The sequence below is a fragment of the Enterobacter cloacae complex sp. ECL411 genome (assembly GCF_021869665.1).
Lineage (GTDB): Bacteria > Pseudomonadota > Gammaproteobacteria > Enterobacterales > Enterobacteriaceae > Enterobacter > Enterobacter intestinihominis.
This window is the reverse complement of the sequence record NZ_CP091487.1, coordinates 57,672-173,014: the sequence shown is the minus strand read 5'-3', so window position 1 is coordinate 173,014 and position 115,343 is coordinate 57,672. Positions and strand designations below refer to the sequence as shown.

Annotated in this window: 118 protein-coding genes and 3 pseudogenes (2 of these 121 cut by a window edge); 76 read left to right on the top strand and 45 right to left on the bottom strand. The window is 45.5% G+C overall.

Features of this window, described 5'->3' with window-relative positions; translation table 11 throughout:
• The 4 genes from L3069_RS23700 to L3069_RS23685 all read right to left on the bottom strand — a co-directional run.
• Positions 1-748, bottom strand: the 5' portion of a protein-coding gene (locus L3069_RS23700) for a hypothetical protein (protein ID WP_000970401.1). It extends 107 nt beyond the left edge of the window; 748 of the gene's 855 nt are visible here — the first part of the coding sequence; the start codon lies at positions 746-748; its stop codon lies off the left edge, out of view.
• A gap of 234 nt (positions 749-982) precedes the next feature.
• Positions 983-1,699, bottom strand: a complete 717-nt coding sequence (locus L3069_RS23695; protein WP_000838219.1) for a zinc finger-like domain-containing protein — start codon at positions 1,697-1,699, stop codon at positions 983-985.
• Entirely contained in the window at positions 1,696-1,896 is a 201-nt protein-coding gene (locus L3069_RS23690; RefSeq protein ID WP_000594930.1) for a hypothetical protein, read from the bottom strand. Before L3069_RS23690 ends, L3069_RS23695 begins: the two co-directional genes overlap by 4 nt.
• 19 nt (positions 1,897-1,915) lie before the next feature.
• Positions 1,916-2,968 (bottom strand): hypothetical protein, encoded by a 1,053-nt coding sequence (locus tag L3069_RS23685; RefSeq protein ID WP_236901918.1) that lies wholly within the window; start codon positions 2,966-2,968, stop codon positions 1,916-1,918.
• Positions 2,969-3,444: 476 nt separating this feature from the next.
• Here L3069_RS23685 and L3069_RS23680 point away from each other — a divergent pair, with 476 nt between their 5' ends.
• From L3069_RS23680 to L3069_RS23615, 14 genes are all read left to right on the top strand, one after another.
• Positions 3,445-4,320, top strand: a complete 876-nt coding sequence (locus tag L3069_RS23680; protein WP_000594611.1) for a RepB family plasmid replication initiator protein — start codon at positions 3,445-3,447, stop codon at positions 4,318-4,320.
• Between the two features lie 1,148 nt (positions 4,321-5,468).
• Entirely contained in the window at positions 5,469-5,822 is a 354-nt protein-coding gene (locus tag L3069_RS23675; RefSeq protein ID WP_000423602.1) for a hypothetical protein, read from the top strand.
• Positions 5,823-5,839: 17 nt separating this feature from the next.
• Entirely contained in the window at positions 5,840-6,190 is a 351-nt protein-coding gene (locus L3069_RS23670; protein WP_001447770.1) for a type IV conjugative transfer system protein TraL, read from the top strand.
• Between the two features lie 11 nt (positions 6,191-6,201).
• Positions 6,202-6,990, top strand: a complete 789-nt coding sequence (locus L3069_RS23665; protein ID WP_000783153.1) for a TraE/TraK family type IV conjugative transfer system protein — start codon at positions 6,202-6,204, stop codon at positions 6,988-6,990.
• Positions 6,990-8,261, top strand: a complete 1,272-nt coding sequence (locus L3069_RS23660; protein ID WP_000592092.1) for a type-F conjugative transfer system secretin TraK — start codon at positions 6,990-6,992, stop codon at positions 8,259-8,261. The genes L3069_RS23665 and L3069_RS23660 overlap by 1 nt, the downstream gene beginning before the upstream one ends.
• Before the next feature lies 1 nt (position 8,262).
• Complete coding sequence (gene htdO / locus L3069_RS23655) at positions 8,263-8,724, top strand: plasmid transfer protein HtdO (RefSeq protein ID WP_000521242.1); 462 nt, start codon at positions 8,263-8,265, stop codon at positions 8,722-8,724.
• Positions 8,714-10,069 carry an IncHI-type conjugal transfer protein TrhB gene (gene trhB, locus L3069_RS23650; RefSeq protein ID WP_000351841.1) on the top strand — a complete coding sequence of 452 codons (1,356 nt, stop codon included), beginning with the start codon at positions 8,714-8,716 and terminating at the stop codon, positions 10,067-10,069. The genes htdO and trhB overlap by 11 nt, the downstream gene beginning before the upstream one ends.
• 7 nt (positions 10,070-10,076) lie before the next feature.
• Positions 10,077-10,559 (top strand): hypothetical protein, encoded by a 483-nt coding sequence (locus tag L3069_RS23645; protein ID WP_000377632.1) that lies wholly within the window; start codon positions 10,077-10,079, stop codon positions 10,557-10,559.
• A 118-nt stretch (positions 10,560-10,677) separates the two neighbouring features.
• Positions 10,678-11,430, top strand: a complete 753-nt coding sequence (gene htdT, locus L3069_RS23640) for a protein-disulfide isomerase HtdT (RefSeq protein ID WP_182911723.1) — start codon at positions 10,678-10,680, stop codon at positions 11,428-11,430.
• Between the two features lie 9 nt (positions 11,431-11,439).
• Positions 11,440-12,390 carry an IncHI-type conjugal transfer lipoprotein TrhV gene (gene trhV / locus L3069_RS23635; RefSeq protein ID WP_001022588.1) on the top strand — a complete coding sequence of 317 codons (951 nt, stop codon included), beginning with the start codon at positions 11,440-11,442 and terminating at the stop codon, positions 12,388-12,390.
• Between the two features lie 8 nt (positions 12,391-12,398).
• The gene (locus tag L3069_RS23630; RefSeq protein WP_000387412.1) at positions 12,399-15,080 is read left to right on the top strand and encodes a TraC family protein; all 2,682 of its coding nucleotides are present in this window, start codon (positions 12,399-12,401) and stop codon (positions 15,078-15,080) included.
• A 2,548-nt stretch (positions 15,081-17,628) separates the two neighbouring features.
• Positions 17,629-17,790 carry a hypothetical protein gene (locus tag L3069_RS23625; protein WP_001371949.1) on the top strand — a complete coding sequence of 54 codons (162 nt, stop codon included), beginning with the start codon at positions 17,629-17,631 and terminating at the stop codon, positions 17,788-17,790.
• A gap of 1,128 nt (positions 17,791-18,918) precedes the next feature.
• Entirely contained in the window at positions 18,919-20,172 is a 1,254-nt protein-coding gene (locus tag L3069_RS23620; RefSeq protein ID WP_001050364.1) for a ParA family protein, read from the top strand.
• Positions 20,169-21,173, top strand: a complete 1,005-nt coding sequence (locus L3069_RS23615; RefSeq protein ID WP_001278838.1) for a ParB family protein — start codon at positions 20,169-20,171, stop codon at positions 21,171-21,173. The genes L3069_RS23620 and L3069_RS23615 overlap by 4 nt, the downstream gene beginning before the upstream one ends.
• 61 nt (positions 21,174-21,234) lie before the next feature.
• On the opposite strand, the gene L3069_RS23610 is transcribed toward L3069_RS23615, so the two are convergent.
• Genes L3069_RS23610 through L3069_RS23595 form a run of 4 tightly spaced genes read right to left on the bottom strand, consistent with a single transcriptional unit; the run spans position 21,235 to position 23,915 of the window.
• Positions 21,235-21,624: a hypothetical protein gene (locus L3069_RS23610; RefSeq protein WP_000815011.1), complete on the bottom strand. Its 390-nt coding sequence runs from the start codon at positions 21,622-21,624 to the stop codon at positions 21,235-21,237.
• The gene (locus tag L3069_RS23605; protein ID WP_000598517.1) at positions 21,621-22,142 is read right to left on the bottom strand and encodes a hypothetical protein; all 522 of its coding nucleotides are present in this window, start codon (positions 22,140-22,142) and stop codon (positions 21,621-21,623) included. The genes L3069_RS23610 and L3069_RS23605 overlap by 4 nt, the downstream gene beginning before the upstream one ends.
• Positions 22,135-22,971: a hypothetical protein gene (locus tag L3069_RS23600; RefSeq protein WP_000700976.1), complete on the bottom strand. Its 837-nt coding sequence runs from the start codon at positions 22,969-22,971 to the stop codon at positions 22,135-22,137. Before L3069_RS23600 ends, L3069_RS23605 begins: the two co-directional genes overlap by 8 nt.
• On the bottom strand, positions 22,968-23,915 hold the full coding sequence (locus L3069_RS23595; RefSeq protein ID WP_000718595.1) for a metallophosphoesterase: 948 nt from the start codon (positions 23,913-23,915) through the stop codon (positions 22,968-22,970). The genes L3069_RS23600 and L3069_RS23595 overlap by 4 nt, the downstream gene beginning before the upstream one ends.
• 363 nt (positions 23,916-24,278) lie before the next feature.
• On the opposite strand from L3069_RS23595, the gene parM reads away from it, so the two are divergent.
• Together parM and L3069_RS23585 are read left to right on the top strand one after the other, a co-directional pair.
• On the top strand, positions 24,279-25,316 hold the full coding sequence (gene parM / locus L3069_RS23590; protein ID WP_000818954.1) for a plasmid segregation protein ParM domain-containing protein: 1,038 nt from the start codon (positions 24,279-24,281) through the stop codon (positions 25,314-25,316).
• An 11-nt stretch (positions 25,317-25,327) separates the two neighbouring features.
• Positions 25,328-25,966 (top strand): hypothetical protein, encoded by a 639-nt coding sequence (locus L3069_RS23585; RefSeq protein WP_012695436.1) that lies wholly within the window; start codon positions 25,328-25,330, stop codon positions 25,964-25,966.
• 56 nt (positions 25,967-26,022) lie between these two features.
• On the opposite strand, the gene L3069_RS23580 is transcribed toward L3069_RS23585, so the two are convergent.
• Positions 26,023-26,991, bottom strand: a complete 969-nt coding sequence (locus L3069_RS23580) for an IS5-like element IS903B family transposase (protein ID WP_000654804.1) — start codon at positions 26,989-26,991, stop codon at positions 26,023-26,025.
• A 443-nt stretch (positions 26,992-27,434) separates the two neighbouring features.
• Between L3069_RS23580 and hdtA the strand changes: the two genes are divergently transcribed.
• The 8 genes from hdtA to trhN all read left to right on the top strand — a co-directional run bounded on the left by hdtA (position 27,435) and on the right by trhN (position 39,984).
• The gene (gene hdtA / locus L3069_RS23575; RefSeq protein WP_000952689.1) at positions 27,435-27,887 is read left to right on the top strand and encodes a H transfer determinant A; all 453 of its coding nucleotides are present in this window, start codon (positions 27,435-27,437) and stop codon (positions 27,885-27,887) included.
• Entirely contained in the window at positions 27,877-28,302 is a 426-nt protein-coding gene (locus tag L3069_RS23570; protein ID WP_000836981.1) for a hypothetical protein, read from the top strand. The genes hdtA and L3069_RS23570 overlap by 11 nt, the downstream gene beginning before the upstream one ends.
• Before the next feature lie 8 nt (positions 28,303-28,310).
• The gene (locus tag L3069_RS23565; RefSeq protein WP_000235773.1) at positions 28,311-28,865 is read left to right on the top strand and encodes a plasmid transfer protein; all 555 of its coding nucleotides are present in this window, start codon (positions 28,311-28,313) and stop codon (positions 28,863-28,865) included.
• A gap of 119 nt (positions 28,866-28,984) precedes the next feature.
• Entirely contained in the window at positions 28,985-33,289 is a 4,305-nt protein-coding gene (rsp, locus tag L3069_RS23560; RefSeq protein ID WP_001232109.1) for an IncHI-type conjugal transfer protein RSP, read from the top strand.
• A 277-nt stretch (positions 33,290-33,566) separates the two neighbouring features.
• Positions 33,567-34,079, top strand: coding sequence for an IncHI-type conjugal transfer protein TrhF (trhF, locus tag L3069_RS23555; protein ID WP_001286760.1), 513 nt, complete (start codon positions 33,567-33,569; stop codon positions 34,077-34,079).
• Positions 34,066-35,577 (top strand): TrbC family F-type conjugative pilus assembly protein, encoded by a 1,512-nt coding sequence (locus L3069_RS23550; RefSeq protein WP_001256132.1) that lies wholly within the window; start codon positions 34,066-34,068, stop codon positions 35,575-35,577. The genes trhF and L3069_RS23550 overlap by 14 nt, the downstream gene beginning before the upstream one ends.
• Positions 35,578-35,721: 144 nt before the next feature.
• The gene (trhU, locus tag L3069_RS23545; protein ID WP_181231580.1) at positions 35,722-36,777 is read left to right on the top strand and encodes an IncHI-type conjugal transfer protein TrhU; all 1,056 of its coding nucleotides are present in this window, start codon (positions 35,722-35,724) and stop codon (positions 36,775-36,777) included.
• Positions 36,778-36,795: 18 nt separating this feature from the next.
• Positions 36,796-39,984 (top strand): IncHI-type conjugal transfer protein TrhN, encoded by a 3,189-nt coding sequence (gene trhN / locus L3069_RS23540; RefSeq protein ID WP_000776701.1) that lies wholly within the window; start codon positions 36,796-36,798, stop codon positions 39,982-39,984.
• A gap of 28 nt (positions 39,985-40,012) precedes the next feature.
• On the opposite strand, the gene L3069_RS23535 is transcribed toward trhN, so the two are convergent.
• Positions 40,013-40,885: a hypothetical protein gene (locus L3069_RS23535; RefSeq protein ID WP_000771834.1), complete on the bottom strand. Its 873-nt coding sequence runs from the start codon at positions 40,883-40,885 to the stop codon at positions 40,013-40,015.
• A 179-nt stretch (positions 40,886-41,064) separates the two neighbouring features.
• On the opposite strand from L3069_RS23535, the gene trhI reads away from it, so the two are divergent.
• From trhI to L3069_RS23415, 24 genes are all read left to right on the top strand, one after another.
• The gene (gene trhI, locus L3069_RS23530; protein ID WP_000517885.1) at positions 41,065-42,849 is read left to right on the top strand and encodes an IncHI-type conjugal transfer helicase TrhI; all 1,785 of its coding nucleotides are present in this window, start codon (positions 41,065-41,067) and stop codon (positions 42,847-42,849) included.
• 394 nt (positions 42,850-43,243) lie between these two features.
• Positions 43,244-44,116, top strand: a complete 873-nt coding sequence (locus L3069_RS23525; RefSeq protein WP_000041927.1) for a hypothetical protein — start codon at positions 43,244-43,246, stop codon at positions 44,114-44,116.
• Positions 44,117-44,173: 57 nt separating this feature from the next.
• The gene (locus L3069_RS23520) at positions 44,174-44,551 is read left to right on the top strand and encodes a hypothetical protein (protein ID WP_000120822.1); all 378 of its coding nucleotides are present in this window, start codon (positions 44,174-44,176) and stop codon (positions 44,549-44,551) included.
• A gap of 60 nt (positions 44,552-44,611) precedes the next feature.
• On the top strand, positions 44,612-45,589 hold the full coding sequence (locus L3069_RS23515; protein WP_000810361.1) for a hypothetical protein: 978 nt from the start codon (positions 44,612-44,614) through the stop codon (positions 45,587-45,589).
• 57 nt (positions 45,590-45,646) lie between these two features.
• Complete coding sequence (locus L3069_RS23510; RefSeq protein WP_000063335.1) at positions 45,647-46,705, top strand: AAA family ATPase; 1,059 nt, start codon at positions 45,647-45,649, stop codon at positions 46,703-46,705.
• Between the two features lie 131 nt (positions 46,706-46,836).
• Positions 46,837-47,010, top strand: coding sequence for a hypothetical protein (locus L3069_RS23505; RefSeq protein ID WP_001176645.1), 174 nt, complete (start codon positions 46,837-46,839; stop codon positions 47,008-47,010).
• A gap of 63 nt (positions 47,011-47,073) precedes the next feature.
• The gene (locus L3069_RS23500; RefSeq protein ID WP_236901921.1) at positions 47,074-48,201 is read left to right on the top strand and encodes a DUF3150 domain-containing protein; all 1,128 of its coding nucleotides are present in this window, start codon (positions 47,074-47,076) and stop codon (positions 48,199-48,201) included.
• Positions 48,202-48,277: 76 nt separating this feature from the next.
• Entirely contained in the window at positions 48,278-50,284 is a 2,007-nt protein-coding gene (locus L3069_RS23495) for a VWA domain-containing protein (RefSeq protein WP_000762700.1), read from the top strand.
• Positions 50,285-50,356: 72 nt separating this feature from the next.
• On the top strand, positions 50,357-50,578 hold the full coding sequence (locus L3069_RS23490; protein ID WP_000192120.1) for a hypothetical protein: 222 nt from the start codon (positions 50,357-50,359) through the stop codon (positions 50,576-50,578).
• A gap of 113 nt (positions 50,579-50,691) precedes the next feature.
• Complete coding sequence (locus tag L3069_RS23485) at positions 50,692-51,924, top strand: toprim domain-containing protein (RefSeq protein WP_000220379.1); 1,233 nt, start codon at positions 50,692-50,694, stop codon at positions 51,922-51,924.
• 269 nt (positions 51,925-52,193) lie between these two features.
• A complete protein-coding gene (locus L3069_RS23480; protein WP_001011130.1) occupies positions 52,194-52,715 on the top strand; it encodes a hypothetical protein in 522 nt (173 codons plus the stop codon).
• Between the two features lie 78 nt (positions 52,716-52,793).
• On the top strand, positions 52,794-53,672 hold the full coding sequence (locus L3069_RS23475) for a hypothetical protein (protein ID WP_000762003.1): 879 nt from the start codon (positions 52,794-52,796) through the stop codon (positions 53,670-53,672).
• 69 nt (positions 53,673-53,741) lie between these two features.
• A complete protein-coding gene (locus tag L3069_RS23470; RefSeq protein ID WP_000691119.1) occupies positions 53,742-54,677 on the top strand; it encodes a hypothetical protein in 936 nt (311 codons plus the stop codon).
• Between the two features lie 68 nt (positions 54,678-54,745).
• Positions 54,746-55,666 carry a hypothetical protein gene (locus L3069_RS23465; RefSeq protein WP_000991697.1) on the top strand — a complete coding sequence of 307 codons (921 nt, stop codon included), beginning with the start codon at positions 54,746-54,748 and terminating at the stop codon, positions 55,664-55,666.
• 66 nt (positions 55,667-55,732) lie between these two features.
• Complete coding sequence (locus L3069_RS23460; protein WP_000472041.1) at positions 55,733-56,671, top strand: hypothetical protein; 939 nt, start codon at positions 55,733-55,735, stop codon at positions 56,669-56,671.
• A 171-nt stretch (positions 56,672-56,842) separates the two neighbouring features.
• Complete coding sequence (locus tag L3069_RS23455) at positions 56,843-57,799, top strand: hypothetical protein (RefSeq protein ID WP_000149830.1); 957 nt, start codon at positions 56,843-56,845, stop codon at positions 57,797-57,799.
• Positions 57,800-58,062: 263 nt separating this feature from the next.
• Entirely contained in the window at positions 58,063-58,338 is a 276-nt protein-coding gene (locus L3069_RS23450; RefSeq protein WP_001004200.1) for a hypothetical protein, read from the top strand.
• 44 nt (positions 58,339-58,382) lie between these two features.
• On the top strand, positions 58,383-58,973 hold the full coding sequence (locus L3069_RS23445; RefSeq protein WP_000578891.1) for a hypothetical protein: 591 nt from the start codon (positions 58,383-58,385) through the stop codon (positions 58,971-58,973).
• A gap of 7 nt (positions 58,974-58,980) precedes the next feature.
• Positions 58,981-59,238, top strand: coding sequence for a hypothetical protein (locus L3069_RS23440; RefSeq protein WP_001371933.1), 258 nt, complete (start codon positions 58,981-58,983; stop codon positions 59,236-59,238).
• Between the two features lie 73 nt (positions 59,239-59,311).
• A complete protein-coding gene (locus tag L3069_RS23435) occupies positions 59,312-59,848 on the top strand; it encodes a hypothetical protein (RefSeq protein ID WP_000107167.1) in 537 nt (178 codons plus the stop codon).
• A gap of 16 nt (positions 59,849-59,864) precedes the next feature.
• Positions 59,865-60,311 (top strand): hypothetical protein, encoded by a 447-nt coding sequence (locus L3069_RS23430; RefSeq protein WP_000549069.1) that lies wholly within the window; start codon positions 59,865-59,867, stop codon positions 60,309-60,311.
• Positions 60,312-60,401: 90 nt separating this feature from the next.
• Complete coding sequence (locus L3069_RS23425) at positions 60,402-61,364, top strand: DNA replication terminus site-binding protein (protein ID WP_000119428.1); 963 nt, start codon at positions 60,402-60,404, stop codon at positions 61,362-61,364.
• Between the two features lie 9 nt (positions 61,365-61,373).
• Complete coding sequence (locus tag L3069_RS23420; RefSeq protein ID WP_001198595.1) at positions 61,374-62,279, top strand: hypothetical protein; 906 nt, start codon at positions 61,374-61,376, stop codon at positions 62,277-62,279.
• A complete protein-coding gene (locus tag L3069_RS23415) occupies positions 62,215-62,559 on the top strand; it encodes a hypothetical protein (RefSeq protein WP_001805195.1) in 345 nt (114 codons plus the stop codon). Before L3069_RS23420 ends, L3069_RS23415 begins: the two co-directional genes overlap by 65 nt.
• 21 nt (positions 62,560-62,580) lie before the next feature.
• Here the strand turns inward: L3069_RS23415 and L3069_RS23410 are convergent, their stop codons facing one another.
• Positions 62,581-63,756: a tyrosine-type recombinase/integrase gene (locus L3069_RS23410; protein ID WP_000795949.1), complete on the bottom strand. Its 1,176-nt coding sequence runs from the start codon at positions 63,754-63,756 to the stop codon at positions 62,581-62,583.
• 169 nt (positions 63,757-63,925) lie between these two features.
• On the opposite strand from L3069_RS23410, the gene L3069_RS23405 reads away from it, so the two are divergent.
• Entirely contained in the window at positions 63,926-64,138 is a 213-nt protein-coding gene (locus L3069_RS23405; protein ID WP_001285422.1) for an Hha/YmoA family nucleoid-associated regulatory protein, read from the top strand.
• A 360-nt stretch (positions 64,139-64,498) separates the two neighbouring features.
• The gene (locus tag L3069_RS23400; protein ID WP_001232447.1) at positions 64,499-65,581 is read left to right on the top strand and encodes a hypothetical protein; all 1,083 of its coding nucleotides are present in this window, start codon (positions 64,499-64,501) and stop codon (positions 65,579-65,581) included.
• 165 nt (positions 65,582-65,746) lie between these two features.
• On the opposite strand, the gene L3069_RS23395 is transcribed toward L3069_RS23400, so the two are convergent.
• The 13 genes from L3069_RS23395 to L3069_RS23335 all read right to left on the bottom strand — a co-directional run bounded on the left by L3069_RS23395 (position 65,747) and on the right by L3069_RS23335 (position 79,156).
• Positions 65,747-67,246, bottom strand: coding sequence for a helix-hairpin-helix domain-containing protein (locus tag L3069_RS23395; RefSeq protein WP_001284318.1), 1,500 nt, complete (start codon positions 67,244-67,246; stop codon positions 65,747-65,749).
• Positions 67,247-67,271: 25 nt separating this feature from the next.
• Positions 67,272-68,909, bottom strand: a complete 1,638-nt coding sequence (locus tag L3069_RS23390; RefSeq protein ID WP_000081059.1) for a PP2C family serine/threonine-protein phosphatase — start codon at positions 68,907-68,909, stop codon at positions 67,272-67,274.
• Complete coding sequence (locus L3069_RS23385; RefSeq protein WP_045899550.1) at positions 68,909-69,949, bottom strand: TerY-C metal binding domain-containing protein; 1,041 nt, start codon at positions 69,947-69,949, stop codon at positions 68,909-68,911. Before L3069_RS23385 ends, L3069_RS23390 begins: the two co-directional genes overlap by 1 nt.
• An 85-nt stretch (positions 69,950-70,034) precedes the next feature.
• Entirely contained in the window at positions 70,035-70,673 is a 639-nt protein-coding gene (locus tag L3069_RS23380; protein WP_001253658.1) for a VWA domain-containing protein, read from the bottom strand.
• Entirely contained in the window at positions 70,673-71,314 is a 642-nt protein-coding gene (locus L3069_RS23375; RefSeq protein WP_000116681.1) for a TerD family protein, read from the bottom strand. Before L3069_RS23375 ends, L3069_RS23380 begins: the two co-directional genes overlap by 1 nt.
• 22 nt (positions 71,315-71,336) lie before the next feature.
• A complete protein-coding gene (locus tag L3069_RS23370; RefSeq protein ID WP_001388628.1) occupies positions 71,337-71,975 on the bottom strand; it encodes a VWA domain-containing protein in 639 nt (212 codons plus the stop codon).
• Between the two features lie 463 nt (positions 71,976-72,438).
• Positions 72,439-72,906 (bottom strand): tellurium resistance protein TerW, encoded by a 468-nt coding sequence (gene terW, locus L3069_RS23365; protein ID WP_001176767.1) that lies wholly within the window; start codon positions 72,904-72,906, stop codon positions 72,439-72,441.
• A gap of 17 nt (positions 72,907-72,923) precedes the next feature.
• Positions 72,924-74,132, bottom strand: a complete 1,209-nt coding sequence (locus L3069_RS23360) for a DUF4236 domain-containing protein (protein WP_000506888.1) — start codon at positions 74,130-74,132, stop codon at positions 72,924-72,926.
• A 10-nt stretch (positions 74,133-74,142) separates the two neighbouring features.
• Complete coding sequence (locus tag L3069_RS23355; RefSeq protein ID WP_040113322.1) at positions 74,143-75,099, bottom strand: HpcH/HpaI aldolase/citrate lyase family protein; 957 nt, start codon at positions 75,097-75,099, stop codon at positions 74,143-74,145.
• Positions 75,099-76,178, bottom strand: a complete 1,080-nt coding sequence (locus L3069_RS23350; protein WP_040113323.1) for a cysteine protease StiP family protein — start codon at positions 76,176-76,178, stop codon at positions 75,099-75,101. The genes L3069_RS23355 and L3069_RS23350 overlap by 1 nt, the downstream gene beginning before the upstream one ends.
• A 1-nt stretch (position 76,179) precedes the next feature.
• A complete protein-coding gene (locus L3069_RS23345; protein WP_001040062.1) occupies positions 76,180-76,953 on the bottom strand; it encodes a hypothetical protein in 774 nt (257 codons plus the stop codon).
• Positions 76,946-78,088: a phosphoribosyltransferase domain-containing protein gene (locus L3069_RS23340; RefSeq protein WP_001282603.1), complete on the bottom strand. Its 1,143-nt coding sequence runs from the start codon at positions 78,086-78,088 to the stop codon at positions 76,946-76,948. Before L3069_RS23340 ends, L3069_RS23345 begins: the two co-directional genes overlap by 8 nt.
• Before the next feature lie 9 nt (positions 78,089-78,097).
• The gene (locus L3069_RS23335) at positions 78,098-79,156 is read right to left on the bottom strand and encodes an ATP-grasp domain-containing protein (protein WP_040113324.1); all 1,059 of its coding nucleotides are present in this window, start codon (positions 79,154-79,156) and stop codon (positions 78,098-78,100) included.
• Positions 79,157-79,478: 322 nt separating this feature from the next.
• Here L3069_RS23335 and L3069_RS23330 point away from each other — a divergent pair, with 322 nt between their 5' ends.
• From L3069_RS23330 to L3069_RS23295, 8 genes are all read left to right on the top strand, one after another.
• The gene (locus L3069_RS23330) at positions 79,479-80,060 is read left to right on the top strand and encodes a TerD family protein (RefSeq protein WP_040113325.1); all 582 of its coding nucleotides are present in this window, start codon (positions 79,479-79,481) and stop codon (positions 80,058-80,060) included.
• Complete coding sequence (locus L3069_RS23325; protein ID WP_001054786.1) at positions 80,060-81,217, top strand: TerD family protein; 1,158 nt, start codon at positions 80,060-80,062, stop codon at positions 81,215-81,217. The genes L3069_RS23330 and L3069_RS23325 overlap by 1 nt, the downstream gene beginning before the upstream one ends.
• Positions 81,218-81,239: 22 nt before the next feature.
• Positions 81,240-81,695, top strand: a complete 456-nt coding sequence (locus tag L3069_RS23320) for a tellurite resistance TerB family protein (protein WP_000007448.1) — start codon at positions 81,240-81,242, stop codon at positions 81,693-81,695.
• A gap of 22 nt (positions 81,696-81,717) precedes the next feature.
• Positions 81,718-82,758: a tellurium resistance membrane protein TerC gene (terC, locus tag L3069_RS23315; protein WP_000255079.1), complete on the top strand. Its 1,041-nt coding sequence runs from the start codon at positions 81,718-81,720 to the stop codon at positions 82,756-82,758.
• A 48-nt stretch (positions 82,759-82,806) separates the two neighbouring features.
• Entirely contained in the window at positions 82,807-83,385 is a 579-nt protein-coding gene (gene terD, locus L3069_RS23310) for a tellurium resistance membrane protein TerD (protein ID WP_000116680.1), read from the top strand.
• 68 nt (positions 83,386-83,453) lie between these two features.
• Positions 83,454-84,029 carry a TerD family protein gene (locus L3069_RS23305; protein WP_020996162.1) on the top strand — a complete coding sequence of 192 codons (576 nt, stop codon included), beginning with the start codon at positions 83,454-83,456 and terminating at the stop codon, positions 84,027-84,029.
• 427 nt (positions 84,030-84,456) lie between these two features.
• Positions 84,457-85,698 carry a VWA domain-containing protein gene (locus L3069_RS23300; RefSeq protein ID WP_236901920.1) on the top strand — a complete coding sequence of 414 codons (1,242 nt, stop codon included), beginning with the start codon at positions 84,457-84,459 and terminating at the stop codon, positions 85,696-85,698.
• Between the two features lie 90 nt (positions 85,699-85,788).
• Positions 85,789-86,244: a hypothetical protein gene (locus L3069_RS23295; RefSeq protein WP_000374058.1), complete on the top strand. Its 456-nt coding sequence runs from the start codon at positions 85,789-85,791 to the stop codon at positions 86,242-86,244.
• A 240-nt stretch (positions 86,245-86,484) separates the two neighbouring features.
• Here the strand turns inward: L3069_RS23295 and L3069_RS23290 are convergent, their stop codons facing one another.
• Together L3069_RS23290 and L3069_RS23285 are read right to left on the bottom strand one after the other, a co-directional pair.
• Positions 86,485-86,676: a hypothetical protein gene (locus L3069_RS23290; protein WP_000398479.1), complete on the bottom strand. Its 192-nt coding sequence runs from the start codon at positions 86,674-86,676 to the stop codon at positions 86,485-86,487.
• Positions 86,677-86,767: 91 nt separating this feature from the next.
• Complete coding sequence (locus tag L3069_RS23285; RefSeq protein ID WP_001151572.1) at positions 86,768-87,109, bottom strand: hypothetical protein; 342 nt, start codon at positions 87,107-87,109, stop codon at positions 86,768-86,770.
• 625 nt (positions 87,110-87,734) lie between these two features.
• On the opposite strand from L3069_RS23285, the pseudogene L3069_RS23280 reads away from it, so the two are divergent.
• Positions 87,735-87,955 (top strand): annotated as a pseudogene (locus tag L3069_RS23280) (type I restriction-modification system subunit M N-terminal domain-containing protein); the annotation flags it as partial.
• 140 nt (positions 87,956-88,095) lie between these two features.
• Positions 88,096-88,350, top strand: coding sequence for a hypothetical protein (locus tag L3069_RS23275; protein ID WP_000880375.1), 255 nt, complete (start codon positions 88,096-88,098; stop codon positions 88,348-88,350).
• Positions 88,351-88,352: 2 nt separating this feature from the next.
• Here L3069_RS23275 and L3069_RS23270 read toward each other — a convergent pair whose 3' ends face one another.
• Together L3069_RS23270 and L3069_RS23265 are read right to left on the bottom strand one after the other, a co-directional pair.
• Positions 88,353-90,392 (bottom strand): ATP-dependent helicase, encoded by a 2,040-nt coding sequence (locus L3069_RS23270; protein ID WP_000166877.1) that lies wholly within the window; start codon positions 90,390-90,392, stop codon positions 88,353-88,355.
• The gene (locus L3069_RS23265) at positions 90,389-91,375 is read right to left on the bottom strand and encodes a hypothetical protein (RefSeq protein WP_000211823.1); all 987 of its coding nucleotides are present in this window, start codon (positions 91,373-91,375) and stop codon (positions 90,389-90,391) included. The genes L3069_RS23270 and L3069_RS23265 overlap by 4 nt, the downstream gene beginning before the upstream one ends.
• A gap of 920 nt (positions 91,376-92,295) precedes the next feature.
• Here L3069_RS23265 and L3069_RS23260 point away from each other — a divergent pair.
• The 9 genes from L3069_RS23260 to L3069_RS23220 all read left to right on the top strand — a co-directional run bounded on the left by L3069_RS23260 (position 92,296) and on the right by L3069_RS23220 (position 99,435).
• Positions 92,296-92,688 (top strand): hypothetical protein, encoded by a 393-nt coding sequence (locus tag L3069_RS23260; RefSeq protein WP_000341066.1) that lies wholly within the window; start codon positions 92,296-92,298, stop codon positions 92,686-92,688.
• A gap of 658 nt (positions 92,689-93,346) precedes the next feature.
• Positions 93,347-94,003: a trypsin-like serine protease gene (locus L3069_RS23255; protein WP_000462754.1), complete on the top strand. Its 657-nt coding sequence runs from the start codon at positions 93,347-93,349 to the stop codon at positions 94,001-94,003.
• A gap of 202 nt (positions 94,004-94,205) precedes the next feature.
• Positions 94,206-94,703, top strand: coding sequence for a membrane protein (locus tag L3069_RS23250; RefSeq protein ID WP_000340139.1), 498 nt, complete (start codon positions 94,206-94,208; stop codon positions 94,701-94,703).
• Between the two features lie 4 nt (positions 94,704-94,707).
• Positions 94,708-96,096, top strand: a complete 1,389-nt coding sequence (locus tag L3069_RS23245) for a hypothetical protein (protein WP_012695445.1) — start codon at positions 94,708-94,710, stop codon at positions 96,094-96,096.
• Between the two features lie 400 nt (positions 96,097-96,496).
• On the top strand, positions 96,497-96,790 hold the full coding sequence (locus L3069_RS23240; protein ID WP_012477377.1) for a helix-turn-helix transcriptional regulator: 294 nt from the start codon (positions 96,497-96,499) through the stop codon (positions 96,788-96,790).
• Between the two features lie 4 nt (positions 96,791-96,794).
• Complete coding sequence (locus tag L3069_RS23235; protein WP_000088044.1) at positions 96,795-98,120, top strand: type II toxin-antitoxin system HipA family toxin; 1,326 nt, start codon at positions 96,795-96,797, stop codon at positions 98,118-98,120.
• A gap of 60 nt (positions 98,121-98,180) precedes the next feature.
• Entirely contained in the window at positions 98,181-98,387 is a 207-nt protein-coding gene (locus tag L3069_RS23230; protein WP_000134171.1) for a hypothetical protein, read from the top strand.
• A gap of 100 nt (positions 98,388-98,487) precedes the next feature.
• A complete protein-coding gene (locus L3069_RS23225; RefSeq protein WP_000985909.1) occupies positions 98,488-98,898 on the top strand; it encodes a hypothetical protein in 411 nt (136 codons plus the stop codon).
• A 12-nt stretch (positions 98,899-98,910) separates the two neighbouring features.
• The gene (locus L3069_RS23220; RefSeq protein ID WP_001805097.1) at positions 98,911-99,435 is read left to right on the top strand and encodes a hypothetical protein; all 525 of its coding nucleotides are present in this window, start codon (positions 98,911-98,913) and stop codon (positions 99,433-99,435) included.
• Between the two features lie 181 nt (positions 99,436-99,616).
• On the opposite strand, the pseudogene L3069_RS23215 reads toward L3069_RS23220, so the two are convergent.
• From L3069_RS23215 to cadR, 4 genes and pseudogenes are all read right to left on the bottom strand, one after another.
• Positions 99,617-100,231: pseudogene (locus tag L3069_RS23215) on the bottom strand (IS110-like element IS4321 family transposase); the annotation flags it as partial.
• A gap of 55 nt (positions 100,232-100,286) precedes the next feature.
• Positions 100,287-101,255, bottom strand: a complete 969-nt coding sequence (locus L3069_RS23210) for an IS5 family transposase (protein ID WP_072202995.1) — start codon at positions 101,253-101,255, stop codon at positions 100,287-100,289.
• A gap of 32 nt (positions 101,256-101,287) precedes the next feature.
• A pseudogene (locus L3069_RS23205) lies at positions 101,288-101,686 on the bottom strand (IS110 family transposase); the annotation flags it as partial.
• 90 nt (positions 101,687-101,776) lie between these two features.
• Complete coding sequence (cadR, locus tag L3069_RS23200) at positions 101,777-102,211, bottom strand: Cd(II)/Pb(II)-responsive transcriptional regulator (protein WP_000405672.1); 435 nt, start codon at positions 102,209-102,211, stop codon at positions 101,777-101,779.
• 85 nt (positions 102,212-102,296) lie between these two features.
• Here cadR and L3069_RS23195 point away from each other — a divergent pair, with 85 nt between their 5' ends.
• Together L3069_RS23195 and lspA are read left to right on the top strand one after the other, a co-directional pair.
• The gene (locus tag L3069_RS23195) at positions 102,297-104,702 is read left to right on the top strand and encodes a heavy metal translocating P-type ATPase (RefSeq protein ID WP_001287661.1); all 2,406 of its coding nucleotides are present in this window, start codon (positions 102,297-102,299) and stop codon (positions 104,700-104,702) included.
• Positions 104,699-105,775, top strand: coding sequence for a signal peptidase II (lspA, locus tag L3069_RS23190; protein ID WP_000118563.1), 1,077 nt, complete (start codon positions 104,699-104,701; stop codon positions 105,773-105,775). The genes L3069_RS23195 and lspA overlap by 4 nt, the downstream gene beginning before the upstream one ends.
• Positions 105,776-105,783: 8 nt before the next feature.
• Here the strand turns inward: lspA and L3069_RS23185 are convergent, their stop codons facing one another.
• The 7 genes from L3069_RS23185 to merT all read right to left on the bottom strand — a co-directional run bounded on the left by L3069_RS23185 (position 105,784) and on the right by merT (position 109,511).
• Positions 105,784-105,996: a DUF3330 domain-containing protein gene (locus L3069_RS23185; protein ID WP_000993245.1), complete on the bottom strand. Its 213-nt coding sequence runs from the start codon at positions 105,994-105,996 to the stop codon at positions 105,784-105,786.
• Positions 105,997-106,061: 65 nt separating this feature from the next.
• Entirely contained in the window at positions 106,062-106,298 is a 237-nt protein-coding gene (gene merE / locus L3069_RS23180; protein ID WP_001087807.1) for a broad-spectrum mercury transporter MerE, read from the bottom strand.
• On the bottom strand, positions 106,295-106,660 hold the full coding sequence (gene merD, locus L3069_RS23175) for a mercury resistance co-regulator MerD (RefSeq protein ID WP_001277466.1): 366 nt from the start codon (positions 106,658-106,660) through the stop codon (positions 106,295-106,297). The genes merE and merD overlap by 4 nt, the downstream gene beginning before the upstream one ends.
• Positions 106,661-106,677: 17 nt before the next feature.
• Positions 106,678-108,363 (bottom strand): mercury(II) reductase, encoded by a 1,686-nt coding sequence (gene merA, locus L3069_RS23170; RefSeq protein ID WP_000209296.1) that lies wholly within the window; start codon positions 108,361-108,363, stop codon positions 106,678-106,680.
• Positions 108,364-108,401: 38 nt separating this feature from the next.
• On the bottom strand, positions 108,402-108,827 hold the full coding sequence (merC, locus tag L3069_RS23165) for an organomercurial transporter MerC (protein ID WP_000522996.1): 426 nt from the start codon (positions 108,825-108,827) through the stop codon (positions 108,402-108,404).
• A 27-nt stretch (positions 108,828-108,854) separates the two neighbouring features.
• Entirely contained in the window at positions 108,855-109,130 is a 276-nt protein-coding gene (gene merP, locus L3069_RS23160) for a mercury resistance system periplasmic binding protein MerP (RefSeq protein WP_000732275.1), read from the bottom strand.
• Between the two features lie 15 nt (positions 109,131-109,145).
• Positions 109,146-109,511, bottom strand: a complete 366-nt coding sequence (gene merT, locus L3069_RS23155) for a mercuric ion transporter MerT (RefSeq protein ID WP_001294656.1) — start codon at positions 109,509-109,511, stop codon at positions 109,146-109,148.
• Positions 109,512-109,582: 71 nt separating this feature from the next.
• Here merT and merR point away from each other — a divergent pair, with 71 nt between their 5' ends.
• Positions 109,583-110,038 (top strand): Hg(II)-responsive transcriptional regulator, encoded by a 456-nt coding sequence (gene merR, locus L3069_RS23150; RefSeq protein ID WP_001166628.1) that lies wholly within the window; start codon positions 109,583-109,585, stop codon positions 110,036-110,038.
• A gap of 32 nt (positions 110,039-110,070) precedes the next feature.
• Here merR and L3069_RS23145 read toward each other — a convergent pair whose 3' ends face one another.
• On the bottom strand, positions 110,071-110,229 hold the full coding sequence (locus tag L3069_RS23145) for a hypothetical protein (protein WP_223230173.1): 159 nt from the start codon (positions 110,227-110,229) through the stop codon (positions 110,071-110,073).
• Positions 110,230-110,262: 33 nt separating this feature from the next.
• Here L3069_RS23145 and L3069_RS23140 point away from each other — a divergent pair, with 33 nt between their 5' ends.
• From L3069_RS23140 to L3069_RS23125, 4 genes are all read left to right on the top strand, one after another.
• Positions 110,263-110,463, top strand: coding sequence for a hypothetical protein (locus L3069_RS23140; protein WP_065945227.1), 201 nt, complete (start codon positions 110,263-110,265; stop codon positions 110,461-110,463).
• Positions 110,464-110,715: 252 nt separating this feature from the next.
• Entirely contained in the window at positions 110,716-111,141 is a 426-nt protein-coding gene (locus L3069_RS23135; protein WP_000278471.1) for a hypothetical protein, read from the top strand.
• A 548-nt stretch (positions 111,142-111,689) separates the two neighbouring features.
• Positions 111,690-111,998 carry a hypothetical protein gene (locus L3069_RS23130; RefSeq protein WP_001224686.1) on the top strand — a complete coding sequence of 103 codons (309 nt, stop codon included), beginning with the start codon at positions 111,690-111,692 and terminating at the stop codon, positions 111,996-111,998.
• Between the two features lie 15 nt (positions 111,999-112,013).
• On the top strand, positions 112,014-112,871 hold the full coding sequence (locus L3069_RS23125) for an HNH endonuclease signature motif containing protein (protein ID WP_000784387.1): 858 nt from the start codon (positions 112,014-112,016) through the stop codon (positions 112,869-112,871).
• Between the two features lie 606 nt (positions 112,872-113,477).
• Here the strand turns inward: L3069_RS23125 and L3069_RS23120 are convergent.
• From L3069_RS23120 to L3069_RS23100, 5 genes are all read right to left on the bottom strand, one after another.
• Entirely contained in the window at positions 113,478-113,882 is a 405-nt protein-coding gene (locus L3069_RS23120; RefSeq protein ID WP_001287391.1) for an H-NS family nucleoid-associated regulatory protein, read from the bottom strand.
• Between the two features lie 177 nt (positions 113,883-114,059).
• Positions 114,060-114,353, bottom strand: coding sequence for a hypothetical protein (locus L3069_RS23115; RefSeq protein WP_001100635.1), 294 nt, complete (start codon positions 114,351-114,353; stop codon positions 114,060-114,062).
• Between the two features lie 25 nt (positions 114,354-114,378).
• Entirely contained in the window at positions 114,379-114,684 is a 306-nt protein-coding gene (locus L3069_RS23110; RefSeq protein ID WP_223152485.1) for a hypothetical protein, read from the bottom strand.
• Positions 114,656-115,111, bottom strand: a complete 456-nt coding sequence (locus tag L3069_RS23105; RefSeq protein WP_000916941.1) for a hypothetical protein — start codon at positions 115,109-115,111, stop codon at positions 114,656-114,658. Before L3069_RS23105 ends, L3069_RS23110 begins: the two co-directional genes overlap by 29 nt.
• Positions 115,112-115,170: 59 nt before the next feature.
• Positions 115,171-115,343, bottom strand: the 3' end of a protein-coding gene (locus L3069_RS23100; RefSeq protein WP_000490638.1) for a hypothetical protein. Its footprint extends 493 nt past the window's final position; only the last 173 of its 666 coding nucleotides appear in the window; its start codon lies beyond the right edge, outside the window; the stop codon is at positions 115,171-115,173.

Sequence of the window (115,343 nt, the reverse complement as noted above, 5' to 3'; positions counted from 1 at the left end):
CTTCGCAAATAAATGAAATGAGTCCTTGCTGAGAAAGCCCAGTAAGGACGCTCATAAGTCTTATATTTAGAGTTTTAAGCTGTAAGTCGTTATTAATGTCCTCCACTTTATGAGAGCTCTGGCCTGAACGTTTAAGATACTCGTAAACCATGAAATTCGAATTTCGTCGTTTTAACAATTTTTCGGTTATGCATTCCTGAATGAAACCGCCAAGAGCATCTAAAAGCGGACTGAGAACTACCGGGAAAGTTAATGTGTAACTTTGAGAAGTTTTAGACAAAGTAAATGAATTTAGAAAGCTAAAGTTAAGTCTCTTTTTTGAATATGGAGCGTAAGCGACAAGAGTAGTTGACATAACAGTAAGTAAAGCTTCAAGATGTTCCACTGTTATTAATGTGGTTTTATCTGTATTTCTTAGATTATGGAAATCAATAAACGCTACTCTTGAACGGCTAAGCCAATCTTGTACTTTAATGTCGATAGAAAATTGCGATATATGATTTGAACATTCATTTTGGTTGATAGGGCATGCAGACGAAAGATGGTTATGGATTATCATGCATAGCACAAAAAAAGGAAATCGGCAGGCTGTGGGGCATTGAAAACCGGTTAAAGAAAGCTTAGACGTTTCATATGCGCTTACCGGAAAAGTAACTTTTCTTAACGTTGGCTTTGACGATGTTCTTGCATTTTTACAAATGAAACCGAGACCCAGATCATTGTGCATTTTAAAGTCCATCTCCATCATCACCTTTTAGCCTTAACTGTATGGTATTGGTATACAAAAAATTAAAAATTATAATTAATAAGATTATCATTTTTTTACTATTGAAAAGGTTGTGATAGAGGGGAATTTAAATGTAAAAGATTTATACTCGCAGATCTTTATGAGGGATAAAACCCATTGCGTAAGCAACAATATTACGTGAGTGAGTCCTAACGACAGTTTAAGTCTTGGCTCTATATTTAAGCAGTAAAACATTTAACTGTCTTGGAGTTTACTTAACTTAAAAACTGTTATTGCAGCATAATTTTTCGAATCAAAATCATAGAATTTTCTGACTTTTCCAGTCAAATGATAACGTTCACCCAATAAAATGTGATCCTGTTTATCGGCCGTTAAAGCGATCCCGTCATTTCTAACTTTACCAGTAAATGTAAAAAAATAACTCCCTTTACTTTTTGCGTACGCGGCCCTGACTTCAGTAAATGTTAGTTCAATGCTTATGACCTGGCCGATATTGTAGCTATGTTTTAAAATTTCTTGTTCATTTTCCGGAGTTTCAGACAACATCACATCAAAGGTTGTAAAGAAACAATCCAGCTGGCGTTCTGTCAAAAAACGGTTATTGTCTAGTTGCGCCAATATACTATTAGAAAACTTAGTGTTAGCCTTTTTTGCTTTCTCAATAAGTACGTGGTTTCTGGATTTCCATGCTTCGAGTGTTGGGTTAACACGCAGTTCCGGAATGTTATCGAGAAAGGTAATTGGCTCTAGTACCACTAATTTTTCAATAATGGGTCCAACTGTTTGCACCCCATGACACTTTTCACATACATCAGCCCCTTTGTGGCCTGTGCCCGCACATTCGTTACATTCTCTTTCGATAGGTGCATAATAATTTCCATCTCCGTTAAGGGATACATTCACTGAGGCTGGTACCATATGACCATCAAGAGTAAAGAAAAGAGATTTCATTTTCGAAACACCTCCAAACGTGCCTCTACGATTGCTACAGCTTCTTTCACAGTTTTTTCATAGTGGTCATGCCCTTCAGGAAATTGGTCAAAACGTTTACCGTGTTCTAACTCTTCCATGTTGCGTTTAAGGACTTCATGAGTTAGAAGCAAATCATTATAATTATCGATAAGAGTCAGCTTTATAGGTTTAATCACTCAACTAATCCTCGGTTTTTTATTCCTTAAGGAGATCTCGAATTTCCAGAAGCTCTTCTAATTTTGGTTTAGAAAGAATGATTGCTGTATTTTCGTCGTTAAGTAAAGACAATAAAATATTTAGCTTTTCATCATTCAAGATTATTTGAACACCATCATCAGAAAATATTACATTTTTACTATCAACATTTTTGAACAAGTGTGCACTATCTCTACCAAATTTTAGTTCTGTTTGAGTATTCGTTATAGATTCCGTATGTGTACTTTCCACAAGCTCAAGAAATTCAGATTTTAGCCGTTCTGTTTTCTTATGCGAGAGGCGCTTAATACCCAAAGTCTTACGTGTGACTGCCGAATTTTTCTTTTCTGGTCCGCCTTTATTTAAGGTGTCTGGTCCTGCTCCAGCTGCATTGTGTTCAGGTATGCCTACAATTTTGCTCGTTGTAGTCTCAATATTCTTAACGCCAGGTAAGAAACCTTCTATATGTTTTAAAACCATTTTGTGATCGTTGGAATATTTTAACATTATTTCAATGGCGAGCGTTTTTTTGATTAGATTTAGGCTAATCAAACGTTGAAGCTCTAATGGCATATCAAGGATTTTTAGCATATTACGAATTGCGGTAGTTGATCGTTGATATCGCATTGCTAGTTCTTCAACCGAATACCCGAGACTAACAGCATGAGCTAATGCATGAGCTTGCCCAACCGGATTTAGCCCATTGCTTCTGTTACCATCGAGGTTCTCAAGGTATTCTTCAATTTCGTTTTTATAATCGATTAAGATAACAGATAATCTTGGAATATTAGCACCTTCAGAAATTGCTAATTTTAAGCCATGAAAACGAGTATGACCTTGACGAACTAAATATTTACCTTTTCTTTTTACGACCTTGATCATATCAACCTGCCTTCCTTCCTTAAAGGCTTGTTTGATTGACACAATCATCGATTTGACAGGTTCTTGTTCGTAACACAAATCTCCGATTACCGCCTCTCGGGGATTAAATCCCTTTTCAATTTCAACTAGATTAGTATCCACTTCAATGACTGTATGTTTGCTGTTGTTCATATCTTCCTCCTGTTTACTACATGATACATGAACCTCAAATTTGCCAAATAGGGCTGATACATCTAAAAGGTAAACTCAAAAAATTTGCTTAATAAAATTAAAATAAAAACTGTCTTGAATAAAACAATGATAGTAAACCCACTTTCATTTCCGTTTGCGATCTGTAGATATTGATAAAGGAGCGCTATTCCTTGTTTTATATGGACTTATCATTGTTTTCAACAGGTTAGATCAATTCTTTAGATCACTAAAGATCAATAGAGTTCAAGTAAAGATCACGGCATCTTTAACTCATTGATTATAGTAACTTTATGAAAGGATCCGGCATTCGGATGCATGCGAAAAGCATTTGAATGAATAAGGAAGGCATTTACTGGAATGCTTATGGCATTTAGGTAAATGCGTAAAAAGCATTTGCAAGAATATGTTATAAACAGTTTGCCAAATGAAAATCTTATCACCGACGAGTTAAGTTAATGATTAAAAACAACGAGTTAATCCATCCTTTTGACGTAACCAGTAATGAATCAGGTAAGACTTATCAACTGACGCCTAACTCGTCCAAGTCGGTTCAGCCCGTGGCCCTGCTGAGATTGAGTGTATTTACCCCTGTCGGCACAAAAGAAAACCGCGACCGAAACTTTGAAGTTGATGCCTCTGATGAGCTTTCGTGTATGGAAATTGCAAGATCGGAGGGTTATGACGACATCAAGATAACTGGTGTCAAACTATCTATGTCTACCGACTTTAAGTGCTGGCTCGGGATCATCATGGCTTTCAGTAAATATGGTTTTACTTCCGAGAAGATTAGCCTGACTTTTAACGAGTTTGCGAAGATGTGTGGTATCAGTTCAACAAACATCAACAAACGAACTCGTGCGCGCTTTAAAGAGTCATTAATGAACCTTGCATCGGTAGTGCTTGCCTTCTCAGACTCTCGTAGTGGTCGGTTCACAGTAACGCATCTGGTGCAGAAGGCTATGATTGATCCAAAAAGCGATACTGTTGAGCTGGTTGGGGATCCTTCTATGTGGGAACTGTATCGTTACGACCATAAGACATTGTTAAGCCTTCAGGTTCTATACATTTTGGCTAAAAAAGAAGCTGCGCAATCTCTCTATATTTATTTTGAAGCAATGCCAGCTGGTACGTTGTTCGTTAATATGAAACGGTTGAGGGAAAGGTTGCTTCTTACAACCCCTATTCGTACGCAAAACCAGATAATTCGTAAAGCAATGCGGGAACTTGAATCTATCGGATATCTCGATTATCAAGAAGTTAAGAAAGGTCGCGACATACAATTTCAGATCTTCAAAAGAAGCCCTAAGCTGGCCCTTGCCAAACAAGGTTGAAAGCTATCTGGTATGCACTGGTTATAACCTGCTGAAAAATAAGTTATTTATCAGTGCTATGCTTAGTGCTTCTTTTACTACTGGTCTTACATCTCGGCTTAATGTGCAAAAAAGTAACTTTTCAAACGAACTCCTGACTATTCATCTGTATGCCTTTCTGACTCAAGCGTACATGCTAGCCCATTCATTAAATGCCGTTGAGCAAGATGGTTTCGTGCGCACTCTATTCACGTGAATGCCTTTTGTGGATTACGCCTCTTACATTCATACAAATGCTTTTGATGTCGGTATCCCAAAAATTCATTCATTGAAATGCTTTTGTTTGCCACTGTATCCCGAGCATAGCTATGCAGTGGTATAAAAAGGCATTTTGGTGAATGGCATTAGGTCGAATGACACACAGTTCAGCTTTGTTAAGAGCGAGAATGGTCCAAGACATCTATGACATTGGGCATCAGAAGGACTATGTGCTTGATATGAGATCAAAAAAATATCAGAAGCATCACAACTCCAATGGCATTCAAAGAAATGCCTTTGTTTTGTTAGTACACCAAACAACCCAAAATTCATGCAGTTATATCAAAGACTCATTCGCAAAAGGACTCAGCCAGAAAGCATTTGCTTAAATAGCATTGGCCAAAAGCATTCGAATGAATGATGTTCGTATGGACAAGACAAAGTCCCACTCACGCCCAGAGGTGTAAAAGGCATTTAGATGAATGACGCACCGGCCCGAGGATTGTATGTAGTTTCTCCAACTGATAGTTGCCGAACCAGGGAGCACAGTGATATGCGGCCTTCTCAGAATCAAGAGATAGATAATAAGGGAACAAAAAAGATTAGATATGAAGCTTAGTTACCTGCCCGATATCTAGTTAGAGCTTTTCAAACCATCAAAAGTGACTTTTATGCTTGAGGAGTCTCATCAGCTTCAGGATTGAGCTTAACGTAATCTTACCCCCTCCCCTCTTTCAAACTTTTACTAAGCGTTCACTGGTACCTTTCAAAGATTATGCTTTAGGCCCTTTGCTTAAAAATTCACCAATCGCTAAACGTTAAAAAAAGGGGGTTTATGCGAACGGAAGGATCGGAATAAAAAAGTATTATTCATTCGCGTTTACGTGAACTCAAATCTACACGGAGTAATTATGGAACTTTCTTTAAATATTGGCCTTAGTGAAAAGAAATCTAACACGGCTGCACTTTTTAAAACAAAAAGCGCAAAAGTGATTTTGTTTGTTCTGCTGACCGTGCTTTTTTGCGGTCTGGCATATGCGGGTTCAGATGATGGGGCACTGGGAGATATTTGGTCATACATGAGTGAAAGTATGACTGGAGCTCCGGGCAAAATTCTGGCAGCCGCGATGTTGATCTCAAGCGTATATTTCTCTGTCCTTAAGCCTAACCCGGGCCTGGCACTGGTTTCATTATTCATGATGCTGGTAATGGCCAACGGCGAGAAAATTATCAGCACCTTTATGGATGCTGGCGTACCGCTGTAATTTATTGTTAATCATGCATGAGGGGGTTCATCCCCCTCTCTGGATTTTTAATGAGTAAGCAGAACGACGTTCCTCAGCATACCTATAGATTCCCTTTCAGGATCAACATGCCTCTACTGATTTTGTTTTGGGATGCCAAAAAATTAGGGCTTGCATTCATTCTGGTTGCATTTGGGAATATCTTCGAATGCTTCGGGTTTTCTGTTGTAGCAGCGGTTGTGTATTGGATTGCGTATAACAAAGCAGCTGAGTCAGGAATAAGAGGATTGCTAAAACACAAACTCTGGTGGCTCGGTTTTTTGCCAGGTAAAGCAGTTTTTAGTAGCCGTTATTTCAACGATCCATTTATCAGAGATTTGTATTCTTGATGGAGCTATGAATGAAAATGCTAAGTGGCATTAACATCCCTTTTTTCAAAAAATCTAAAAAGGATGAAAACGGTGATCTTGAACAGTCATACGTAAAGAAAGATGAAAGTGCTAAGGGACGTTTTTTGGACATTAAAAAACGATTTAGCCCACAAGCTGAAGCGTCAGGTGCTGGAATTACATACAGCGCCCTGATTAATCGTGATACAAAACTTATCCGCATTAATACTGTTTCAATAGCCGTCATTGGGTTATTGGTTGCAAAGATTCTTTTTTTCACTGACCCAGTGACGATTGTTACCCCTCCAAACATGAATGAAGAGATCACGGTTGTTGGTAACAAAGCATCGGAATCTTATAAAACACAATGGGCTCTCTTTTTTAGTACCCTTTTAGGGAATATTAATCCAACTAATATTTCCTTTGTGACGGCCTATGTCCTCGATGCCCTTTCACCTGAACTACAGGCTAAAACGAGTGAGTCTTTACAGGAGCAGATAAATATCATGCAGGCTCGTGGTGTTGAGCAGACCTTTAAGCCTAATGATATTTACTTTGATCCAAAAAATGACATGGTCTATGTCTGGGGTACCAAAACGACTCGACTTGTAAATGTTCCGGACAAAACTGAATCATCGAAATGGACTTATGAATGGGTTCTCGGGATGAAAAATGGTCGCCCAAGAATTGCATATGTAAATCAATATTCCGGAACACCGAATATTAAAAAAATTACGATAAACGGCAAAGAGCAACTGGCAACGCTGGATAATCCGCCACCGTCTACAGGTAACAAGTGATGATTAAAAAAAAGGGCTTAGGCTTCAACGCAATTACAGCATTGATCATGCTCACGACTTCGAACTGCGTAATCGCTGAAGAATACCAATTGCCAGCAACAATTAATAACCCGGTTGTAATGCCAGTTGGTGCTGACGGATTTCAGAATGGAGCTGCAAAAGCCATTATTCCGGGTCAAGCTGGTTCTGAACAGTCAGGTGCACAAACAAACCTTAGTGAAGCCGGTAATGCGCAGGGACAAAAACCTACAACTGATCTCCCTACCGTGCAACTTTCCCCAGCCAGCAATGCTTCGCCTGCGGTAAGCGCTATTACTGGAGCATTATCAAATAATCCTAGTCTCCCCGGATTTGACGCACAGACCCGATCTGGTGCAATTGATAGCTATGGGAGACCAACAGGTACCTCTTCCCAGCAGAATGCAACCAATGCGACCGCCACGTCAAAAGCCGATGAACTTTATGTCGAAGCTCGTAACCGATATAAAGAAGTTCAGCGTGTAAATGTGCCGCCTGGTGGGAATGTGGTACTGCCAGTTTCACGAGGACTTCAAAACAGAATATCGACCAGCTTCAAGAATGCTTCTGTCAGTACTTCTACCCCTGCTGAAGAGGCAAGCATATTTGTTAATGGTGGCGATGTCTTTATTTCAACTAATACCGATAAACCAATCGGGATTATGTTGTCTGAAGATCAGGTACCTGAATCGACCTATAACCTGACCCTGGTACCGCTTGATGTTCCCGGTGCGATGATTTCAGTTACTACATCTTTAAGCCCATCTATGCAAGCCAAACGTGAAACCTCATTGGATAAGCAAAACTATGAGGAAATGTTGGCCCGCTCCCAGTCAGAAGAACTGGCTCCAACGGATCCAAAACAAGACGATCATAAACAAAGAATCATTGATTTATTGACTCCTGTGGCTCTTGGTGAGGTCCCTTCAGGATTCAGTTTACAACAGGACCGACTTTCTCGTATTCCTGCGCCAGAGCAGTCACCATGTAACTTTAATATGTATGCAAAGCTCGGTCAGAGACTGGTTGGCTCACGTGAACTTATTGATGTAATTCTTGTGAAAAACGATAAACCATACGGTCAAATCGTTGCTGATCAGCAGTGTATGGCAGAAGGCGTTATTGCAAGTGCTTTATTTGATAAAGCATACCTGCAACCGGGAGAAGAAACAGAGCTTTACATAGTCCGGGATAAATTGTTCAAGGAACGCGAGGCCCGGGTTACAACCAGACCAAGTCTAATCAGAAAATAATATGGGAAAAGTTACTTTGCCTGCTCTGCTTGGGGCCACCGTGATTGGTTTTGTCGTATTTGCTTTAACCAGCTTTTACTACAGGTCAGAATATATACCAAAAAGGAGTGTATTAATCGTTCCGGACGCACCCATTAGTATCGAAGATGGCAGTAACGCTTTTCCCGTTCAGACAGTAATAATGAACGATCCAACTCTTATTGATAAATTTGTAGGAGAGGGCAATATTAATGAGGAGAATGCTTTTGACTATCACAAAAGTAACGTTTTGGAACCTAATTACAAACATGAAATATCTAGAACGAGCCAGATAGATAAAGCTGAAATGAATCATCCATCTGTTCGTGAAAACTGGGCCAGAGCAGGTGAACCCTATATCGTTCCTCAGATGTCTGACAGCGAACGAAATCTAAAAATTAAACGATTCCAGAAACCTACAAGTGGAGCTAATCATGGACATTAAAAAGGCCTGGGAAAATAAGACCGTCAGACTTTCTGTTATTGGCGCTCTGCTGGTAGTGATTGTTTATATTATTAGCCAGTCTATTTTTTCCACACCAGTTAAGAAAGAAAAGAAAACACAGAAAAAAGACATGCAGACCAATTTGTTGTTAGATGATTCGCAAATGAACAAATTGAGTAATGAAGAAAGCCAGAAAGTATATAAAGAAATGGTTAAGCAAAACCGACTTGACCAAAATGCGGCGAAAGAGGACCGCGAAAAAGCAGAAAAAGCCCAACAGGAAACTAAAGCCCAAGTTGCAAGTTTAACTTCTCAACTTCAGCAGCTGTCTCAGCAAATTAATGATATGCAGACAAATCGAAACGGCAATCGTAACTTGGATGCTGGTAGTTCGCGTAAAACGATTAATGAGCAGGCACCGGCAGCTCCTTATCAGCTTAATGCTAATGCGCCGATTAATGGCGTAAACCCTAATTACGCTTCTATCACACCTACGCGTAATAGCCCAATGAGAACAATCACACAAAGTTCCATTAAGACTAATGGTACCGATGGTGTCATTCAGGTTATGCCCGTGTCTGAAAACAGAATCAAGGAAGGCAGAGAGGTCATTGCAGGAGATAAAGCGCCAACTCGGACTGTACGAGGTGATGGTACTGCGCCAGTTGATAGCAAAGCGCGGCATGCTGCCCGAAAAGATGAAATGTTTCTTCCGGCAACATCTATTATCACTGGTGTTCTGATTACCGGGCTTGAAGCGCCTACAAGCCTTTCTTCCAAATCAGAACCAATGCCAGTAACGATGCGTATTAAAAAAGATGTCATCATGCCCAATAATTTCACCATGGATTTGCGTGACTGTAACCTTCTGGGTTCAGCTGTTGGTGATCTGGCGTCACAGCGTGCTTACATACGTGCCACTTCTATCTCTTGTGTTAATTCAAAAGGGAAAGCTTTTGACGTAAAACTGGAAGCATATGCTGTAAGTGAAAATGACGGAAAAAATGGGATCCGAGGCACGCTTATCAGCCGAAATGGTAACGCAATTGCAGGAGCTGCATTTGCCGGTGGACTTTCTTCACTTGCCGGTAGCTTAAGTCCCAGTAAGGTATCTTCACTTAACATCGACCCTAATTCACAGGCTCAGTATCAGTCCCCTAATTTTGGTGCACTTGGGGCATTAGCCGGGGCTGGTGCAGCTCAAGGTGGTCTTAATCGACTCGTCGATTACTACACCGCAATTGCAGAACAACAGTGGCCAATCGTAGAAATTAGCCCTGGCCGAGCTATTACATTTGTCGTTCAGACCGGAACTACAATTCCAACGAATCTGACCAGTCGCTGAGGTTTAAATGGATAGTTTAGAAAAAAAAGAATCGCCTGAATCAGCTGGACCTGAAATCACTAAAAAAATGGTGCGAGAAAGGACAACAAAAAAAATTACCTTCGAAATTGATATTGAAAAAATATTGAAGTATTTATTTTTCTTCGCCTTTGCCGTATTGGTCATTATTTATGGTTATAAAGGCTTTATGAATGTTTACGATTACTTCAATAAACAATCCCAGCCTTCGTACAAGATTGCAGTGCTTGACATGCCTGAATTACGTAAGGAATTTTTCAAGCATCACGGAGGCCGTACTGCTGACAATGATAGATCTCAATTCGAAGAATATTTCAGAACATTAATGAAGATCTACCGTGACCGTGGCTATTTAATTATTGATGCAACGCTTGCCGTTACTGTACCGGATAGTGTTGAAATCGTCACTTATATGGAACTTGAAGATAGCTCTGAAGCGGTACAATCAAGTTCTTATAATGCAAAGAAGTAGAGGGCACCCAATAGTGAAAAAGTTACTTTTCCCTTTAATGGCGGCTTTCGCCATTATGGCGAATACGGTCACTTATGCTTCAGAGCAGGTCCTAACTAATAGTGATGCTGCTGCGTTAATGGCAAAGGCAAAGGAAGGTGGCGTTTCACCCAGTCAGATCTCGGGTGTGTTATCAAAAATGAAAGGATATAAACCTAAGGATGCCATATACATTCCTTCTGGTGGGCTATACCTCTTTCAGGACGAACGTTCGCAGCTAATGGCAGTAACGACCGATGGCCGATACTCCCTTACTGGGGGAAGCCTTGTTGATGTAATTAAACGTAAACCTGTTCTGACTGTAGAAGAAATCAGGAATTCCTATTTTATTAGTCTTGATGAGGCCCCCTTCCCTCTGGAAACTGTAGCGTCCATTCCTCTGGGAAATTCAAAGCTTAAAAGACAAGCAGCCATTTTCATAACACTTGATTGTGACGGTTGCATGGAACTTGTTAAGAAATTCTATGCAGATCGGGACAAGTATCGGATAGATATTGTTTTAGTTCCCTCACCCGGTGAGCCAAAAGAAGAGCTTAGAAGGCTCTGGTGTAGTAAAGAAAAAGGAAAAATAAACAACCTCGATATTCTTCGTTGGCTAATGGGAAGCAAATCCGACATTGAAAAAAGATTGCTCTCTCAAAAAGAAGCAGAAGAATGTCCGGCGGAACCTTTGGTAGCGTCATTGATGCTCGCAGGAATTTATAAATTGCAGGGTGTACCTTCAGTTGTCAGACAGGATGGTTTGGCTGGTAATGGCATTCCAAAAGATTTCGACTACTGGTTGAACCAAAGCGTTGAACCTCTCTTAAAAAATCCATTTGAGACAAATTAAGGCTAGTTTATGAACATCAAAAGATTGGTACTCAGTGCTCTGGTTGTAGGTACATCCTCATATCTTACGGGGTGCTCCATCGGTAGTTCCGAATCCGAATGTCCAGGCATTGAAAAGGGCGTTATCTGTAAAGGTCCTCGCGAAGTTATGGAGTTAACTAATAATCGAGATGATCTGTCTGCACTGGCGGGGGAAGAGTCGGAATCGGGAAAGGAGAAATCGGCTGTCAATGACAGCCGTTATCCAACTGAAATTAGCCCTCCAGGGGAAGTCAAATATCCACAGTCTACTACCCTTAAAAATCAGCCTGTGGCTTATTCAAAAACCGAAATTAAGCCAGTTGGTCAGTTACCTGTCATGTACGATAAAACTTTAAAAATGGGTGCCCCTACTTCATCCATTGGACCACGGCCTATTTCTGGTGTACCGGTTAATTCAAACGTAAGGATGACTAGCAGTTATAGCACTGCCTCTTCAACTGGTAACCCTTTCGTTCATCCGGCTGCGGAAGTCGTTAAACAAACAAGCTATCCGGTTTCTGCTGGAAATGCCCCACGCTACGTTGCACCTAATTCTGATATCAGCCCTGGTAAGGATATGTACTCTCTTTACAATGGCCAGCCCGTTAACCCGACTCTCAACCCTGGGCAGATCCAGCAATACCGTTCGCAAGGTTATAAACAAGCTGTAGTGGCTCCTGAACCACTTGCTGTTCTGCAACAGGGGAAAGTAATGAGAATTACTTTTGCACCTTATACCGATGATAACGATGCGCTTAATCTTCCCGGCTACGTTTATGTCAACGTAAAACCGCAAACATGGATTGCTGGCAAGAATTCGACCTCAAACCCAGCTCGCATAGTTCCTTTAGAAGTACAGGATGCGGCCCGGGAAAATATGCAGCAGCAACAAAAAGCAACTAAAGCTGTCTCTTCGAACGGCATTGTTAGACAACTGTAAGGTCAAATATGGAAGCTATCAATAATTACAATAGCGGTTTAAATCGCCATCAATTAGGTGGGTTTATCCCTGTTTACGATCAATTAGCAGGGACTCACTATTTTTTGATTGATGGCAACAGATTAGGGTTTATGTTTATCTGTAATCCATCCCCTGGAGTTTTTGATAATCAGCAAGATGTTCTTGCTGAAATGTTCAAAATGGATTTCCCTACAGATACTGTCTGTCAAATATCTCTGACTGCATTGCCAGACCTGACTTTACAGCTTAGTGCTTGGTCAGCTGTGCGAGGTGGGCGTATGACTGGGAACGATAAGCTTAAAGCAGATCTGCTTAATGGTTATCAGTTGGACTACTACGACAGAAGTATGCATAAGCCTTTAAAACCTGATCATGATAACCTTATGTTGAGGGATTTTCAGGTATGGATCTCGCTATCGATTCCTTTACAGTCTGCCCTTCCTACCGAGCTGGAACATTCGCGTATCGATTCACTTTACTCTGAACTTGTAAGTAAGTTAATTACGATTGGATTGCATCCGTTTAAGGTCGATGCAGAAAACTGGCTCTATTGTATAGATAAGGTCGTAAACCCCGGAAAGAACTCCCGGTGGGCTGAAGGTTTCATAGACGTTAACACTATGAAAAGGCTTAATGAACAAGTTAACGTTCCCGGCCGTAAGTATACAGTCACAGAAAATCATTTCTCATCAGTCACACAAAGTGACGACGAATCTGAGCATCGTTACTTCAAACAACTTTCCGTTGTAAAGTTTCCTGAATACGTCAATTTCGGTTGTATGTATGAGTTAGTAGTTAACTGGATGCATGGACGTAAGACAATTTTCAGCCCATTTATGATCACTCAGACTGTTCAGTTTGCCGATCCGCTCAAGTTGTCAAAAGAAAACGTCCGCTACAAAGCAATCACTAATAAACAGGCAAGTATACCTTCAGTTGTCACATTCTGCCCTCGCCTGCGGGATATGGATAATGACTACATGGCCGTAACTCGCGAGCTTGAGGATGGCGCAAAGCTTTTAAGAGGGTATCTTACTTTCACTGTTATGGGTAGTAATGCCAATTCTGTGCAGACAGCAGCTAACGATCTCAAATCCTTTTACCTCGAAAGCCGGGTCAAAGTAGCAGATGATTCCTTTATCGTTTTCCCGTCATTTATGTCATGTCTGCCAATGTGCAATGACCCAAAGACAATTTTCGACCTTGACCGTTCCGAAGTAGTGAGCAACACCGGAGCGGCTCATATGACACCGATCTTTGGGCCCTGGAAAGGTAATACAGATAGACCAGTACTGAGTTTAGTTTCTCGTGAAGGTCAACTCATGGGACTTGATATTTTCAAGACTTCTGCAAGCTATAACATGGTTATTGGTGCAACGTCAGGTGCAGGGAAGTCATTCTGGACAGCATATCTAATCAATAACTATCTTGGAGCTGGACCGCGATCTAATAACCTCGTTCATTATCGCTCAACATTTAAGCATTTTTTAGAAAACGAATACCCAGATGATGATCCTGACGGTGCTCAAGTATTTGTTGTGGACGTGGGCCGTTCTTACCAGGGGATTGCGGAACAATATACAAACAGTCAATTTATTGATTTCGGTAAAACCCCTGACTTCACCCTAAATCCCTTTGCCTTCCTAACTGACATCACTGTTAACGACGATGTATTTAACGAAGCACCTGAATTTACCGGTGAATCAACTTCAAACGATGCAGAAAAAGACAAAGTTGCTCAGACCATAATGGTTTTGAATCAGCTAAAAATTATGGCTTCAGAGAAAGGCCTTATCGATGATTATCAACAATCAGTGATGCTTCAGCTTATTGCAGAAGAGTACCAAGAATCCAGAAAATCAGGTCGGACCGGTTCAATAACCGGCTTTGCTCTGCGTTGCAAGAAGCATGAAGACAAACGTATAAAGGATATTGGGGAGCAACTCGGAGCATGGTGCGAAGGTGGAATTTATGGGCACCGGTTTACCGATACGTTGCCTCCAATCAACTTCGACAGCAGATTTATTGTTTTGGAACTGGAGGAGCTAAAAGGCACCCCCCACCTTCAGACAGTTGTATTAATGTCTATCATTCAGGCTGCTCAGCATGCAATGTTCATCAAAAAAGATGGGCGTCGTCGCTTGTTCATCCTTGATGAAGCATGGGAGTACATTCGTCCTGATAATTCATCAGGTGCCGGAAATCAATCAAACCAATTCTTCTCTTCCTTCCTCGAAGCGGCATGGCGTAGGTTCAGGAAAACAAACTGCGCTGGCATCTGTATCACACAGTCGTTTGAAGATTATTTTACTTCTTCTGTTGGCCGGGCCCTGACTGCTAACTCGCCTTGGAAGATAATCATGAAACAAGAAAAAGAAAGCATTGAAGCAATGAAGGCTAATAAATATTTTTCTACTTCAGATGCAGAATATGAACGTATGAAAAATATTCGTACAGTCAAAAAGGTGTTTTCAGAGATGTTAGTCAGGTTCGAAAACTTCCAAGAGATCTGTCGGTTATACGTAGACCGGAAAATGGAGCTTTGTTTTACTACGGATAGTGCTGACAGGAGTAAATTATGGGAAATTCAAAGCCGCGAGAATTGTAGCTATGGCGAGGCAATAGAAATTCTCTATGCTCAAGAAGTAGCAGCGGGTTTGGCCGCGTAGAGTAAATATCTTCAAGCAAAAATAATTAAACCAGATGTCTCATAAGAATCTGGTTTTTTATTGTATGCCTTAAGTAAACAAATGAGGTTGTGACTTAATGAGTTCATCACTGTGCTGCAAATTTTGGTTTTATAATTAATGTGGTGTAAAAACAGTGACATAAATACAAATCGCAGTTAGGTTGTGTACGCATTAAGTAAACAAAATTTATAACTTCAATACTGACATTATAAGATGAAAATCACGTAAATTACATTTTTGTTTACCAAAGGTAATCAAAGTAGCGCGGCATTATTAGTGAAAACAGATCACTGGTGTCATTTTGCATACAAAACTTAATATCCTTTAATCATTCTTCTAAAAGTTTATTATTAACGGTTTGGTTTCTGAAAATTTATCCAATTTGCTCACCGAAGACTTTTAACTTATTTAACCCCCTTTATCGCCAAACTGTGATTTTCTAATGTTAGTCTACAGTTCTAGGGCCCTTGCTCCCATGATGCGAATCCTGCCACCTAATAAAGATTAACGCCTCATTCCTGTATGCCGGTCTTACGACGCCAGTGCACGGACTATTTTTGGTCATCACAAGGACAGGCGGGAGATTTAATCAGGGCGTGGTGTTGCTGAGCAGCAGCTGCGGCACTGTAAGCCGAAGGCGGAATTAACTCCTTTATCACCATCTGGGGACGTCATTATGGGTAGCCCTTTTAACTTACTCAGGACCATTAAGCTAAAATTCCGGATAGCGATTGACGTAAGATTTAGGCTAAGCAGGTAAAGTGATCCCCGCTCCCGGGGTGACAACTTTATACAAAAGGCCGAGCGGAAGATTGTCCTTAGGGAATATTTCTTTAACACAGCACGGGCACTTACTCACGCTGCCGGATTTAACCCCCTTAATCGCCAAACTGGGGTTCTGTCCTCATGCTGGCCTTCAGTTCTGGGCGGGGTTGCTATCACTTGCTCCCTAATGCGAGATGTACCTGCTGATACAGATTAACGTCATATTCCTGCGTGCCGGTCTGCCGACACCAGTGCACGGGCTTTTTTCGGTCATCACATTACCGGGCAGGAGATTTTATCAGGACGTGGTGTGACTGAGCAGCAGCTGGGGCACTGTCATCCGCTTGCAGATTTAACCCCCTTAATCGCCAAACTGGCGTTCAGTCCTGATAGTGTCCTTCCGTCCTGGGCAGGGTTGCTAACACTGGCTCCCTTAATACGAAATGCGCCTGCTGATAAAGATTAAAGTCACATCACTGCATACCGGTTTGCCGACTCCGGTGCATGGCCTTTTCCGATAATCACAAGGACGGACGGGTGATTATATCTGTGCATAGTATGTCTGAGCAGCATCAGAAGGCACTGTCAGCCACTGGCAGATTTAACCCCCTTAATCGCCAAACTGGCGTTCAGTCCTGATAGTGTCCTTCCGTCCTGGGCAGGGTTGCTAACACTTGCTCCCTTAATACGAAATGCGCCTGCTGATAAAGATTAAAGTCACATCACTGCATACCGGTCTGCCGACTCCGGTGCATGGCCTTTTCCGATAATCACAAGGACGGACGGGTGATTATATCTGTGCATAGTATGTCTGAGCAGCATCAGAAGGCACTGTCAGCCGCTGGCAGATTTAACCCCCTTAATCGCCAAACTGGGATCAGTCCTGATAGTGTCCTTCCGTCCTGGAGAGGGTTGCTAACACTTGTTCCCATGATACGAAATGCGCCAGCTGATACAGATTAACGTCTCATTGCCCATGCCGGTCTGCCGACACCGGTGCATGGCCTTTTCCGATATTCGCAAGCACAGATGCTTGATTTTTTCAGGGTGTAATATACCTGAGCAGCATCTGAAGGCACTTTCAGTCGCTGTCAGATTTAACACCCTTAATCGCCAATCTGGGATTTTATGATGTTAACCTCCAGTTCAAGACCCTTGCTCCCATGATGCGAACCTTGCCACCTGATAAAGATTTACGCCTCATTCCTGTATGCAGGTCTTACGACTCTAGTGCACGGACAATTTTCGGTCATAACAAGACCTGGCGGAAGATTTAATCAGGCGTGGTGTGACTGAGCAGAAGCTGGGGCAATGTCAGCCGCTGGCAGAAAAAACCCTTATTCGCCATCTCAAACCGTCATTATGGGTAGTCCTTTTAACTTTCTCAGGACCATTAAGCTTAAACTCCGTTTAGAGAATGACGTAAGATTTAGGCTAAGCAGGTTAAGTGATCCCTCTCCCGGGTTGAACACTATATTCATCGTACGAGCGGAAGATTGTCCTTCGGGAAATATTTCTTAAACACCGCTCGGGATCTTATTGCCACTGGCGGATTTAACCCCCTTAATCGCCATACTGGGGTTCTGTCCTGATGCTGGCCTTCAGTTCTGGGCTTGGGTTGCTATCGCTTGCTCCCATAATGCGAAATGTGCCTCCTGATACAGATTAACGTCATATTCCTGCGTGCCGGTCTGCCGACACCAGTGCACGGGCTTTTTTCGGTCATCACATTTCCGGGCAGGAGATTCTATCAGGGCGTGGTGTGACTGAGCAGCAACTGGGGCACTGTCAGCAGCTTGCAGATTTAACACCCTTAATCGCCAAACTGGGATTCTGTTCTGATGTTGACCTTCCGTTCTGGGCGGGCTTTGGTTTACTAACACTTACTTCCATAATACGAAATGTGCTTGATGATGCAGATTAAATTCACATTACTGCATACCGGTCTGCCGACACCGGTGCATGGGCGATTTCCGACGATCTCAAGAACATATGGGAGATTATATCAGGGAGAGTAGTATGCCTGAGCAGCATCTGAAGGCACTGTCAGCCGCTGTGAGATTTAACCCCCTTAATCGCCAAACTGGGGTTCTGTCCTCATGCTGGCCTTCAGTTCCGGGCTGGGTTGCTATCACTTGCTCACATAATGCGAAATGTACCTGCTGATACAGATTAACGTCATATTCCTATATGCCAGTCTGCCGACATCAGTGCTTGGGCTATTTTCGGTCAAAACAAGACCTGGCGAGAGATTTAATCAAGCGTGGTGTGACTGAGCAGCAGCTGGGGGCACTGTCATCCGCTTGCAAATTTAACCCCCTTAATCGCCAAACTTGGGTTCAGTCCTGATGTTGGCATTCCGTTCTGGGCGGCGTTGCTATCACTTGCTCCCATTATGCGAAAAGTGCCTGCTGATACAGATTAACGTCATATTCATGCATGCCGGTCTGCCGACACCAGTGCACGGGTTTTTTTCGGTCATTACAATACCGGGCAGGGGATTAAATCAGGGCGTGGTGTGACTGAGCAGCAGCTGGGACACTGTCAGCCGCTGGCAGATTTAACCCCCTTAATCTCCACACTGGGGTTGCCTCCTTAAGTTGGGTTTCATTTCGGGGTGAGGTTGCTAACTCTGCTCCCATAATTCGTAGTGTGCCTCCTCAAGAGATTAACACCTCATATCTTTAGACTGGACTGACGACAACGGTTCACAGTTAGGAAACGTATATCAGCACACCGGTGAGATAGATTTTAGGGTCTAAGCAAGAAATAGGGTAGGCGTGAAGATTCATTAATGGAGCTCTTAACTTCAAAGCGTAGAGAAGGAGACAAGAATCGTGGTTTAAACAGGTTGTGCATTAGGTATGGACTAGAGAGTCTGAGCTCACATCTGCAAGTTAAGCTCACAAAAAATCATAAAAAAGTAAACAAACATTAGCTTAAGATTGAAACTAAGGATAGAATTGTACGCATAACAAGGAAATGGACGCATTATACGTAAAGTTTACATATATGCGTAAAAGTCGGTTTTCAGTGCAAAAAGGTCATAACCATGAATTTACTTGAAAAGATCGCCCTCGTTGGTCAGCGCATGAAAAGCGAGCAGATTTCTCTAAAGGAATCTCTGATGGCTTCATCAAGAGTATCTGTTTCTGATGATAGTGTTGATGGTGTTGATAGACTGATCTATAACCACTGTTTGAATAAAAAAAATCTCTCTGATTTTTTTGGGAAGTCACGAGTAACGTTCAATAAAATACTTTCGGACTTAGAAGAAAAAGAACTTGTTGGTGCACCTATTTATCAAAACAAAAATCATCTTTACACCCGCTGGGATGTTCAAAAAATAATGGATGCCCTGGGTTATCCCAAGTACCGCGATCATTACTTTAGCAGAGCTATTGTTACTCAGAATCATAAAGGCGGTACAGGGAAAAGCACTACATCTGTAGCTTTAGCAGTAGCAGCTGCTTTAGATCTACAACTCAATGCACGTGTATTAATGATCGAATGGGACCCACAAGGTTCGATTGGAAGCAGCATGATTCAAAGTGTCTCAGAAGATGATGTCTTCCTTACAGCAATTGATGCAATCCTTGGAATTTATGAAGAAAATTCTGAGTATAAAAAATATTTAGATTCAGGATTCTCTGAAGAAGAAATCATCACTAATATGCCTTTTTCAACGCATCTGCCAAACTTGGACGTAATAACGGCTTTTCCGACAGATGCTCGTTTTAAAGATAAATACTGGCAATGTTCTAGAGAAGAACGTACGTCTTTGTTACTACGTTTCAAGGAAGTTATCTTACCGGTACTGAAGCAGAACTATGATTTGATTATTATAGACACTCCACCTGAAGATTCACCTTTGATCTGGGCTGCTGACGAAGCGGCCGATGGGATTCTTGTCGCAGTGTCACCACGTGAATATGATTACGCCTCTACTACAGACTTCATGCTTACAATAAGTGAAAGGTTTAAACAATCACCAAGTAAGGGCGACAATTTAAAATGGTTCAAAGTTCTTGCTGTCAATGTAGATGACAAAAGTCCATATGAAAGAATAGTTTTGGATAAATTAATCAGAACTGTTCAGGACCTTTTGATGTCCGCTAACATAAAAAATTCTGAAGCATTTAAGGCAGCTGCTTCCAAAGGGCGTACAGTGCTTGATATCAAAAAATCAGAGGAACTTTGTTCCGCAAAGCAGCTTGATGTCGCAGAAGAATCTGTATTACAGGTATATCAGCAATTTATAAATGAAATAAAAAGTTTTTCAGCTAAGCAAGGAGTTAACGCATGAGCGATGAGCAACATATCGGGAATGATAAATCTCGATATTTAAACGCACCAAAGCGGACAGAAGTCGGTCACCGTTCAGGTCTTGCGGGTTTGAAAACAGCACCTCGCATAAAAAAGTTATTCACTCTTCATAAGGGCCGGAGACTTGAAGCGGAACATGTGATTGTTCCAGCCCAGAGAGTGGAGAAGGAGACCTTAGTCCATCCAGCGAACCCACGAAATCAAGAAGCCCTTACAGATTATTCTGTTAGAGATATTCTTAAGCAGATTGAAGAAAGAGGGGTCGATACCGAAGGGATCGCTGTAAAAAGAGATGGGGTTTATTTATTAATAGAAGGAAGTCGCAGACGTTTCTGCTGTATAAAGGCAGAAAAGGATCTCCCCCTGTGGGTTCTTCCGGATGAACTAACCGAAGATGATATAAATTCAATTATATCCGCAGCACAAACATCTCGAAAATTTTCATATAGAGAAGTTGGGTTTCAATTTATCAAAAAAATGGAAGAAAAAGGATTTTCTACTAATGAAGAACTCGCAGCATATCTTGGGATTAGTCATGTATCGGTAGCCAAAAGAATCCAGGCGGCCCGTATTGACGAAACATTGATCTCTTTATTCCCGGATTATGAAGGAATCCCGAACTCCTATTATAGTCGCTTGTCTCGTTTACAGAAATATGTGCAAAAAAATCTATTTCCTTTAGATGAAGTAATAGATAATGTTAAAGAGGAAACAAAAGATTTAGACATTGGAGATCTCCAGGTTGCTCAAAAAGTTGTAATGGAAAAAATCACACAATCTGTGGAAAGTGTTTGTGAAAAAACTTATTCCACAAAATGGGAAACAAGTGATCTTATTACTTTTGATAACAAAGATAAGTATGCAAGAATCAGTAAAAACAATACTGGTAGAAAAATTCGCTTTGAATTCAATAGGATAAATGCGGGTTTTATTAAGGAACTAGAGGAGTTCATAAAAGAAAAATTAAAAGTATCAGAATAAATATTGAACTGCATCTTTATGATGCAGTTCATATGATTTATATTTTTAATTTCTTGTTATATTAATATGGGGTGTGCGCAGGTTCAGACATATAAGGTCTTAGTTCTATATGAACAGAAGCGCCATTCCCATCATTTACTACGTTTAAAGGTGCTTTTCCCGGCAATGACATAGTTGCAACGTCAGGTCCAGAAACAGCAAAATTATTTTCTGCTGAAGGCATTACTGTAAAAATCTTTATAGCAACATTTTCATGTCTAAATAATGAAATCCCAAAAGTAGAACCAGCTTCGGTATTGCTCACGTCCACAACCACAGGGGTTTTTCCTAGATATTCATTAGTTAGTATGTTTTTTACTAATGCCCCTTCCGGGACAGTATAGATACGGTATGGATATGCTAAAGCCGTGTGACAAAAACATATTAAAATAACAATTAATGTTTGTTTCATAGATTATCCTCATTCAAAAATAAAAGATATAACTCTTGAAAATCGTGGTTAGTAATTAGGTCCGCTTTTCCGGGAAAATCGTAACTAACAGAAAATAAAAGCGAAAGCGAATCTTTTCCTTTTGCTTTGGGAGAGATTCTGCTAAAAGCACGGTTAATAAACATAAGTTGATCTTCATTGTTGAAGCAAAGTCCAAGCATTCCAACCGTAGGAACTACGAATGTGCTTACGCTGCCTGGGGGCAAAAGTTGCTTACTACGGGCATTGTAAGCACAACGACTACCACCTAGCGTTAGGCCTGAAAGCTCAATAAAACTTCTGGTTCCATTCTTGGCGACAAGCCAAACATCAGTTCCTGAACTTTCGACACGTAAAGTAACTTTTCCGTCAGTAAAGGCCTCACTTTTATTGTATAGAATAGGGTCAAAACCAACTGTCGGGAGTTCTTCGATTTTACTTTCTACTGACTGACAACCAGTCAGTAATGCAAACAATAAAAGTGTGATAACTTTAATCATCCCGCTTCCTTAGATTGTTTTTGGCGCTCGTTATAAAAGATAATGATTCACCGGGGTAGAGAATTGTTTCTTTCGTCCAATAACCATAACCACCGAGGATATTTTTTCTTTTCTCAATATAAACGGGTTCAGAAAATACTAAATGTTGATATTTAGGAAGAGATAAGATTTCATATTTTCCTTGTCCAACTAAGAGGTAATTCTTCTCTTTAGGATTGATGGTTACTGGATTACCAACACTTTGAGGTATGTTAAGTTTTTTTATATTTAGGTCAGAATAGTCAGGAACGGACACTTGATCATTAGACGTATTTCCGGGAAGAGTAAACCCTTTACCCTGATCCGGTCCAAAGATGGCAATTATATCTTTGTTGTTTCTTGTGATCGAAACGATAGCCTGAAGGGGCGTATTAGCAAGGTCATTTATAAACGATATAGTTAGACTTGATTTTGGCTCGACCCAAACAATGCTTTTTCCGGATGTGCCTTCGCTTAATGCAATTTTTTCATTTAGTAAGATTTTATTTTTGGCAATGATATTATACTCAAGTTTTGGTATCACAATAAAAAGTGATTCTTTATTTGAAACATTCATGATTTCTAAGAAATTGGTTTTGGTCATGCTGGTCTTTAGAACAGGCCTATATTTACCATTTATAAACCACCTTCCGTTTATAAGCTCCGCTTTAGCAGATATAAGTGAATCACTTTTCTGTGCGGCAGAAGAAAAAGCATCTTTTCTATGCTCTTTCTCTTGATGTGGTGCAGCTGCTGCGTGAAGATGCAAAAGTAATGTTGAAATTGAGATAATCTTCCAATTTATCTTCATCTTGTTACCTCAATGTTGTTTTCAATCGAATCGAGTTCTAAAGGATAGGTTTTAAGTGAATAAAACTTGTTTGTTGTTTGTATTAGCTGATGACACAATAAAACTGGATTGTTCTTCATGATTATTTCTACTAATGTAAGTGCTGGTGAGTCAGTTTGCGGTATACCCGGAGCAACTATTACCTGGTCTTCTAATTTTGACATATAGAGTGATCCAGTATTTATATGCAAACAATTACCGATCAGTACTGGAAGATTGTTTTGAGTACGACCATGGGCTTTTCGAATGCTGTTTACAGGATTCCTACCTAGGACCATAAGGTTGACGTCATTTATCATCATTGGTATTACGGCATGGTCCATACCGAATAGAAACTGGCTCTGAAAAATATTCACATTGGCATAGTTGAATGCTTGAAGCGCATTATAAGTATCAGTGAATGATGTGCGGATAGGGGCGTAATCAGAAGGGCAAACCCCAATTTTTATATCGCCTTTTAGTAAAATCTGCATCATCGTACCAAGCTGGGTATTAAGAAGTTTTTTTACCTCTTCCTCTAAATAGTAACGATTCACAGCTTTATGCCACTTTCCGCCCATTACACACCATCTCTCATTGAGGTATGTGCTGGGGTAAAATGTTCTCCGGTCTTTGTTTAATGGTAACAATTTTTTTAACATTTCTTCTCCGGCTCCGGCAGCTGAGAAATGCCTCACAAAACGTCCATCGAAAAAGCCACTGTTTATCGCCTTCATCAATTCTATGGGTTCCGGCCCATAGTCAAACAAATTTCCAGTAGAGAAAATTACTATCTCTTCTTCTGGCTTTGTAACTGATTGGATCAAGTTGCACAGCGCAGAGTAATGTCCATGAGGATCTGCCAGAAAGAAAATCCTTCCGGAGAAGTTTGTAAGGTCTATAGTTTGGACGTGCTCAGCTGCCATAAATTCCTCTACGTATGTTTACATCGATGATACGGTATTTCGAACTATGATTTTTTTACAAAAAGGCGTCATTTTGGATTCTAAGCCTAAGGACCTTTGTTACTTACAGGTAAAGGCCCCAGTCCTGGCTCTCAAACAGTTCATACTTAGGATGCAAAGTAACTTTCTGATTATAATTGGCTCCTTTATAAACATGGTTAATACATGAATACAGGAAATTTAACGGTAAGGTATTTAAAATGGAAGGATGCTGAAATAACATAGACTTACGTATTTTTTTAATAGTGTTAATGTTGATAATAGGTCACCATTAATGTATAAAGTTAATATCTAATATGGTCCTATTAATAAAAGAGAGTTTTTATGGCTGAACTATTAAAATCTGAAAGTCCTGTTTCACCATCAGTGCAGGATATCACTGAAGCTTTAAAAATCGTTGTCGATGATGGAAGTAAAGCTGCAAAACTGGTTTGTCTTAATGAAAGAAACGAATTAGTTCCCTTGCTTACACAAAATAGTTTTGTTCCAGATTTCCGTGTTCGCCATGAGGGTCTCAATCCTTTTAACTATCTTATTGATGGGCTGGAAAGGTTTTCGCATCACAGCGAATCTAGTAACTCACTGGAATCGACTGATGTATCTCACCAATACGATGAAATTAGCCGGTTAAATGTTCACCATGCACTTCATGCTTCTGGTTTAGTTCCTCAGGATGTTCACCTCTTTGTTACTTTACCACTTAGCCAGTTCTATACTGCTTTAGGGGAAACGAATATTGAAAATATTCAGAGAAAAAAAGATAATCTGATGAAACCAGTAGAGCGTTATCTTGACGGTAAACGCTATTCTTTTAACGTTTTGTCTGTGACTGTTTTCCCTGAATCTTTACCAGCTGTGACCCGGGCAGATGAAATTGAGGATATTGCTTCATTTGAATCAAGTTTGGTAATTGATCTTGGTGGTACTACTCTTGATGTTGCAAGTATTACTGGGCAATTAGAACAGATTTCGAAAGTAAAAGGTTTTGACCGTATTGGTTGTTCTATTGTTTACGATGAGATCAGCAGGTATCTTGAATCTGAGAAACTGAATACGAGTAATGCTTACATTCATCATCTTGTTGATAATCGTCATGATAAATCAGCTTTGAAGGTTGCAGAGGACAAGCGTGACGGTGTTTTTGATGCGGTAAACTCTGCGGTACAGAAGTTGCAAAGTAAAGTAATCAGAGCGGTTACACAAGTCGAAGAGAGGCCTCATAATGTTTTCCTTGTTGGGGGAGGTTCATATCTCATCGAAACAGCTATTCGTAAACATTTTGAAACGGCTAAAGTTATCATGGTAGACAATCCGCAGTTCGCATTATCTTTGGCAATTGCTGATACTATTTATTCAGAATAATGAGCTAGAACATGGCTAAATACCCTATCTCAAATAAGGCAGATAACGACCGGATTCAGATCCGGTCTTTCTGGATATCCGAAAGAAAAGCACCCTATGTTTATAGTTTCTTGAAAAAAACAGAACTTTGTCATAGGGGTGACCAACTGGATTTAATTAGGTCGGCTATTAGTACCGGGTTGGTATTAAATAATTTATTTCCTGACTTGGCAAATTTTATAAATGGTTTAAACGAAAGATTAACACTTGCAGATCTTAATAGGTTTCTGAATGATGGAAATACTATAGATACTGAACCTAAGCCTCCTATTAATGTATTGCTAGAGAATGTCTTAGATCAAAAGTTTAAGGAGTATTTAACACCTCTACAATTAGATAATTCAAAGCAGGATTCTGTTTCTGTAAAAGAAACCTTCCTTGTACAAAAGGAACATGCCTGCTTTGGTGTGAAGATTGAAAATGAGGGAAGCGATACCTCTATACCATCTGAAAGCCCACTTTCTTCAGGTGCATCCAAAATTTCAAAAGAAAAGTCCATTTCCTCTGTGGTGCCAGTGCTAGAAAAAGTATCGGATGAAAATCAAACCGCCTCCATAAGCATAAAATCTAAAGCTAAGGCAAACAAGCGACTAGCGACTTTGGCAAGATAGGGCTTTGTTGAATAAATCAGATTTCGGGTAAGTCTCCCCCGTAGCGGGTTGTGTTTTCAGGCAATACGCACGCTTTCAGGCATACCTGCTTTCGTCATTTTGTTCAGCGCTCGTACCAGGGCCATAGCCTCCGCAACCTGACCATCGTAGTCACGCAGCGTCAGTGAACCCCCGAACAGCTGTTTTACCCGGTACATCGCCGTTTCCGCTATCGAGCGACGATTGTAATCTGTTGTCCATTTCCACCGCGCATTACTCCCGGTCATTCGCTGATTAGCCACTGCACGGTTACGGTCTGCATATTCACCGGGCCAGTAACCCGCACCTTTTCGGGGAGGGATAAGCGCGCTGATTTTCTTACGCCGCAGTTCATCGTGACATAGCCGGGTATCGTAAGCGCCATCGGCGGCGGCTGACCTGATTTTCCGGTGGGTTTGCCGGATTAACCCGGGGAAGGCCTCTGAGTCCGTAACGTTGTTCAGCGACAGGTCAGCGCAGATGATTTCATGTGTTTTACTGTCAACGGCGAGATGCAGCTTACGCCAGATACGGCGGCGTTCCTGGCCATGCTTTTTGACTTTCCACTCGCCTTCACCGAAGACCTTCAGCCCGGTGGAATCAATTACCAGGTGTGCGATTTCACCCCGGGTGGGCGTTTTGAAACTGACATTAACCGACTTTGCCCGCCTGCTGACACAGCTGTAATCCGGGCAGCGTAGCGGAACGTTCATCAGAGAAAAAATGGAATCAATAAAGCCCTGCGCAGCGCGCAGGGTCAGCCTGAATACGCGTTTAATGACCAGCACAGTCGTGATGGCAAGGTCAGAATAGCGCTGAGGTCTGCCTCGTGAAGAAGGTGTTGCTGACTCATACCAGGCCTGAATAGCTTCATCATCCAGCCAGAAAGTTATGGAGCCACGGTTGATGAGGGCTTTATTGTAGGTGGGCCAGTTGGTGATTTTGAACTTTTGCTTTGCCACGGAACGGTCTGCGTTGTCGGGAAGATGCGTGATCTGATCCTTCAACTCAGCAAAAGTTCGATTTATTCAACAAAGCCGCAAGATAGGTGAGAGACAGTACAATCGACTTCTGAGTTCAACTTGTCTTACCAGGAAAGCCAGCATACTTGCTGGCCTTTTTTTTGTTATAATAAACTCAGGCTTCAGCTGAATCTGTAAAATTACTGTTAATGAAACGGTATTTTAGGTTAATTTGGATGCTGTTACAGGAAGTGCGGATTTTTCCTAAATTTGTAAAAAACCTAAGAATTATCTTAATAAATCTGGTACTTAATTATTATTTTACGTAAAAAGTCTTTGTGGTTTAATGGTTATGTAAGGATTTTTTGATACCCTTATACCCGATGGACCTAAGGTCACTGACAACGATGTTCATGTAGAATCTTCGTTTCTGTAATCCCTTTTGTCCTTGTCCCAAATGATTGATTATTATAATAAAGGCTGATCGAATGCTATCTCGCAACTCACTAATACATGGTTTACGCCGAGACCAGTTAATCGGAGTTCTGACTATTTCAGAGTTTCCGGTAGTTATGGTAGAAAGCCACTTCATTCAGTCTGAGGTTATGGGAATAAAACCCGTAATTTTTAATATTGATGAGCTTCTTGTTTCTATATCCCCAATTTCCTCTCTTAAGTTCGATTGGGAGTGGGCCCCAGTTGATACAATACTCATTGAAGTTATCATTCCACCTGTAGAGTCAGACCTTGTAAGTGCAGAAAATGACTTCCTCCGTGATTCTGGTATTGGCCATATCCAGTGCGAGCCTGGCGGAGCATCAATACGACGTACAGTTACCTTCGTTGGTGGAATAACCGCTGATAACTTACTGTATCAGTTGAGGCTTATGTGCGTAAGCGCGTTAAAACTTTTAGGAGAGGAACTGGGGGATGAAGTCTAAGATTAGATATGTTTTATCTGGTTTTGTTGTGTTATGTGCATTTGCTGGAGTTTATAAAATCCTAAACAATGTTCCGGTTAAACCTGACCTTTTGGACTTCACTGGAAACACATTTAAAAAGACATCACTCTTCCTGCCATGTGATAAAAGCTCGCCTTCTTTAAACATTAAAATTGCTGATAACGAGAAAATCGTGATCAACGGCATCGCTTCAAAAGTAACTTTTGTTGAAAAGGCTGACCCCGTCAAAAGCCCTGGTTTTTGTGATGATCTTGATCTAAACAATTCTCGCCTTGTACATACGGCATCTTACAGCCTGGTGATTTCTGAAACCAAAACAGGATTTACACTATCAAATTTCAAGCATCTTGCCGATGATGAATCATTAGGCGGTATGTGGTTTTATCAAAAGTGACTTTTTATATGGCAACTTCAGACTTCGCTCTTAAAAACCATAATGTTAAAGCATTTGGTCAGGATGCAGCCCTTGTCATTGAGATGAACAATGAAGATGTTAGCTCATCAAAACCTTCACCTTTTTCAAATGAGATTGATAATTATTATCTTACATTGCACGTCGCTCCAAGGAACGCAAAAAAAGATTATGACTGGGGCTCAAACCGTTCTGTACTTCTAAAATTGTCGACGAATGAAGTTATGCAGATGGCATCTGTATTTCTTAGAATCATGCATACTTTAAAGATTGATAAGAGGAAAACCTCACATCATGGCCACGTCGTATACAAAAATATAAGCGTTACCCCAAACGAGAGGGGCGGTTTGTTGTTATCCGCAGGGATAGTTCCAGTCGATAAAGATGGCTTAAAACCCTTCATGCACATGGTCCCCGTCTCACAAATGGATTGCGTTAAAATTGGCCTCTACATACTTGGATATCTTGCTCAAAAAACGCCCTGGGTAAGCTCCGAGTCTATAATTACCGCGCTTCGCTTATCTGAAGCCAAGAATTCAAAATAGCGCATTAACATACGGAATATACGGAAAAATACAGGTTTTTTTAAATGTTATACGAACGGATATTTCTGTTTTTCATCGTAAAGTGAGTTTAATTTTGCTCAGAAAAACAGGTATTCGTCATGAGAAAATCAGGTTTAGGTTTAGCCCTGTTGTTTTCTTTAATTGCTCCGATTAAAGCGGTCTATGCTGAAGCGATTATGATTTCAGGAAAGCTACAGGCTGATTTGCCAGCCGTATCCTTTGACCCGGGGCCGGGCGACTTTGTTGCATACGTTAATTCTAACACTATCACTGCCTCAGGTGCAGGCACAGCCTGTAATGTAACGGTTGATGATCGAGCGACTTCCTCTGTTGATAACCTCGTTTGTTTTTTCGAGTGGTTACCCAATACCTTGGGATTAACTTCTAACGGCTTCACTCTTTCAGGCGTTCCCAACACCACCGGTGATTTAAAACTACCTTACAAGATTTCTTACTTCTCTGGTTCTGAACGGAAAAAAGTTGAAATAGTAAAAGGTGAATATTCAATCAAAAGTGTGGCACCGGTAAAACCAACTATCACCGGTCTTAAATCATCCCTGAACGGATTAGTCTATGACGGCTTTTCTTTCAAATCGTATTTAAAGGATGAAGCGATCAAAGATATCGCTGTTTCTGTTGAACCCCGCAATTATATTCAATACATCTCAATAGGTTCAGGCTCCGCCTGTGAAGTACCTATTGGCGGAACTTCCTGTACCATTGAAGTTGGAAGCATTAAGGCCAGTGATACAGATGAACTTTTGGGTTCACGTGATATCACAATTACAGCAAACTCTAAGAATAATTATTTCGCACCTCCTGAATCCAAAAAGCTTGTTGTTAACTGGGATTATCGGCCTCCTGTAGTAGACCATACACTTTGGAATTTTACCGATGAGGCTAAAACAATCAAAGTAGGTGGCCAGGACATCTATACCGGAGCCAAAACCGTTGCTGTGGCCGTTAAGGTACCCCAGCAAGAAACAGAAGGTGAATGGTGGCTCCCAACAGCTATGTCGCTCACTATGACTCCGGATGGCGTGTTTAAGCCGACGACTAAAGTGACTTTAGATGATGGCACTGAGATTGATTTCAAACAGTCCTGGGCAACCCCTTTACGTAGAACTTTACAGCCGGTAAGTGGACCTCAAAAAGTCGGTGATGAGTACCTCTATATCTTTGACTTAACGGATCTTATAAACGGGTCCTACGCAGCGACTTTTACAGTAGAAAATACGAGCAAAAACTCTTCTACGTACACTGAGCCTGAAAGCAAACTGATGCTGTCTGATAACCCAACGCTTATGGTTCTCAAAGATGGGCAGGTATTAACTAAACGAGCACCCGTATACTTCCTGAACGAGATTATCGTTGCAGCTTTCCAGGGGCAGGCTGGGGTTGCTGACATAAAATCAGTAACAATAGACAACAAAGTAGTTTCGTTAACACCTACAAATTATAAAGGTATTTACTACCTGCCGGTTGGAGACGATTTAGCAGTTAATTCGGATCACGAGATTACTGTGGTGGCTGAAAACCTTTATGGAAAAAACGTAAATTTCAGTACCGTGTTCACTTATCAACCTACTGGATTCACTCTTAAGAATCTGGAAAAAAACGTAACTCTTTACTCGCGCGTACGTCAGTATACGGACCTGCTTAGTCAAACAGCTGGTGATAAATGCACTCTGTTTACCACAGAGGAAAATGCGAATGCTTACCTCGCCTGGTATGGGGAAAAATCAGATGTTACAGCATGCTACCCTCAGTGGAACAATGTCCCTGATGGGTTGGAGTTCTATTTTAAAGGACGTACCCCGGGTCTAACTGGATTCTTTAATAAAACAGGTGAGAATCTGCTCGACTATCAAGTCTATATGATTAACGGGAAGGGCTCTAAAGCGGTTTCCGCAAGGAATCGCCGTACTCTGACCACACAATTACCATACAACCCGATCATCTCTTACAAAAAGAATAAAGTCATAGCAGGCATCAATCCGAACACTGCTCTGGCTTATACGACCGGGGGGGAGGCCGCTCGAATATTAGCGAAGGTGGTACCAGCTGACGTTACGATGATCGTCTCTCAAAACGGCTCTGAGGCTGTCAAAACGTCATTTAAAAATCGTTCCTCAAACAACGATGCAACGACCTTTGTACAAAGGGTCAAGGTTGCTGCTGCACCATTGTGGACAAAGAACGTCTTTGACATAGCTGTAGAATACTCAAAGGATCCAGAATTAAGAACTACAGACACCCTCAACGTATATACGGTGCCTGATTTCAATATTCGAGCATCGATGGAAGTGGATGACAAAAAAACAGCCACATCTCTTGAAGTGCCCTTAAAGGTAACAGTGGGGCGTTATAACAACTCCACACGTAAAAGTGCATTTGACCGTAAAACAATGGGAGAATGGGACGTCACGATATACTCTCAAAAAAGTGTATACGGCAAAGATCCAGAAACAGGCCGTTATAAAACTACATACGAAAGAACTGCGCTGACTGAAGCATTGCCGGTCAATGATGCGGGCATTGTCGAAACCAAGATTAAAATTGAAAATATGGATCTGGGTAATATGCGTCTGGTTGGTGTGGCTAAGGTCAGATCGCCATTCTCTGATTTTGAAATGAAACGTGAGACCAGTGCTGTAGGCATTCGAATCTATAAAGGTGAGGAACTGGAGGGTAACCTGTCGAAAAGCCTTATTATCGGAAGGATCCCACTTAGTACTCTGGTAAGCTTCAAATCTGCCAGTACGGCTAACTCTGATGCACTCGCCCCCACCGAATGGCAGCAGTCCTCTGATAATGGTCAAACCTGGACCATGCTTTCCGACATGACCGGAAAGAGAAGTGTAAGTATCAAAAAGACAGAAGTAGGAAAGTGGCTTTATAGGGCAAAAATGACTAATAAATTCACATCCAAGATTTCCTACACAGATGCCTTAACGGTAGTTACCTACAAGCAGCCTAAGCTCAGTATAGATGTTACAGACATTCTTCAGGGCTCAGATATACCTGTAACCCTGCTTGATAACGATGAACCTATACCAGCAGGCACCGCTGAGGTTCTCTGGTCAGAGGATAAAGTCAACTGGGTGCAGGGAGATACAACTTACACTGTGGCTTCAGCTGATACCCTACCGTCTACGATTTATGCCCGGATGCGTTACCTTGATTCCGATGAACTGGCAGAGGAGTCTTCATGGAAGGAAACGTCTGCTCGGTTGGCAGCCGCAAAACCCAAGCGCCTTTCTGTCTCGGTAACGGGGGTTTCAAAGGTAGAGGTTGGTCAAAAAGTTACTTTGGAAGGTAAGTTCACGAACCCTAACAGTAAGTACCAGAATGGTAATAACGTAGTTGAAGAATGGAAAACACCGGATGGCCAGACATTTAAGGGCTCTTCACTGTCTGTTACCCTTACTGAGCAAATGTTGGATAAACAGGGATATGCTGCTTTTGAATACAGTGCATGGTTAGCGGACAATAAGGAGAATACGGTTTCTACCCGTAGAGTTTCTGTCAAATCGTGGGTTTATAAATTTCCCGAGATGAAAATAAGCTCCAAACTTAAATACGACATGGCACCGACCACCCTACGCGTTGCGTTGAGCGGTATTAAGGATGGAGACTATCCTGGTGTTACTTATTCCCGTGAATGGATCTACGACAAAGAGAATCTGGTAATCACTAAAGATGAAGGTGACACCAAAGAATTTACAATTGAAAATCCTGGCAAATATACATTGATGGTTGTTTTCAAAGATAACCGAAACAATGAACAGCGTATCGAAAATACCTTTGTTGTCGATGAACAAACGCCAATGAACGTTGAGATGACACCCAAGTTCTCTAACAAATATATGAGAGCTCCACTCGATGTAACCTTAAGGTCAAACATCAAGCTATCTCATTCGGCGGACTCGATAGATACGGTCACATACAAGGTGAACGGTGAAGTAATACCCAGCGGCAAAAATTATTGGGCTCAACTGATCTCGGGTTTAAAAGAAAAGAAATACGAGATTACAATTGATGTTGTTAGTAAACTTGGACAGAGAGGTTCAGCATCTGTTGAGTTTGATGTCGTTAAAAACGCAGTGCCTAATTGTACATTGAGCTACACGGAAACCAACCTAAGCTGGAGCTTTACCAATAAATGTGATGATACTGATGGAAAAATGGTTAGATATGAATGGTTCATCAACGGCGAATTAAGGAACGTTTTCGGTAGTACGGCTACACTTTCTAAAAACCTTAACCGTGGTAAGCAGGACATAAAAGTAATTGCTTATGATGATAGTGGAGACTTTGCAACACAGCACGTGACAGTTTTCGGACCGGCTGAAGAGGCAAGTAAGTCTGAAAACACTGTATCAATACCAAGCAGTGAGTAGTTAATTTTTAAATATAAAGCCGGGACATTATGTCCCGGCTTTTTTATACCCAATAATTGGACCTTTGAAAAATTAATGTCGGAAAGTAACTTTGCTCCAAAGGCATCTTTCATGGCCGCTAACAAAGCTGCGTATACATGCTGAGGAATTAACATTCTTATAGGTGAATATTAGGTTGGTTTGCAGACTTCCGAGCGTTGAAAAACATGGATAATAATTACTTGGATAGAGGTGCATCTGCCTAGTAAAAATATTCTTCAGTGCCAGTGAGAAAAATATGAGCGACTACATACCTAAAAAGAGAGGGCTGCTTATACTGGATTGGTATGTCCCCCTTAATATTTTATTGCTGATTCTCGTTATGTGTGTCTTTTTCACCCGTTATACATTTGGATACGGTTTATTGAATGGGTGCCTGCCTGCTGATTTTTATATGATTGATCATTCGGATAAAAGTATTAAAACTGGTGAACTCATAGCATTTAACATGCCGAAATCGGTACGTTTTATCCCAGAAAATGAACGAGTCATAAAAATTGTTGCCGGTGTGGGCGGTGACAAACTTAAAGTAACAATGGATGGGGTTTATAACGGGGACAAATTTTTTGAAGCTAATGCACGTCGTATTTCGAAGAAATACAATATTCCGTCCATTTTGATTGAAAAAGAATTGATAATTCCTGAAGGCGAAGTTTTCCTAATTGGGCAAACCGATCACTCATGGGATTCCCGTTTTTGGGGAACAGTAAAGCTGAATTCAGTAATTGGGAAAACATATGCGATCTTTTAATGTAAATAAAAAATATTTACCAATACTTCCTGGACTTGCGTTATGTGCAGTTTTAAGTAATACAAATGCAAGCACTGAGTATCAACATGATGCTGACCTAATCGCTCAGCAAGCAAAAGGGCTTGGGGCACAGGCTAAAGGTGCACAGCAGCCAGATGGGGCTCTTAGCCTTGATGCTACGCTAAAATCACCAGATGTGCAGAAGTACATAGCGCAAGCTGAAGCACTCCAAAAAAACCAGGACCTGAGCAAGCAAATAAACCGTGGTTACGTCCCCGGTATGAATGCGGATAGTGTTCAAGCAGTTATAGACCATACCCAGGCTATCAGGGCCCAAAGTAATAACTCTGAAGCTGTCAACGATATAATTAGAAGACGTGATGAAATTCAAGAAAACGCCAGCCTTAATGAAGCGGCTCTGAAAGCTGTGGAAAATAAGCCGGAAGTCATGCGAGGACAATCTAAAAATATCGAAAAATTGTTTGGTTCCTCGGGCATCACAGCTGCTGACTTCGAAAGAAAAATGGATAGCACACGTGAAGAAGCACTATCAACTGAAAATGGAATAACGATCTTTGCTTCATTTAGTTTGCCGGATTATGTACTGGAAGACCTTCTACGTACGGCCTCAGAGCATAAAGCTCGTGTAGTTTTCAATGGTCTAAAGAAAGGAACTACTCGGCTACCAGAGACACAGGCAGCAATAAACCAAATGATTGTCAAAGGAAAATTTGAATCTCCTTTGATTACAATTGATCCTGATAGCTTCAGTCAGTATCAAGTAACTCAAGTACCGACAATTATTTCTAGGGAGCAAGCTCGTTTTGCAAAAATGGTAGGCTCCTTCAACGTTGAGTTTTTTCAGCGAGAACTTGCTAAAAAACCCGATCAGGATATTTTCCCGGTTGCTGGTACCACTTATCCCGTTGAAGAAAAGAGCATCATTAAAGAACTGGAAGAACGTGCACAAAAATATGACTGGGAAGGTGCAAAAAAAAGGGCCGTTTCTGACACATGGAAAAATCAATGGATGGTCGACCTCCCTCCTGCCCAGGAACACAAAGAATTTTTAATTGACCCTACAGTGAGGGTCACTCAGGACGTAAAAGATAAGCAGGGCCGTGTAATAGCTTCCGCCGGTGAGTTGATTAATCCACTTTCGAGATTTCCTCAAAACCTGACGATGATAATTTTCGATCCACTCAATCCGGGCCAGCTGGTATGGGCTGAGCAGCAGTATCGACAACGTCTGGGTAGTGGAAAAGTAATGCCAATGTTTACCCGTATCCAAAAAGATAATGGATGGGATCACCTAAATGATTTACGTGAAAAATTTAACGGTAAGGTGTTTAAAGTTAACGAACAGATCATCTCACGCTTTCAGATTAAAAACACACCTGCGCTTATAACTACTGACCAAGATAAATTCCGGATCACCCTGTTTAGCGAGGCAGAAGTCCGTGGTATCGGAGCCCCAAATCTTTCAGAGGAAAAATAAGATGAAACTCGGATTTATTATAGGCGCTCTCTTTGCAACATGGCTGACGCTAAATTATCCGGACCAGATGAGAAGTTATTTTACCAAAGCCGTCGACTATATCGAAAGTGTTGCAACATTTATTACATCCAAGTGAGCATGATGGTGAAAAAATTCAAAAAGTTACTTTTAGAGTTCATTGTAGCAGTTATGCTTTCGCTTTCTATACCGGGTATGGCTATGGCAGCAGATGCTGGAGTCCCTGGGGCTATGTGTCAGTCAGCTGGAGTGTGGCAGGGCTTGATTAAGAATATCTGTTGGAGCTGCATTTTTCCCATGAGGATAATGGGCATAGGGGCAGCTCCAGAAGGCGCTGCTCCTTCACGTCCGGGTTGCTACTGCACAGATCAGAACGGCGTACCGGAAATAGGTTGGCAATTGAGCTTCTTTCAGCCGGTGAAGATTGTAGAAGTTGTAAAGAGCCCCTGGTGCAGCCCCTTTCTTGAAGGCACGATGCTTCAAAAATCGCAGTTTGATATTGGTAAAAGCAACACAAATCAGCCAATGACAGCAACTGAAGCCGGATTTTACGATGTTCATCTTTGGGAGTTCCCAATCATGACAATGCTCAAATTACTGATTATTGGCGAGTGCACTGCTGAACCCTATATAGATGCCAGCCTGACCTATATAAGCGAAGTGGACCCTATGTGGGAAAGTGATCTGCTTACACTCGTCCTGAATCCAGAGGCAGTAGTTTTTGCAAACCCAATTGCCTCAATGGTGTGCGCTGCTGACTGTGTAGCAGTAACAGCAGGAAAGGATAATCTCGCTGCATACTTTTGTGCCGGATGCGATGGCAACCTTTATCCATTAACCGGCCACATTTACGCAAATGATGACGCTGTAAGGACGAGTTCACTGATAACCCAGCGTCTTCTGACTAAACTACATCGCCAGGGAATGCTGATGCGAACGATGGGAGCAGACGCAATGTGTGAGAAAACGTGGGAATACTTTACACCTCGTTCCCAGTATCGGCTTTCAATGCTTTTCCCAACTCCTGAGGCGAAAGGGCCGGATTGCTGTCATCGTCTTGGTGATTCGGTACATGACTGGTCAACCCTTAAAGGTGGGCGCAAAAAAATAGGCAATGATAATTATGTCTATATGTTGTGGCGTTACAATGACTGTTGCGTCAGATATATACCAGGCGCTTGATTTCTAAGGGTAAAAATAATGAAACTTAGAAAAACGATAGCTTCAACTATTATTGCATCAATGATTGCCAATACTATGAGTTGGGCTTTTTATATCTCTCTCATAAATATGGTAATGACTCCTCGTATTTATGCGGCAGACGCTATATTTGACCAGCTCGAAAGTAACTTTAATCTTGCTAATCCTAACGCAAATCGCAATGCGACAACCAGTGCTCAGGACATTGTTGAGAAGTACAAGAATGCGGATTCAGGCGAGAATGTCAGTGGGAAGATCACCGAGAAATACGTGGGTAAAGCCGAATCCGCTAATCTTAATCTCGGAAAGTATGGGGCAGGGAACTCAAATGAAAGTGTCATGAAAAATGCCGCATCCGATGGAAAGTCCATTGGTAGCGCCGTACAACTGCCGAGTATGTCTGGAGGGACAATCAATTCAAACTATACCAAGGAAGGGGCAAAGCTGCTCTCTCGGGATGCTAATGGCAACATTGGTATAAGCAGTAATCCCAATACTACTCCTGGAACCAAAACAAATACCGGAGAGATTTTCAGCTCAGAGCAAAAGCACAGCGATATTAAGTTCAATGCCGCAGATCGTTATGGGGATGAGGATGGCTTTGTAAACGATATAAAGAATCGGAAAAGCCAGTTATTTGATGCTCAAAGTTATGATGGCGTTGCCTACCGCACCCTCGTAAATGCTAACAAGGACAACCCGGCATCATCTATAAAGCCTAACGATCCCATGTTTACTGCGGGGAGAAATGAGATAACAAATGCTGTTGCTGGTACTGGAAACTGGCTTCAGAACTGTAATGTTGAGACCTCTAAAAAAACAGTAACCACACACTATCCTGATTACAAAGAGTTCTACTGTAACTCGCCTAAGCAAGATAACTTCAGCAGCTGCACGATAACCCGTGATTTTTCAGTCCCTGTTTACATTTCAGGCGGAAACGGAGACATGTCGATGTGCGGCGATAATTGTGTGCGTATATGGTTTGGTCGCCGTGATGACAACTACTGGAGTGACGGGGTATATGATAACGAACTGACATTAAAATTCCATCCGGATGCAAAATTGGCCTCAGCAAAGATTGTTAACGCGGAGTGGGATGACCACATGCGGGTAACACTTGATGGCACGCAGATTTTTGCTCACATAGATGGTGCATATCGAGAAAGTGACTATCCGGCTCCTAAGGGATCTTGGGAGTTAAAAAAATCGTGGAAACTCGACAAGGTTTACGATGTGACTGATAAGGTCAGAAAATCGGTGTATGAGGAGCCTGATCGAGAAGTGACAATGGCATCCAGAGTATGGGTTGGTGGGAAGGGTGAAGGGTATTTTGAGGTTGAGCTGACTTTTGAAAATATGAAGCTCGAAGATAAGCACGTCCAGGAACCAGCTGGTTGTTACGATGCTGTACAAGCTCCGAATACATTCTGCCGTTTCGATCGGTTTAAAGATATGGATGTTGGCACAAAACGGCTTCCGGAAAGCGTGCTTTCATTGGCAAAGCCTCTGTATGAAGGTGATAAAGGATTTCTTACCTGGAAGACAAACCTTGAAGGCTACTTTTGTGATCCATTGGCCAAAGACAAAATTTGCTCTTATGACGCTAGTGGAAAAATTATGAAAGACGCTAATGGAAAGGACCTCTGTTACAACTATGAAGAAATAAAGAGTATGCCTGATGCATGTAGTGCTTATAAAAATGATGCAGCATGTGTACTCGATAAACAAACATGTGCAGAGGGTTGGTTCGATGAGGGCACTAACAGTTGCTACATGTATGAACAGAAATACACCTGTGACAGAGGGAAGGATGTAGTTCGGGAGGTTGAATCTTCTACAAATGCCTGTGTTGGCATGATCCCATGTTCAGGTGGAACATGCGAAACTGGGCCAAAGGAAGAGAACAACGATTTTGGAAAAGTTGCGGCTTATTCAAACATGGTTCAGTACATGCAGGGCGAAGCCAAATGCGAAGACCCTAACGATGCCAATTCATGTTCCGTCTTTGAAGGAAAACCTGAATGGTGTGGTCGTTCAGTAGGCTTTGTAAATGGCCTGGCAAAGACGGACTGCTGCGAAGCACCACAGGGAACCGCAGGAGCACTTGAAGGTATCATGCTTGCCGGATCTATGATCAGAAACACAAACTGGACCAGAGTTAATGCTCAGCTAATAAAATGGACCGGCGGTGATACAGGTACATGGGCTTCTATGTCTAATGCGGTCGGAGAGTGGACTGCATCAGCTGGTAAAACAGTAGGGCAAATGTGGAACAACGTCACGAGCTCCTTAACGAGCGTATATGAAAACGTCGCTGGTAATCTAAGCAGGGCAGTTGGGTCTTCCGCAACTTCTGGAGGGGCAGGAGGTGCTGGCCAGTTGGCACAGGAAACAATGTCCAGCTTCGGTATAGGTCAGCTTAAGCAGATGGCAATGAAGAAAGCCTACGAATTGCTACCAGATACAGTTCGTGACTTTGTCTTTAAGAACGTTGCTACTACCGGAGGAGAGGTTGTCTTCTCGGCTGCGGTTCAAAACTTTATGCTTGCATTAAACGTGATCGGTTGGATTTATACAGCCTATCAGGTCACTAAAATGCTTTTAGAAATGTTGGTAGCATGCGACCAGAAAGAGATGGAAGCTTCTATTCATAAGAATCAAAAATCCTGTTTTACATTAGATACGGAACGATGCGTCAAATATCTGAATGTTGGTTTCACAAAGAAATGCGTTAAAAAAGCAACAGACATGTGCTGTTATAATTCCATGTTGTCACGCGTTATTATGCAACAAGCTTATCCGCAATTAGGAATAGACCCTGTCGCCTCTAATTGCGTGGGGCTATCAATAAAGCAAATACAGCAACTGGATTTCGATAAAATTGATCTGACGGAGTGGATTAATGATGCAGTTCAGGTAGGAGAAGTTCCTGATCAATATTCAAAATTCTCCGAAGAATCAATTGTGGAAAACTTACCATTCCAGAATGAGAACTATCAACTTCCATCAGAACGTACCAAGGAAGCAATGGGCGGTGAAGAAAATATGATAAAGGCCAGACAAGAAAATGCTCAGGCTATAAAAGAGGAAAATGTAGATTGTAGCTATTTACCTCGACCGGCCATATGTGAGGTAGGTTCAACTACGCTGGATCCGGTTACGGGCAAGCAGTTGCCGAAATATTGAAGAAGGGGCCGTTAGGCCCCTTTTTTAATTACTTGGCTTTCAATGTTTTTTCTGGGAAGCCTTTTTTACCGTATTCACCGGTAAAGAGGTAATAATCTTTTCCGTTGATGGAGGCTGCAACACCCCCTGGAGTTGTTGTATTTGGGCTATCAGAACGGAAAATGATACCCGAAAAATCAGCGCTTGTTTCGTTTCCTTTAAATGGGATGAACACATAACGAATTACAGCGTAATCACCAGCGGGAAGGTTTAGCTCAGGAATTTCGGTTCCTGTTGCGGGGCGAATCGCCTGAAAGCTGTACATTGAATCTGTAGGGAAAACATCAGCATCAGGCTTAGAGGGCAGATCACAGGTACTCCATTTATTGACGACTGCCATATCAATTTTACATGTGGCCAGAGCTGCTTTCTGTTTTTCAGGGTTGTATCCAAATGAGGCCTGAGTTGCTTTTGTATGCTCAAAAACATACTTAGCTCCCTCACGTACCAAACTTTCATCATTGTAAGGCAATTTTTTTGGATTGGGGACGAACACTAGGTATTGATTGACCTGGATGTATTCGGCGTCAGAAGAACTGTACAAAGAGCTGAGGCTCATGATCCCAAAACCTTTTAGACCGCCTGTTACGTAGCCCATCGAACTATTGATGAGATACTTAGAAAGAAAGTTGTCGGCATCCCCTCCAGGAGTAACCTCTTGCTCCTTAAAATTAACGTCGAAACCAGCAAACGAATAGGCATTCTTGGCGACAGAATCATTTGCATTAGCATGCCAGTACTGGCCGTGACTGTACGCATTCAGAGCGGTGCCTGGCGTAGTGCCGGTGTCACCGGCACAACCCGATAGGGAAAAACCAATGACGACAGAAGAGACCAGAGATACTAAACGTAAAAGTTTCATTTAAAGCCCTTTTTGTAATGTCTTTTGGAGATGGAACCATTATTCCATAGTCACGCGTTTCACAAACAACCTGATTGCATAAAAAAGGAAAAAAAGTGATTTCCAGTAGAACCAGCAGTACACAAGAAAAGCGCTTTTATAAAAATGTATAATTATTAAAACGAAGTAATGAGGTTGAAATGGGTAAGCCAACAGAAGAGCAAAGACCTGTTATCGAGAATGCTAGCGCAAACAATATGGTGATAGCAGCGCCTGGATCAGGCAAATCGTTCACCATGATAGAAGCGGTTATATCGATTCTCAAAAAGTATCCATATGCAAGAATCGGGATGGTGACCTTTACTCGCGCTGCAACAAACGCACTTGCAGCAAAGTTACAAAAGCGATTGAGCAAGAAGGATCTTGACCGGGTGCTGGTGGATACTTTTCACGGACTCGTTAAGAAGCAACTGGACATGATTCGCTGGCCGGGAAAGATGTTGATAGGGCCAGCACAGAGATCTGTCATTCACCGGGCTTTGAAAGAATCCGGTGTAACGATGAAGTTTGCTGAAGCTGAATTCGTTATTGATGCTATCGGCAGAGAAATGGATACGGATGTGATTTCAGTTCGGCATAACAGACAACAGATCCATTTGTTTAATACCTATCAGGCGTTATGCCAGAAAGACCATGTGGCGGACCTCAATGCTCTTTCAAAATTTGTTGTCGGTCAAATGCATTCGGGAAAAATGCGCACGTTAGATTTGACACATTTGATAGTAGACGAAGTTCAGGATACTGACTCTATACAATTCTCATGGATAGCATTGCATACAAGAGCTGGAGTCTATACGAGTATAGTTGGAGACGATGATCAGGCCATCTACTCCTTCAGATCCTCAGGAGGAGTCAAAATATTTCAACAGTTTGAAAAACACTTCAGACCTAACATATTTTACTTAAACACATGCTTTAGGTGTGAACCTGAAATTTTAGAGGTGGCCGGAGCACTGATAGGAAAGAATGTTTACCGTTATGCCAAAGAGTTACGCTCGGCAAAAAAGGGAGGGGGAAAGGTCACTTTTCGTTCATATGTAGATATGGAGGAACAGATACAGGGTATTTTAAGCCTTATAAATCAGGATCCACATGGATGGGCAATTCTAAGCCGCAATAATGCTCACTTGGATGAGCTAGAAAGTTTGATCGAACAGCCAGTAATTCGTTACGGAGGTAAATCATTCTGGGATGAAAAAGAAACAAGCGATGTGTTAAGCCTTATGGCCTTTTTCCGACAATCAAATGATCCTCGCTTAATGAAGAGAGTATTGGCATTGTTTGGAGAACAGGAATCAGTTTTGGATGAAGTGGCATTGAGTATGAGAGGAAGAAAAGTTACTTTTGGCGACCTTGCCATCCCGGAGGACAGTTCTCTCGAAACAAAAACATTACATTCAAACTTCGTGCGCTTTACCCAGGAAAGTTCTGATAAAGTTGAGATAGCAAAACGTTTCGCCAACCTTACGAAATGGATGGAATCGTCGTCAATCAAGATGAGGAGTAATAAAGGTACAGCAACCTTAACAAAAATTGCTTTAGACACTTGTAAACAGTGGGCAGAAAAGACTGGTTGGATGAATATGATAAATCGTGCTGCTGCAATGTCATTAGGCCCTAGGAAGAAGGACGAGGAATACAGCCCAGAGAAAGTAGTCCTATCAACCTTGCATGGTTCAAAGGGTCTTGAGTGGAATAAAGTAATAATAATGAGTTGTAATGCGGATCAGATACCAAGTAAAAGATCAGTTGGGGAGGAGGCAATAGAAGAAGAAAGACGTTTGCTTTATGTTGGATTTACGCGTGCAGAAAAGCAACTTTTTGTAATGTGGTATGGTGATCCTTCTTTCTTTTTAAGAGAATGCAGTGAAGAAAAGATAAAAGAAGCAGCTAATATTCGAATTTCTCCACTTTATACAGAATAATTCGATATGGGCATTTACTTATGCTTAAAGCTATAGTATAAAAACAATGAGCTTAAATATCAGCTCCCAAATTTGAGTAACTTTGCTTAAAGTTACTTTCGCGTTAAGCGTTGATTTAGCCGTGAAAAGCGGCCAGCTTAAACAAGCTGTAAGACACCACCGGCAAAATGTCACCTTTGTCGCTGGTGCACTTCCCATGCCTGCAAAAGGCAATCTGAATTTACCAAACCGTAACTAATTTAGCTCCTCCTGGGGCTATTTTTGTTGCGTACTTCTAATGCCAGATAGTATAAATCAGGCGGTTCATAGCTTACGGGAGATGAATGACAGGCTTTGCCTTCGTGTTGAAACAAAAATTTGTTTCTTCCTTCTTACTATATATAGGTGACCCCAAATGTCTAAAAATAAAGCTCGCAGTAAAGCCCTTCATCAAACCTTTAGTGAAATTATTCCAGAGATGGATAAGGCGCTAAACAAACAGCTCTTAGAAGTTCTGATGAAATATACAGAACGTGATAATGAACTGATTGTTATTTTGAATGAGGACGGCCCAAATATCATTGAACTTAAGTCTCTTAAGCCTGTGTCTTTGTTGGCCGAAAAGCTTTCTGCTTATTCAAGCTATTATCATGTGGATGTTGTGGAGCTCGTGGTCAAGAAAATTGATTTCGAAGGAGCTTATAAGCTTCTTAAAGCTTCCCCAGATGTACCACTTTTTAAAAGCTTAACTGAACTGGATAAATATCTTGTTGAGGAGTTTGAAAAATACGGATTAAATTCATTTCTTGACGTGGATAATCTGGATTACTCACTTGAAAAAGCCAGTGAACTCAAAAATGAGCAGTTAATAAATTGGGTTTCGGACATCATTTGCAAACGTGAAAAATTAACTTTACGTAAGCGTTTTGATGTCGCAGTAAAGGCCCACTACGAAAATGTAGAAAAAATGTATGATACCATTCGTCCGTTAATGAAAAAACTGGGTTTCCCAGAAGATCTCATGACGCACACCTTTAGTGAGTTAAGCGTTTTTGAAACTAAAGGATGGGACCATGCAATAAAATCGAAAATTGAGACTCTCGCTAAGCGTGAAACTCAATATTTAGATGATGCGGCTAAAGCAGAGAATCGACGTCTTGTAACAGAGAAGTTGGAGAACTCTTTAGCGATTGCACCAACTAAACCAACAAGAAATTGGTTACATATTGCCGGAATTGCCTGTTTGGTAGTCTGCACGTTCATGTATGTAACTAATAAATTTATTTAATCCTGTTAAGGGGGAACCCTAACGGGGCTTCTCTTTGAACAAATCGAGGAGCGGAAAATGTCATATCTTGAATATATCAATGAAGTAAAAGTGTCCGGGATAGTTATCAGTGCTGTGGAGAAAAAAATGACTGACCAGAGTATAGGTTTGTTAATAAAGCTCAAAAATAGGATGAAGACAGAAGTTGATGGTGAAATCACTGAGAGAGAATTTTCAGTTCAAATCAAGGTGTCGCCTGAAATGTATTCAACCTGTTTCACTGGTATAAATCAGGGTGATGAGTTGATGGTCTCCGGTTATATTGTTGTCGATACTATTATGATTGAAGGGAGAGAACATCCTCTTGACTACATGAGAGTGGTAGCAACAAGTAAGTTGGCTCACATACCTAAACCTCTAAAAGGTTTTGGACAAAGTAGCTTTAATCAGATCTGACATTAAACCCACCCTAAAGGGGAGAAATCCCTTCATGGGATTTCTCCTTTTGGAGTCCCCATGAAACAAAAATTTAGGGCTACTGCAATAAGTAGTAATCAACTTAGTTTTTTTTCTATATTCGATATAGATGAAGATGAAATAACGCAAATAGTTGATTCACCCAAAGAGCATTTAAATGATGCATACACGTCCGGATTAAACTTTAAATCAGATGAAAGTAACATTTCTGAGATAAATTATGATTCTGAAAGGCGTGAAAATCACCTTTATGAAAAATCCAAATTACTTAAAAATCAGATTTTGCATACAATTAATTTTGCAGCAGAAACAGATTATCTATATTCGGTTGAAGAATATAACCCAGATTTGGGTGGTCTGGTAATAGAATGGACCCCTGAGGATGTGTATGTTGTTTTTCTATCCGCTATGGAAGAGTCTTTGGAAATCATTAAAGAACTAGTGTTGAGGAGAAAGTTATTCTTCAAAGATGACAATGGTAATATCACAGTGAATCCACTTTTAGAAGCTGAAACACGGTGGTATATGTCAAAATCATTTGAATACACTTGTTTATCTCATGGACTTGATGCATGTGAATTTAGAGCGGAATTAAAATCATGGCTCTATTATCATTCGCATCGTTCGATTAGTGAAAACACGAAATTAGCTGAATGCAGGAATGATGATGAAATCATTTTGCATGATTGCAATGACGATATGGGCTGGGACATCTTCTTTGATCAGGATTATTTAATGTCAGAAAAAAAACTGGCTGTTAAATGGACTGACAGGGAAATTATGGATGTTTACATAAAAGCTTTTAAATCCACATTAGAGTTGTTTGACGAGCTTGTTTCATGTGATCTGTTAACTAAACGAAACGCTTTTGGCAAGTTAGAAATAAATCCAATATTCGAAAATCATTTTGAATGGATCATGTCTGAAGCTTTTGAAATAGTGGGAAATCATCTTGGTTATAATGTGCCTCAAATCAGGAAACTGATGGCAACTATTTGCCAAATGAATCTCAAATAAAATGCCACTGGCAAACATCTGCCAGAGGGCGGTGTTTGCATTTTACCGGAGTTAAAAATGTCTAATGCCGCTATGAAGTTAAATGAAACATCTTCTGATGCTTATGAAAAATTAGAAGCTCTTCTTTCCCCGGATGTTATAAAGTTAAAACATTATGTGGATAAAGGTGAGTATCTTTTAGTTCTAGCAAAGGACCTTTTTGGTATTCCAGAAATGGATCCAAAGATGGCTGTGCCTGTTTTCAAAACTAAAACCTCGTATCGAGCTCCGCTGAACAAAGACTACATACCAAATCCCCGAATACTTGAACAAGTGGTTAAACTGCTTATCAGTCCGGATATAGATTTAAGTGTGTGTCTTAAAGGTGAGTCCGGTTCTGGCAAGACTGAAATGGTAATGTACATTAGCCACATGATGAATTGGCCGCTGACAATTAAGCAGATCAACAGCAATATTCGAGTTGATGAGCTTGAAGGTGAGCGCAGTCTTAATGGTGGTAATACAGGTTTTGTACACAGCGATTTGGTAACGGGATTTCGTAATGGTCACCTCATTCTTCTGGATGAAGTGGACAAAATCGATCCTGATACGGCAGCAAAACTTCACATGCCCATTGAACGTAAGCCCTGGTCACTCAGTGCTAATGGTGGTGAGGTTATAACTGCTAATGGCTACACGCGATTTATTGGTACTGCAAACACAAACATGAGTGGAGGCGCTCGCCGGTTCGTTTCTTCTCAACGTCAAGATGCAGCTTTTATAAAGCGGTTCTTGATAGTTGAAATGGAGAAGCCCGACAAAGTTGCTTTAACCAATGTGCTTACTAAACGATATAGCTCTTTGCCTTTTCAGGTCATTGAGAAGTTCGTAAGAGTAGCGATTGCAGTAAATGACTCTGGTACAGAAGACAGTGTGATGGATATTCGTCAATTAGTAGCTTGGGTTGGCACGTCGATGACGTTAAAAACCTTTAGTCTTCTTGACACTTTCAAAATAGCTTTTGCTTCTGCTTTACCTTTACATGTGGTCGATCTTGTTCTTCAAGCTATAGATCTTTCTCTTGGCGAAGACAAGGATAAATCGCTGGAGTATTTCACAGCAAAAAAGTCGAGTTAGATGGGATTTGTTATGAAACCTCTGATATTTGTATCTCAGAGTTATCCCATCTTGAATTTAGTGCGTTTTTAAGTACGGATGGTGCTGCTACCATTGCTATAGCAAAAAACGGAACTAATTTTACTGGACTTATGCAACTGAATAACGACTATTCTTTATTGTTTTATCATGATGGTAAAATAAATATGGAAGGTCTAATTAAAGAAATGGAATTAAAAGGTTATATGTATCAGGGAGCAATGGGCAATGATGATGTTGCCGCTGAGTTTCCCGGTATTCTTTTAATTGCACCAGAGAAGCTTTAATATCAACCCTATCGGGAAATCTTTCCCGTTGGGGAGGGTTTCCACTTTTTTTTGGAGAAACCCATGACTTTAAATACTTCAATGCTTAACAAAGTATCTGCAAAACAAATCTCTGAGAATTTTGCAAAATCATATCCAGATTTACTGGAAGGTGCAGTTATAACAAAAATTGAAATAAGTGGCTGTCAAGGATCGCGTCGAACCGATAAAATCGATTTGTCTTATGATGGAGATGATATTACGGATCAAAAAAGCGTATCTAAAAGCGAAGTACGTTGGATTGACATAAAAGCCCTTAGCTTCAAAAGTACGATTACCAGCAGAATATCAACCCTTTGCTCACGCTTGTGCATCCGCTATAGCAATATGTGGATTTTACCAGTTTCCAGTATGGAAGAGTTTCTGGAAGGGGCCCAAGAGATTGAACGAGAGTTTCAGGCAGGTATTCAAAACGTTGTAGACAATTATGAGATGCATATTGAGGCTGAAAAAAATAGAAGCCCAAGAATGTCTTCTTTGATTGATCAGTTGAAATTAACTAAAGATGATTTCATAAAATCCTTTAGATTTAATATTGCTCACTTTATTCCTTTTACGCCTATTAGCGTTGAAGGTGATGAAACCCAGGACTACTATCAGGAACAATTGATAACAGATCTGGCAGAAGAAGCAATGATGGTTTATGAAAAAATTAGTAAAAATAATAATTTGCGCTCAAGTACTATTGACCGACTGAAGCAAATGCAAAATAAGATCATTAGCTTCATGTTTATACATAAAGAGGCGGCAGTACTTGCAGAAGCTATAAAACACATAATGAATAATTTACCTAAAGGTGCCATTTCTGAACCTCGCGACGTTGCGGTGTTACAGCAGTGGTTTTATTTCATGAGTGATGCTTCAATGTTAAAGCGTATTATTTCAGGAGAGCAAAAGGTTACTGACTGGTTGGAATCTATTACCAGATCATTTAATCAAAGCTCACAAACAGAACCGAACGCGCTACAGAACACAGGTATTGAAGCTATTTTAGATTCAACAAATGTGTTTCAGGTTGAACCTGTCGTAGAGAACGATATAAAAAACAGCACGTTTTCAAACACTGATTCTGTAGCTGAACCTGAGAAATCAGTTTCGCAACAGGAAGACAATGCTGAAAATGGTTTTGATATCGAGCTCAAAGGCTGGTAACTGTTTGCTTTATTAAAAACCCCAGATGGGTACTTCACCATCTGGGTGAGTACCCCTTTTTATAAAGAGGTATTCTATGAAATTAGATCTTAAATCATCGCCGCGCCATATTAAGCGTTTACAGAATATAGCAAAAGTCATTAGCGGCTTAGGCGATGTAAGAGTTGTAATAGACGACAATACCAAAGGACCGTATTTTGATCCTGTCAATAAAGTTTGTGTTTTACCAAACGGCGATTATAGCGATGATGACTTTGTCAGTCTGATTGAAGGTTTTACCTGTCATGAAGCTGGTCATGGTCGCTATACCGTCAGTGAGGTTTACAGTGACGCCTTTAATAGTGTTCTCATGTCATCTGAAGGGTTTACACGCTTCGATGACGGAATGAATGCAGAGTTTGAGAGCCTCGCTGAGAAACGTAAAGCTTATAGCAGGGCAAAACGTCTTACCGGGCTTATAAATCTGTTCGATGATGTACAGATGGAAGAGAAGGTTGGTAACGATTATCCGGATGCAAAGCGGCGGCTTGCAGCCACTTACGCACTGATGGTTAAAGCCGGAAGGATGACTCCTGATATATCTTCTCGTCCGGAAAATCCTGTCCTATTTATTGAGTGGTATCTGCTTAACTCATTGCGAGTAAAAGTCCTTCAGCAGGTAGGTCACAAAGAAACCCTCGATCCGTTTTTTGACTATGCCCAAAAGATACTTTCTCCAGTAATTTCTGATGTTGAGGAAATTTTTCATGATGCTCTTGGTTGTGAAAATACTCAGGGCTGTGAATCCCTTGCTCGTAAGACCCTGGCTCTTTTAGAGAGACTGCGGGATGAGGCAAAGGAACAACAGCAGCAGACAGAGCAGGAGGAGCAGGAGGCATATGATGAATCCGAGACCGATACCGATACCGAATCAGAAGATAAATCGCTTACGTCGACTGATAGTCGTGAGGATGATTCTGAGGACGATAGTGAAGGTCAGGCAGATACTTCCGATAACGCTGATCTTGCTCAAGAGGGATGTTCTGAGCCTTCAGAACTTGCTGAAGATAACGAGGGAAATAATGAACCCACCGGTGGCAATCCCACGGGTGATAACATTATTGAAGACGATACTGATGCGATTAACCCTTCCGAGAGTGAATCAGATGAAGCCAGTTCGACTAACGTTGAAGATGAAAGTAACTTTTCATCGGCTCAATGGGAGATACTGGCAGATTTGTTGGATGCCTTTCTTAGCAGTGATGAGGATAGCGAAGATTATCACGATGCTTTGGCTAAAGAGATTGAAGGTATTGCATCAAAAGTATCCGATGACGTGAAAGCCGAATTCGGTGCTTCTGAATGGGATATCCCTGATCTCCTTATCGATTTGAATGTTTACAATGAGGCTTTGTCTCTGAGTCATTCAATCGGTAGCGACTTGTCTGTTTTACAGCAGGTTAAAATGCGTGGCCGAAACAAAACTCATGAGCGTGGAATTACCTTCGATGGAAATCGATTAATTCTGTCACAAATGGGAGTTCGTGATGTCTTCAGAGCTCAAAGCGAATCTAAAAATAGAGGGCATGTTGGCCTCGTATTAGTTCGTGATATTTCAGCGTCAATGGCTAATGATGAAAGATATATTCATGCCATTAAGTCAGATCTTGCTTTATCGATGGCCGCTGAAAGTTTGTCAAAAATGCATGTCTCCAATATAGTTTTTCCCTTCAAGGAAAGTGAATTTGAGATTATCAAAACGTTTGATCAAAGCGTTGAGGAATCTCTATCGAAATTCACTCTTGGATGTAAGGGTTATTATACCCCTACGGGATCTGCTTTAATGGCAGCTGTTGATCTGTTACTTGACAGCCAATTCGATAGGAAAATAATTTTTCTTATAACTGATGGTTATCCGAATAAATCGGAATTTACTATCGTCGAAGTTATGGAAAAGGCTAAATGTAATGGAATAGAAATCGTTGGTGTTGGTATTAAGACTGATGAAATAATTGGTTTTGAAACGGACACTTTCGTAACAGTTGATGATACTTCTTTATTGTCTATTGAAGTCAGTAAGCTAGTTCATCAAATACTTTCTTAATAAACTCTACCCAATCGGGGCAAAAAGGCCCCGGTGGGTCTTTTTGCTCCATGAAGGAATAAGGAGCAAAATATGACTCAGATAAAAACTTACCGTGTAGAACATGAAAAAGTCGGTGCGATGCATAAAGTCCGTATTTTCGGACGTGTTGGTGAAGTTATAAGCAATGATAGCCCTCAGGAAAGAATCTTCCGCGAAGTCACTATAGCGGAGGGTAATAGCCAGCAGGCTGCGTTACTTGTAGATAACTACATACAGCGTCTTGAGAATAATGGCTTCACGACTGAAGCATAAATGTTGAGGGCCCCCGGGCCCTCTTTCTTAAATTCTGCGTTGTGGGTTTCTCCCTGTCTTCTGCACCGCAGAAGGCATTGAGAAACTCACAATGCCAGATAAGAGAGATCATCATGACTTATGCATCCCCGGCTCTTCGTCGTAAACCACAGGAAGTATCTGAACACTTTATTAAACTCGTTCATGCTCGAATTGCTGAAGTGTCTGGCTGGAAGTATATATTCGAAAGAATACCTGCTTTCAAAGACGCTTGTGCAAAAGCCCCGAGCCAGGTTCCTTGCCCGTTTACTGGCGCAGGGAAATCGAAGTTTCGTTTCCGACAAAAAGACCTTTATACCGGATGTGCGATCCATAATGACTTTCCGGTAAATGAGTTTTGCGACGGAATTGATGTTCTGGCGAAATATTATGAATTAAGTAAAACGCAGACTTGCAAAAAGATTCTCTCAGATTTTTTCGGGATGGATCTGCATGCTCCGTTAACTGACGCCGACATTGAAAATGAACGACGCTATAAATCAGCAGTTCGTGCCACAGAAACTCTTGACCGAGAGGAAGTGGCAAAGCGAATGCGAAAACTTGATGTGATGTATCACTATACCGGTGAAATAAAGCCTAATACTCCTGTTGCTTTGTACCTCCGTAATCGTGGGATCTCCCGCTTACTGAGTCACTTACCAAAGGATTTAGGCTTTAATAACCGGATCTACTATTGGGATAAAGATAAGCAGAAATCGATTATCTATCCGGGAATGATTGCAATCTATCGTGACACCCGAGGTCGGCCTCTGACTATCCATAGAACATACGTAGACAAAAACGGTGATAAGGCACCTGTAGAAAATCCAAAGCTGATGATGAAGCCTCCTGCCGATATGACAGGTGGCTCAATTCAGTTGTTTGACCCTCACTATGATTCAGGTAGTTCGACCTGGACACTGGGAGTGGCTGAAGGGATCGAGAATGCGCTTTCTGTTGTAGAAGCGACTTCAACACCATGCTGGGCAGCCAGCTCCGCATGGTGCCTTGAAAACGTTACTGTTCCTGATTTTTTACTGCCTCCGCCGGATGTAAAATATATAAACTTTTATATCTGGGCGGATAAGGATATTGCTAACTCACAAGGCACTCGTGCCGGTATCGAAGCTGCTCAGCGACTTCAAAGCCGCATGGTTGAGTTTTTGGCTAAACGATATCCCGCATCAAAGCTGACAATTGAAGTCTTCGAACCAGCACAAGATATTCCTGATGGGAAAAAGGGTATCGACTGGAACGATGTTCTCCAGTTAACAGGGCAGGATGGATTCCCGATTCACTGGGCTCCTGAATGTCTTAATCAGCTGTAACAACGATAACTCCCCCGCATTTTGCGGGGGGGGTTATCTTATCAATATTATTTTTTAAATTGTATTGATAAGATAACCGCTTTCCTTCGTGATAATTACCTGCCTTTAAGGTCTTTTCACGGCTGAGATGCTTGCTCAGTTAAATAAATGTGCGGTACTACTGGCTATGGTCGGTTGTATGACATGGTTATTCCATAAACTATTAAAACCCATAACGGGAGTATTACCGTTATGGTGATGCTCGTCGTTTTACATCGGAGAGCATTTTAATGAATTTTCAAACTAACGAAGTTTTTAATAAATTTGCTGCTGTTATAAAATCGCGCATCGTCAATGAACCATCGTCATGCTATTTGCTGCATGATAATGAGATAGATATAACGATTTTGAAACATGGCATATTAGAAAATGACAGAAACCTGTTGTACGTAGTTCGTCCTTCAGGAACGTGTTTGTTGCGTTGTGACAAATATTTCTATCCGAAATATTATCTTCGTTGCCGTGGAGATTATAAGTCATTCATATATGTCCATCTTGATCTACATAGTGGTGAAGCTAAAGAAATCACATGGGAGCAAGCAGACGATATGCTGTCTAGTCCAGGAAAACCCCCATTAAAAGGAAATCTTGGACGATTTGAGTATATAAAAGTTGTGGTTGAGGACCTTCGTATTCGAGGTTACGCTGATTATCTTCCTGCGTATAATCTTGATGACCTTCGCCGTTTTGCCTTACAGGACGACCGCCCATCCCTTGTCAGATACATTGACAATGTAATGGCAACGGTCTGATTGGTTGCTAATTGATTTACATATTTTCCCTGATGGCCAACCTGCATCAGGGAGGCCTCAATAACGACTGGAGGCTGTATGAAGTTAGCTACGGACCTGGTAAAAGCTATTTTGATTAGAAATGGTGTTGAACCAGTAAATATAAGCGAATCATCTAAATTATCTTTGAAACAACCACTGACAGAACTTAAATTCAGTTTATATTTGCGAACTGAGCATTTATCTCACTTCCTACCCGGTTATGTTTATTCTATAAAAGAATGTCCACTGTCATATGACATCGGGATCGAAATTCAGAAAATCTTCGAAAGTTTACATTTGTTAAACGAAGAATTTGAATCCCTCGGTTTTGTTTCTGTATGGATAGAAATGCATCAAAGCATTTTTGAACAAAGTCGGTTTAAGAAAAGTAACTTTACTTTTCGGGAGGAAGAGGTCGAGCTTGCTAAAGGGCTTGTTTGTTCTCACAATTCACAAATAAGTAATGCGGCTTATTTCTGGCTTCAGCACTTTGAGGAGTTTATGATTTATGTTCGTAATAAGCTTATCGACCTCTTTCGAGAGGCCTATGACCTGATCCTTGGAATGCAGCAAGTATTTTTCATTCGGGAAAAGGAAGAGCTGTTGAAAACTATAAGTTATGGGGATGACCTGTATGAGGTGAAATTAATGGCGGCTGAGCTTTACTCTATCGAACAGAACTTAAAGTGTTCTGAATCGATAAGTACAAAATCTCAAGCTTCGGCATATATTAACCGCATCCGTGAGTTTGTGCGTTCGGGGTGGAGGCAGGGCTATATAGTCTGCCATCATAAGCGAAGTAATCAAATCTCATCATTGTCATTACCGATGTACTTGAAAGATACGTCAGGCCGAAGTGCTCGAAAGCGAGTAAAACGTCTTATATCTTCTACAGTTTGTGGTAGAAATAAAGATTTAGGTCTTACAGATTTTTAATTAAATTATACCCATGTGGGGATCACACCCCATATGGGAGTGATCCCTTTTTTATTGAGAGAGGATCACATGAAAATTATCGAAAAAATCATTAATGCCTTTTTGGTTGTTCAACATAAAAAAATACAGGTTAAAAACATTACATTTTTAGACAATGGGCAGGGCATGTTCTCTGGTATGTCTTTTGATGCTGATGTTTCACTGGAGTTTATGTATGAATCAGCAAAAGCATATAGTTCTTGTTTCTGTGATATTCCCTTTCCAGGTTTTGAAGATGCAAATCTGGAGGAAATTACGAAATTTCAATTAGATGCTTTGAAGCAAAGAAAGAATCATTCTTTCATTGTTAACCATTTGAGGTTTCCTATAGTTTTAAGGGAAGGGTGCAAAATCGAAAGAGGAGAAGTCTATTCAATTTCGAATTGCACTTATAATAAAGAAAGATTGCAGTATCTTTTTTCTCAGGATATTTACGGTAAGTTGTATAATTCCTTAGAGAAAGAATTAAGCTCGTTTTTCTCATTTATCAATGTTGAGGTGCACGAGTTGTTAAAAGATGCTGTATGCTTTGCATTAAAAATCCTGAATAAGATATCTTTGGATACACCTGAAAGACTTATTAAAGCTTTTAATTATCGTGACTGGTATTGTAGTTACGATGTTGAGCTTTTTAGGAAAGGCTTACCTGGTCATATTCTGGAAGAGCTCATTGCTCCAGATATCTTACTTTCAGACCTTAACGGTTGTAGAAAAATACTTAGAAATGCAAAACGATTTCTAAATGGACATACAAAAACCAATTGTGTTTATATTAAATATGAATGGTGGTTGGGGCCTGTGGATACCTCACACTCAGCTAAGTTGATGTCTGACAAAGAAATTAACAACCGAAGTGACTTGAAGAATTTTTCAAAGGTCTTTTTCAAAGAGTGTTTAAGTTCTGGTAAGTCGGAATATGAAAACCATCTTAGTGAAAAAGAACATGCGCTTCGCTACAATTATTAATTAAAATTATTTTCTCCCATAGGGATTTCTCCCTTTGGGAGAAATCCCTCTATTAAGAGGGTATTTAAATGAATGCGATACAAAAGTTAGTTGAATCTATTCTTGTTAAAATGGGTTTTGTTGGCGCTGTAGTGGAAAATATATATTTGGATTCAAAACCATTTCGGCATATTCGATTTGTGGCTGATATTCCAGTAATATCTTTTCTACCTCATTTGGTGAAATATCTTAAGGGCGCAGACCATCTTTACTGTGGTAACGATGATTTGCATCCTCTTTTCATTTATTTTTCCGAAGCGGCTACATTAAAAGCAGGCCCTGTAAATCTCGCGAACTTTCGTTTTGAAGTTTCTATAGCTTCAACTCATTTACGACTGGTCTCAGAGCAGCCTGATTTGCTTATCAAAGGATTTAACCGGGATAATCTAGAATACGTTTATTACCGCTCAGATTTGGCCTCTAAGGATCTTATACTAGGCCTTGTTGAACACGGTTCTCCTTTCATAAAACATCTACATGGACTTATACAAAAGCGAATTTTAAACGAGTTCTCTCTGATTTTTTCTGTTCTTGAAAAGATTTTAGAAAGCGCGAAGCCACAAATTCTTGCTTGCTTCCATAGTGTTGATTATGAAATGAACGTAAAAATAATAGCCGAAGCTATACCTGAAACTGTATCTAATCAGATAGTCACATCTGATTATATAGTTAATTCTATATCAGATGCGGACAAGTTTATAAATCATGTTCGTCGCTATTTAGCAGGCAGGGTAATGAAGAGGCGGATATACGCTGAATTAGATGTTTGTGAAGAAACATCAAATATTTCACTAGTGAACTTAGGATGCTTTACGTCTCCTCTGCTCGTTACGGAATATCAAATGTTTAAGCCACACTCTTCAGGGTTATATCGAAAAGCTATAAACAACTCCTTAAAACAGTTCAAACCAGAAATGCATGTACCTTCTGAAGAACTCTTTTATAATTAATCTAACCCATCCGGGAACTTGCTTCCCGGTGGGAAGCACTTCCTTTTTAGTCATGAGGTAGTGTAAATGTTTAAAGAATCTGACCACGTGGAATTTGTTAGTGCCTTTCTTTATCAAAATTTAGGCCTTAATGTTCCCGCTGACGATATAACCGTTCAATTATCTGATACTTCGTTCGACAAAGTAACCTTTGATTACGATGTAGATATCGATAATTTAAATTGTATGTTGGATCTCTACATATCTGAACTAATAAAGCACAACGCATCTTACTCCGATTCTATTCTTTTGAAACAAAAAATAATTTATTTTCTTGGAGTATTTAAGAATTTCGGATTTTTTACGTTTGATATTCGCGGATATAGTAATACTTTAAGCCCAGTTAAAGTTATTGATATTGTTTCAATGATTATTAATGACTGTGAAGAGTTATCTAAAGCTAATTCTTCTACTGATGCTATAAGAAATCTTTATCTCGATAAAATGAAGGTGGATGGGAAAGTGTTAGTTGCGAAATTTGCACTTAAACAGTTTTTTCATTCCGACTTTGGTGACTTTATCTCATTTGTCGAGAAAAGAATTACAGATTGTCTTAATGAAACTTTAAGGATTATCAAAGCTGTTGAACATGGCTTTGTACGTGTTGGGCAGCATAAGATTAATCGCCGTATTAATGATGACTTAAAGTTATGCATTGATTTCAATACTGATGATTATCCGGCAAATATGCCAGATATATATATTAAGTTTAACGATACATTTGATGGGAACGGGGCGTTATATTGTGACAATGATGCCCTCATATCCCTCTATACCGATGTTGCTTCAATTATCAATGTGCCGGTGATGATGGAAGTAAGATTGATCAATAAAAGAGGGCGTGTTGTCTGTGATTCTTCGCATTCAACTTACGTATCTCTCGAAAGTAATGACCGATACAGAGTAACTGATCGCACATTACTAATAACTGAAGCTTTTGACGATTTTCGTAACGCGTCTCAATGATCCTTTTGCTTCAGTCCAAAAAAGTAACTTTGGTTGGCTGAAGACACTTGTCTATGACAATGTAAAATCTGTCGCTGGCATCTTCTTTTAGCTTAACCAAACTTTTATCTAACCCAGTGGGGAAGTCGCTTCCCTTCTGGGGCACTTCCTCTCAAATTTGAGGTAGTGTATATGACACATTCATCTGATGATAAAAACTATGTCCGAGCAGTTCTGAGCTATCTTGGCATAGATTTTGATGAGGCGGATATAGTATTAAGTGTTTGCCATTGTCAAAGTGACGAGCTTTCTTTTACCTGTAATATCAAAGCTATTGAACTCAAGAATGCTGTTGATTTATATGTCGATAGTATCTCTGAGAATGAAATAGAAGCTTTAAACAGAGAATCTTTAAAATCTCGACTCTGTTACTTTCTTGAGGTGTTTGACGCAGTCTCTGGTCAGTACCTTGAGATTTCAGGAAAACACTTTGCAACTAGCCGTTTTGAATATGATGATGTTTGTAGTGAAGTTCTTAGCATGTCTAATGATGTTTCTCAGTCGAAAGGTTATGACCGGGATGAATATAACAGACTGATGCAGGTTGATGGTCAGGTTATGATTGCCCGTTTTGCTTTGCAACAGTTCTGGGATACTCATTTTATTGGACTAATAACATTTGTATCTGAGTCTATAACATCGAGCCTCTATAAAGCTTATGAAACTTTTAGTGATATAAGTTTGGCTTGCTATAAACTGAGTGAATATTCTTATTCACGCTCTATCAACAGTGAATTGACCCTTAATATTTCACTTAAAGAAAATGACTTCTGTGAGGACCTATCTGATTGCTATATGGAAGATGAGGCTTTACCTTCTGGTAGGGTAATTTCTCGACGCAACAATGACTCCATAATAAGTATTTATGAGAGCTATGCTGCGGCTTCTTATATTCCGATGATTGCATCTTTGGAAGTCGTTGATGAATACGGCGAAGTGGTTACTGACCTCTGCCATACCGTTTATGTTTCAGAGTTAACCGGTGGGCGGATTAAAATCCACGACCGTAATGACTTAGTATCTGAAGTTTTCGATAACCTAAGAAATTTAAATCTTGCAGTTGGAGATTCAGTTTCACAAGCTGCTTGATTCTTTCCCTGATTTTGATTTTTTCTCACATACTCTTATGGCACGGTTTCCGTGCCTTTTTTTTGCCTCGCTTACAAGCGTCTACTCCTCTTCTACCTATCCCACCTTACATCACCACTTAAAATCTATCTTTCTAATTCCATTATCCTTTTCGTAGCCTCTAATGCTCTGGTATGAACATACTCTTTAAACTCAAAAAAGTGCTATTAACGAAAAAAAATCCCTAAAGAGATTTGTATACTGTTCTCAACCAAGGAGAGCTCATGAATGAACTAAAATCCAAAAACGAGAACAGTACCAAAAGCAACTTTCCCCCGGTTGATAATCAGTTTTGCTTTTACCATGTTGATTTCAGCATAGAACGACTACTTTCAACGGCCGAGGATCTCCAGTTTGAGTACATCTTCCAGAAACCTGGAAGTGAAGTAAGAAAGGATTTGGTTGAGCGATTCGAACGTGGAGAGCGCTTTGTTACAGCTTCACACTGTGACAATTTCTGTGAAATCCTTGGTTGTCAAGGCCATCAGGAAAATGCATAAACCCATAAACCTACATTTCCACTGTTAAGGATGTTCACTAAAGAATGATTGGAGAAAGTATTTTTGACTGGGTAATTTACGGAATATCCATTTTGATATTTGCCTCAGCACTAATTGAAGGAAAGACAACTCGCTACCCAGCACTTTTTTTCTATGGGAGTTTAATTTTAATGTTAATCCTGATAGTTGCTGGAGGCCTTAACTGGTGGTTCTACAGGTCAAAATATGGCGCAGTAATCGTTATCTTCACAGTGGTCTCTTTACTGATGACTCGATTCCGCCTGGTCATATATAAATTAAGATTAAGAAAGTTAGTTTCAGAAATCAGATTTCGTATAAAAACGGGTTTTCGTATAATTCTTGTTTTGTCGGATAATGAGGATGAGCGTAATGTTCTGCTGTCTATGCTTAGCAACGTATTGCCAGAGCAAACGCTTATTCACACGCGTGATGCTCTCGGACCTCATTCAGAGCCTATCCTAAAAGCTCTTGAGCTACATCATCAACAGGGAACAGGTTACATACTCGTCTGTGAACAACAAATCTCAGCGCGTACGTGGTTGAGTATCGTAGAAAATGGGAAACCTGATACATCTATAGCTGTTAATTTTCATTCGATCCCAGAAATGGAGTGATTTTTCAATGAGTAGAACCGTTTCACAAAGTGTCACAGAAGATTGTCTTTTTGATACCCGCACACAAGTCAGATTACAACTAAGTCGAAGCGTTCATAAAACGCTGGCATCTGCTAAAGAAATTTTACAGGGAAGGGGGGTTGATTCGGTCTCTATTGAAGATCTTGTGCGAGCCTGTCTTGAAGAGAACCAGCCAATTGATCTAGCCTCACTTTACCTTGAAAATCTCTTAAAACAGAAAGGTACCAGCATTTGCGATTTTTAGTGTTTTCAAACCTATTAGATAAAATGCCGGTTGTGTTTATATAACATCAATAATTTCATGCAACAGGTAAAACATGAGTACTCAAAAGCAACTTTCCAGAACTACCGGCACTGAACGTATGTTTAAGGAAGAGCTGGCGTTATCCTTAATTTGTTGGGTTTTCACCAGTCCTTTTACCAACTGGACCGATAAAGTCTTCAGTGGTATTGAAGTTCCGTCTGAAGGACCGTCATCATTACGGGGTGAGACAGAAAAATTCTTTCGTTTTGTCGTTAATGAAGAAGGCTACGACGCAGGAAGGGCTGCTATTGGTCTTGACCTATGTTGTTTTTCACTTCCGTTGTGTTTGTTCCCGGACGCTGCCCTGTCTGAGGAAGAGGTTATGAGTAAGTTAACCGGAGAAGTTATCCATGGAATTCTTCTTTCCTTACCTGAGTTTATTGATATGCCAGAAGTGCTCGCTTACCAGGTCAGGGATGAAATTCTTGCTTTTAACACTCGCTGTGGAGACGGGATCTTTCATGGTTGGAACACGGCTTCAGAATTGTGGAAGTTTGAAATCTTTCCCCGCACCACCATCATGATGCAGCATACTTCGGCAATACATTAAAATTAGGCGGGGCAGAATGCATAAAAAACTTTTTCTTCTCGAATGGAAACCCTGTCAGAGCCGCGTATGGGCCGGTTGGATGGCCCTGTGGTTGACTATCAGTTTTCTGATGTTATCTGCCTTGCTTATGACAGATCATCTCCTGAACAAAGTCATCCTGCCGCCAACATGGTTGTTGATCTGGTTTTCGCCAATGCTGGGGTTTTTGATAAAAGTTCGCGTCGTCGAAACTCAACATTTCCTGGAGCATGACCTCTGTGTTGCAGGTTTCTCTTTTTACCGCTGGAAGAGGTTAGTTTCTCCCGGGCTTTGGTCAGTTGACTGTATAAATGGTCGTTTTCGCCTCAATCGGATCACCCAGGTGGGTAAGACTATCCACTATCCATGGCGTCTCCATTATCATCCTTTGTTCATGAGCCCTATCGAACATAAATCGCATGCTGTGAAAGCTGTTTCAAAATGACTTCTTTAGAGGTTTACATGACATTTATGTTCTGCAAGGTCAGCCTGGGCAGCAAAATTGATTGGAAATAACATGAGCCTGGAGAAACGTATGAGTTATGACGATTTGCCCTATTTTCGTGACCAGATTCTGGAACGCATCGACTCGCTCAAGTGTTTTCTTTCGAACACCCCCCCGATGATGGCAAACCTGATGACTGTCTCCACCGTATCTAGAACAGAAGAGCGCTTGAAGCAGGTTAAACCCATCAGGGTTAGTATTAAAGACGATGCTTCGGTTGAGGAAATTATTCAGGCACTTACTGACATCTGTGTGGATGACATAGAGTCATTAAGTCATGATTCCACCAAAGTAACCACTAAATACCCGGGTCTAATCATTGTCCCCGAAAGAGCAGATCTTCTCGAAAGCTTGATCACTTCTATAAACGAAGCAAAAAATGATTTTGCTGCGGCAATGAGGCGTATCGATAATAAAAAGAATGTCCGTTTTGATAAAGTGCACAAGAAGCTCCCGGGCCTTGTCGCTATGCACTCAACAAGAAATATCCTTTTCATCAAGTCCCAGCTTAAAAAAGTTACTTTTTCATGGCGGCTAAACCGAAACCAGGAAGTTAAAACAGCAGAGCAACTTGTGAGTTTGTTGGAGCGCAGGAGAGCCTCAGAAGTAAAAAATGTAGCAACTACCAATTTGAATGTCGTGTCTAATATCGATAAGGCTTTACACCGTCTTGAATTTCACCCACTGAAGCAGGGCGAATCTTATCGCCTTTGTCGAACTAACTCTTTCCCTGTTCCGATTGCTCACATTTTTGCATTTAGGCCTGAAGGGCAGGAACGAAACGGGAATAAATATGCTGAGACTGATTATTCAGTAGTAAAAGCATCCTTGCCCATTTTCGCAGCAGGCAACATACCTCAATTAAAAACGCTCTCTGACTGGGCTCCTGAAAACAGCCAGGGTCCGTCCAACCAACGGAAGCTGAGCCTGAAATATACAGAACTCGTGCCGGGGGCTGAGCTGGGCATTTTCATTGTCAGCCCCGAAAATTAAGGAACAACAATGCAATGGATTTCCACAGCCAGCCAGAAAATCGATGAGCGTCTCTATCGTGTCTGCGTCTGGGTAAAAAAATATCACGCTGATGCGATTAACCGCGTTGTGCTAACCGTTGATCTAAGTAAAGCCCGACATGACCCTGACGAGGACCAGGTAAGAGCAGAGCTGCTGTGCGGCCATTATTTTTTGCTTCGTAAGGAAAACGCTTCGAACTCTGCGCCTGACGATCAAAAGTTTGCTTTCCTGCCTGACGGGCGCAATCTGTGTTGGCAGACCGCAACCCCGGTGCTTCAGCATCTCCTACTCAATAAAAACGTTCCTGAGTCGCTGAGGTTGCTTACGGACTACATACATATGCGTCTGGCCAGGCTGACAATGGTACCTATGTCCGGAACCATCATGAACGAGGCTCTGCTGGACAGCATCAGCTGGGTTAAGGTGGATTTGACCTACTTCTGGCAGTACGAACAGCTCAGCTCTCATCTGGGACCCATCCAGATAACCCACAAGGCACTTGTACGCTTCGGGCACCTGGCAAAGAATGATGAAAACTCCAGTGCCATAAGAATTCTGCGTCAGCGTCTGTCTTCAGAATTCTTACAAGAATTTCAGATGGCTGAGGATGAGCTAAAGCGCAAACAGTCGTTGATGGGCACCATGGACGTGAAAATGCTGTTTCATGCTCATTACCCCAGCCAGAAGATGCTGGTGGCTCGATATAAAAATGGTTGGGTAATGGTGGATTGTTTTCTGTTTCACCATACCAAACCTAAGAAAAAAGCAAAAAACAAAACTACTGTGGCTAAGCCTCAACTTAAACAGACTAAAAGAGAAGGGAGTGAAAATGGAACTGGGCATTATGGTGTGCATCGTGTTGTTACTCTCAGTGGCGGCGGCGTGGATCAGTAATAAGACAGTTGATTTGCTCGAAAGATTCTATTTCAAGCGTCCGCTGAGCATGGAGTACGCGGCATGGCTACGTGTAATGTGTGCAGGCTTGTTATTAGTTTTTATTCAGGTTGCTCCCCAATTTACACTCCTGTATACCCTTAAACTTGTCACGCTTATTAATCTTGGAATCCAGACAATGAAATTAAATGGCGTGTACAAATATAAAAGGACGGGAATTTTGCCTCCGGGAGGGGCACTCTCTAATCTCACCAGACTTAACCCGTTCAAGAAAAAATAAAGTTATGCGCCCGTGAGGGCGCTATTCATCAAAGGCATTTCGCATAAGCTTGATCATGGCTTTTTTACCAGCTTCAATATTGCGAATGTAGCGCATAACCATTTCTTCATTCGACCAGTTCCCCATTTCCATAATCTGTGGTAGCGAGTAACCTTCAATATCCAGCTGTATCGCACCGCCTACACGAACGCTGTGCCCTGTCCAGTAACGGGTTTTAGTCTCATTTGGATAAAGCTCATTCCACATTTCTTTAAATGCCCGTAAAAGGGAATTTTTGCTGAGCATACCGGCATCGTCCACAGTGTCTTCCTCATCTTCATCGTTCAGAAGACTTTGTTTAGCACGGTAGGGCAGGTTATGCCGTTTAAGAAGCTCAGATAGCTCATTCCCTTTACTCCGAAGCTTCCAGCCGGGTGGCATATAGCCTGTATCATGGAAATTTACGGCCTGGAAAAGGTATTCATCCGGATGACTGTGCTGATCCATTTTCACAAGGTTCATCAATCTCAAGAGGCAGTTAGTTAACTGACGTGTCAGCCGGTAGGTAAGAAGTGTACTGATGTTCGTTTTTGTACGGTATACCGTCAGGTTAAATTCACCGGTCATACTATCCAGAGACAGATCTTTCAGACGTATACGGCGAATTTCGGATGAACGGAGCAGTGTTTCAAAGCCTGTCCAGATCAGGCACAGGTCACGAAGCTTACGAACTGAGTTTGTAGTACTGCGTAACTTTATCAGAGCCTTGAGATCGCCAATAAGAAAGGGAGTTGCCTGTTTAGTCGTCTTTCGCTTCCGGGCTTCCGATTGTTTTAAGGCTTCCAGCATGTACCATGCTTCAGACGTAATAATCCCGGGCAGGTTAAGCCCTTTTTTATGGATACTGTTTAAGGCCTGAAGACAGCTGTTTATGCTGCTTCGTGACAATTTGCCTTCAAGATGCCCCATAAACGCCAGCAGAGCTTCCTCAGACACGGGGAGCGAACTTACTGGCCAGTCTGTATGCAACCGGGCATTCGCCTGATACCATTCGTTCCATACTCGTAGCCAGTGCAGATAGGTTTTAGCTGTGTTGTATCTCAGATGGGAAAAGTAACGGATCAAGCGTGAAAGCTGTTTATCATGGTTGCCGAACGTTTCCAGCTGCTGATGCAATTCGCTTTCCGAAAACTGTCTGATCACTGATTGATTCTTCATCCTGCTCACCGGGATACACTGGTTTTATTTACAGTCATTTTAGCACTCATGTACCTGGTTATGAACAGGGTGGAAACAACGAAAAAGGTTGTGAAATCGTTAGGCTTAAGTGAAAAATGATATTAAGATTATCCCTGGCCAGTTGAGGCCTGTCTAAAGAAGGTTGATTATGTCTGACACAAAGCAGTCTTATTTAATGAAATTCCGTAAGTGTAGTTCGTTCGAAACGCTCGAAAAAGTATTTGAAAGGTTATGTGAAAAAAACTCGGGTGTCGCCTCTCTTGAAATTTCTGGTGCTTATGATCATCGTAAAGCTGAACTGACAATGAAAAAGTTATATGACAAAGTTCCTGCGAGTGTGTGGACCTTTGTTCGCGAGTAATTATTGATATTGGCACAACAAAAAGACTGTGTCTGGATTTGAAAATAGTTTATGCCCCTTTCGGGGCTAAAGGCACTGTAATAGCCTGTCTTTTTAACTTTCTTATTAAGTTCGGAGAAAGACTTTAATCATAAGCCAAGCCCACTGCTAAATACATCCGATATTCTCCTTAATTTTAGAAGTTGTGATAAAAGTTACTTTACCTAAACTTCTCTCTCCATATTTGTAAGGCTCTCATTTGATTCTTGTCAAACATTAATCTGGAAAACTAAAAAATCATTTCTTTTAATTCGTTTTACAGAAATCCTCCTCCGTTATTTCGGATATAGTTTGAATAATTATCAAAAACGGGGTGCAGCCATGCGTAAGAGTTACACATTTGGTATTCCATTTGGACTCCAGAGAGAATCAGGACTCTTTTTAGATATTACAGAGGTCAGCCGGGGTATCGACTGTAACTGCATCTGCCCCGCTTGCAAAACTGATCTGTTAGCAAAGCAGGGGGAGGTCAAGCTTTGGCATTTCTCACACAGTACTGCTGTAGCCGGTGACTGTGATGGTCTGATGGAAGCCATCCGGGGAAAAATTATTGAAGTCATCAACGAGCACCAGGTTCTTGGTTTCCCAAATCTTCTCGCTGGCGACGATGGTGGGCCGGTTTCACTGAATGAGGTTATTGGAAGCGGCAGTATGTTCGGAGGCACAGCTGATCTGTTCGTAAAGGTTAATGATTTATGTGTGGCCGTCTTTCTGGACAGGGATCGTAGCATTTCTGCGAAGTTAACCTTTGACCACCTTCATCCTTCCGAAAGAGTTGCCGCATTGCGTATCGATCTTCCAGATATTGAATATGAAATCAGTCAGGTGCAGCTCGGGCGACGTAAAACAACATACAGTGAGTGCATTGAAAGCCTGATCATTGATGAGACCAGTTCCCGGGAATGGCTATATCATCCATTAATGCATGAACTTGAATCTGAACCTCTTCAGGAGTATCGGGGACGGGAGCCTTCAGAGGAAGGGCCTCTTCTTCAGCGCCTTGCTGACTGTAAGATGAAATTGCCTGATATCCTTCCGGGCAGTCATAACGCGTTAGTCAGGTTACAGCAGGATACGATTGTATGTCTGTGTAGGTTAACGGTTCGGGCTTATGACATCGCTCAGACCGATGAATTTCCTTTGTTCCTTCGCTATTTCAGGTTGCACTGCCTGGAAAACAGCGAACATGTCAGTTACGAAAGACTGATCTGCTGGCAGGAAATGATTTCAAAAACCCAGGAAGGCCAGTCCTTGACACAAAACGAACTTGAATATCTTCATGAGATTGTCCGCATCGCCTTATACAATCACCGGCTTAACAATGTCAGTATTTCAGATGTTAAAAACCATGACACAGGAAAGGAGAGCGGCAGGGTAGAGCCACAAAACTATTCACTCTTATAAATAAATTGGGCTTTGCGCATTAAACCCTTGCCGCAGGAGGTGTACCGCATATCCGGCACAGACAGTCAGTTTTTCTGGCAGCTTAAATTTGACACAGCTTAATATAGTGATTCATTAAACAGGTTCAGTATGCTGCCAGAACGTTTTAGTCGTTATGGGCGTCCGTTAGTTTTCTACTAACTGAACGACGACCAGCCTGCCGCCTTCCTCCTTTGACAGAACAAACTGAGCGTTATTCGTCAGTTCAATTTTTTCCCCAATGGCAATCTGTCGTTTATCCGGTAATGACATAAGCCCATTTATGCCTTCATTTACTAACCACCACTGATCGTTATGGAAAACAAAATACCCAACTCGTTTCCTTTGCAAATCGGTTGTACGCTCATTTGGCGCAATGAGGCGATTCACATGCCACGCATAGATTGACTGCCCGCTCCACACCATCAACCGGTGGTCGTCAGGACGATAACTGCCTTCCTTTCGGGAAGAATATAAATTTAGAACCGGTAATTTACCCTTGTATGGCGTACCGCAGTAGGGACAAACCGGCTTTGTCTTACCCGAGAAAACGTACCATTTCTGTTCACACGCCTTGTTCTGGCAGGGCTGTATCAGATCGACTGTTTTAACCAGGGCGCTTTCCCACTCATCGGCGGTCGGGCGTTTAGTGGCATCGTGTAAGCCATCTATAAAGGCGCGCTCAAACAAAGGTGTCAGATAAGGGCCCATGATGGTGTAAGGAATTTTCTCCGGGTCAGCCCAGGGCAGTGAAAAGGACGATAGCTGACTGACTTTGACTGCATTGCTTTTGTCTGTCGGATGTTCAATGAAGAGTGCCTTCTCACCCATAGATAAGGTCTCATCACGTACTTCATCCGACATGTCATGTATTTTTCCGCCACGTAGCGGATGACGGAAGAACAGATACATGTAGATAAGCACCGACAGCGCATGACGGTCAGTAGTAATGCTTGGCAATACGCGGTTCGGATCCTCTTTGGAAAGATGACTGGTTTTCACCACTTCCGGAGCGATAAAATCCGGGGTGCCCACCACGTCGGGAGGATACTTTCCAGGGACAACCAGGCCGTCTACGTCAATGATGCAGGCATGTCCCATTTCTGGATCGATAAGCACGTTTTTATAGCTTAGATCGCTGTGACAGAGACCTGCCGCATGCATCCTTCTGACGGCTCTTGTCAGCAGCAGACAGACCTTGAGATAGGTAAGCGTATTGCCTCGTTCACGTGGGTCGAGAAATTTGTTCTGGTTGCTGGCGCTGGCAAACCATTTGCCTTCCTTTTCACGACCTTTTATGCCAAGAAAATCATCGTTTTTAGAGCCGTATTTAAAGAAAAAGTAGCTTTTGTAGGTTGGAACCACGATGCCGATTTTATGCCCATGCTCAACAACATGGGTCGGCCAGCAAAACAGGTCCTTCCAGTATTCACCTCCGGACTGGCCAAAAATGTTTTGCCTGTAGCGTCCGGTGATCATATCAATCCGATCCCGGGCCTGCTCGTTCTGCGGTTTATGATAAAAAGCGACGACGTATGATTTATCAGGCGAAAAGTAAACATCCTTCATCGAGCCCGAACCAATTACCTCGTCAACATACTGGACTGTTTCGCCGTCCTTTGTTTTGCACGTAACGATATTTGCCATATTGATCACCGAAAAAGCGTATCCCTTACCACAACACCGCAATAGTGCGGTCATCATGGTTCCCTGTGGAGAAAAAGTTAAGCCAGTCGCCTAACCTCTCAGGCGCAATACTGGCGTCTGTAAGGACAGGGTTGAGCTCATCAACGAGACGGGTCCATTTTTCGTCACTGCGAAGCCCATTATCCGTCTCAAACAGAGGGTCTGAGACGCCGTCTGTCATGAGGATCAAGTGAGATACATCATTCCATTTACCCACGCTGATGCGGCCGCTAAACGAGGGGTCTGCGATAATGCTCTGGTCAAGGAAACGGGTTTGTCCTGCGTATTCTCCGCTATCGGGATTTCCCAGTATCCTGACTTTACCGGAAGGGCTGTATGCACCTATCGCACCATCACCAAGCCAGAATGCAGCCGCAAACAGCTCGTTATCAGTTCGTAGCGCTACAGTTGCCAGAAGGGTTGTTGAATAGGATTTCACAGGTTGTTCTGCACAAATGGCTTCGTTCTGGATACTGTTGACCGCGAGCGTAGCTGCCTGTTTAAAATGATGAAGCATGGCGTTTATTGTTGCCTGCTGATCGCTCCCTTCCCACGCCGTGATGTGCTGCTTTAAATGGACGCCTTTCACACCACTGAGCTGATTTAAAAGGTAATCGCCAGCCGTTTTGACTGCAATCCGGGAGCCTTCCCGGGAATTTACCGCACTACCGGCTCCGTCTGCGACCAGCATGACAGACCATCCTGTTTCCTGGCAGTGGTTGATGTAGAAGTCGTCATCTCTGAAGCTTCCGGCATGCTCATGAGAGCGTCCCCGGCGACTGGCGGCAGCAATACGTATATCACCCCTGACCAGGCCAGCAGCGTCCAGATGGGACTTAGGGTAGGGAGCGTCTGCTGGTGGCTCTACCACCTTCCACAGGCTTCTCGGATCGGGATTGATTATAAATAGCTGTTTTGTTTCACATTCGTCGTGCGACGTGCATGACCAGATTACTGAAAGCTCTATATCGCCGCTTTCGGTGGGAGTACCTGTCAGCAACTCCTGTTCTTTGTCAAAAGACAGGCCAATGTTCCGGGGAAAGACAACGTCCCTGACAGTAGCCTGCTGGCCCTCACCCAGAACGATAGCAACCGGCGAAGAGAAACGTTCGCCTGCGCGGGCGTTGGGGATCGTTATTTTAGCTCTCGGGGGAACGGCAGGTGGCACAGCTAAGCTGGCCCGCTGCTGGCCTGTCGGTATCTGCCCGGGTTTTAATACCAGGGAAGACAGGTTTTCGTCTTCCCTCTGTGCTGGTTTATCAAATTCGTAATAAGGCATCAGCTTCCAGAACGGAGGATGAGGCTCATTTTCTGGCAGGGGTTGCAGTGCTGATGTATCGGTAGCGTCAATGCCCGGGTTATCAGCAACACTTACGACCGTTTGTTGCTGATCGGAAAGACTGGATGCTGACGAGGCGGCAATCTCTGCGTCGTTATCACCTTCGCTAACCCGCGCAGATAAACCCTGTGCAAGGCTCTCAATCCGCTCTTTAAGCCGCATAATTTCTTCGGTAAGGGATGGGTCCTGCGATAGAAGTAAAAGCCGCTCACCTTCAACAGGGTGGCCCAGCTCAGACAGAACTAAGCGGATAATCTTCTCTTCAAGTAAAGCATTTTGCGACATCAACCTCTCCCTCTGTTTACGTCGAAGTTAGTGTTTCCGCCATCATTGCTGAATGACAGACCTGTTTCACACCACGGGCAGATCACGTCATCCGGGCCGTCAATGCACAGCAATTTTCCGCATGAGCACAGGGCAAACGCACTGGCATTACCGCAGTGAGGGCAACCCGGTACGCCATGCAGTTCGCTGGTGTTTACCTGCAAACCGGTAGCGGTGGCATCTGACCATGCAAAATAGTCCTCATCGATGGGATAGCATCCGGCAATATTAAAGCTGTTCAGGTTCAGGCTGAAATCGAGCCCGGAAATCCTTGCTGGTGGCCGTTCATACTTCATCAGATACGGACGACGGGTCTTGCTGCAACGGCCGGTAAGCGTAACGCAGTTTTCGTCGTACGCTTTTACTGGCTCGTCCTTGGCCAGCCGGACTATGTATTCAGTCTGGCTGAGCTCAGGTTGTTTGTCGTCTCCGACGCTGCGGCTGTGCGCCGTAACCGAGGCTGTGATCCATTTGATGAAGCGGGTAAAGTCCCCTTCCTGAGACTCGGTGAACAGCATGACATTCTCTGTCAGTTGCCGCAGGGTATTCAGGTCCGCTGACGGCCCCAGGCCAACGGCAATGAGATTCACTTTACTCGCGTAGTGATCCTTCCAGCGCTTCACTTCTGCGGTTGTGTCGTCAGTCGGACGTCCGTCGGTAAGGAGATACACGACGGGTTTCCAGTCGCCTTTAGCCTCATGAGTGGTTTTTCTGACCTGGGTATCAATTTGTACGGTCAGCTCACGCAATGCGGCCCCAAGGCTCGTACCGCCGCCAACGGGAAGGCGGGGAGGGTAGAACGAGGCAATTTCGTGAAGAGGTACAATCGTACGGGCTACACCGGCAAATGCGATTACCGAAACCCAGGCTGTTTCAAGTGCGTGTGGATCCTTTCTTAAATCTCCGACGATCATTTGCAGACCATCAGTCATTTTTTTCAGGTTTTCACCAATCATGGACTCTGAACAGTCCAGGACAAAAAACACGGGAAGGCGTCTCATAATTTTCCTCGTACGGCTGGTACGGCCAGCAGAAAACGTTGCTGTACAGAAAGGTGCTGCCCGGAAAGCAGCACCTTTCTGTCTGTCAGAGCACCAGCTGGATTTCTGGTGGAGGAGGGGGAAGGGTATCAGTTCCGTTATTGATCCCCGCGCTTGTGCTGCCGGAAGACACGCTGGCCGATACCCATTTAAAGAAACCTGCAAACGCGGTTGAATCTAGCGTCTCCAGAGACACAACCTTATCGGTGAGCTGTTTTAAGTGCTCATGGCCTGCTTTAGGACCAACGGCGCAGGCAATGATGGATCCGAATCCCCGGCCGCGAATCGCTTTTACCGCTTCACCGTACGCCAGGGCATCAGAAGGGGTTCCATCAGTCATCAGGAATACCAGAGGACGCCAGTCTCCTTTGGTATCACCATCTGAGCGACGTACATCCCGTTCAACACACTGCATCAGACATTCAAGGGCAGCACCGGTGAACGTCCCGCCTGCGCTTGGCACAACGATGTCAGAAAACTGGAAGTCTTCCAGCGGCGTGAGAGGAATGAACTCACGCGCCTCATTGTCATAGGTGATAATGGAGATATGAACGCTTTCGAGGGCGTAGGGATCCTGGCGAAGAGCGCTAAGCATCGCCTGAATTCCAACGTTAACGGAATGGATGGACTCACCGCGCATCGAGCCGGATGTGTCGATAACAAGGTAAACAGGCAGGCGGCGCATCACATGTAATTCCTCAGGTGCGAGACAAACGAATCTGATTCTGAAGGCTCACCAATTGCCCTGAGTTTCCAGCCTGTAGCCTCGCGTATCAGCTCGGCAAAAACCATGGAGCGCTGGCTGGCGAAGGCGGGTCCGCCAGAAAGATCGAATCGTGCCATTTCAATATTACGGGCATCTACTGCCCGGATGAAGGCATTCTGAACTTTACCAAAGTGCTGCTGGAGCTTTTCACCATTGTAGATCTGAACGATGAACACAATTTTCTCGTACTGAGCGTCAAGGGAATTCAGGCGCACAATAATTTGCTCATCGTCACCGTCACCGGCTCCGGTTCGGTTATCGCCCGTCAGCCAGATATTTCCTGACTTATGGCGAAGGCTGTTGAAAAAGATGATATCGCCATTCACAAGCGTTGGTTTACCATTTTCCACATTGCCGAGATCGGTCACCTTTCCGGCTGAATTACACAGGAAAGCGATCACATCAAGGTCGTATTCTTCTTCTTTTTTACCAAAGATCCCGCCGAGGAAACCTTTCTTTTCCTCATTAATATCCCAACCCAGGCCGATAGTAACGGACGAGAGATCGTATTCATTTTTTTTCAGGCTTACGCCCTGGCCTTTGCTCAGACTGACAGACATGACATCCCCTTAATTAATAAAATTATAAGACCACGTTTACTTCTGGCGGCGGTGGTGGCAGGTCTTCAAGACCGATCACTTCTTTTTTGCTGGACTCCACTTTCTGACTGCCTACCGAAATGCTCGCACTGACCCATTTAAAGAAAGCTTTAATCGTCGAACTGTCAGCTGTATCGAGCTGAACCACGATTTCAGTGATTTCTTTGAGGACGCTGGTATCGGCATCATGCCCGGCTGCACATGCCACAACAACGCCGGTTCTGGCCGCTTTAAAGTCATTTAGGCCTTTACGCCAGTCATCATTCGGACTTCCATCCGTCATCAGGAATACAAGGGGACGCCAGTCACCTTTAGTGTCAGCCGTCGTTTTCTGTACTTCTTTGGCAATGGAGCTGGCCGTCAGGGTAAGCGCTTCGCCAAGAGAGGTGGTGCCGCTGGCTGTTAGTGCTGGCATCTGGAAACTCAGGAGGTCTGTCAGGGGGACTGCCTGTCGGGCTGAAGAATCAAAGGTGATCACTGACACGTAAGCCGTTTCGAGTGCATACGGATCCTGTTTCAGCGTGGTAAGCAGCGTCTGAACGCCATTCTTAACCGCTTCGATAGGCTCTCCGTGCATAGAGCCGGACGTGTCGAGTAGCAGATATACGGGTAAGCGTCTCAAATGTAATTCCTTCTTAAGAGATCGGAAGAGGAGAGTAGTTTCAGGAAGAGGCCAGAGTTTGTAGATTTGATAAAACGGCACGACATCTGTCGGGTGGAGATTAAATACTCAGAAGCGGCATTAAAGAAATAAGTTAACCACCATTGAATTACCGACATGTGAATGGCCTCTTATCAGAGAAAAAAATTCAGACCGTACTGGAATATAAGATTTCTGAAAAAAACTCCGGCAAAAATAAACTTTCTTATGTATGAAAATCATCATACATCACAGATCTGCATGAATGGAGTGTAAATCGCCCAAAGATTGATGTGTAGCACAAGAGGATGTCAAGACACCAGGTTTTGTAGGCAGAAAGGCGCTGCTGACATTGCGGGAGGAGAATAGATCAAAACTCCGTCACGCAGATACAGAGGTGAAATATGACAAAACCGGGGTTTTCACCCCGGTCTGAGATTTAGCGTCAGGACTTTTTAGCGCTGTATTCTTTTATCAGTTCATCAACGGAGTGCAGAGCCAGCTTCTCTACCGCTTCACTTCGGGTCGAGCCACTCAGCGCAGCCAGACGGTCAATTTTTCTTAAAATCCGCATGCGTAGCGATAATGACACGGCTGTTTTTTTATCCTTATCGAGTACGACCTTCCCTGTGGACTCACCGGTTTTCAGTTCAGCATTCTGTGCGAGCGCTTCATTCATCCGGCGAAGGGTCTTTTTATCCAGCTGGCCCGGATTAACGAGATGGTATGAATGACCTGCCTTGCTGTATTTGATCTCCGCAGAATATGACTCGCGTAGCTCTTTGAGTGCCCGGGTTAATGTCGGCTCTGAGCATTCCAGACTGGTTATAATGTCGGCAGCGGAAACGGGCTTGCCGGTGCCCAGTAAGTTGGCAAGCTTAAAAATCCGGGCCTGTCTGGTATTTAATTGCATCGTAAGATTTAGCCTGCTTAAAGGGTTAGTGGTTCAATAGGCTGAAAAATGAAGGTACTGCTCATCTTTCGAATAACCGGTTGATCGCCTAACGCTTCAACCGGATCAATGTGTTCTAAGCCTGCAAAATTTACTGACGACATCTGGCTGCGACTGCATTTGCAGGACAGGATATACTCATCCTCCAGATAGCCGGTCCGCTTACTGACCCGTTGCGTAAAGCCTGACACAATCACGTTGTCGAACGGTAGCGTATGTAAAACGATACCGACCAGGCGGAACAAGCAGCCATGGACGTGGCGGGCATAGTTTTCGCGTACGGCTTTTTGCGTCATGGCTTTTTCCGTCAGCTCCGTGCCCCGGGCATTAACGCCGTAAATCTTATCAGGGAAATCTTCAATCTCAGCTAAATCAACATCCAGCAGGACTGCTGATAGCTCCGGCTTTACTTCAAATGCAACAAGCGTTTCACGCGGCCATTCAGTTTCTGCCAGCACACCCGCCAGGTATGATTCGAAAAACGCGGCGTCTGTCCGGAACTGCTGCCGGGCATCTGCCTGAGCCGTGGCGAGCCGTTTTTCATGTTCTTCAGCCTCAAACTTCCAGTTTGCATACTGTTCGGCCCAGGCCGTCCGTTGTTGCTGGTACCGGTGCTGTCGAAGGGTATTCTCACGCTCCACATCAATCAGCTCCTGCTGCCACCGGCGAAGATTTTCGGCGTGGCGCTCAGCTTTAGCTGATTCCGATTCAAACCATTTACCCAGAAAACTAATGCCTTCGCTCTCGGCAGGCTTTTCCGGCAATGCAAGATAGTCTGGCTTTTCTGGACGCACCGGTGCCGGAACCTGAAAAGGCGACGTTCTGTTATGCAGGTATACTGCTTCCAGCTCTGCCCAGCTGATGCCTGTTTTGGGATCCGGCGTCAGCTCGTGAATATTACGGATTGCGGTCACCGCTGACATGAGATCAGCGGCTTCCTGCTCAAGCGCCTGTCTGAGCCCCGGGTCGGTAGCCGTCCGGTTCCCACCTCCGGAACGCGCGGCCCGGTCAAGCCGGGTACGGTAACTCAGCCCGGTACCGGGCAAGCCCAGATTGGCATAGGTCCCCCGGCTTCCAAAAGAAACGGAAGCACCTCTCGGCCCGACACTCAGGCTCGGTGCACCGTTACTCAGGTTGAGGCGAACACCAGGAATAATGTTGATCGACTTTCTGAACCTGAACCCCATTATGATTTCCTTAATGATGCTGGGTCACGGTAAGTAATCTGATTCCATCAGCGCTTTGCTCGTTCTGTAACCCATAAAAACTAGCTCTGTCCAGAATGCCAGCCGCCCAGCGGCGATGTGTGGCGGGTTCACACATTGCTCCCTGCGACTTAAACACGGCCTGGGTAGAGTTCAGGATCCGCAGAGCGTCAGAATGCTCACCCTGAGTGACCATCAGCGCGTTTTGAATGACCTCTATCTGACCCGGGTGAATGGCCGTTTTCCCAACAAGCCCATGTGCCATATCAAGAGCCAGCTCTCTGGCCATTACGGCATGATCGTCAATATGCTCACATACGGGCGCGGTCAGGGCAAAATCACGCGGGCCGAAGACCGAAACGAGCATTTTGATGACGTAGCCCATCGGGCTGTCATACAGCGTCAGGTCCCGGGGACGGCGAAGCGACACAACGTTCATAAGATCGTTGCCGCCGATTCGAAGCGCAATAATGCGGTCGTGGCAGGGATGTTCCACCAGACGGGTGGCCAGCTCGCGCATCTGAACCACGTCAAAGACGTCTTCTGTTTCCAGCGTTGGCATCATGCACAGGTGAGTCCCGCCCATGATATCCCACCATTCAGCTAACGAACTGAGGGTAAATTTCGGCAACACAAACCCGTCGACAGCGGAAAGATCATAATGCGCTTTTAACCATCTGCCCATGTCGGCATGCCGGGGGCGAATGAACACCAGAGGCCAGTCATTTTTACCCAGGCTACGCATGCTGTTACTGAGCTCGTGCAGCAGGTGCTCCAGATTTTTGAGGGCGATGGGGATGTCTGCTTCACTGACAGCATCCTCAAGGCAAATTACCAGAGAGCGCAAACCCGGGATTTTCCCATGCAGGACGGCATCAGCAATATCTTCCCGTGTTGCAGGCATGTATAGCGTGGCTCCCAGATTCCAGGGAGAAAGACGATTTTTCATCAGAGTACCTTCTTGATAATGGTTACAGCCCGATACTGGCCGAGGGTTCCCCCCATTTCTGTAACAACTATTCCCTTTTCACGAGCAAGCCCTACAAGCAAGGCAACGTCCGGGTCGTCAATAGAACGCACAAATATATGGTCCGGTACCCGACGCAATACAGCCCGGGTTGCTTCAGCAATACCGGGTTTAATACGATTGACGCTGTCCACTTTAAATTCATCGGCCAGGAACGCGATAACGTCGCAACTTGTCTGCCATAAGATCCGGGCTGACTCCGTATTCCAGCTCAGGGGAGCGAGGGATGTCGGTGTTAACTTCTTACGGAAATGAGCGACGGTATCGACAAACATCCGGCTGCATTCGAATTCACTGAGATGCTCGCAAACCATGCACCCATGTAATCCTTCAGAGGACCATACTGACCGGGAGATCAGACCTGATACCGGCGCACCCATGATGCCAAAAGGAATGAGCCAGTCATCATCACTTGCTGCAAGCCAGGAACAGCCACAGGGATCGGCCAGGACAACCAGTCGCGGCTGCTCAGGATAGCCCGGGCGATCTTTCAGTGCGCGTACAAGCTCTCCGGTAATTGCGCCTTTACCTGTCCATCCGTCAACAAAGACAATACCGCTGGTACCATGCCGCTCTTCAATGACGTCGAGTGCTGCACCGTCAATTCCACGATCCCGGATGATGCTGATGCCGTAATGCCATGAGGTTTTCCCCATGTCACGCAGGGCCTGGTGCAGCATAACGCCGAGCGGTACGCCAGCTCTGACAAGACTGGCCAGTACAATGGGCTCATCACCGAAGCGTTCGGCCAGAGAAATAGCGAGCTGTGTGACTTCTTTTGCAAGCCTCTCTGCGCCCCGATCCAGCGCCCGGTGAAACAAATCAAGATGCCATTGTGTTGGTGCTGGCTCCTGGCTGAGCATGTCTGAATAATGTTTCTTCCCGGACTGAATCAGCTCTTCTTTTTGATCAACCGGCGTCATCTCAATGACAACCGGCTTTAGCAGAAATTCCACGTCACCGGGCTGGTATGAGCCGGTAAATGTTTCATGTGGCTGCATTTTAATTTTCTCCAAAAATTCGCTGTGAAATGGCATCTGCAAACTGACTCTGACGCGGGATGCCAAACCAGCTGCACAGTTTCATAAAACGATGATCGCTCAGGCTGTCGCCCAGACCAATTACGGGGAAAACGCCGCGTTCAGCTCGAAGTTTTTCAAGCAGCCAGCTGACGGCCAGCCCTTTCTCAACCGGGGTGGGTAGCCAGGCCACGTTATTACTGTTGCGGTGGATGTAGAAGCCCTCGGTCGGAAACACCGTTTCTATCTCATCTGCAATGGCATTGAGCTCGTCAAGGCGGGTGCTGTCGCGGTGTTTCATCACCATATAAACCGCCGTTTCACCGTATTCGAAGTTCAGTCTTGCCCAGGCATTAATCCCTTTTGCGTCCATCATTTCAGTTATCAGTCGCTGCATCGATGTCAGCTTTTCCTGATAGGGAGCCAGCTGGCCGAGCATATGGGCCTTCCACTCCTCGTCGGGGTTGCCTTCAGGCGTGAGAATGACGGCCCCGTGCGTGGTGATTGCCCAGGAGTGGAAAGGGATCCGTACGCGGCTGATTTCTTCAGTTCCCCGTGCGGTAACGGGAATGAGTTCAGCCTGCTCCAGAAGCCAGTCCACTAACATGGACTGTTCTTCCGTCATAAAGCTTCGTGGATTCAGGGTACGATCAACGGCACCGGTACGGAATGGCTCCAGGGCCAGCTCGTCCACCATTTTACGACGGGTCTGAAAGAGCGTGTCGTCAAGGTCGCTCAGAACAACGGGTTTATTCATAGGTAACAATCTCCACGACGGGCGCAACCTCAGCCAGCGCCTTAAGAAGCTGCGCGTCAATACTTTCTGCGGGTGTCTCAGTACACACAAGAATGCGGTCAAACTGCTGGTGGGCGACGTTATAGACAAAATTGGGGATGCCCAGCCCGTAGTTATCCGTAAAGGAAATGGCGGACTCAATGGCATAACCAACGGCGATAGGGGAGCGGGTGGTCGAACCGTAAAATGCCTTTGCCCCGGCAGCTTCGAGCCGTTCTGCAAGCAGGAACGGCTCCCAGACGAATTCCCCTGTCCCGAGAACCAGAACACGCTCCCCTTTGCGGACGGAAACCTCATGGCCGAGATCGGCCGCAGGTGCGAGCATCCCCAGTCGACCCCATGACTGTTTCCCCTGGATGTCCCATTCTCCGCGTGAAGTTACGTTGACTTTCGGCATGTCCGGGACCGGTGCATCTGGTAATGTGGTCCATCCCCACTGACCGCTTACAAGAGAAACAGAAGTGACGGGTAAGGTGCTGCGCTCGGACAAGGCTTTGCCACTCCAGTCGGTAAGCGTAACGGCGATAACCTGTTCAATATGTTGAAGCTTGCCGGTATTACGCAGGGCAGAAAGCAGGTTAATAAAGGTATTACCGGTGGTTGCCTCGTCATCAATCAAAACCAGCGTTCGCGCGTTGGTAACACGACGTCTTTTCTCTTCATCATCTGGCAGATAGATCAGATGATCAGTGGCGTGGCTGTGTTCTTCCTTGAACTCGCAAAGCAACGTGCCATCAACCGGGTGACGGGTAGAGGTCAGATATACAGATTCACGATGCTGGTGGCGCACTTCATCAAACACACCGGCCCCAAGCCCAACGGCGGTTTCAGCCATACCGATAAACAGTACGGGCCCTGTCAGCGTTGAGGGGAACTGGCTGGCAAGCTGTCTGTAGGCCTGCCGCATGACTGAGGGTGGCACGGGAATGTGCCTGCCGAGTACTTTGCTGACAAACAGAAAGGCGCGTTTCGGGTTACGTCTTTCAGCGATATCAAACAGGTCATCGAGCGAAACTTCACCCTGATCGCGGATTACCTGAATCGTACCGCATGAGAGGGTACGGCGATAAATCATATCTTCGAGGTTATCAGACATAAACACGCCTTAATTCAAAAGGTTAGAGAGTGATTCCGGGTATGCAATTACATCCGTAATGGCTCTCACCGCAACCGGAGAAAAGGTGTTTTTAGCGCTCTGGCGCACCATATCTTCAGACATCAGACCGAGCTTAAAGGCAGCAAATAACCCAGGAAGGTTCACCCCGCTGTGAAGGGTATAACCCACCCCCCCTGACGGACGCATGTTGGTTTCAAGCAGCACCGGGTTGCCATTCACATCGTTTCGCGTCTGAACATTCACCAGCCCGTCGGCCTTCATAACCCGGGCGCAGTCACACGCCAGTTCCCAGGCGCTACCTTCGTTTACCAGATACTGGATAGCCCCTTCCTTACGGCGTCCCACGGCTGCGAGTATTTCGCCCTTATCCGCGAGGATATCGACGGAAAATTCCGGGCCTGGCAGGTACGGCATCAAAACAAGGGGTTTAAACGACTCAGCAGCTGATGCTGCTGCAATATACTGTTGCGGACTGACCAGACGATGTTCGGGATGATTAAAGACGGCCATAGGCGAAGCACTGTCATCAAAGCGCCAGAATCCCATGCCATAGATACCCGTCACCGGCTTCACGCATACCGGGCTGTCAGTGAACGGCGGGGACGCGAGGTGTGTCTTTAATTCTGCCAGCGTATTCACCCTCCAGGATGGTACAACCGGGAGTCCCTTTTGCTCCATAAACTGAGCAAAAGTAACTTTTTCGTCAGCCAGAGTTAACCAGTCGACGCTCGTTGCACCGGTAGTAAGGGTGGCACCGGTCGATTCAATGGCTGAACGGTGTTCTTCAAACCACTGGCTGTTACGGCCAGTATGAATATGGTGGATGCCGTAGGTCTGAATGGTTTCCTGAATAAACTGGAGACGTTTTTGAGGATCTTCAGGTTCAGTCAAAGAATAATCGGCAACGGAAAGGATTTCATTTCTTTCGTTACGGTGGGAGGCAAAAACGGTAATGGCAAAATTATTTTTTTGTGCAAATGATTTTACCCCCTGAATAATATCTCGCTGGGAGGATAAACCTTCCATAAACCAAATTTTCTTGTTCATTTTTTTTAATTATCCGGAACGTCATGCAAATTTATGATTGAGAAGTGAGTCTATGAGTGTCTAAGCTACATGTCAATCATAATATGATTAATAACTTCTGTGGTTATGAAGTGAGTCAGTATTTTTTGGATTCCAGATAAAGTATTGATATTTAAATTAAACATAGAAAATTAACACCCTGAAAAGGTTTTCTTTTTTATGTTTTTACAGAAAACTACCAAAATTTCCCTTGTCAGAGAACTTCATCATGATATGATTTTCTTCGTCAGTTAATAAACAACCCTTTGATTGTCTCGGTCATTACTATTTTAAGGAATAGAACATGGTTTCATTAGTTAAGAACCAGACGGTATCACTCAGCAAAGAATCATCTGCATTAAGCCAGCTTCATTTCGGTCTCGGTTGGGATCCGGTTAAGAAAAAAGGTCTTCTTGGAGGATTGTTTGGAGGCAACGACTCAATCGATCTCGATGCTGGCTGCGTATTAATGGACAGCACCGGTAAAACAATTGACACCATCTGGTTCCGCAAACTGGAATCCACCTGCGGCGCTGTTGTGCACAGTGGCGATAACCTGACCGGTGAGGGTGACGGTGACGATGAAGTGATTAAGGTCAACCTCTCCCGACTGCCTGCAAACGTTGAATACCTGGCGTTTACGGTAAACAGCTTCCGTGGTCAGTCGTTCAATGACGTCGAAAACGCGTTCTGCCGCGTTGTCGATCAAACCGGCAAAGAGCTGGCTCGCTACAAGCTGACTGAGCAGGGCTCACATACCGGGATCGTTATTTCTTCGCTGCACCGTAATAACGGCAACTGGGACTTTACCGCCCTTGGCCATGCCTGTCGCGGCCGCACAATTGACGATATGCACTCCGATATCGTTTCAGCGGTTATCCGCTAATGAACCTGACGCCGGGGGGCAATGCCCCCGTTCCAGCCCAGGAGTTGCGGGTCCGGATCACCTCGGGCGGCCAGGTGGATGCTTCGGCGTTTCGCCTGTATGCCGACGGGAAGGTGCAGGGTGATGCGGACATGGTGTTCTATGGTCAGCCACGTAACGATGATGGTACCGTCAGCCTGGTCAGTGAAGGCCAGTACTCAACCTTTACTGTCGCGCTCAACCGGCTGAAACCTGATGTCCAAAAAATTGCGTTCACCGTGACCTGTGACGGTGGGCAGACGGTGTCCGGTCTTCGTAATCTTTCCATCGACGTGGAGCAAGGGGCTACCGGCCTGGTTAGCGGCAGTGTCGAACTGAGCGGCCGTCAGGAAGCAGCCTTAATTCTGGGTGAATTTTACCGTCGTAATAATGACTGGAAATTCCGCTTTGTTGCGCAGGGGTTCAACGGTGGACTTAAACCGCTGGCAGAGCATTTCGGCGTAAATATTGCCGACGAACCTGCTCCCGCAGCCCCGACTCCTCCGGTTGTAACCCCTCCGCCAGTTGAGACAAAAATCAGCCTGAGCAAGGTATCGCTGACAAAAGAGAAGCCTGCAATCAGCCTGACCAAACGGGATAACTTCGGTGAAATCCGGATCAACCTGAACTGGCACCGAGGCAGCGGCAAATCCGGCTTTGCAGGCATGTTCGGCTCCAAAGGAATCGACCTGGATCTGGGGGCCTTTGTTGAGCTTCAGGACGGGTATAAATCGGTCATTCAGGCGCTCGGTAATGCATTCGGTGATTATCGCGATGAACCGTATGTTCAGCTCAAGGGAGATGACCGGACGGGTGATGTATCAGACGGCGAGTGGCTGCATATCAATGGACGTGAATGGAAGCATATCCGCGAAGTGCTGATTTACGCCTTTATTTATGAAGGTGTTCCCAGCTGGGACAAGACTGATGGTGTGGTCACCATTCATGTGCCGGATCAACCGCCCATTGAGACCCGCCTGACCGAAGGTGAAAACCGTCGCACATTGTGCGCCATTGCCAGACTCGTAAACGAAAACGGTGCAATTAAAGTCGAGCGAATTAACCAGTACTTCAAAGGCCAGGACGAAATGGACCGGGCATTTGGCTGGGGATTTCGCTGGAGCGCCGGTTCTAAATAACACAGCAACAAAGGAAACAGGTATGAGCTTTTTCGACAAGGTAAAAGGTGCCATTAACTCTGGCCGGGACGAACTGACCCGCCAGGTTGGCCGTTTCAAAAACAAAAAATTTATGCACGGCACCGTTGCTGTATGTGCCCGTATTGCCGTATCGAGTGACGGCGTGAGTTCGGAAGAAAAGCAGAAAATGATGGGCTTTCTTCGCTCTTCAGAAGAGCTGAAGGTATTCGATACCAATGAGGTGATCGAGTTCTTCAATAAACTGGTTTCAAGCTTCGATTTCGATGTTGAAATCGGCAAGGGCGAAACCATGAAATACATCCTGGCGTTGAAAGATCAGCCTGAGGCCGCTCAGCTGGCCTTACGTGTTGGTATTGCCGTTGCAAAAAGTGACGGTAACTTCGATCAGGACGAGAAACTGGCCTCCCGCGAGATCGCTATCGCGTTGGGCTTCGACCCGGCTGAATTTGGCCTCTGATCCACATCCCTAAGGGTAAAATATGGTTTCCACACACATCGGCTTCCCGACTGAAACGGTCATTGTTTTTATTGCGCTTTCAGTCGGTGCCATCTTTATTGACCTGTTTATGCACCGTGATGACAAGCCAATCTCGCTTAAGAGTGCGGCGCTCTGGTCCGTATTCTGGGTTGTGGTTGCGATGGCATTTGCCGGTTTCCTCTATATCCACCACGGTGCTGAGGTTGCCAGTCTGTTTGTCACGGGTTATGCGCTGGAGAAAGTGCTGTCGGTCGACAACCTGTTCGTCATGATGGCCATCTTCTCCTGGTTCGCCGTTCCGGATCGTTATCGCCACCGTGTTCTCTACTGGGGGATCATTGGTGCCATTGTCTTCAGGGGCATCTTTGTCGCCATCGGTACGAGCCTGCTGAGTCTGGGGCCGTACGTTGAAGTTGTCTTCGCTATTATCGTTGCCTGGACGGCGGTCATGATGCTTAAAAGCGGTGATGACGATGATGAAATTGAGGATTACTCCCAGCATCTGGCTTACCGCATGGTTAAACGCTTCTTCCCTATCTGGCCGAAGCTCAGAGGGCATGCCTTCCTGCTTAACCAGAAGGAAGTGGATGCCGAACTGGCGAAACCAGAAAACAGCGATGTCACCATTGGCCGTGGTAAAAAAGCGGCGCTATATGCGACCCCGCTGTTCCTGTGTGTGGCTGTGGTTGAACTCTCGGACGTAATGTTCGCGTTTGACTCGGTACCGGCAATCATTGCCGTCAGTCGTGAACCGCTTATCGTCTATAGTGCCATGATGTTTGCTATCCTGGGCCTGCGTACTCTGTATTTTGTCCTTGAGGCACTGAAACAGTACCTGGTTCATCTGGAGAAGGCCGTTATCGTGCTGCTGTTCTTCATCGCGGCAAAACTCGGCCTGAATGCGACCGATCACATCTGGCATCATGGTTACAGCATTGCGGCTACAACCAGCCTGTATGTTGTACTGGGTGTACTGGCGCTGGGCATTCTCGCAAGCGTCATGTTCCCGGGCAAACCTGAATCTGAGGAAAAGGGGAGTTAATCCCCTTAAGTGTTAACCTGAACAATTACTAATCGAAGAGGTTATTTTATGAGTGTTTCTCTTTCCAAAGGCGGGAACGTCTCCCTGAGTAAAGCAGCTCCGTCAATGAAAAACGTCCTGGTGGGCCTTGGCTGGGATGCGCGTTCAACAGACGGTCAGGACTTTGACCTGGATGCTTCAGCATTCCTGCTGGCCTCAAACGGCAAAGTGCGCGGCGATTCAGATTTCATCTTCTATAACAACCTGACGTCATCCGACGGTTCCGTAACGCACACCGGCGATAACCGCACCGGTGAGGGCGATGGTGATGATGAATCGCTGAAAATTAAACTGGACGCCGTCCCGTCTGAAGTTGACAAGATCATCTTCGTTGTGACCATCCACGATGCTCAGGCTCGTCGCCAGAGCTTTGGTCAGGTATCCGGTGCGTTTATTCGTCTGGTTAATGACGATAACCAGACTGAAGTCGCTCGCTACGATCTGACCGAAGATGCGTCCACTGAAACCGCCATGCTGTTTGGCGAGCTGTATCGCCACAATGGTGAGTGGAAATTCCGCGCAGTAGGCCAGGGTTATGCTGGTGGTCTGGCATCTGTATGTGCTCAGTACGGCATTAACGCGTCCTGATCGAAAAGTAACTTTTCATATCCGGGGCTGTTAATTCAGCCTCATTCAACTGTTTGCAGGAGCTAAAAATGGCAGTTTCTCTCGTAAAAGGCGGCAACGTATCTCTGACCAAAGAAGCACCAACCATGAATGTCGCTATGGTTGGTCTGGGCTGGGATGCCCGTGTAACCGATGGTCAGGGTTTTGACCTTGACGCTTCCGTATTCGCAGTAGGTGAAGACGGTAAAGTGCTGTCAGATGCCCATTTCATTTTCTTCAATAATAAAACCAGCCCTGATGGCGCAGTAGAGCACCAGGGCGACAACCGTACTGGTGAAGGCGACGGCGACGATGAGCAGGTCAAAATTGATCTGACCAAAGTCTCAGCAGACATCAAAAAACTGGTGTTTGCCGTTACCATCTATGATGCAGAAGCGCGTAAACAAAACTTCGGCATGGTGAGCAACAGCTTCATGCGCGTTTACAACAACGACAACGGCACGGAAATTGCCCGTTTCGATCTGTCTGAAGACGCCTCAACTGAAACCGCAATGGTCTTCGGTGAACTGTATCGCCATGGCGCTGAGTGGAAGTTTAAAGCTGTCGGCCAGGGTTTTGCCGGTGGCCTGTCAGCGCTTGCTTCCCAGCACGGCGTCAATGTCTAAAAGACGCTGAGTCTGACCCCGGCAATGCCGGGGTTTTTTTTGGGTAACGATCCGCTATCAGCTGTTGAATCTGAGAAAGGGGGCCGGGCGTTTTCAGAAAGCAGAGTAATGTTAATTCTGGCGTGAACCTTTTTGCAGGACCCGGGTTTATCTATGGTTGCTGGTTAAGCCAGTATTCCGTGCCTTATATCAACAGCATGCCCCTCGGATATATGTTACTTTTGCGATTTATGAAGGAACGGGATCTGGAACATAAGATACCCGGGCAATGAAAATTCAAATTCAACAGGTATAGAAACTTCAGCGTGATGAAATATGGTGTCACACCATATTTACGCCTCACCGAATATCCAGCGTCCTGAACTAAGCCTGGGGAACATATATAAACGCTGCGCTTTAAAAATAATCAAAAATCAGGAGAGTTAATATGAATCTACAATCCGGACAAAACATACCCCTTCAGCAATCTGCTATCAGGCTGAATCTTCAGTACCCTGCCAAATTCGGCTTTAAAGGCGAACCCGATACCTGCCTGTTCTTGCTTAATGCTCAGGGAAAGGTCAGTGGCGATTCTGACTTTATCTTTTATAATAATTTGTCTTCTCCTGAGGGGGCTGTCAAGCTCGTTACCGGTTCGCAGCAGTCCAGCATTGATATAGCACTGGATCGTGTTCCGGCGAACGTCAGTAAAATTGCGATCACCGTTGTCATTGATGGTGAAGATACCATCAGTGGGCTCAGTTCGTTGAGCATGCAGGCTCAAGGAATCGCTGAGTTCCAGGCTGAGACTCAGGGCCGCAGTGAGAAAGCAATTATCCTGGGTGAAGTATATCGGCACAATGGCGCCTGGAAGCTTCGTGCGCTCGGGCAGGGTTTCAACGGTGGTCTTGAGCCTCTGGCCATTAGCTATGGCGTTGATGTCGCACAGCCAGCTCCGCAGCCAGCAAAGCCTGCTCGTATCAGTCTGGAAAAGAAACTGGAAACCAGATCTCCGCGCCTTGTAAGCCTCGCTAAAAAAGCCTCGGTCAGTCTTACTAAAAATAAACTGGACACCCTTGAGGCAGCGGTTGCATTTGTACTTGACGCATCCGGCTCAATGAGTGGCCAGTTCAGTAAGGGTAACGTTCAGTCTGTGCTGGACCGCATCGCCGTTCTTGCCGCCCAGTTCGACGACGACGGTGAAATGGATGTCTGGGGATTTGGAGAGAAGCATAAGAAGTATCCAAACGTCACACTGGACAACCTGGACACATATATTCAGTCCATTCGCGGGGCTGGAAAGCGTTCAGCCTGGGAGAACCTGCCGGGCCTCGGAGGGACAAACAACGAGCCTCCTGTGATGGAAGAAATAGTCGACTACTTTAAGGACTCGAAAATCCCGGTGTATGTTGTATTTATTACCGATGGCGGGATCAGCAAGACCCGGGCGATTAAAGATGCAATCCGGCGTTCTGCCAACTACCCCATCTTCTGGAAGTTTGTCGGCCTGGGTGGTTCAAGCTACGGTATCCTCAAAAATCTGGATGACTTTACTGACCGCCGGGTTGATAACACCCACTTCTTTGCCATGGATGATTTCGGTTCGATTAGCGATGAAAAGTTATATGATAATCTACTGGAAGAATTCAGACCGTGGATCGATGAAACAAAAAGGTTAGGCATCCTTTAATACGCACAGTTTGAGCTTGGTTGAATGAGCTCTACAGCAGCTTAATACTGTAGAGCCTTTGTTCATTGGAAATCGTACAGGGAGGCGCATATGGACCGCATCAAGTACCTGAAATGGATAGCTGAAGAATCACCAAGTACGGCTCAGCAGCTGGTGGCCTGGTTAAACAGAGCAAGGCACTATACGCCCGACATGAAAGAGCATCAGGCAGGTGTACAGATTCAAGAAAAGGGGATTGTTGTAGGGCTTAGACAAAGTACTAATCGTTATCATGGAGATTGTCTGACCATACATGTGGTACGGCTTCCGGAAGAAATACAAAACAAGGGATGGTTTAAGTCTTTTCTGAAGCTTTGCTGTGAATCGAATCCCTGGTGCGATGTTGTAATAGAAGACGTGAAAAACCCATATTTATTAAGCTTTTGTAAGAAACTAAACTTTACTGTATTAGATGAATTTTACCCGAATACTTACATAGTAAACACAGATGCCATTATGAGTTTACCTATCCCACCCTTAGGGAGATACGAAACCTATCTTTATTAAACCTGCGAACCTTTACCGGTTGCGTGGGGAGCGGATGGACTTCGGCTAAAGAAAAATCACATCGTCTATTTTGACCAGAAAAAGCTAATCTGCTTGATGTAATGCAGAAACGCATTACATTAATATCTTCTCCCAACAATCACCTGAACAATTCCCTGATTGCTTTTCACCTCATACCAGTGCTGGCTCATAGTTAGTCCTTAAGCAAATTTGTTATCGGAATAAAGAACGAAGCCAGCCTCATCGAGGCGCATAACCTTCTTCCCTTAACGCCTGTTGTAATTTTTCAATTGCGCTTTTCATTACCCAGGCTTCTTCGTCACTCACAGCACAGCCACGAAGATCGCTCCAGCTCAGACGTTTAACTAATTGAGCAAGGGCCATAGTTTCATTCTCATCAAGCTGCAAACTCAGTGTCTCAATACCTTCCACTATCTAACCTCCCTTATACTGAAAAATGGCGCTTTATTTCTGACCAGATGCCGAAGCCTTGAATGCGGCCGGAACTGCCGTTGTTTCTACTTTACAGAAATGGAATTAAAAAGTGGTGGTGCTGGGCACGTTTCTTTTCCAGTCGGGGTTTAAGCCAGAGCCGAAACTCATTCAACTTCTCAGCAGCCAAAACCGCTTCAACGGGGAAAACTTTATATTTACCCTGCTGCTGAGGTTCACCCAACCATCGCCTGATGGCTCCGTCAGTCCATAAACGAGTCTCTTTGAGCCTGGTTACAGTGACCCATTTCCTGGACCATTCATCAAATTGTCGCTGGCGATCCCGATAACGTTGTTCTTCCTGCTGACGAAGCCAGTCACGATCAACAGCGAATTTTCGGTATCCAACAAAGAGCCCTTGTACTTTGGCCATGACAACATTCCGGTTTGCTTAGAACTGTTCAGACAGACATGTCAGGGATAAAGCTGAAGAAAAAGGTACAACGAAGAATAACCAAGACATAGGCCTGCCGGGTAAGTGGTGCGGTGCACAGGACTGTCGGAAAGTACGCTCAGAGAGGGTCGTTTAAGCATGATGCACCACCGCCAGCCAGCCTTAATAATGGTAATGTACCACTGGGTTACCAGACAGACCAGTAACGCATCAAACATAAAACTGTTTTTTAAAAAACGTCAGGAACGTAGCCTGACCTTTTAACCAGTGGTGTAAAAAACATACAGATTGCTCTGAGGTATGAGGTTCAGCAACTAGCCTTGTCGACGCAGAAACATTAAGTAATCAATAGCAGCTATCGCAAACAATGGTGAAAACCACCACGTGCTTTTCAACAAGCCAAGCGGCAGAAAGAGTACAGTTGCCATCGAATAAACAAAAACACGAACCATACCATCTGTAATAAACATAGGCTATTTGCAATCTGAGGTTGGATTGTAGATTTTAGTTAGAAATGGATCAAAGTCCGTTTTGTGCAAAACTTGGTTGACAACCCTCTTTTGGAAGATGTGCCGTTTCGTGCAAAAGTTGGTTGGAGGCCAAGATGGCAGAGTTCGTAGGTTCGGCTGCTTCGCAAGCTGATTTCATTTGGAAGAACGCGGAAGACCTGTGGGGGGGGATTTCAAGCATACCGACTTCGGCAAGATCATTTTGCCGTTTACTCTGCTGCGTCGATTGGAGTGCGCACTGGAGTCTACACGGGAAGCATCGCTCGATAGCCAACCAGCCACGATTGAGTTCTTAGAAGCAGAGTTCAGTGTTGATTTCGATGCGCTGCTATCTTGACCGCCAATCAGACCCGCATGGTTCAGGTTTGTGTATGAGAGTCCCCAAATGGCTGTAGTTCTAACCAAAGCCTTGATTGAAGCCGGCCGCGCCGGAAATAGTGGGTACAGAAAAGGCAGTTGCTTGCGCTGGGCGTAAGTTACCCGCCGAAAAGCGGCTGGATCGAACGACTGATCGGCACTGAGGTATCTGACGAGCAGTACGAACGCTTTCTGGGGCACAGCACGAGCAAGCAGGCTGAACAGATCCTACGCGGAGAGCAGCCAGCCAAGGGGCTTCAGTATGCAAAGCGAGCGAAGAAGCTCGCTTCTGAAAGAAAAGCCACAATTGATCTGGATAACGAGCACCTGTCTGAAATCGAAAAGTATCGGTAGCCCTAGACTTTTAGCCGCTGAAGATCTCTTAGATACCATTGGTGAAACTTGCTGAAGTCAGCCTTCTGTTTCTCTACCGTGCTGTTATAGATCGCATCACTGGTAACCGCACAAGCAGTCCAGCCAGCCTCATAGACGAAGCGAGTAGCTATCGGTGACTTCTTCGGGGTGCTATCCCAGCGGTTTTTGAGCCACCGCGCAAGCCCTTCATCAAGAGGGACCACCAGATTTAGCTGCTGTTTTGTGCGAGTGATACCGACATAAAACAGCCGACGTTCCTCCTCGATTTCCTCTTCGGCCGGAGGGGTGTTCATCGATGTGCGAACGCTGTAAACATCATCGGGTTTGCCGCCAGGAAATTCCTGCTCATTCAGCCCGATCAGTATTACGTTATCCCACTCCAGCCCCTTGGAACCATGCAGTGTGGAAAGGATGAAGGGATCGCAGTCAGTAGCAGCCTCGCCTGGATTCAAGATAAGGTTTAAAAACGTGCGGGAATCGATCTTACTGGAGTCAAGTAGCTCCCCGATCCTCACGACCCCTCGTTGCTGGTCGTTCGATCCAGTGCGAGTTACACCCTCAGAGCCAACACTATCAATGAAACCCTCCATACTCAGGCGTCGTAACACATCGATAGCAGGCGTTTCCTCTCCGTCTTTCTGGCAGATAGTGGCGAGCCTGCCCAGCCGATCTTTTTGGTATTGTGCGCCCTCGAATAACTGACCTAGAGCAGACCATAGGTCGGCGTGCGGAGCCATCAATCCACTGAGCGCCGCTTTGAATTGCCCTTTCTGCCATCTAAAACCAGCCTCCTTCAGAAAGCCGTAAACAATCGCTTGTTTGTTGGGATGGTTTTCCAGTAGCCGCAGATCGCCGTACACAGACAGCAAGACGCCAACTACCAGTATCCCGATTTCGGTGCGGGTGTGTAATGCGCTTGAACCATTGAGGTAGCGATAAGGTAGCCCACACAGGCGTAAAGCAATTTCCGCCTCAGCAAGGTTCGCCTTAGTGCGGGACAATATGGCTTGTGTTCCACTGCTCACCGAGAGGTTTGATAGCACCTTGGATAGGCAGTTATCAAAGTGCAATCTGACCTCTGTTTTGGGGGTGCTAGGATGACTGACACAAAGCTTGGTCAGCTTTGTAGAGTTGCGCCGAATTACCGAGTTAGCCATCAAGGAAAGCTCATGGCCAAATCTGAACGTGCATGACAGTTGAAACACCTTCGTATTCGGGTAGTGCCTTTCAAACAGTCCGCCGATAAAGTCTGGTCGAGCACCACGCCACTCATAAATACACTGGTTAACATCACCAACAGCCATAACCGACGTATCCGACTTAGATAGCAAGCGGGTCATGTCATGCTGTATCAGGTTAACGTCCTGATATTCATCAACAATGATGTGCTTGAAGTGGGCACCAAGGCTGCTGTCATTACGCAACAGTGCGACAGCCTCAATCAAACAGTCATCAAAGGTTCGCAGACTGTTTTCCTCCAGCAGCTCACAATAGCGGCCATAGGCGTGAATAAACTCCCGTTTGATGTTGCTGAACGTTGGATCATTGGCAGCATCAACAGGAGTTACGGCCGCCGCCCGGCAGCGAGCAATAAACAGCTCGAAGTTTTCAATTTCATTGGGGTCAATATAATTCGCCTCATGGTCAAAGCCATAGCGGTAGGCTTGCTTTACCAGTTGCTCATAGCGGTAGTCGCTTGGAGTAATGAGGTCTTTCTTCTTGATTATCTGTTGGCGTTCTCCGTAACCAACAATCTTTAAGGCCAAGCTGTGGAACGTGCGGATTTCTGGAATCACGCTCGACATCAGTGCCGTCTTCAAGTTCTCCGTGAAGCTCACCTGCGCCGACTTGTTGTACATCAGGATCAGAATGGAGCGAGGATCAGTTCCCGTCTTGACCAGCCGCTCAACGCGCTTTACAAGTGTGGTTGTTTTCCCGCTACCAGGTACGGCTTTTACCAACGCATGTCCGGTGTCATGGCTGACAATACTTTTCTGCTCCCAAGTCAGTCTTTTGGTCATGCCTTAACCTTGTAATTGGCGCACTGACGGGCCTCGGTGTAGGGAACGATCTTTGCCTTACTGTGACATTGCAGATAGCCATCCTCCCATCGGCCTGCTTGCTCGCACATAATGCAGTTGGGAAATAGTGAATGAGGATCGGCGTGACGGATAAAAGCTCGTAAGTTATCAGCCAGCTCAGCGGCCCCTAACGATCTAGGCCATGTGTTCACGTCAGAATTGATTGTTAAATCCACTTCAGCGAGCGGCATCGTTTGTTCGTTGAGTCGGCCGGAACCACTTAAACTCCAGACAGACATATCCACGTTACCTACTGAGCAGACGCCGCTACAGGTGTCCACAGATTGAAACGGGGGAAGCCAGTTGAATACTCTCAGGATCTTCTCCTTGATCGAGTAGGCCCCGGTAAGCAACATCTGAATATCAGAGGCAGATTGGACCTTAAACTCAAGAATCGGGATACCGGCTTCGATCTTGTCTTGAGAGCAGGGGTGTGTGACACAAATCTCTACGTAGCAACGCCTTTCGCCAGTCGTATCATACAACATCACGTCTGGTCGCAGCCCTGTGACCTTATCGTGTTTTTCCAGCTCTGCCTGATCGAAAAATTGAGTCAAGTTGTAGCGTGCAGGCACGGATTTTACGCACTGACGTGCTTCGTCTCTAACCAAGGCTAAACGAGAACCATTACAGGCAACCCGGCGCTCCAGCTCAAGGCTAATAGGCATTTCACGGCTGAGAGCTTGTTGGTAGCGATAGAAGAATGCTTCTTTGCCGCACTTGTGAAGATAGGTTTCAAGGGCACAGCATTCTTCCGAATGGCGAAAGTGCTTAGCGTTGAACTCGCCCATTACCGGGGTCAGGGGGCTCTTACAACCTGGGCAGGTGTAAGTATGTGAGCGCAGGGCAGCGCCAATGTGCGTGAGGGTGCCCTCGCCGTCTAGCGCGTAAGCGTATTGTATTGAGCTGGATTGAGTTGTCATGACTGCGTATCCTCCCAAAAAAATCCAGCTAAGAACAGACCTTACGGCAGGCAAATGGTAAGTAGTGCTTCTTGAAGCAGTCGAGTGTACAGCGGCTCAGTGAAAAAGCTAATCGCCCGCTCAACAACCTAGTGATACTGGTGCAGATTCGACAATGAGTTAATGCCCGGAGAGCATCTGCAAGACTTCTAGCTGGAAGGCATTCCAACCAGCCCTCGCTTCTGAAAAGCCGTCAGGAAACGGTAAAATCCAACCAAGTGAGCAACTTCACTTGATCAAAGATCTAAGGCTAGAATGATGGAATTCCAACCTTAGTTTGCAAATAGCCTAAACATATAACTTCCTCTGAGGATTTAAAAGAATTCTCAGATGTCTTGAAAGCTACTTTTTAAACTTTCTCATTCTGAGAAGCATATTTAATTTTGCTGCGTCTGCTCGTGCTGCTGCTACAGAAAGGGCTTTATGCAGTGAAACTACCACGACAAACAAACAGAACATCGACCAGAATCCATCCATTTCGTTTACCTAATCGTTGAGGTTTTTATTCGGGATATCTGGCTAAATAGGACTACACAGATACCCAGTTAAACCCCCCGCTTACATAACACTCCGGTTCCTCACCAGACGTTTTATTCTATCGCGGTCTGTGGTTATCAGAAGCTGCATAAACCGGTTATTTAGTCCGTTACGCGAAAATTATTGAGGATCCGGGCTGTTAAACTGTTCTTCCTCTTTCGCTTCCGGAGAAAAGGGGAGGTGTCACCCTGCGGCCGGGTAGTGAAAGGGATTTGACGTAATTCAGGCGAAGGGCGAACAAGACCGCAAAGGACGCCCGGGCGACCGGATACCTGCCGGGTTGTGCGAAGTAAAAACCGGAAGCAGTGATAACACAAACAGGCCCCTACAGCGTAAGGATTGTGATGGACGATAAAGAGCAATTTACGAATCTTGTGGCAAAGCATGCCTCCGGACTCACCGAAGAGCAGCTGGCCGGTTACGATGCCTGTTCCCTGGATGGTGAATGCGTCACGCCTTCATACGAGGTTTTCCGGGGGTATCGTACCCGCCATACCCTGGATGAATTTCTGGAGATGGCCATATCGCTGAATGCCATCCACCCGGATGAATATTTAACGGATATGCTGCTTAAGCCTCATGAGGTGATCGGCGCTCTGGCCGATGAAGGCGACCAGCTGAACAACGCCACCCCGGTTTATTTCTTCCCGGATACCGGCGTCTATGCAGCGGCCGTCAGTGAAACCCGGGTGCTCGATGCCTGGCTTTGCTGGCCATGCTACCCGGCGAACTGGTAACGCGGCCGTTGGAATTGCACCGGCAGGATACGAATTTAACCGACCCCGTGGCGGGAAGGTTATCACAATTGCATGTCCTCATCCCTCAAGCCCCCTGCCAGGCCCTAACGTGCTGTCAGGCTTCGCCTGATTCCCGATCTGCGCCGGTACTTCAGCCGATAACTTTTTGTTTTCTTTTTATTTTCTCCCCATTTCCTCAAAGTTCGCGGGCGGCGTGGACAGGGCACCATTGCCGCATGTGGGGTCTTAATAAGGGCAGGGTGGTCAGGTTTGCTCGATGCCGGGGGTAGGCCCTACCCTTTATGGGATGAGGACATGCAATTCACTAAATTAATCGACAGCACCGGTGGTGACTTATCTGTAACGGGTCAGTTTTGATACGGGGAATGTTTCAGGGTTAAGATCTGGAATCATAAAAATATACGCTCCCGTTCAGGACATACGACTTGAAATGGATAATGCCATTAAAGGAATTCCAGCCTTTCGTCGATAACAGTTTCTGACCATCGCCATAACCATGTCATGGAGGAGACTAACCGTGTTTCAGAGGTGAGCTGGTGCCTGGCAAAACATACAAACTCAAATATCAGGAAGCGAGTTTAGTTGTTTATAACATGCAGCCGTGTAACTGATTAGGTACCGGCAAAAGGAGGAAATAATGTTTGAAAACTACGTTTGTAAAATCTATGTAAGCAATGATCCTCATTTTAGTAGCCATCTCGAAGCAACTGCGTTTGGTTTCGATAATGGTCAGCAGCAAAAGATTCTCACCGCAGCCCATGTTGTTACCAATGCTCTTGGAAAAATTTATCCCGTCAGCAATACACTTAAACTTTACGTCAAATTTCTTAACCATCAAGGACTGGTGAACGAAGAGCCTGTTCTAGTCGATTTCATTCTCAATGAGGCTAATGACAGGGCAGACTTTAAAGACGGCATTCCGTTTGTTGACAGTGCAGAAATCGTATTACCAGCTGGAATACAACAGCCTGTAAGTAGTTACTTTAAGGTCCTGGCTCCCGCAGCTGGCATGGGTACATTGGGTGTCGGATATCCAATGAATGAGACAACAATTTCGACATTCCCTGGTGAAGTTTCAGGCATTTGGCCTTTAAATTGCTCAAATCATTCTCCCCAACATCTCACAACTCGCTTTGTAATAGCACATTTCAACACCGATGGTTGCTCTGGTGGACCCTATGTCGTCTCCGAGAATGACGAGCATTTTGTCATTGGAAGTCTGGTTGGAATAATGTCTGGAACCTGCCCAGATTCAAATCCACACATGTCTGTTCAGTCCGCTACTGATTTTTAGCAAAGTCAGTTCCAAAATGACGCTGGCACGATAGTTATTTTGGGTCTGCCCGATATGGCGTCTGCCCTTACTAACAGCAACAGCATTGAAACTGACAAACATGAACTCGAAAGTGCCACAATAGTAAGTCATGATTTCTTCATCACTTTTATGGTGCTCTTTTTCACCTATCACACAGCAAGTTATGAATACGAGGCCTGTAATGGACGCTACCGAAACTGAAGAGCTCGAAAAAATTCGCAAGAAGGCAATGGATGAAGTTACAAGTGCTCTTCAGGCGCTTGAAAATAAGTTCCCGGGTATTACTGAGGGCGCAGCAGCTTTGGCGGGGTCAGGCGTAGGCGCAGCGGCTTCCTTCGGTGCTCTCTATACGCTTGGTACAACGGGAGTGTCAGCAGCAGGCATAACCTCCGGGCTCGCTACAGCAGGGTCTATCGTCGGTGGCGGTATGGTTGCAGGCATTGCGGTATTGGCCGCACCTGTAGCTGTGTTAGGGATTGGCGGGTACGCGATAGTGAAACACAAAAAAAATGCGAAACTGACAGCCGCCCTTAGTCAGGCCATCCAAAAGCTCTACGAAGTTCAGGAAAGGTTGATGTCGAATGCGGAATATTTTAAGGCAGAAATTGCTGGCATCAAGGCAACAATCGACATGCTTACTAAGAAAGCTCCAAAAGGTAGCCTGGTCGCGGTGAGGTAAACACATGAGTCAGTCTCCTTATGATGATGAGTTCAGGGCCATCCGTTATATTCAGCTCCGTGGTCAGGATATCGCGAACGCTCACGAGACAATTAACAGTGATATAGAGAGCCTTAAGGCACAGTTGACCGGGCTAATCAGCGGCACTGAACTTGATGAAGCGGAGCATCTGGCGCTTAAAGAACATCATCTGCGAGAAATGACCCCTTCAGATACTGCCATGCATTCTACTGGTCTCAAGACTATATATAGCGAGGCTAACCAGCGTGTATGCGGTGATATTGGACTGGCCACAATACTCTCCACGGATGACTTGGCTGTTGTAGATGCCCGGATCCAGAATCATATTAAAGAATTTAATGATCGCTACGCACTCGACGCCTGGGATTATGCTATTGCCTGCGGATGCGGGCTCATAGCATCCATGCTGGATTTACTTTGCGTCAGAGCCCCGCCAAAACCTACGGTGAGCTTTACGGCAGAAGTGGATGGTATTTTCAATAAACAGGTGCAGAAAGCCTTCAATGCCATTTTGCCGGAGGACCTGAGTACAAAACTCTCAGATTTGTTCCCTATAGGGGCACCAGACAGTTCGATCAGCAGCGATTTAGTGGGTGCGGCCGGTGGCGTTTTGTCTCCCACAAATCACCGCTTAAGAGCTTTGTCACACGATCCCGTACTGGGCATTATTTTCGGTATAAAGGATATGCTGAACGGGACCTGTACGGTGGTTCAGAATGGACAGATCGTGGTTTATCCTTCCAGTAAAGGCGTTACAGACGAAACCAATATTTTCAGGCTCATCGCCAGAATGTTTGGACACCTGGCATCGGATGTTAATGCCCCCTCAGCAAAAGGAAACCGTGGCATGGGGTTACCGGCTCCTTTTATGGGGCTACTTCGTATGCTTGAGGGGATCCCTGTGGGGAGTTCTAACTTCGGCAAACAAATAGAGTACATGTATGTCAACGGGTATGACTTTCGTCAGTTTATCGTGACAAGTATTCCGATGAGCATAATGGAAGTTTTGATGCGGGTTTTCTATGTGGCGAAACAGGTATCGCTGGGAAAAGGAGCTTTTGGGGAGACCTTACTGGATACCATGCCGTTGCGGCTAAATCCACGCTTCCGGATGATGCTTGCCCTGGGTTATGGAACTTCCAGTGCTGTTAACGCAGGTAAAATGTATATCACCGGCAATATTCTCAATGCGAATTACGCCTCCTGGATGGGGTTGGCCTGGAATGGTTTTCACTCACTCAAGTGGTCCCTTTATCAGCGACACTTAAAGCTTTGGGCCGGTATTGAAAAGGCAGAACTGGAACGGCTTCAGAACAATATAGACAGCATCGAGGCATTGACCATCATAGCAGGAAACTTGCCAGTCAAGTAACATTCACCGGAGCACCTCCGGAACCCCATAGCCCACCAGCTGCTAAAAATGTCTGCCTTTGCTTTTAATACTCTCTCTGCCTCCTCCCCGAGGCAGAGAGTAGCTCGTAGTTATTTATACAGCTCACAACAGGGCCATAAGATACTCCGCTTCTCGTTTACCGATGATCCTGATCTGTCAGCTCTCTTACCGGATGCTGTACGAGCGTAACGGCTTATTATTGATAGTTCTCTCATATCAAACCTCATAAAGATTTATGCTGCCACTTAGTAACAGCCTAAAGGTTGTACTCTCTATTTAACAGCTTTTAGGCTGTTAATTTGATATTACAGCTTTTAGGGTGTATGTTTAGAAAACAGCGTACAAGGTGTATCAGAGGAACTACTGAGGCCAGCTTATGATCAATAATGATTACCCGTTAAACACGCTCAACCAGTTGCGTCCCTTGCTCATTGGTTTTCGCAAGGCGAATGGCCTGACGCAAAAAGACCTGTCCGAAAGGTTAGGGGTCACTCAACAGACATACTCACGTCTGGAAGCCAACCCTGCCAGTGCGAGCATTGAACGGCTATTCAAGGTGTTTTCTATCCTGGGCGTAAAAATCAGCTTCTCCTCGACAACCGCCTCTTCAGAGGGGAAGCAGACGGAAGAAATGCTTAAATCAAACTCACCTGCACGACAGGAGAAATGGTAACGATATGAGCCGGAAACAGCAGCGTCTGGCAATCTGGATGAACGGAATCAAAGTCGGATACTGGGAAAAAAGTAAAGGGGTAGACAGCTTACAATACCTTCCTGACTGGAGTGCAGACGAACAGGGAAGGCCGCTGTCATTGTCCCTTCCTTTTACTCCCGGGAACCAGGTCTGGCGTGGAAATGTGGTACGTGACTATTTTGATAATTTACTCCCGGACAGCGAAGGCATACGCAGACGTCTGGCAATGCGTTACAAGGCCGATAGCCTGGAGCCTTTTGATCTTCTGACGGAGCTGGGAAAAGACTGCGTGGGCGCGATACAGCTGCTTCATGACGGAGATGAACCCACAGATTTATATTCCGTGAAGTATCACCCGCTTACTGAATCAGAAATTGCGGCAACTTTGCGTAATACCACGGAGACATTGCTACCGGGCAGGCCAGAAGATAACGACGACTTACGTTTATCTATTGCCGGTGCTCAGGAGAAAACAGCCCTACTGTGGCATGAAGATCGGTGGTGTATGCCGGAGGGTAATACACCAACGACGCATATATTCAAGCTACCGCTCGGACTTGTGGGGAACATGAAAGCCGACATGCGCTCGTCGGTTGAAAATGAATGGCTCTGCTCGGTACTTCTCGAACAGTACGGGCTCCCCGTGGCAAGAACGCAGATTGCTCACTTTGAAGATCAGAAAGCGCTGGTGGTAGAACGTTTTGACCGAAAATGGTCAGGAAACGGACAATGGATCATTCGTTTACCCCAGGAGGATATGTGTCAGGCCCTGGGCATTTCGCCATTACGAAAATATCAGGCGGACGGCGGGCCAGGTATATCGGAAATTATGGAAGTTCTGAGTAATTCAGACCGTGCTGAGCGTGACAAAGCGCAGTTTTTTATGACGCAGATAGTTTTCTGGATGATGGCCGCAACAGATGGCCACGCTAAAAATTTCAGTATTTCTATTGGGCCACAGGGACGTTATCACCTTACACCACTCTATGATGTGTTGTCGGCATGGCCGGTGATCGGTCATGGGAACAATCAGATATCCTGGCAGAAGTGCAAACTGGCGATGGCCGTACGTGGCAGTAGCAACTATTACCAGATATATCGAATACAACGACGCCACTGGATCAGGCATGGTGAGATAACCGGCCTGAGTAAACAGCAGACAGAGGCGATGATAGAGGAAATCATCGCCAGAACCCCGGGTGTCATTGAACGTGTTAGCGGGCTTCTTCCGGACCAGTTCCCCCAGCAGCTTGCGGAAAGTATTTTTGATGGAATGAGGCAGCAATGCAGGCGCCTGGCTGAGAAATGACAGCCGCAATTTATAGTGTGCATGTTTTCAGAATAGCTGATGTAAGCGTGAGGATTCAGTATGACTGAAGAACAAAAAAGAATAGAGCGGGCTATTGAGTTGGCTTGTCGTTACGGCGGAACCGATGAAATGCATCATCTGCAATGGGTCGTGGATCAGATGGTAAGAGAACTTGCTGGAGAACGTTATGCACAGATTGTAGCAGATGCCACCAGCGGAGAAGATGGGCCTGATACTTACAAATGGAGTGTTGGGATCGCGCCTTAGCATCTGTCAGTCTGGGGATGAAAACGTACTTAACATCCAGCGAATTCCCAGACTTCACATTAAGACTAGAGTAACGGCCGCAATCACGTGAGAGAAAAAAATGGCAATTTTAGCAATCATTGCAGTTATCGCCCTGGGTGGGTACGCCTGCGGGTTTATTAAAGCCCGTGAGCTGAGCGCTTTGCGTAAAGAAATGAAACTATACGTGGATCGCATGGAAGCGGCGGAGCTGGACTTACACGCAATCAGAAGTGTAGCGGAGCACCGGTTGCACGGTGCAGGTAAACAGTTTGCCGACCTTTACAGCCGTATCGACGGTGCAACTGTGACGCTGACACCCGAAGATCAGCTGTTACTGGCAACGATGCCATTTAATATTCAGGATGTAGAAGACATCGTAAACGAGCGCGGTCCAAAGACAATTAGCGGCCGTCCATTCTGGGAAGTTGAGCCAGGCCCGCATGACTATGAATATGGCCCGCAATATCCGTATTTCCCAGACCAGCGCTAGGAAGAGATCAAGATGAGAGAGCCAAGACCCCGCCATACCTTGCAGGTCATTCGAGTGCCTTCTCTGGAGGTTCAGGATCTGGGGCTGACCAGCTTTGATAGCTGGCTTGACGAGAACGGTTATGACAAAACGAATGCCAGAAATAACCGTACCATCTGGGCGAGAGAAGGCGGATGGCATCTGAAACGTTGCAGAAATCTGGAAACTGGCACGGACGATTTCTGGTTTATCGCTTTCGATGGTAAAGGCGGAAAGATATACCCGCTGAAAACCCAAAGAGACTACCGGGCTGCATATCGTAAGCTGGAAGCAGAAGGTTATGCACCTGCGGTCATCGAGCAAATGACCACAGGCGCAGCATATAACCTGGCCTATCCACGTTCCACCCTAAAACAAGCTGAGACGGCCACCAGCGAACCAAAGCGGAAACCTGACGTAGATGGGGTCGTCTCAGAAAACGGAATCTATGGTCACTCCCGTTTTTGCAACACCGATTTTGACGACAAGTTGGCTTGCTTGAATCTATCCGGCGTCTGAATGGGATTTTATTCCCGCGCCTTGATGAGTTCCGCGCCTGATGAACCTCCAGAAAATATACGGCTTCAATGAGCCTTTCCGTTTTACAGGTTCCTCAACAGGCCGGTGGGCCGTTAGTATCATCAATATCAGTATTCGCAAAACCAGATCAGTAATTCTTTAAACCGGTGTATTTCTGCCGTTATGCTACATAAGTTTGCTGTCGTGCCGTTAGGGCCCAGGCTATTCTGGCCAGCTTGTTTGCCAGAGCACAAGTGACGACAAAGTTGCTTTTCCGGCACAGTAAATCCCTGACCCAATCGGCCAATTTGCCAGACTGGTGTTCCAGTTTTTGTATGAATACCCTGGCACATTGAACCAACAAAGTTCGGATCTTTTTATTACCTCGCTTACTAATTCCCAGCAATGTCGTCCTACCTCCCGTGCTGTACTGCCGAGGTACAAGCCCTGTTGCCGCCGCAAAGTCACGGCTGCTGGCGTACTGCTTCCCGTCGCCAATCTCAGTTGAAATAGTACTCGCTGTCAGTGTTCCGACGCAGGGAATGCTCAGCAAGCGCTGTCCAACCTCATCTTCGTCCAACTTTCGTTTCAACTGGGATTCCAAATCTTTAATCTGCTCAACAAGATAGTGATAATGCTGTTGTAATTTCAGCAATAACTGGCTGAGGTAAAGAGGCAAACTATTATCCTCAAGAATGGTACTCAGTCGGCTAATAACGGCAGCTCCTCGGGGAACGCTAATGCCAAATTCCAGCAGAAAAGCATGCATTTGATTGGTTGTTTTTACCTTATCCTGGGCTTTGTTGAATAAATAAGATTTCGTGCGAACGACCCTGTAGCTGGCTGGATTTTCAGGCAATACGCACGCTTTCTGGCATCCCGGCCTTTGTCATCCTGTTCAACGCACGCACCATGGCCATAGCTTCCGATACCTGACCATCGTAGTCACGCAGCGTCAGTGAATCTCCCAACAACTGCTTCATTCTGTACATTGCCGTTTCCGCTATCGAGCGACGGTTATATTCCGTTGTCCATTTCCACCGTGCATTGCTTCCGCTCAGCCGCTGATTAGCAACGGCACGGTTGCGGTCTGCGTACTCACCGGGCCAGTAACCTGCTCCTTTTCGGGGAGGAATAAGCGCGCTGATTTTTTTGCGGCGCAGTTCATCGTGACAGAGCCGGGTATCGTAAGCCCCGTCTGCCGCGGCTGCCCTGATTTTTCTGTGAGTCTGCCGGATAAGGCCCGGGAAGGCTTCTGAGTCCGTGACGTTATTCAGCGACAGGTCTGCACAGACAACTTCATGTGTGTTGCTGTCAACAGCAAGATGCAACTTTCGCCAGATACGACGGCGCTCTTTGCCGTGCTTTCTGACTTTCCATTCGCCTTCACCAAAGACCTTCAGCCCGGTGGAATCAATCACCAGGTGTGCGATTTCACCCCGGGTGGACGTTTTGAAACTGACATTAACCGACTTTGCCCGCTTACTGACACTGGTGTAATCCGGGCAGCGCAACGGAACGTTCATCAGGGCAAAAATGGAATCAATAAAACCCTGCGCAGCCCGCAGGGTCAGCCGGAATACGCGTTTAATCACCAGAACGGTGGTGATGGCGAGATCAGAATAGCGCTGGGGCCTTCCTCGTGATGAAGGCGTTGCCGACTCATACCAGGCCTGAATGGCCTCATCATCCAGCCAGAAAGTGAGGGAGCCACGGTTGATGAGAGCTTTGTTGTAGGTGGACCAGTTGGTGATTCTGAACTTTTGCTTTGCCACGGAATGGTCTGTGTTGTCGGGAGGATGCGTGATCTGATCCTTCAACTCAGCAAAAGTTCGATTTATTCAACAAAGCCCTTATCCTGAACCAGGGATTCACGGACACGATGCAGAGCCCGCATTGCCTGCTGAGATTCCGTTCTGGGCTGCACAAAACGCATAGACGGACGCGATGCAGCTTCACAAATAGCTTCGGCGTCGACAAAGTCGTTTTTATTGCTTTTAACGAACGGGCGGACAAATTGTGGTGATATCAGCTTTGGGGAATGCCCCAACTCTTCCAACTTGCGTGCCATAAAGTGAGAACCGCCACAGGCTTCCATTGCGATGGTTGTAGCGGGGCATGTCGCCAAAAATTCGATCAACTTTGGCCGGGTAAATTTTTTACGGTAAACAGCCTTCCCGCGACGATCCTGGCAATGAATATGGAAAGAGTTTTTACCCAGATCGATACCAATGAGCGCAATGTTTTCCATGATAGTTCTCCGAATGAAAGCCTGTCCTCAGCATAGTACCGGGAAGGAGGGAGTGACCATCTCATTAAATAAAGCACGCTAAGCCCTTACTTACCCAGATGTTTGACTGTTCGTGGCACTTTCACCATGGCAATTGCCCAACCCTTGCAAAATGCCGCACGCCTCTACAGATCGAGAGCCAGAACACTTCTCGCGCAAATCAACCAAGTGCCGTTTTAACTGCAACAGCGCGGACACACGCATTTCCACCTGTTGAATATGGGCCTCCAGCAGCGTGATGACCTCCCCACAGTCCTGCATCGGGTTGTCTCGCAGACCCAGCAATGCGCGAATCTCGCTCAACGTCATGTCGAGCGAACGGCAATGACGGATGAATTGCAAGCGCTCAATGTGCGCCTCACCGTACAACCGAAAGTTGCCACCGCTTCGCGCTGGCTTTGGCAGTAGCCCTTCCTTCTCGTAGTAGCGGATGGTCACGACCTCGCACCCAGAGCGCTTGGCGAGGTCGCCAATTCTGATTTCCATGCATCAATCTCCAATTATCACTTGACTCTATAGTGACTATAGAGATTTTAATGGAGGCTGAATAGAAGATTTTCAGGAGTTACTCATGAGCGAATGCGCTTCAAAGGGGTGTGGCTGCACGACTGAGCCGATCATCCAACCCACGGCACCGGCCCCGCTGGCAACCGGATCGGCTCAAGCGGTGTACCGCATCGAGAACATGGATTGCCCGACCGAAGAGGCGCTGATCCGAAGCAAACTGGCCGGTCTGGCGGGGGTGGCGGGTCTTGAATTCAACCTGATGCAACGTACCTTGACCGTGCGACACGAATTGCCTTCGTTGTCTCCCGTCGAGCAGGCGCTGAAGGCCATCGGCATGCAAGCTGTGCGCATGGATCAGGCGTCGGCCGAGCAGACGACCAAGCTGTCCATTGCCAAGATGGATTGCCCGACCGAAGAGACGTTGATCCGCAACAAGCTCGGCACCGTGGCCGGTGTTGCTGATCTCGATTTCAACCTGATGCAGCGCACGCTGTCGGTACGCCATGCGAACCAGGTTCTGCCAGACGTGCTCGTGGCACTGCAAGCGCTTGGATTCGAGGCGCAGGTCGTGGACACGGCAGAGGTCGCATCTCCATCCGCCGCCCCTGTGACCACGCCGACCAACTGGTGGCCGCTGGGCATCTCCTTGGTCACTGCATCGGCGGCCGAGGCGGTCTACTGGCTCCACAACGGCAATCACTGGTCGGTTGTCGTTCTGGCGCTTGTCGCGGTCTTCACGGGTGGCCTCTCCACCTACAAGAAGGGGTGGATCGCGCTCAAGAACCGTAATCTCAACATGAACGCCCTCATGTCGATTGCGGTCACGGGTGCCATGTTGATCGGCCACTGGCCCGAAGCGGCAATGGTGATGGTACTGTTCGCGCTGGCCGAGGTAATCGAAGCCAAATCGCTGGATCGCGCTCGTAACGCTATCCGTGGCCTGCTCGACCTGACCCCGGAACAGGCCACGGTACAGCAGGCTGACGGCACATGGCGCGAGGTGGGCGCCAAGCAAATCACCATCGGCGCCCGCGTCCGGGTCAAACCAGGTGAGCGCATCGCCCTTGATGGTGAGGTGCTGGAAGGCCGCTCTGCCGTCAACCAAGCCCCGATCACGGGTGAAAGCCTCCCGGTCGAAAAATCCCCCGGTGATTCGGTGTTCGCTGGCACGATCAACGAATCCGGCTCGTTCGAGTACCGCGTCACCGCCTTGGCCAACAACTCCACTTTGGCCCGGATCATTCACGCGGTAGAGGCTGCGCAAGGTAGTCGTGCGCCGACTCAGCGTTTTGTCGATCAGTTCGCCCGCTGGTACACCCCCGTTGTATTCGGCGTTGCCATCGCCGTCGCGTTGTTGCCGCCGCTGTTCATGGGTGCGGCATGGCTCGACTGGATCTACCGTGCATTGGTTCTGCTGGTGGTCGCCTGCCCGTGCGCACTGGTGATCTCTACACCGGTCAGCATCGTCAGCGGCCTGGCCGCCGCCGCCCGCCACGGCATTCTCATCAAAGGTGGCGTCTATCTGGAAGAAGGCCGCAAGCTGCGCTGGCTGGCTCTGGACAAGACCGGCACGATCACGCACGGCAAGCCCGCACAGACCGACTTTGTCACATGGGGCAATGCACTCGCCTCGGACAGCCGCAGCATCGCTGCCAGTCTGGCGGCCCGCTCGGACCATCCTGTATCCAAGGCGGTGGCACAGGCCGCGCAGACGGACGGGGTTGCCTTGCTCGACGTGGCCGAATTCAACGCGCTGCCCGGTCGGGGTGTGCAAGGCCAAATCAACGGTGCGACCTACCATCTGGGCAACCACCGGATGCTCGAAGAGCTGGGGCAGTGCACACCAGAGCTGGAGCAGCGCATCGCTGCGCTGGAAACCGCTGGCAAGACCGTCGTGATGCTGGTGGGCGCAAAAGGGGTACATGGCTTATTCGCCGTTGCGGACACCATCAAGGACAGCAGCAAGAGAGCCATCGCCGAGCTGCATGCTCTGGGCATCAACACCGTGATGTTGACCGGCGATAACCCCCACACGGCACAGGCCATCGCCGCACAAGCCGGCATTGACCGCGCGCAAGGCAACCAACTGCCCGACGACAAACTGCGCGAAGTGGAGCAATTGTCCAGAAACGGCAAGGTTGGCATGGTCGGTGATGGCATCAACGACGCACCGGCCTTGGCGCGTGCGGACATTGGCTTTGCAATGGGAGCGGCGGGCACAGATACCGCTATTGAAACCGCCGACGTGGCCCTGATGGACGATGACCTGCGCAAGATTCCGACCTTCGTGCGCCTGTCGCGTGCGACAGCACAGGTGCTGATGCAAAACATTGTGCTGGCCCTTGGCATCAAGGCGGTATTTTTGGTGCTCACCTTCACGGGTCACGCGACCATGTGGATGGCTGTGTTCGCCGATATGGGTGCCAGCTTGCTTGTTGTCGGCAACGGCTTGAGGTTGTTGCGCCGATGAGCTGGAAACTCTTTCTCTATGACTGGGGTGGCCTGAACATCGCGTTGTTTCAAGCCATCAACACAGGCACGCCCGCCACGCTGAAACCACTGGCATGGTTCTTTGGCCTCGTGGGAAGTTACTGGACAGCGCCGCTGATGCTGTTGGGTCTGTGGTGGTGGTCGAAATCGGCTACAAACCCGGCGCGTGGTACGGCCGTTCGGCATCGCCTTATTGGTTTTAGCGCGGCCTTCTTGCTGGCGTTATTGGTCGCCACCGCCTTGAAGCTATGGTTCGACTTTCCACGCCCGCCTGCCGTCCTTGGCGACCTGGCGCGCGTCATCGGGGACAAAGAGCTTCACTACAGCCTGCCCAGCGGGCATGCCACCTATGCCGCGATGGTGGTCGGTGCGCTCTGGCCTTTGATGGGCCGCCGTGGTCGTCTCAGTTTAATGCTGTACGCCACATTGGTCGGCTGGTCGCGCATCGCGGCCGGAATGCACTTTCCGGCCGATGTGTTGGCGGGGTGGACGCTGGGATGGAGCTGCACGGCACTCGCCGGGTGGTTGCTGCCGTTGGCCGCCCCTGTGTGGCAATCGGCCCGCCGCACATCGGCTTGGGTCTGGTTCACCGTGGCCGCCAGTGCTGTCATGACCGATCAGCTCACGAAGTTCGCCATCATCCGCACGTTTGCCTACGGTGAGCAAGTCGAAATCACCCCGTTTTTCAACCTCGTTCATGTCCTGAATCCGGGTGCGGCATTCAGCTTTTTGGCGAACGCTGGTGGCTGGCAACGTTACTTTTTCATCACGCTGGGTCTGGCTGTTTCTGCTTGGCTGGGGCGCATGCTGTGCCAGCAACGGCCACGTCTCGAAGCGATGGGCTACAGCCTGATCCTCGGCGGTGCGCTGGGCAATGTCGCGGATCGTGTGCTGCGTGGACAGGTTGTTGATTTCCTTGACTTCCATTGGCGACTTGCGCACTGGCCCGCCTTCAACCTCGCTGATGTGGCGATAACTATCGGAGCGCTCTGCCTGTTCTTGACGGTTGTACCGAAAAGCAGTAAAGGCACAGAGGCCGAGGTGTCCGGTTAAGCTATGCCTCAATCTGACGGCTGCGAACCGCCAGGGACAGGCGCAATGTCAGATTCTGTCGCGGCCTTGGCGCGTGCCTGGAAGCGTTCATAGCAATCCAGCCCGCAGAAATGTTCGACGTATTCCGCGCCTTCCGGGGTGAAGGCGGCATCGAGCGGAATTTCTTTGCAGCATACGCAGCAGGTGGTGCAACTGGCAGTGTTCGGGGCGTTTGCGTTCATGGTGGTACTCCTCCAGATTGGTAGCGAAGCTCAAAGCTGCCCACTCTCGGCTGGCTGGGAAGCGGTCATGATCTTCCCTTGAAGGCCCGCAGCAGCCGCGTCACAGACAGGACAAACAAGCCGGTCAGCGTGAGGGCTGCAATACCCCAGTGCTCCCCGATGAACGCGCCGGCCGTCGTGCCGGCTAGCACAATGGCGAGAATCGGCAAATGGCAGGGACAGGTGAGCACGGCCAGCGCGCCCCACAAGTAGCCGGTGATCGGTTTGTGCGTCTCAGACGGCAAGTGCTCTGGGCTGTTCATGGCAGACTCTCCGCGTGCTGTGCCGGTTCGGTTGGCATGGCGGCCAGTTGCATTTCGAGGCTGGCCAGGGCCTCGCGCCGACGCTCGACGAGTTGCCGCAACACGGCAAGCTGCGCAGACGCACCGTCACCGTCCGCAGCATCCAGCGCCCGGCACAGCCGCGCCAGTGCGTCCAGGCCGATACCCGCTTCGAAGGCAGCCCGTACAAAGCGCAGCCGTTGCAACGCGGTGTCATCGAACAAGCCGTAGCCGCCCGTGGTGTACGCGACCGGCCGTAGCAATCCGCGCAGCAGGTAGTCGCGCACGATATGCACGCTCACCCCGGCATCAAGGGCCAGCCGGGACACTGTGTAGGCGCTCATTGAACACCTCCTTTTCCTCATCCGGCGCAGCACGAAAGCTGCTTCACGTCCTTGCTGAAGGTCTGCGCCGCGAGCTTCAGCCCTTCGACCATGGTCAGGTAGGGGAACAATTGGTCGGCCAGTTCCTGCACGGTCATACGGTTGCGAATGGCGAGCACCGCCGTCTGGATCAGTTCACCCGCTTCCGGGGCCACCGCTTGCACGCCGATGAGCCGTCCGCTACCTTCCTCGATGACCAGCTTGATGAAGCCGCGTGTGTCGAAGTTGGCAAGCGCACGCGGCACGTTATCCAGTGTTAGCAGGCGACTGTCGGTCTCGATCCCGTCGTGATGTGCTTCCGCCTCGCTGTAGCCCACGGTGGCGACCTGCGGGTCGGTGAACACCACGGCCGGCATTGCGGTCAGGTCCAGGGCCGCATCGCCGCCAGTCATGTTGATCGCCGCACGAGTGCCGGCCGCTGCCGCCACATAGACGAACTGCGGCTGGTCGGTGCAGTCGCCGGCCGCGTAGATGTTCGGGCTACTGGTGCGCATGCCCTTGTCGATGACGATGGCCCCCTGCGCATTGACGGCTACCCCCGCCGCTTCCAATGCCAGGCTGCGCGTGTTCGGTGTCCGGCCGGTGGCGACCAGCAGCTTGTCGGCGCGCAATTCACCGTGCGTGGTGGTCAGCACGAATTCACCGTCCATATGGGCGACCTGGCTGGCTTGCGTGTGCTCCAGCACCTCGATGCCCTCGGCACGGAAAGCGGCTGTCACCGCCTCGCCGATGGCCGGGTCTTCACGGAAGAACAAGGTATTGCGCGCCAGGGCCGTGACCTTGCTGCCCAGCCGGGCAAAGGCTTGCGCCAGCTCCAGCGCCACCACCGACGAGCCGATTACGGCAAGGCGTTCGGGAATGGTGTCGCTCGCCAGGGCCTCGGTGGAAGTCCAGTAGGGTGACTCTTTCAAGCCCGGAATCGGCGGGACCGCCGGGCTGGCACCCGTGGCGACCAGGCAGCGGTCGAACATCACGACGCGCTCGCCACCCTCGTTCAAACTAACGATAAGGCTCTGGTCGTCCTTGAAACGCGCTTCACCGTGCAGAACGGTGATGGCTGAATTGCCGTCCAGGATGCCTTCGTACTTGGCATGACGGAGTTCTTCGACACGGGCCTGCTGCTGGGCCAGCAGCCGCTCGCGCAAGATCGTCGGCGGTGTGGGTGGCATGCCGCCGTCGAATGGGCTTTCCCGGCGCAGATGGGCGATGTGGGCGGCGCGGATCATGATCTTGGACGGCACACAACCGACGTTGACGCAGGTGCCGCCGATGGTGCCGCGCTCAATCAGCGTGACCTGCGCGCCTTGCTCGACGGCCTTCAGTGCTGCCGCCATCGCGGCTCCACCGCTACCAATGACGACGACCTGCAACGGGCGTTCGTTGCCACTGGGCTTATCAGCGGCCCCTATCCAGCCGCGCATCTTGTCGAGCAGGCCGGCGCGGTTGTCCGTCGGTGGCGCATCGGCAAGCGTTGCCTCGTAGCCCAGTCCGGCCACGGCGGTAGTCAGCGCATCCGATGACGTGCCCGCCTCAATGGCGAGTTGCGCTGTGCCCTTCGGATAGGACACCAGCGCCGATTGCACGCCGGGCACTTTCTCCAAGGCTTCCTTGACGTGAGCCGCGCACGAGTCGCAGGTCATCCCGGTGATTTTCAGGGTGGTCATGTATTTTTCCTTTTCTGTGGTGGCTACGGCTGTTGCCGTCAGCCACGTTGTTCTGGCAATTCACAGCTGTCCGGCCCGCAGCGGCGATGTGCTGGCGAGATGAAATCCCAGACCGACACCCCAACCATCAAGGCCAGGCCGACATAGAGCAGTCCACCGCTCTGCCAGCCGTAAGCCCGCATTAAAAACACCGCTGCCAGCACCAAGATCGGGCCTATCGTGCCGAGCGCCGTGCGTCGCCACTGTCGATGATTGAGCCAAGCGATAGCATTGGCGAGTAACGCGATGCCGGCGAACATCGGCAGCAGGATGCCAATGAATAGCCCCTCGTACTGGCTCAAGAAGCCCAGTCCGATGGCCGCGCCAAAGCTGGCGATGGCAGGAAAACAGGCGGCGCAGCCCATCGCGGAAACGACGCTGCCGAGCGCGCCGGTTTTGCCAGCGATGCGCGTGATGAGTCCCATGTGTCGCTCCCGAGTTCGGTTAACGGATCAGCGTTTGAGGCTGGACGGATAGCCCGCGTCCTCGGTCGCCTTGGTCAACTTCTGGACGTTGGTCTTGGCATCGTCGAAGGTGACGACGGCCTGGCGCTTGTCGAAACTTACGTCGGTCTTGCTCACGCCCTCAACCTTGGAAAGCGCGTGCTTGACAGTGATCGGGCAAGAGGCGCAGGTCATGCCAGGCACGGACAGCGTGACGGTCTGGGTGGCGGCCCACACGGGGGCAACAACGGCAGCGAGGGCGAGGGCGGCAAACAGTTTTTTCATGATGAACTCCTGTGATTAATAGAAAAATGGCATGACGTAGGGAAATCCGAGCGAGACCAGGACCAGCGCGGCCACGATCCAGAAAATGAGCTTGTAAGTAGCTCGCACTTGGGGAATCGCGCAGACCTCACCCGGTTTGCAGGCTTGCGCCGGGCGGTAGATGCGCCGCCAGGCGAAAAACAGCGCGACCAGCGCTGCGCCGATGAAGATCGGGCGATAGGGTTCCAGCACCGTCAGGTTGCCGATCCATGCCCCGCTGAACCCCAAGGCGATCAAAACCAGCGGCCCCAGGCAGCAGGCCGACGCAAGAATGGCGGCCAGCCCACCGGCGAAGAGCGCGCCGCGCCCGTTTTGTGGTTCAGACTTTTGTGGTTCAGACATACGCTTGTCCTTTCAAATTTGGTTTGGATAGCTTAAGCTTACTTCCGTAGTTATGTACGGAGTCAAGCGATATGCAAATTAATTTTGAGAATCTGACCATTGGCGTTTTTGCCAAGGCGGCCGGGGTCAATGTGGAGACCATCCGGTTCTACCAGCGCAAGGGCCTGCTGCCGGAGCCAGACAAGCCCTATGGCAGCATTCGCCGCTATGGCGAGGCGGATGTAACACGAGTGCGGTTCGTGAAATCGGCCCAGCGGCTGGGCTTTAGCCTGGACGAAATCGCCGAGCTACTGCGGCTGGAGGATGGCACCCATTGCGAGGAAGCCAGCGGCCTGGCCGAGCACAAGCTCAAGGATGTGCGCGAGAAGATGGCCGACTTGGCACGCATGGAGGCCGTGCTGTCTGAACTGGTGTGCGCCTGCCATGCGCGGAAAGGGAACGTTTCCTGCCCGCTGATTGCGTCACTGCAAGACGGAACGAAGCTCGCTGCATCGGCGCGGGGGAGTCACGGGGTGACTACGCCTTAGCGTGCTTTATTTTCCGAATTCTGAGACGACCCCTAGATATCCAGGGTGAGCACTGCGAGCGCGTAGTGACGCAACGTAGTGGCGTGGCACAGGGTAAATTTAAAGCTCTGCTCATCGAGAATTTCGCGGGCCGTTGTGCGGTAACCGGTTGGGTTAATGGCGGTGTCCTGGATGCGGCACACATTGAACATGGAACCCGGTACAATCCGTCTAATGGCATCCTGATGACTCCAACAATGCATGCTCTGTTTGATGCCGATCTTATGGGCATAGATCCGGCCACCCTGACCGTTCATTTTAAGCCAGGCATTGAGCTGGGCGAGCTGTTTGAAGGCCGTAAAATCACACCGCTGGTGTACGATCTGGACTTAGAGCGGCTGGCCGTACGCTGGGCAGGATACCAGGGCCTGGCTCATGAACAATGATGGGTTACAGCCGGGATGTGTGAAAACCCGTCAGTGAAACCTGCATGCGCCATACCTTTAAATTTAAACTCAAGAGCCAGGCTCAAGATAAAACCGAAATGAAAAGGTAAAATCCGGTGCACCAGATCTCTTAGGTTTAATACCTGAGCCGGTATACTGGCAGGCGCAGGCATGTGGGTATTATCCAGTCCATACATCTCCACACAGTGTTAACCGCAACATTTAAAGTTCAATAAGGACGGTTTCAATTTTATGTATAAAACAGCATTAGTGATGATTATCGGGATCCTCGGATGCAGTAAAGCATTTGCAGCCACTGAATTACAGCTCCAGCAAAAACGCGTTATGCAGTTCTGTGCCAACGCCAGTCTTCCATTGTTAGTTGCGGGTACAACGTACGCGAATACGTCTGACAACGGGCGACCAGAAAAAGAAAGATTGGCAATCCTGAAAAATTCAGTTGCAAGCTCGACAGCTTATAAAATGGCATCTCCCGGAGTTCAGATTGCCATGATGAGCGTGGTGGAAGATATTGCCGATCCGAAAGAATTAGCTCTACATCAAAAAGAAGTTAGACGTCTTGGGGCTAGTTATCTTTCCGACAGCGGTGTTTCATGGGCTTCAAAAACTGTTTCACCATTTACAGCCTGGTGTAACTTTAACCGTTTAGAAAGTTAAGGCTGGCAAGGCGGTTCCTGTTCAGGAAAGTTACTTTCCGTGCGGGGACCGTAAGATACAGATAAAGCTTAAGGCCTTTGAATTTCTGGAAAGCATTTGAAAATTTCATTGCGCTTGTCTGATATGAAACAGCCCCTGCATTTCTGCAAAGGCTGAAAGAGTGTGTACGGACTTTGGAAGGAGTGATGATATACGCCTGAGCCATCCCATCACCGCAGACAGGGTAATTAACCCTGACTAAAGCTTTCACCTATTCCGTCGCTCGCAAGCGGCTTTCGCACACTAACGAAGGTATGGCCTTTCGTCGGTGTTAAATTTTTCAAACTTTGCTTACTTTGTCAAGGAAGGTGACCGCAGTAGTAGGCACAACTACTTTAATCTGTATGAATAATAAGGTAGAACCGGCCAGTGAATGAATGCTTTCCCTGAAATCAGGCGGACAACCTTCAGGAATATTGATAGCAAGACTGAATCTCTCGCTGCGGCGATAAACATTTCGCCATAACCCTGAACGAGAGTGGTTCATCCATCATATACAGGAGCGTTACATGCGCAAATTTAAGTACATAATCTGTCACCAGTGCGAAGGCCACGGGACCATGGAAAACCCGGCCTTTGAAAATGGATTCACCCAATCAGAAATGGCTGAGTGGGAGCCAGAAATGCGTGAAAAGTATTTTGCCGGAGCATTTGATGTTCGCTGTGACGTTTGTGCCGGTGACGGTAAGCTCAGCGTACCAAACGTAGCGGCTATGTCTTTTTCAGAACGACGGGTTCTGGCAGCACGGCGGCGTGATGAGCGTCTTCAGGCTGCTGATGAACGGCTGTCCCGCCAGGAACGAGCAATGGGGTACTGAGGTGTTACAGCAAAGATGAAAATGACGAAGCCAAAACCGGTAAGCCGGATGAAAAGACCGTTTATTAGTGAGCTTGCAGAGCTGGGTTTATCGGGTGAAATTCTTTCAATTCGAACTGACGGCATGCAGGGGACGCTCATACCCGATCTTACCGCAGGGGTGAGTGAAGCAGGCCGTGTGAAAACCGGCAACTGGGTAATCTCTGACAAGAGAACCTTCGACCATGTCGTTCTGTGTGTTGAAAGACAAGATGAGAACCATGATGTGTACGTAGGTAAATTCATCCAGTTACATGTAGCCGCTAATAAGAGCCTTAAGATCGTCGAAATGGGCGATGTGAAACTGGTGGCCATAACCAGCTCGATTCCTACCACTTTTAATGGTGGGATAAAGAGATACAAAGGGGTTACGTATGTGTCACTTTCCCAAACAGCTCAAACCACTATCGACTTCCCGAAGCGTATCTACAAAGAGGGCCAGGAATGTACTTCTGTCACCAGTCCTGACCAAGGTCCTTTCGCCCGGGATGTTAGGTTGAATTGCTACGGGCGATGTGTTGTCACCGGCGTAAGGTCCCCCTGGCGTACTGAGGCCGCGCACTTAACGCCACGTCATGAAGAAGGCATTCCCGACGTAACGAACGGAATTTTACTTCGCCGTGATATCCATACACTGTTCGACAATGACCATTGCGCCATAAACCCTGACACTATGAAAATTTACTTCAGCCGGGAGGCCCGGGAGTTGGATGATGATCTCCTGAAATGGCATGGGAATGAGATAGAGACGACACGCATGCAGGTTCCGGTTAACATCGAAAACCTTCGGATACGATGGCAAAAATTTAAGGCTAAGGATCGTCAGCGTAAATAAAGCCATAAGCTGAACCACGGCGAGGATTAGTCTTGTTCACTAAATGACAGCGAGAGATTAAATGCAAACCCAAAAAGATATTACAGTTGGCCAGATCTGGGAAGAAGTGGATCCAAGACTGATCCGGAAAGTGCGAGTTGTTGAGGTGGCCTCGTTAGAAGGGCCCAAAGGCATCCTAATCGAAAACGTGGAGTCTGGTCGTAAGAACTGGGCGTCGTCATCCCGCTTTAATGGAAAGCGTGGAGGGTATCGTCTTATTTCCTGAAGGTTTTGCCAATATGGGAAACTGAAGAGGTTGAAACCATCCCGGTGAGGGAGCATATCTGGTAAAGAAGAGTCTTTAAAAAGGTTTTACGCGACCTGGGATAATAAACGGGAAAACGATACCCAAAAAAAGAATACAGCGATGATAACGATAAGGAATGGTAAGGGCTTCAATATTTTGAGAAATGACCTGGCTTCCTTTGCATCTGCATTTCTAATCAAACTGTCCACATAGGGATCACAGCTCTTAAGTTCTGAATTTTTCATATGTTCTGTACCTGAAATTGATTCCGTATGAGAAAAGGCCACCGAAGTGGCCTCTATCAAAACTGGTGGCAAAAGTTAGATCAGGAAATCATCAAGACTTTTACCGGCTGCAATTTGTTCTGCCAGAGCTTTGGGGGTACGGCCCTGTCCAGTCCACGTTTTTGTTTCGCCATTTTCATCAGTAAATGAGTATTTGGCCGGGCGTGGTTCACGGCTTTTCTTGGTAGCCGTAGATTTGGCCTGGAATGAGCCAAGCAGCTCTTCCGGGTTGATACCATCTTCTTCCATTAACTTACGCAGGGCGTCAAGTTTCTCCTGACGAGCTTGCAGTTCGGCAGCTTTGGATGATTCTTCCTGACGACGCTCATCAACAATGACATTAAGCTTTTCGAGGATTTCCTCAAGTACTTCTAAAGGCAGCTCGCGGCCCTGGGCGCGAAGAGTACGAATATTGTTTAACGATTTGAGTGCTTCAGACATACGACCTCACTTTCTAATTCTTTGATAAGGATTTACTTAATCATAATACACTCTATAAGGAAAAAGATGCCAGCTTTATGTCTTCAGGTACAAAGATATCTTGCTAAGAATACTCCTTATCTTCCTTGTGCAGACTGTTTCGTGCTTTCGATGTTGTTCATGAGTCTTAAAATCTGCTCACTGTTTAGGGTACTCATGCTGTAAATCATCAAGAAGGAAGCGCAGAACAACATAAGCAATCGGAAAAGGAAACCATGCCAGTGACAGGCCATATATGGCGGAGATAAACATAGGGTAATTTAACTCACTTACAAAATTCGCTTCATTGTATTGTTGAATCGAAATGGCAGAAGCAAAAATTATAATTAAAGTAAGAAAAATCCACTCTAGCCATCTCTTTTTATAACAAGCATAAGCGAAAGCTGTAGGGTAAAAAATAAAGCAAAAAATTCCAGCTGCAATTACGTTCATAAAAGTAACTTTCCTGATAGCGCAGTTATTTTTCGAATGCAGCATCATGAACAACTGCCATAACATTGATGATTGGCTTTCTTTTTCTGAAGAACCTTCCGCGCGGCAAAGTTTCTCCCGCTTTGAGACGATAAAGCCAGAAAACATAAGCCGGAGGAACATTGCTGTCAAAAATATCTGAACAAGTTTGAACTGTGATGCCTACTGTATTGTCTTTCCTCATCTCTTTAAAAGTGCCTTGCAATGCAGCGGATAACGTCATTTTTAAGAAACCTTTTTCTGTTTGAACGGATAGACTTGACTTAGCTGGCTTGACTGTAATGTTTGCCACTAAAGATCCCTCGTTCTGAGGATGCAGGCACTACAAAGTTACCGTCAGGTCTAATCATACGAGTTTGGATGAAATTTTTGCCGGATTTGGTTTTTTCAACCTGGTGCTCGATCTTCCATTCTTCTTTGACGGGACCGGATGACAAATGAACTAGAACCGGTACTTTTTTACGTGTTCTATCCAGAACAATACAATTTGATTTATCCGTATCAACGCTTCCCTGAAGAGTATTCAAAGAGCAATTATCATATCCCTCAACCGGAACTGCATTACCTTGGATATCAATTTTGAATCCTCCAGCTATTACAATTTCGGGTGCATTATCATTTAAAGTCTCGTCATAGGCAGCATCAACTACATCGCAAGCAGTAAGAGTAAGTGACGATGCCACAGCAAGACACAATAAAGAAAATCTGTTTTTGAGCATATTTGAGACCTTTTATAAAAATAAAATAACAGGAGAATTGTATCATTAACAGTCTAGTTCTAACGACTACCACTTTTAAGTATGTATTGAGCCAGTTTTATATTCAGGCACACCATATTGCACTCTAGCTCTTTCATCATCCTAGAAGAACTCTTAATTAAGTATTCTTCAAGTGGGCCAGCATATGCCCCTGATGTCACGATCGTTAGTTGCGTAAGAGGATGAGTCAAAC

Excerpts from the sequence above, each read along its gene's own strand:
- trhV (WP_001022588.1), top strand. The coding sequence starts at position 11,440 with ATGAACATCAAAAGATTGGTACTCAGTGCTCTGGTTGTAGGTACATCC.
- L3069_RS23330 (WP_040113325.1), top strand. The coding sequence starts at position 79,479 with ATGGTTTCATTAGTTAAGAACCAGACGGTATCACTCAGCAAAGAATCA.
- rsp (WP_001232109.1), top strand. The coding sequence starts at position 28,985 with ATGAGAAAATCAGGTTTAGGTTTAGCCCTGTTGTTTTCTTTAATTGCT.
- L3069_RS23375 (WP_000116681.1), bottom strand. The coding sequence starts at position 71,314 with ATGTCTGTCAGTCTGAGCAAAGGCCAGGGCGTAAGCCTGAAAAAAAAT.
- L3069_RS23675 (WP_000423602.1), top strand. The coding sequence starts at position 5,469 with ATGGAACTTTCTTTAAATATTGGCCTTAGTGAAAAGAAATCTAACACG.
- L3069_RS23305 (WP_020996162.1), top strand. The coding sequence starts at position 83,454 with ATGGCAGTTTCTCTCGTAAAAGGCGGCAACGTATCTCTGACCAAAGAA.
- L3069_RS23260 (WP_000341066.1), top strand. The coding sequence starts at position 92,296 with ATGGACGATAAAGAGCAATTTACGAATCTTGTGGCAAAGCATGCCTCC.
- L3069_RS23335 (WP_040113324.1), bottom strand. The coding sequence starts at position 79,156 with ATGAACAAGAAAATTTGGTTTATGGAAGGTTTATCCTCCCAGCGAGAT.
- L3069_RS23380 (WP_001253658.1), bottom strand. The coding sequence starts at position 70,673 with ATGCGCCGCCTGCCTGTTTACCTTGTTATCGACACATCCGGCTCGATG.
- L3069_RS23140 (WP_065945227.1), top strand. The coding sequence starts at position 110,263 with ATGACTCCAACAATGCATGCTCTGTTTGATGCCGATCTTATGGGCATA.
- L3069_RS23345 (WP_001040062.1), bottom strand. The coding sequence starts at position 76,953 with ATGAATAAACCCGTTGTTCTGAGCGACCTTGACGACACGCTCTTTCAG.
- L3069_RS23515 (WP_000810361.1), top strand. The coding sequence starts at position 44,612 with ATGAAACAAAAATTTAGGGCTACTGCAATAAGTAGTAATCAACTTAGT.
- L3069_RS23235 (WP_000088044.1), top strand. The coding sequence starts at position 96,795 with ATGAGCCGGAAACAGCAGCGTCTGGCAATCTGGATGAACGGAATCAAA.
- L3069_RS23360 (WP_000506888.1), bottom strand. The coding sequence starts at position 74,132 with ATGGGGTTCAGGTTCAGAAAGTCGATCAACATTATTCCTGGTGTTCGC.
- htdT (WP_182911723.1), top strand. The coding sequence starts at position 10,678 with ATGGCAAAGGCAAAGGAAGGTGGCGTTTCACCCAGTCAGATCTCGGGT.
- L3069_RS23355 (WP_040113322.1), bottom strand. The coding sequence starts at position 75,099 with ATGAAAAATCGTCTTTCTCCCTGGAATCTGGGAGCCACGCTATACATG.
- L3069_RS23435 (WP_000107167.1), top strand. The coding sequence starts at position 59,312 with ATGAGTACTCAAAAGCAACTTTCCAGAACTACCGGCACTGAACGTATG.
- merT (WP_001294656.1), bottom strand. The coding sequence starts at position 109,511 with ATGTCTGAACCACAAAAGTCTGAACCACAAAACGGGCGCGGCGCGCTC.
- L3069_RS23145 (WP_223230173.1), bottom strand. The coding sequence starts at position 110,229 with ATGTTCAATGTGTGCCGCATCCAGGACACCGCCATTAACCCAACCGGT.
- L3069_RS23520 (WP_000120822.1), top strand. The coding sequence starts at position 44,174 with ATGTCATATCTTGAATATATCAATGAAGTAAAAGTGTCCGGGATAGTT.
- merP (WP_000732275.1), bottom strand. The coding sequence starts at position 109,130 with ATGAAAAAACTGTTTGCCGCCCTCGCCCTCGCTGCCGTTGTTGCCCCC.
- L3069_RS23265 (WP_000211823.1), bottom strand. The coding sequence starts at position 91,375 with ATGACAACTCAATCCAGCTCAATACAATACGCTTACGCGCTAGACGGC.
- L3069_RS23395 (WP_001284318.1), bottom strand. The coding sequence starts at position 67,246 with ATGGCAAATATCGTTACGTGCAAAACAAAGGACGGCGAAACAGTCCAG.
- L3069_RS23320 (WP_000007448.1), top strand. The coding sequence starts at position 81,240 with ATGAGCTTTTTCGACAAGGTAAAAGGTGCCATTAACTCTGGCCGGGAC.
- L3069_RS23565 (WP_000235773.1), top strand. The coding sequence starts at position 28,311 with ATGGCAACTTCAGACTTCGCTCTTAAAAACCATAATGTTAAAGCATTT.
- L3069_RS23325 (WP_001054786.1), top strand. The coding sequence starts at position 80,060 with ATGAACCTGACGCCGGGGGGCAATGCCCCCGTTCCAGCCCAGGAGTTG.
- L3069_RS23630 (WP_000387412.1), top strand. The coding sequence starts at position 12,399 with ATGGAAGCTATCAATAATTACAATAGCGGTTTAAATCGCCATCAATTA.
- L3069_RS23255 (WP_000462754.1), top strand. The coding sequence starts at position 93,347 with ATGTTTGAAAACTACGTTTGTAAAATCTATGTAAGCAATGATCCTCAT.
- L3069_RS23390 (WP_000081059.1), bottom strand. The coding sequence starts at position 68,909 with ATGTCGCAAAATGCTTTACTTGAAGAGAAGATTATCCGCTTAGTTCTG.
- L3069_RS23495 (WP_000762700.1), top strand. The coding sequence starts at position 48,278 with ATGAAATTAGATCTTAAATCATCGCCGCGCCATATTAAGCGTTTACAG.
- L3069_RS23610 (WP_000815011.1), bottom strand. The coding sequence starts at position 21,624 with ATGAAACAAACATTAATTGTTATTTTAATATGTTTTTGTCACACGGCT.
- merR (WP_001166628.1), top strand. The coding sequence starts at position 109,583 with ATGCAAATTAATTTTGAGAATCTGACCATTGGCGTTTTTGCCAAGGCG.
- L3069_RS23420 (WP_001198595.1), top strand. The coding sequence starts at position 61,374 with ATGCAATGGATTTCCACAGCCAGCCAGAAAATCGATGAGCGTCTCTAT.
- L3069_RS23285 (WP_001151572.1), bottom strand. The coding sequence starts at position 87,109 with ATGGCCAAAGTACAAGGGCTCTTTGTTGGATACCGAAAATTCGCTGTT.
- trhB (WP_000351841.1), top strand. The coding sequence starts at position 8,714 with ATGGACATTAAAAAGGCCTGGGAAAATAAGACCGTCAGACTTTCTGTT.
- L3069_RS23685 (WP_236901918.1), bottom strand. The coding sequence starts at position 2,968 with ATGAACAACAGCAAACATACAGTCATTGAAGTGGATACTAATCTAGTT.
- L3069_RS23130 (WP_001224686.1), top strand. The coding sequence starts at position 111,690 with ATGCGCAAATTTAAGTACATAATCTGTCACCAGTGCGAAGGCCACGGG.
- L3069_RS23570 (WP_000836981.1), top strand. The coding sequence starts at position 27,877 with ATGAAGTCTAAGATTAGATATGTTTTATCTGGTTTTGTTGTGTTATGT.
- terC (WP_000255079.1), top strand. The coding sequence starts at position 81,718 with ATGGTTTCCACACACATCGGCTTCCCGACTGAAACGGTCATTGTTTTT.
- cadR (WP_000405672.1), bottom strand. The coding sequence starts at position 102,211 with ATGGAAATCAGAATTGGCGACCTCGCCAAGCGCTCTGGGTGCGAGGTC.
- L3069_RS23485 (WP_000220379.1), top strand. The coding sequence starts at position 50,692 with ATGACTTATGCATCCCCGGCTCTTCGTCGTAAACCACAGGAAGTATCT.
- L3069_RS23535 (WP_000771834.1), bottom strand. The coding sequence starts at position 40,885 with ATGAAACTTTTACGTTTAGTATCTCTGGTCTCTTCTGTCGTCATTGGT.
- htdO (WP_000521242.1), top strand. The coding sequence starts at position 8,263 with ATGGGAAAAGTTACTTTGCCTGCTCTGCTTGGGGCCACCGTGATTGGT.
- L3069_RS23605 (WP_000598517.1), bottom strand. The coding sequence starts at position 22,142 with ATGATTAAAGTTATCACACTTTTATTGTTTGCATTACTGACTGGTTGT.
- L3069_RS23615 (WP_001278838.1), top strand. The coding sequence starts at position 20,169 with ATGAGCGATGAGCAACATATCGGGAATGATAAATCTCGATATTTAAAC.
- L3069_RS23425 (WP_000119428.1), top strand. The coding sequence starts at position 60,402 with ATGAGTTATGACGATTTGCCCTATTTTCGTGACCAGATTCTGGAACGC.
- L3069_RS23480 (WP_001011130.1), top strand. The coding sequence starts at position 52,194 with ATGAATTTTCAAACTAACGAAGTTTTTAATAAATTTGCTGCTGTTATA.
- L3069_RS23340 (WP_001282603.1), bottom strand. The coding sequence starts at position 78,088 with ATGTCTGATAACCTCGAAGATATGATTTATCGCCGTACCCTCTCATGC.
- hdtA (WP_000952689.1), top strand. The coding sequence starts at position 27,435 with ATGCTATCTCGCAACTCACTAATACATGGTTTACGCCGAGACCAGTTA.
- L3069_RS23500 (WP_236901921.1), top strand. The coding sequence starts at position 47,074 with ATGACTTTAAATACTTCAATGCTTAACAAAGTATCTGCAAAACAAATC.
- L3069_RS23470 (WP_000691119.1), top strand. The coding sequence starts at position 53,742 with ATGAAAATTATCGAAAAAATCATTAATGCCTTTTTGGTTGTTCAACAT.
- L3069_RS23450 (WP_001004200.1), top strand. The coding sequence starts at position 58,063 with ATGAATGAACTAAAATCCAAAAACGAGAACAGTACCAAAAGCAACTTT.
- L3069_RS23385 (WP_045899550.1), bottom strand. The coding sequence starts at position 69,949 with ATGAGACGCCTTCCCGTGTTTTTTGTCCTGGACTGTTCAGAGTCCATG.
- L3069_RS23195 (WP_001287661.1), top strand. The coding sequence starts at position 102,297 with ATGAGCGAATGCGCTTCAAAGGGGTGTGGCTGCACGACTGAGCCGATC.
- L3069_RS23230 (WP_000134171.1), top strand. The coding sequence starts at position 98,181 with ATGACTGAAGAACAAAAAAGAATAGAGCGGGCTATTGAGTTGGCTTGT.
- L3069_RS23245 (WP_012695445.1), top strand. The coding sequence starts at position 94,708 with ATGAGTCAGTCTCCTTATGATGATGAGTTCAGGGCCATCCGTTATATT.
- L3069_RS23550 (WP_001256132.1), top strand. The coding sequence starts at position 34,066 with ATGCGATCTTTTAATGTAAATAAAAAATATTTACCAATACTTCCTGGA.
- L3069_RS23415 (WP_001805195.1), top strand. The coding sequence starts at position 62,215 with ATGGAACTGGGCATTATGGTGTGCATCGTGTTGTTACTCTCAGTGGCG.
- lspA (WP_000118563.1), top strand. The coding sequence starts at position 104,699 with ATGAGCTGGAAACTCTTTCTCTATGACTGGGGTGGCCTGAACATCGCG.
- L3069_RS23430 (WP_000549069.1), top strand. The coding sequence starts at position 59,865 with ATGCATAAAAAACTTTTTCTTCTCGAATGGAAACCCTGTCAGAGCCGC.
- L3069_RS23410 (WP_000795949.1), bottom strand. The coding sequence starts at position 63,756 with ATGAAGAATCAATCAGTGATCAGACAGTTTTCGGAAAGCGAATTGCAT.
- L3069_RS23440 (WP_001371933.1), top strand. The coding sequence starts at position 58,981 with ATGAGTAGAACCGTTTCACAAAGTGTCACAGAAGATTGTCTTTTTGAT.
- L3069_RS23350 (WP_040113323.1), bottom strand. The coding sequence starts at position 76,178 with ATGCAGCCACATGAAACATTTACCGGCTCATACCAGCCCGGTGACGTG.
- L3069_RS23455 (WP_000149830.1), top strand. The coding sequence starts at position 56,843 with ATGACACATTCATCTGATGATAAAAACTATGTCCGAGCAGTTCTGAGC.
- L3069_RS23595 (WP_000718595.1), bottom strand. The coding sequence starts at position 23,915 with ATGGCAGCTGAGCACGTCCAAACTATAGACCTTACAAACTTCTCCGGA.
- L3069_RS23295 (WP_000374058.1), top strand. The coding sequence starts at position 85,789 with ATGGACCGCATCAAGTACCTGAAATGGATAGCTGAAGAATCACCAAGT.
- L3069_RS23220 (WP_001805097.1), top strand. The coding sequence starts at position 98,911 with ATGAGAGAGCCAAGACCCCGCCATACCTTGCAGGTCATTCGAGTGCCT.
- terW (WP_001176767.1), bottom strand. The coding sequence starts at position 72,906 with ATGCAATTAAATACCAGACAGGCCCGGATTTTTAAGCTTGCCAACTTA.
- L3069_RS23600 (WP_000700976.1), bottom strand. The coding sequence starts at position 22,971 with ATGAAGATAAATTGGAAGATTATCTCAATTTCAACATTACTTTTGCAT.
- L3069_RS23400 (WP_001232447.1), top strand. The coding sequence starts at position 64,499 with ATGCGTAAGAGTTACACATTTGGTATTCCATTTGGACTCCAGAGAGAA.
- L3069_RS23300 (WP_236901920.1), top strand. The coding sequence starts at position 84,457 with ATGAATCTACAATCCGGACAAAACATACCCCTTCAGCAATCTGCTATC.
- L3069_RS23670 (WP_001447770.1), top strand. The coding sequence starts at position 5,840 with ATGAGGGGGTTCATCCCCCTCTCTGGATTTTTAATGAGTAAGCAGAAC.
- L3069_RS23250 (WP_000340139.1), top strand. The coding sequence starts at position 94,206 with ATGGACGCTACCGAAACTGAAGAGCTCGAAAAAATTCGCAAGAAGGCA.
- L3069_RS23445 (WP_000578891.1), top strand. The coding sequence starts at position 58,383 with ATGATTGGAGAAAGTATTTTTGACTGGGTAATTTACGGAATATCCATT.
- merC (WP_000522996.1), bottom strand. The coding sequence starts at position 108,827 with ATGGGACTCATCACGCGCATCGCTGGCAAAACCGGCGCGCTCGGCAGC.
- L3069_RS23665 (WP_000783153.1), top strand. The coding sequence starts at position 6,202 with ATGAAAATGCTAAGTGGCATTAACATCCCTTTTTTCAAAAAATCTAAA.
- L3069_RS23405 (WP_001285422.1), top strand. The coding sequence starts at position 63,926 with ATGTCTGACACAAAGCAGTCTTATTTAATGAAATTCCGTAAGTGTAGT.
- L3069_RS23135 (WP_000278471.1), top strand. The coding sequence starts at position 110,716 with ATGTATAAAACAGCATTAGTGATGATTATCGGGATCCTCGGATGCAGT.
- L3069_RS23695 (WP_000838219.1), bottom strand. The coding sequence starts at position 1,699 with ATGAAATCTCTTTTCTTTACTCTTGATGGTCATATGGTACCAGCCTCA.
- L3069_RS23490 (WP_000192120.1), top strand. The coding sequence starts at position 50,357 with ATGACTCAGATAAAAACTTACCGTGTAGAACATGAAAAAGTCGGTGCG.
- L3069_RS23185 (WP_000993245.1), bottom strand. The coding sequence starts at position 105,996 with ATGAACGCAAACGCCCCGAACACTGCCAGTTGCACCACCTGCTGCGTA.
- L3069_RS23525 (WP_000041927.1), top strand. The coding sequence starts at position 43,244 with ATGTCTAAAAATAAAGCTCGCAGTAAAGCCCTTCATCAAACCTTTAGT.
- L3069_RS23585 (WP_012695436.1), top strand. The coding sequence starts at position 25,328 with ATGGCTAAATACCCTATCTCAAATAAGGCAGATAACGACCGGATTCAG.
- L3069_RS23105 (WP_000916941.1), bottom strand. The coding sequence starts at position 115,111 with ATGCTCAAAAACAGATTTTCTTTATTGTGTCTTGCTGTGGCATCGTCA.
- trhI (WP_000517885.1), top strand. The coding sequence starts at position 41,065 with ATGGGTAAGCCAACAGAAGAGCAAAGACCTGTTATCGAGAATGCTAGC.
- L3069_RS23510 (WP_000063335.1), top strand. The coding sequence starts at position 45,647 with ATGTCTAATGCCGCTATGAAGTTAAATGAAACATCTTCTGATGCTTAT.
- L3069_RS23120 (WP_001287391.1), bottom strand. The coding sequence starts at position 113,882 with ATGTCTGAAGCACTCAAATCGTTAAACAATATTCGTACTCTTCGCGCC.
- merD (WP_001277466.1), bottom strand. The coding sequence starts at position 106,660 with ATGAGCGCCTACACAGTGTCCCGGCTGGCCCTTGATGCCGGGGTGAGC.
- L3069_RS23115 (WP_001100635.1), bottom strand. The coding sequence starts at position 114,353 with ATGAACGTAATTGCAGCTGGAATTTTTTGCTTTATTTTTTACCCTACA.
- terD (WP_000116680.1), top strand. The coding sequence starts at position 82,807 with ATGAGTGTTTCTCTTTCCAAAGGCGGGAACGTCTCCCTGAGTAAAGCA.
- merE (WP_001087807.1), bottom strand. The coding sequence starts at position 106,298 with ATGAACAGCCCAGAGCACTTGCCGTCTGAGACGCACAAACCGATCACC.
- L3069_RS23660 (WP_000592092.1), top strand. The coding sequence starts at position 6,990 with ATGATTAAAAAAAAGGGCTTAGGCTTCAACGCAATTACAGCATTGATC.
- L3069_RS23225 (WP_000985909.1), top strand. The coding sequence starts at position 98,488 with ATGGCAATTTTAGCAATCATTGCAGTTATCGCCCTGGGTGGGTACGCC.
- L3069_RS23680 (WP_000594611.1), top strand. The coding sequence starts at position 3,445 with ATGATTAAAAACAACGAGTTAATCCATCCTTTTGACGTAACCAGTAAT.
- L3069_RS23505 (WP_001176645.1), top strand. The coding sequence starts at position 46,837 with ATGCAACTGAATAACGACTATTCTTTATTGTTTTATCATGATGGTAAA.
- L3069_RS23620 (WP_001050364.1), top strand. The coding sequence starts at position 18,919 with ATGAATTTACTTGAAAAGATCGCCCTCGTTGGTCAGCGCATGAAAAGC.
- L3069_RS23465 (WP_000991697.1), top strand. The coding sequence starts at position 54,746 with ATGAATGCGATACAAAAGTTAGTTGAATCTATTCTTGTTAAAATGGGT.
- L3069_RS23460 (WP_000472041.1), top strand. The coding sequence starts at position 55,733 with ATGTTTAAAGAATCTGACCACGTGGAATTTGTTAGTGCCTTTCTTTAT.
- trhN (WP_000776701.1), top strand. The coding sequence starts at position 36,796 with ATGAAACTTAGAAAAACGATAGCTTCAACTATTATTGCATCAATGATT.
- trhF (WP_001286760.1), top strand. The coding sequence starts at position 33,567 with ATGAGCGACTACATACCTAAAAAGAGAGGGCTGCTTATACTGGATTGG.
- L3069_RS23125 (WP_000784387.1), top strand. The coding sequence starts at position 112,014 with ATGAAAATGACGAAGCCAAAACCGGTAAGCCGGATGAAAAGACCGTTT.
- L3069_RS23645 (WP_000377632.1), top strand. The coding sequence starts at position 10,077 with ATGGATAGTTTAGAAAAAAAAGAATCGCCTGAATCAGCTGGACCTGAA.
- L3069_RS23475 (WP_000762003.1), top strand. The coding sequence starts at position 52,794 with ATGAAGTTAGCTACGGACCTGGTAAAAGCTATTTTGATTAGAAATGGT.
- L3069_RS23270 (WP_000166877.1), bottom strand. The coding sequence starts at position 90,392 with ATGACCAAAAGACTGACTTGGGAGCAGAAAAGTATTGTCAGCCATGAC.
- parM (WP_000818954.1), top strand. The coding sequence starts at position 24,279 with ATGGCTGAACTATTAAAATCTGAAAGTCCTGTTTCACCATCAGTGCAG.
- merA (WP_000209296.1), bottom strand. The coding sequence starts at position 108,363 with ATGACCACCCTGAAAATCACCGGGATGACCTGCGACTCGTGCGCGGCT.